Raw genomic sequence first — 112,107 nt, 5'->3', positions numbered from 1 at the left:
CGGGATGTGCTGCGCCGGGCCGGTGGTTTTGAAGTGGTGTTGACCCGTGATGACGATGCTTTCGTGTCGCTGGAAGGGCGTGTGGCGATTGCCCATCAGGCGCAGGCGGATGTGTTTTTGTCGTTGCATGCGGACAGTTTGAGCCAGGGCAATGCCAAGGGGGCAACGATTTACACGCTGTCGGAAGAGGCCAGCGATGCGGCCTCTGCGCTGTTGGCGGAGCGCCATGATCGGGCGGATATTTTGTCGGGCGTGGATCTTTCGGGCACGGATGATGAGGTGACGGATGTGCTGTTGGATTTGGCGCGGTTGGAGACAGAGCCGCGCACGATGATGTTGGCAGAAACGCTGGTGGGGGAACTCAAGAAGACCACCGTGAGGTTGAATCGCAAGCCGTTGAGAACCGGCGGGTTTTCTGTGTTGAAGGCGGCGGATGTGCCCTCGGTTCTAGTGGAGCTTGGGTTTATGTCGAGCCAGCAGGACTTGGCCAATTTACAAGACGCGGGCTGGCGTGCGGCAATGGCGGCGGGGCTGCGCGACGGGTTGCTGGCCTGGGTGGTTGAAGACAAGGCGGCGCGGGCTTTGGTGCGTCAGTAGAGTGTCGGCGTCGGCGGAGCGTTGCTGGTTTCGTTGCGCTGGCGGGAAACCGCTTTCCTTTGCGCGTGAGAGTTTGTCGAGTGTGCCGCAATTGGCAGGCACAGAGGGCGGACAGCGATGCAGGAAACAGACGGGTTTCACGGGGCCAAGCTGGCGCTTTTGACCGGGGATCGCTTGGTGTCGATCCTGCGCGACAAGGACCCAGAGATTCCCTATCCGGATATGTGGGATTTGCCCGGTGGAGGTCGGGAAGCCAGTGAGAGCCCGGAAGCCTGTGTGTTGCGCGAGCTCAAGGAAGAGTTGTCGCTTTCGTTGAACGAAGAGGATCTGCTTTGGAAGCGTCAGTATATCTCTGATCTGGATGGCAAAAACGCCACCTGGTTCTTTGTGGCCGAGGTGCCGGAGCTGGACATCAACCGCATCCGTTTGGGTGCGGAAGGACAGGCCTGGCGGATGTGGGATGTGGCGCGGTTCTTGCGGATGAGCAATGTTGTGCCCATGATGCAGGTGCGGCTGTCAGACTATCTGGCGGAGCGCGAGGCGGCTTAGATCGTCGCCTCAGGTTTGGGCGGGCGCACGCGCATGAAGCCCAAAGTGCGACCGCTGCTGGTGGCCGGGTCATAAGTCAGGCCGGAGCGAGACATACAGTCCACCATGTGTTTCAGCACATGTTTGGGGTATTTCGCCATGTGGATTTCCATCACCACGTGGCGTACGCATTTGGGCCAGTCCTGCTCAAACAGATGTTGCTCGGCGCCTTCGACATCCATCATCACAAAGTCCGGTTGCACAATAGCGAGAAGATCGCTGATGCGGGTGGCTGGGACCTCGACCATGTCTTTTTCGCTGCGTCCGTCAGCAACCAATCCGCCGCCCCAGAAAAGCGCGCCAGCCCGAAAGGCCACGGTGTCGCCTACATGGGAATCTCCCACAACAGCGCCATGCCACAGGTTCACGTTCTTTTGACCGTTGCGGGCGAGCGTGTCGCGGATTTGGTCGAGCATCTGCGGGTTGGCTTCGAGGCTGGTGACGTTTTCCGCTCCGGCGGCCTGAGCGCAGATGGTGGTGACATAGCCCAGGCCTGCGCCAATCTCGAGCACCTTCCAGCCCGGTTTGATACGCTTGAGCGCGGCCGTGCTTTCCCGCCCCTCATAGTCTCCTGAGGCAAGTTTGGCCTCGATTTTGGTGTCTTTGAGCCATTCGGGCAGGCCCACTTTGACGCCTTTGAGAGTGTATTCGGTCATCAGGGGTGTGCCCATTTGCTGCTTTGGATGCTGCGGCGCACTGAACCATTGTCTCGACTGAGGTGCAAGGCAATGGCGGGGGGGAGCAGATGGGGGCGCGGGTCAACAAATATGACATTAAGTGTCACCATAGATCCTAGGAGAAGCAGGCAAACACTATTTGAGGATTTTGAGATGTCTGACACACAAACACCGTCACTAAAACTGTACTTCGCGCCGCGCACCCGGTCTTTTGCCGCGCTTTGGCTGTTGGAAGAACTGGGCGAACCCTACCAGTTGGAGAGTTTTGATTTTGCCACCGGCCGCCACAAGCAGGCAGATTTTTTGGCGATGCATCCGATGGGGAAAGTGCCGTTGGTGTTGGATGGCGGGACGCCTGTGCCAGAGATCGGCGCGATGGCGATTTATCTGGCGGATCGCTACGCGGCGGCGGGTTTGGCGCCTGCGGCGACGGATGGTGCGCGGGCGGAATATTTGCGCTGGATGTTCTTTGCCAGCGCGATCATGGAGCCAGCGTTTGCGCAGCAGTTGTTTAAATGGGAAGTGTCCCCATCAACGGTGGCCTGGGGGTCGTTTGAGCAGATGATGGACGTGCTGGCTGATGGTTTGGCAGAGGGGCCTTGGCTGTTGGGCGACACATTTTCGGCGGCGGATGTGGCTGTTGGCAACAATCTGGTCTTTGGGCAGATGATTGGGTTGATCCCACACGATGGACCAATTGGCGAATACCTGGCGCGCCTGAAGGCACGTGAGGCGTTTCAGCGGGCCGAGGTGATTGAGATGCGTGAAGGGGAACGATTCCCGGTGGCGGCTGAGTAGATAAACAGAGGAATCCGTTTGAAGGTTGGGCGGCACCACGTGTGTCGCCCTCACTTTGTTGGTGGCCGTGGCTTAGGGCAACGCGGTTACACTTGTATTGACATCATGCATGTCAATATGACATTAACGATGACATGGAAAAAGTTGATCGATTATATCATCTGGTTTGGATGTCGCGGCCCTTGATGCAAGTTGCGGAATTGGCTGTGGAACAGGGGCTGGAGGGATCCGGCCTGACAGTGCGAATGCGCGCTGTGCTTGAGGTCTTGCGGGAGAACGGCGCGCTTCCCGTGCCGGAAATTGCCCGTCATTTGCAGATTCAACGGCAATATGTGCAGGTCATGGTCAATGAGACTTTGGCCGAGGGGCTGACGGAACAGCGCCCAAATCCACGTCACAAGAGATCGCCACTTTTGGCACTGACCGACAAGGGGCAGGCTTTGATAGAGGGGGCGGTTGCGCGGGAGCGGGTGTTGCTTGAGGCCATTGGCGACGGGTTTGAGGAGCAGGAGATTGCCACGGCTTTGGATGTGGTGCGGCGGTTGACAGAGCGCCTGATGGGCAAGACGGGTGGTGAGACATGAGTGTTGTGTATGTGTTTGTTGGCGCGTTGGTGGCGGTTTTGTTGTGGCTGGTTGCCGGCGTGGTGCGGATTGGAGCGGTGAGCCGTGGCGCACGGGTCGAGGGGCGAGATGGTGAAGCGCTGGTGTTGATCGATCTGCAATCGGTGTTCTGGAATGAGGGGCCCTATTCGGAAGCTGACAAGCAGGCGGTTGCGACGGTGATCCTTGAGGAAGTTCAAGCGGCCAAAGCGAAGGGAATTCCAGTGATTGCGCTCAGACAGGAATGGTCATTGCCCGCGACCAAGGTGATTGCGCGTTTGACAATGAAGGGCCAAGCAATAGCGGGGTCTTCTGGGACGGAACTTGCGGCGCCATTTGCCGGGATCGCGGATTATGAGCTGGTCAAGCGAGTGCAGGACGGGTTTGAAACCGGTGCGTTGGATGCCTTGTTGGCGGAGTTGAATGTTGGCGCATTGCGGATTGTCGGCCTGGACTACAATTATTGTGTGGCGAAGACCTCTTTGGGGGCCGTGCGCCGTGGGTATGATGTGACGCTGGTGGAGCGAGGTGTTCTGGCGGGGCAGGATACGGCAAAAACACGCGCCGATTTGCAGGGGCAAGGCATTGCGCTGGCGTGATGGTGGCCAATTGAAGTGAGATTTCCGGCAAAACTACGCGCAAGGCGCTGTTATCGCGGCATGGTGTTTTGACCCTGCCTAAGGGCCTCTGTATAGAGGGGCTTTGAGACGCGACTTCAGAAGGCCTCCAGCGTGATACGATTCATCCTTTCGTTCTTCGGCACCATTTTCACTTTTGTGACCATGGGCATTGCTGTTGTGGCGCTCTCTATTGGGGCGGTGTTCTGGATCTATGGCCAAGAGCTGCCCAGCCATGAGAGCTTGGCGCAGTATAAACCGCCGACCATCAGTCGGATCTACTCGGGTGAGGGGCATATCATTGACGAGTTCGCCAAGGAGCGCCGGTTGTTTGTGCCGGCGGATGAAATTCCGGTTCTGGTGAAAGAGGCGTTTATCTCGGCGGAGGACAAGAACTTCTATACGCACTCCGGCTATGATGCGCGAGGTATTGCTGCGGCAGCTGTGGAGGCGGTGCAGTCGCGGGGCTCCAATGTGCGCGGGGCGTCGACAATTACGCAGCAGGTGATGAAGAACTTCCTGCTGTCAGGTGATCGGAAAATTGAGCGTAAAATCAAAGAGATCATTCTGGCGACGCGGGTCGAGGACACGCTGTCGAAAGATCAGATTCTTGAGCTCTATATGAATGAGATTTTCCTTGGTCAGAACTCTTACGGTGTGGCGGCGGCGGCGCAGACCTATTTCAACAAGACCCTGGAAGAACTGGCCCCGCATGAGGCGGCGACGCTGGCCTCGATGCCGAAAGCGCCGGGGAAATTCCATCCGGTGCGCAACAAAGAGCGTGTGAAGGCACGACGGGATTTTGTGCTCAAAGAGATGGCTGAGAACGGCGTGATTACGCAGGCAGTCTATGAGAGTGAAAAGGCGCTTCCGCTGAAGTCGGTGCAGAATGGCGACTATGAGAGCTACAAAACCGAGCGTCCTCCACGGGACTACTTCACCGATGAAATTCGGCGTCAGCTGAGCCGTGACTTTGGCGAAGATGAGTTCTTCTCCGGCGGTATGGCCGTGCGCTCAACCGAAGACCCGGAGATGCAGGACGTGGCGGCCAAGGCGCTGCGTCGGGCGCTGGAAAAATATGACCGCTCGCGCGGCGTATGGCGTGGCACCGGCGAGGTGCTGCCGGAAGAGTTGCTGGGCGATGAGGCTACGTGGCGCGAGGCGTTGGCCAATGTGTCGATCCCGCGGGATGTGGACCTGGAAGGCCAATGGCACCCGGCGGTGGTCCTTGAAGTTGGTAAGAACGATGCGCGTGTTGGCATCGAAGGTGTGGACGAAGATAATGACGGCCATTGGATTCCAGCCAAGGATGCGCAGTGGGCGCGTAAGCAGCGTGAAGACGGGTCACTTGCCAGCAAAGCGAAAGTGGCCGGCGATCTGGTGTCCAAAGGGGATGTTGTTCTTGTAAGGGCGATGACCAAAGACAGCGACGGCAGCTTTGTGCGCTGGACCTTGCGACAGGTTCCGGAAGTGCAGGGGGGCTTTATGGCGATGGACGTGAACAACGGCCGTGTGATCGCGATGCAGGGTGGCTTCAGCTATCAGGACACCGTGTTCAATCGGGCTACGCAGGCGAAACGTCAGCCGGGCTCATCCTTTAAGCCGTTTGTCTATGCCTCGGCGCTGGACAGTGGTTATAGCCCTGCAACCATCGTGATTGACGCGCCAATTGAGATCAACACGCCGCAAGGTGTGTGGCGTCCGAAGAACTCGACCAACAAATTCTACGGACCAACCCCGCTGCGGACCGGCATTGAGATGAGCCGGAACCTGATGACCATTCGTTTGGCGCAGGAAGTTGGGATGGAAACCGTGGCGCGCTATGCAGAGCGCTTTGGGGTCTATGACAACATGGGGGCCTTCCTGGCGAACTCACTCGGCGCGGATGAAACCACGTTGTATCAGATGGTTGCTGCCTATGCGATGTTCGCCAATGGAGGTGAGCGCGTGGAGCCAACTTTGGTCGACCGGGTGCAGGACCGTTACGGCAAGACAATTTATCGCCACGATCAGCGTGAGTGTACCGACTGTCTCGACCCAAGTGTGCCAGAGAGCCGGGGGCCACGTATTGTGACCAACCGCGAGCGGGTGATGGATGCGATCACCGCTTATCAGCTGACCTCGATGATGCAGGGCGTTGTGACGCGCGGCACAGCGAGCAGCCAGATCAAGCTGCCTGTGCCGGTGGCGGGTAAAACCGGGACCACCAATGAAGCGAAAGACGTGTGGTTTGTTGGTTTCACCAGCAACATCGTGGCAGGCTGCTACATTGGGCATGATCGTCCACGTCCATTGGGGCGCGGCACCTACGGTGGCACCACCTGTGGTCCGGTGTTCCAGGAGTTCATGAAAGAGGCGATCAAGAAATACGGTGGCGGGAAATTCCGCGTACCGCCGGGTGGCCACTTCATCAAGATCGACCGCTACACCGGTGCGCGTCTGGACAATGATGCCAGCGGCGCCAGCGTTGTGGCGGAGTACTTCCGTGACGGCGAAGAGCCGATCTTTGGTATCGCCTATGACGGTGGTTTTGCCATGGGCAGCAACCTGCCGTTGGTGGAGGAAGTGCAATCGGCTGGCCGTCAGGTGACGACCTCCTCAGGCGGCACTGGGGTTGTCGGGCCTAAGGCGGACTTTGGCACGGTCAGCTCTGGTGGGCTGTACTAAAGATAGAATTACTCTTGGCTGAGTAACTGAACGGAGGCCCCTTGCGGTCTCCGTTTTTTTAGGATTGGCGCTGGAGCAGTCGGTGTTATCGGGGGCATTAACGACGGGGAAAGACTTGGGGCTTATGAAATGGAGAGAACTATGTAGCCTAACAAGGACTCCTCCAATGAAACGAACCACAATTGCCTTTTTGGTCGCCCTAGCCGCGACACCAGCCGTTGCCAACGAGTATGAGCCAGCGATGGCAACTTTCCTGGAAAGCAACATTCGTAGTTGGGCACATGATCCTTTGTTAGTCGCCGCGATTAAAGCGCAAAATGAAGCCACCGCTGGCTATGATCAAGCCACTATCGATCAGATGGACACCACGTGGCGTGCCGAAGTGGGCGCGGCCAGCACGCCGACAATCACGCCAGTCATTGAGAATGCAGCGGCGGACTTCTTGCGCATGCAGGTCGAAAAGTCGGCCGGGCAGATCACTGAAGTTGTCATTATGGATTCCGTAGGCCTGAACGTTGCAGCCTCCGGTGTAAACTCTGACATGTGGCAAGGCGATGAAGCCAAATATCAGGACACGTTTAGTGTTGGTCCGGATGCATATCACTTCAGTGAAGTGGAATTGGACGATTCCACCCGCACCTACCAAGTGCAAATTTCCATGACCATTGTTGATCCCGATACGGGTGCAAGTATCGGCGCGCTTACGGTTGGTGTTGATGCCGAAACGCTAGAATGAATATAGGCGATCCCCCAGTGGGATCGCACTCTTTTTGGGAGTGGATTATGAGACTCTTTTCTCCGATTTTGGCGTTATTTGACAAGCTTTCCGTGTTTCTGAAAGTGACAGTTCTGATTGTGGGAACAACTTTGATTGTGGCCACAATGCTTACTGTGAAATCTCATCGGCTGGTCACCGAATCCATTCAGAGTGGGTTGATGCAACTGGCCATGGAGGTGACCGGCTCGACTGCGGTCAATGCCAGTGGCGCAATACGATTTGCAGATACACCGGCCGTGCAAGGCACGTTGGACAACGTGATTAATCGTGCAGAAGGCCAAGCCGTATATGCCGTCGCTTTGAATAAAGCAGGCGAAGCATTGGCATTTTCCGGCACGCAACCTTCAGAGGGCCTCGCGGAAGCCGAACTTTTGGGTAGGCAAGCGTTGGAAAGTGGCGAGGTGATTCAGTCTGAGAATGGCTACACCATTGCTGTACCGGCGCGCAGTGGCAAAGATGGGAGCAAGATTTCAGGCAGCGTTGTGATTATCTGGTCGCCAGATCAGGCACTAGCGCAAGCCAGAGAGGCCAATTTGTTCTCTATAGCAATAGCAGGCGCTGCATTCCTCGTGATGTGTTCGTTATGTACCTGGGTTATTCGGCGAGTTGTGTCTCTTCCGTTGCAGGATGTCCGTCATGTGGTCCGTGATATTGCTGATGGAAAATATGACACGCCTGCCAAGCATGTGAGGCGTAGCGATGAAATCGGCGGCATTTCCCGCGCAGTTGATGGGCTAAAGGTTCAGCTTGCCGAAGCTCACGCGGTGGAGCAGGAGCAAAAGTTGGCGCAGCAGGAGCAGGACCGAGTTGTCGACGCGTTGACGGCTGCATTGCAGCGCTTGGCGGAGGGCGATTTGACCCATCCCATCGAACAGAGGTTCTCCGAGGGTTATGAGCCGCTGCGGGAGAATTACAACAATACTTTGGTGACCTTGGTCTCGATCATGGAAGCCGTGGTGGAGAACTCACACCGTATCCGCAGCAGTTCGAAAGAGATTGGCGATTCTTCGACTTCTTTGGCGACCCGGACCGAAAGCCAGGCCTCCACGTTGGAGCAGACCGCCCATGCGATGGAAGAGTTGACCGCCAGTGTACGTGCAGCTGCTGAAGGTGCCAAAGACGTGGAAACCATTGTGGCGGGCACGAAACAGACGGTGCTGTCCAGCGGCGAAGTGGTGAAGCAGGCGGTGGATGCGATGTCGCTGATCCAGACCTCTTCGGATAAAATTTCACAGATCATCTCGGTGATTGATGACATTTCGTTCCAGACCAACTTGCTGGCGCTGAACGCGGGCGTGGAAGCGGCACGGGCCGGAGACGCGGGACGTGGTTTTGCGGTTGTGGCGTCTGAAGTGCGCGCCTTGGCGCAGCGCTCGTCTGACTCGGCGTCTGAGATCAAAGAGCTGATCAACGAAAGTGCAACCCATGTGGATGAAGGTGTGACGCTTGTCGGCCGAACTGGCGACGAGCTGACCAAGATCATCAGCGGCGTGGCCACCGTGTCTGAGCGTGTCAGCGGCATTGCGGATGGCGCGGAACGTCAAGCGGCCACGTTGAGCGGCATCAACAAGGGCGTGTCGGAATTGGACCGTGTGACCCAACAGAATGCCGCGATGGTGGAAGAGACTGCGGCGGCGAGTACCGTGCTGCACAGCGATGCCAGCGAGTTGGCCTCACAAGTGTCGGTGTTCAAGGTGACACCCGAGGGCGAAGCGCAGCGGGCGGCGTAAAAGGGTCTTTCGATACAGGCACCAAAAACTTTATGACGCACGGCCGAGCAAAGCGCTTGGCCGTGCGTCGTCACTTGCGGGGCAGGCGGGCCTGCGCTATCACGCTGATCTGAACCCATAAGAAGGTCTTTTCCCATGCGCGCTGAAGCTCAGAACACTGTTACAGAGATCGAAAAATCCCTGACCCTGTTGCGCCAGCGTTTGGATTGGGAAACCGCGCCCTATCGGCTCGAAGAATTCAACGCCCGCGTCGAAGATCCCAACCTGTGGGATGATGCGGCGGCGGCGCAAAAACTGATGCGCGAGCGCCAGACTTTGGTCGACGCGATGGATGTTGTAAAGGCCATTGAGACCGAACTGTCCGACAACATTGAGCTGATTGAACTTGGCGAGATGGAAGAAGATGACGAGGTTGTGACCGAGGCCGAAGAGGCGCTCAAAGCGCTGGTCACCAAGGCGGCGGAAAAAGAGCTGGAAGCGTTGCTGGATGGCGAGGCGGACGGCAATGACACATTCTTGGAGATCAACTCTGGCGCTGGCGGCACAGAGAGCTGTGACTGGGCCAGCATGCTAGCGCGGATGTATGTTCGCTGGGCTGAGAAAAAGGGCTACAAAGTTGAGCTTCAGGCCGAAAGCGCGGGCGAAGAGGCGGGCATTAAATCGGCGGCTTATAAAATTTCCGGGCACAATGCCTATGGCTGGTTGAAGTCGGAAAGCGGTGTGCACCGTCTGGTGCGGATTTCGCCGTTTGACAGTGCCGCGAAGCGTCACACGTCTTTCACTTCGGTGAAGGTCTATCCGGTGGTGGATGACAACATCGAGATTGAGGTGAACCCGGCGGATATTCGGATTGATACCTATCGCTCCTCGGGCGCCGGTGGTCAGCACGTAAACACCACCGACTCTGCGGTGCGGATCACCCACCACCCGACCGGGATTGTGGTGACCAGCTCTGAGAAGTCGCAGCACCAGAACCGCGATATCGCCATGAAAGCGTTGAAATCGCGGTTGTATCAGATCGAGCTCGACAAGCGCTCTGCGCTGGTGAACGAGGTGCATGAGAACGCGGGCGATGCGGGCTGGGGCAACCAGATCCGCTCTTACGTGTTGCAGCCCTATCAGATGGTGAAAGACCTGCGCACCAGCTACGAGACCAGCGACACCAAAGGGGTGCTTGATGGCGACCTGGATGGGTTGATGGCAGCAACATTGGCGATGGACGTGTCCGGCATGAGCCGCGCGGATGCGCAGTCTGAGGATTAAGGTCGTGACAGAGTTGAGGGGGCTTTGCCCCCGTCACCGCGGGCGGTGACTCCCCCAGGATATTTGTGGAATGAGAATGTGCAGGCGCGTCACCGAAAGGTGAGGCGCTTTTTGTTTGTGCCTACGCTTGTGTGTTTAACCTGTTCATGATCCTCTGAGAGGGAGGAGGAGCAGGGTATGGCAGAGTTTCTGGATTGGGATGCAGGCAAGCTGGCAGCGGCGTTGCGCAGCGGGGATCTGAGCGCGGAGGCCGTGATGACGGCAACCTTGGCGCGGTTAAGGGAGCGGAACCCCGCGGTGAACGCGATTGTGGATTTGCGGGACGAGGTCGAGCTGTTGGCGGAGGCGCGGGCGGCGGATGCGGTTCCGGTTTCTGAGCGCCGCGCGTTGCATGGCATGCCCATTGCGGTGAAAGCGCTCTCGCATGTGAAAGGCATGCGGACCACCGAGGGCAGCCCATTGTTTGTGGATCGTGTGGCCGACAGTGACAGCGCGTTTGTTGCGCGGATGCGGGCGGCCGGGGCGATCTTTATTGGCAAGACCAATGTGCCGGAGTTTGGGTTGGGCTCCCACAGTTACAATCCGGTGCATGGGGTGACGTTGAACCCCTTTGATGCCAGTCGGACGGCAGGGGGCAGTTCCGGCGGGGCTGGCGCGGCTTTGGCGATGAACATGGTGGCGCTGGCGGATGGCAGCGACATGATGGGCAGCCTGCGCAATCCGGCGGGGTGGAACAACGTGTATGGGTTTCGGCCAAGCTGGGGCGTGGTGCCCAAAGAGGTTGGTGCGGAAAGCTTTTGGCAGCAGTTGTCCACCATTGGACCGATGGCGCGCAGTCCGCGCGATTGTGCGTTGTTGCTGTCAGTGATGGCGCAGGCTGAGCCGGGGGTGCCGTTTAACATGCCGGTGCAGGATTGGGATCTGCCGGAGGTCTGCTCCGTGGAAGGCGCGCGGTTTGGCTGGCTGGGAGACTGGGGCGGAGCGATGCCGATGGAGGTGGGGATTTTGCCACTTTGTGAGGATGGTCTGGACGTGCTGCGCGGTGCTGGAACTGTGGTGGAAGATGTTGACCCGCCGTTTGATGCGGAGGCCATGTATCAGAGCTGGAGTGACTTACGCGCCTTTGCTTTGGCCGGGGAATTGGCCGCGCTATATGAGGATGACGGCAAGCGGGAGCGGCTCAAACCCGCGGCGCAGTGGGAAATCAAACGGGGCATGGAGATGGGCGCAATGGCGCTGCACCACGCCACGCGGGTGCGCTCGGATTGGTTTGCGACAGCAGCCAAGTTGTTTGAGCGCTTCGATGTGTTGGCGCTGCCGGTGGCGCAGGTGTTCCCGTTCGCGGCGGAGTGGGACTGGCCCAAGGAGATTGCTGGCGTAGCGATGGACACGTATCACCGCTGGATGCAGGTGATGGTGCCAGCAAGCTTGCTTGGGCTGCCCGCGATCAGCGTGCCGGTGGGATTCAACGCGGCTGGTTTGCCCATGGGCATGCAGCTTATTGGCGCCAAGGGGGCGGATGTCCGGCTGCTGGAAATTGCCGAGGCGTACCATATGGCGACGCAATGGCCCCAGAAACGTCCGCCACACATTCCAAACGCTTGATTTAAGACAGCAAACCGGCTTTGATCGCCGGGGAGCGAGCAGGCGCAGGGAGGCCGTATGTCTGAGGAGACACTTGAGGGCGCGAGGGAAAACCGTGGTCCTGAAAAACCCATGAGCGAAACGCAACTGTCCGCCGCACGCAGCGAGAATGGCGAGCGGGCCCATGGTGCTCCTGCCATGGGAGACGTGAAGCCGGGCATGCTCGGGCAGGCGCTGAAGCTGGGTCTGCGGGATTTTGTGCGTAAGCCAATGTACGGGATTGGGTTCGGGCTGTTTTATGTGATCGGCGGATGGCTGATGGCCTGGCTGACCGTGGCCAGTGGGCAGAGCTATTGGCTGACCTTTGCGGCGATTGGCTTCCCGCTGCTGGGACCGTTTGCCGCTGTGGGGCTGTATGAAGTGTCGCTGCGGCTGGAGCGGGGATGGGAGATCAATTGGCCGCTGATTGCCGGTGTGGTTTGGCGCCAAAGCAAGCGGCAGCTGCCGTCGATATGCGCCATCATCATCATTGTTTTCCTGTTCTGGTTCTTTCTGGCACATATGATTTTTGCGCTGTTTCTCGGGTTGGCGCCGATGACCAATGTGTCGAGCTCGTTTGAAATTTACACCACCACAAATGGCATCACGATGTTGCTGGTCGGCTCGATTGTCGGGTTTCTGTTTGCGCTTCTGCTGTACATGATCACGGTGTTGTCTTTGCCGCTGTTGCTGGATCGGGAGATTGATTTTGTGACCGCGATGATCACCAGCTTTGCTTATGTGCAGAACCATTTTGTGGTGATGCTGATGTGGGCGGCCATTGTGGCGGGCGTCACGTTCTTGGCGCTCCTGCCCGGGTTTCTCGGATTGTTGATTTGCCTGCCGGTATTGGGCCATGGCAGTTGGCATTTATACGCGCTGATCAAAGCAGCGGGTGTGCAGGAAGAAGGCTGAGGGCAAAAACAATGGGTGAGTTGAAGCCGGAGTTTGTGATTTCGGATGTGGCAGGGTTGCGGGAGGTGTTTAAGACACCCAATCCTGAGTCTTTGTCGCAGAAGAAATGCATCGACTATCTGGACAAACATGCGCGGGATTTTATCGCGCGGTCGCCGTTTTTGTGTTTGGGCACGCAGGCGCCGGACGGGTTGGCGGATGTGACGCCACGTGGCGATCCTGAGGGTTTTGTGAAAGTGCTCAATGCGCGCACCTTGGTGATCCCGGAGCGGCCGGGCAACAACCGGATTGATAGCCTGACCAACATCGTGGCCAATCGCAATGTAGGCCTGATTTTTCTGGTGCCCGGGTTTGATGAGACACTACGTGTGAATGGCACGGCGCAGGTGACGACGGATCCGGAGCTGCTGGCGCTGATGGAAGTGCAGGAGCGGTTGCCGCGCGCGGCGATTGTGGTGTCGGTGAGGGAAGTGTTTTTGCACTGTGCCAAAGCGTTCCGCCGGTCCAAGCTGTGGGATCCTGTGTCGTTACAGGACCGTAGCGGGATGCCTTCGCTGAGTAAGATGGTGCTGGATCAGAGCACGGGCGCGCCTGAGGATGCAGAGGAAATGGCCAAGCTCGATGCACAATTGGAAGCGCGGTATCGGGAGACGATGTACTGAGGTACAGCGTTAGTTCTCACGGCCCGTGGCTCTGAGTTTTTGGCGCAAATCGGCTGCCTTGGGGTGGCCGATCTCCAACGCGTAAACCAAGGCTTGGGTGAGGTAGAAGCCTTTTGCCTCGGGTGTGTCCGCAGCGGCTGAAGCTTCCTCGTAGAGCAAGACCAGCGCCACTTTGTCGTCTGCGTCATGGGCGGCAAGTAGGAGATTTTCCAAGTTGCTCATAGGCCGCGGTGTGCTTGCAGGCGCGTGGCGACCCAGTCATGAAAGCAATGAGTGGGCGCGTCCATGGCGGGAGAAAAGCGTCCGCCGTCAAAATGTGGGGCGGAGCGGCCACGTTGCATGCCTTCGACCACAAAGATGTCCTCTTCAAACACCTGTTTCCATTGGGCAGCGTTTGTGGCGCGCAGGGCGTCGTTGGTTTCTTGGTTGGCGTAAAAGAGGTGCACATGCTCGCGGGTTTGATTGTGGGCGAGAGGTTCCAGGATGATGGCAAAGGCGTGGTCGCGCTGGGCGCCTAGGAGCACGTTGGGGTAGAGCGCGACGTATTCGGCGCCTTGGTCCCAGAAAGCGGGCAGGTTGGCGAAGTCGGGGAAGGTGGTGCCGTCCTCAGACGTGAGCTGGCGGTAGACGTGGGTGCCCTGGCCGGAAAACTGGCCCGGTTCGACGATGTTGTAGTGATCCTCGAGGCGGGAATAGCTGTTGAGACCGGGGTGGACCCAGGGCAGGTGGTAGCTTTCGCAGTAGTTTTCCACGGCCAGCTTCCAGTTGGTGGCAACATCGAGTGTGAAGCGGCTGTCTGTGCCGCCGTGGATGTGGGGTTTGTCAAAGGCGTGCCAGCGGGACAGCAGGGCGGCGTGTTGCTCTTCAAAGGCTGGGGCGCCACCGGAGATGTTGATGAAGACAATGTCGTGCCAGATGTGCGAGCGGACTTCGATCAGGCCAAGTGTGGCACGATCTATATTTGGGTCGGTGTTTTGGCCGGGACCGCCGACGTGGGGTGTGGTGACCAAACGGCCGTCGGTGGCGTAACACCAGGAGTGGTACGGACAGCGGATGGCGCCTTCGATTTTGCGGGGTTCTTCTACGAGGATCATACCCCTATGGCGGCAGACGTTGTTGAACACACGCACGGTGCCAGTCTTGTCCCGCAGGAGTAGCAGCGGCATGCCAAGGAAGGTCAGCGGCACCGCATCGCCGGGGTCTGGCACATCAGAGGCCGCGGCGAGGCCGGCCCAGGTGGCCTTGAGGAGGGCGTCGGTTTCTTCTGCAAACACGGCAGGGTCGGTGTAATGGGCGTTGGGCAAGCCATTGGCTGTGGTCACGGGGCGGCGCACGGCGGTGAGGGGATCGGGGAATGGCTTCCGGTCTGACATAGCGGGCTCCTGTGGCTGGCACAGGAAGGGTATGCGGAGAGATCGAGCTCGGTCCGGTCTGTCTGCGACAGAGGATGATGCAGAAGCGCCCGTCAGGTAAACGGGGTGTCCAGCATCAGGTGACGCCGGTGGAAATCGGGCAAGTCATCGGGGTCCACATATCCTGTGCTGCGTGCGAAAGACACAATATCTCGCAACGGCAGATCCATATGCTCATAAACCATGCGCGCCACGCGGCGACCACGCAGGGTCTCGCGGGTGGGGCGGGCGGAATAGCCAAGCCAGAACTTGTTTTGGAAGGCTGCGACGCGGCCGAGGTAGCCAAAGGTGGCGGCCATGTTGTGCCGATGGGAGACGTTGATGGAAATGCCATCTTCTTGGGGGGAGATGTAGCCGCGGAATTCGCGCAACGGGCCGTTGGTTGGCAAGCCGTGGGTGCTCATGGCGGCGCGGGGTTCATAGCCGCGCAGGAAGGTGTATTGATTGTCGCGGAACACATAGACCAGCCCAATCACAACCAGATCAGTTTCGACAAAGCTCTTGCGGGAGAAGCGGTAGAAGCCGGAGGGGAAGGCGTCTTCGGTCAGAGCTTGCATGCCGCTCCCAATGTTGCCCTCAAGAAAGGGGTGATTGAGCACGCCCGGGCGGGTGTCGAGGTTTTCCAGAGGTTCCAGAAGAATGCGCGCGTCGACGTCAAAAAATGCGCAGATGATATGTAGGACGTCAGGGCGTGGAAAACTCTCACCAGACAGGTATCGGTTGAACTGAGTGCGGTTGATTCCCAATTGGCGGCACAGGTCGGATATCGAGCGGTAAGGGGCGCAAAGCGCCCGCAAATTTCGCCCAAACATTTGACGCAGCTCAGCAGGATGTGTTTCGGTATCTAATACAGGTTCGGGTTGTGACAATTGGCTCTCCGGCTGTGTTTGTCATTGAAAAACTCGCAGAACGTGTGCAAAATCCGCTTGTGGTCAATTTCGACGCTGAATGGCGTCATCTTGGCGCATATTGGCACCAGCTTGCAATGGGGTCGACACAAAATTGGCCATGGGTTGATGGGAAACTGGCTGTAGGCTGGGGCAGGGACATGCGCCAGCTGTGTTTTGGGCTGGGGCATCTGTGCACGGGACATAACGCGTTTAGGGGAGGGAAAGGAATGAATGGGGTTGTGCTCTGGCATGACAACAAGAGTGGTACAGCGGTAATTTGGTGTGAAGATCACGCGGACTTGGCCTACTACTCCGCAGAAACAGATACGGCCGCTTTGGGGAGTGATGCCGTGGTTTTGGCGGCCGGGGATCTGGTGATTTTTAAAGTGATGTTGGTTGGCGATCAGCGGCGTGCGGTAAACCTGCGCCGTCTCGCTCCGGGGACGCCATTGGCGGAGCACCTGTTGCAGGCGGCGATGGCGGTGGAAACCGGAAAGGTTGCGCGCGCGTTGCGGGCGGCTCTGCATTTGCCGGATGCGGCGGGGGACGCAGGCGCGTCGGCGGAAGTGATTGACTTGGAGGCGGTCGCACGGTCGCGCAAAGTCAGTTAGCTGAGTTTCGGCGCAGCCAAGACAACCAGACAAAAGAAAAGGGGCCAATCGGCCCCTTTTTGCTGCGCTATGGCGTAAGGATTTATTCGGACCCGCGCGACAAGGCGGCAACACCGGTGCGTGCCACTTCGATGAGACCAAGCGGGCGCATCAGGTCAGCAAAGGCGTCGATCTTGCCAGGGGTGCCTGTCAGTTCAAACACAAAGCTTTCCAGCGTGCTGTCCACCGCATTGGCGCGGAAGATATCGGCCAGCCGCAGGGCTTCAACGCGTTTTTCACCTGTGCCAGCCACTTTGAACAGGGCCAGTTCGCGCTCCACAGAGGCACCTTCAACGGTCAGATCATGCACGTCATGCACCGACACGATGCGGCCCAACTGCGCTTTGATCTGTTCAATCACCTGCGGTGTACCGGTGGTTACGATGGTGATGCGCGACAGGTGACCGGTGTGGTCCACTTCGGCTACGGTCAGGCTTTCGATGTTGTAACCACGCCCGGCAAACAGGCCAATCACCCGCGCCAGAACGCCGGGTTCGTTGTCCACCAGAACGGCCAGTGTGTGGGTTTCGACCTCATCCGAAAAGTTGGGACGTAGGTTGTAAGCGGAGTGGCTCGTGGAGCCTTTTTTGATTTTTAGAGCAGCCATGATCTCTCTCCTTACACCATCACCGCGCCGCCGGCTTGGATAACGCCCTGCGTGCTGGCTTCGCCCAGAAGCATTTCGTTGTGCGGCTTGCCCGACGGGATCATCGGGAAGCAGTTCTCGTGTTTCTCCACCAGACAATCAAAGATCACCGGGCCGTCGTAATTGATCATTTCCATGATCGCCTCGTCCAGGTCATCTGGATCGGAGCAGATGATGCCCTTGGCGCCAAAGGCTTCGGCGAGCTTCACAAAATCAGGCAGGGCTTCAGACCAGCTGTGGCTGTAGCGTTCGCCGTGCAGCAGCTCCTGCCACTGACGCACCATGCCGAGGCGTTCGTTGTTCAAGATGAACTGTTTCACTGGCAGGCGGAATTGCACCGCGGTGCCCATTTCCTGCATGTTCATCAGCCAGGAGGCTTCGCCTGCTACGTTGATCACCAGGCTGTCGGGATGCGCTACCTGCACACCAATGGAGGCAGGGGTGCCGTAGCCCATGGTGCCGAGGCCGCCGGAGGTCATCCAGCGGTTGGGATCTTCAAAACCAAGGTATTGTGCGGCCCACATCTGGTGCTGGCCGACTTCGGTGGTGATGTAGCGGTCATGCTCCTTGGTCAGCGCCTCAAGCCGCTCCAGCGCGTACTGAGGTTTGATGACCTTGCCTTCCTGAGTGTATTTCAGGCATTCCACTTTGCGCCAATCGCTGATCTGGCTTTGCCAATTGGCAATGGCCTCGCGGTTGACAGTGCGCCCACGCGCTTTCCAGACCTTCAGGATGTCTGTCAGCACGCTTTCCACGTCGCCCACAATTGGGATATCCGCCGGGATCACCTTATTGATCGAGGAGGGGTCGATGTCGATGTGGGCTTTGATCGAGTTGGGCGAGAATGCGGAGATGAGGCCGGTGATGCGGTCATCAAAACGCGCGCCGATGTTGATCATCAGGTCGCAGTCATGCATCGCCATGTTGGCTTCATAGAGGCCGTGCATGCCCAGCATACCCAGCCAGTTTTCGCCCGACGCCGGATAAGCACCAAGGCCCATCAGCGTGGAGGTGATTGGGATGCCGGTGGCTTCCACCAACTCGCGCAGCAGTTTGGAGGCTTTGGGGCCGGAGTTGATCACACCACCGCCGGTGTAGAACACTGGGCGTTCGGCCTTTTCCATCGCCTCAACCAGCTCGTTGATCGCGGTGATGTCACCTTTGGTTTCCGGCGCATAGATGGACGTGTCGGATTTCTGTGGTGCTGTGTAGGTGCCATTGGCAAATTGCACGTCTTTGGGGATGTCCACCAACACCGGGCCGGGACGGCCGGACTGGGCCACGTGGAACGCCTGATGCAGGGTTTCCGCCAAGGTGTCGGTGTCTTTGGCCAGCCAGTTGTGTTTGGTGCACGGGCGGGTGATGCCAACGGTGTCTGCTTCCTGAAAGGCGTCAGAGCCGATCATGAAGGTTGGCACCTGACCGGTTAGAACCAGAATTGGGATCGAGTCCAGCAAAGCATCGGTCAGGCCGGTCACAGCGTTTGTCGCGCCGGGGCCAGAGGTCACCAGCGCCACGCCAACCTTGCCGGTGGAACGGGCATAGCCTTCGGCGGCGTGCACCGCGCCTTGCTCGTGACGCACCAGGATGTGGCGAATGTCATTTTGCTGAAAAATCTCGTCGTAAATCGGTAGGACAGCCCCTCCGGGATAGCCAAAGACTGTGTCCACACCCTGATCCTTCAGGGCTTGAACTACCATTTTTGCTCCGGTCATCTGACGTGTCATCATTCTCTCCGTTACCGACGACATTACTAGCTCACACAAAAAAGCCCCCGCTTGTAAGCGAGGGCGCATGGGGTACCGTTATGGTGTCCGTTACCGGCCCATGCGCCTTATTCCGACAATGACGACTAGCCTTGGCATCGTTTTTGTCCTCAAGTGGGGTGACTTAATGTGTTCGGATCGGACCTTATGGCTGCTGCATCGCGGCGTCAACCGCGAAAACTACAGAAAGGCACCGTTTCGGGTGTAAATTCTTTTCATTTGTTGCGTGAGACTTGGGGTCTTGTGAAATTTGAGGAAATATTATGAGTGAATCCAGTTTGAATCAGATCACCCCGTTTGTTCCCTGCAGCATTTTGGCGCGGCAAATCGCATTTTATTGCGACGTGCTGGGATTTGACGAGGGATTTACGGCCGAAAACTACGCGTTTTTGCGGCGTGAGGCCGTGGCGGTGCGGTTGATAGAGGTGGAAGCGGGTGAGGACCTAGCCAGGCGGGAGATGTCGTTTTACATCGATGTCGCCGGGATCGATGCACTGTTTGCGGATATGCAGGAAGCGTTGAGCGCCGTGCCAAAAGGGCGCGTGCGGGCGCCGTTTGACCAGCCCTATGGGCAACGGGAGTTTCACGTGCTCGATGACGACGGCAATCTGGTGTTTTTCGGGGAGGCGATTACAGCCTAAAGCCCAACCCCTGTGCCCTGCAAAACACCATGCTCCATGGCGTAGCGGGTGAGGCCGGCGGTCGACGAGATCCCCAGCTTGCGTTTGATGTTTTTACGGTGGGTTTCCACGGTGCGCACCGAGATGTTGAGCTCGTTGGCGACTTCTTTGTTGGATTTGCCCTGCGCCAGTTGCAAGAGCACGGTTTGCTCGCGGCTGGTGAGCGGTTCGCGTGCACCGTCTTCAGACGGTTCCAGTGAGCCTTTGGCGCCGGTGCAGAGGTATTTTTTGCCGCTCATCACCGCATCAATAGCGGTTTTGATTTCGTCAGTGGGCACGTCCTTGAGCACATAGCCCATGGCGCCATGGCTGAGGGCGGTGGAGATGTATTCCGGGCTGTCGTGCATCGATAAGATCAACACGCGCAGATCGGGGTGCATTTCCAGCAACATTTCGGTGGCGGTGAGGCCGCCAATCTCTGGCATGTTGAGATCCATCAGAACCACATCGGGCTTTAGGGTTGGCAGCTGGTCGACCGCTTCTCGCCCATTGGAGAGCGTGCCGACAACCGTGATGTCATCATAACTTTCCAGAATGGACTCGATCCCCTCGGCCACCATTGGGTGATCGTCGACAATCATCACTTTGATGTTTGTGTCTGAACTCATGCGCTGGCCTTTCGGGTCTTGTCGGTGCCTTCGGTTTCGGGCGTCAGGATGTGGCTTAGCGGGACTTCTGCCACAATCACCGTGCCGGAGCGAGAAGAGAATATGCGCAGGGTGCCGTCGAGTTGTTCGACACGCTCCTGCATGTTGCGCAGACCAAGGCCACCGCGGGCAGACGGATCACGCTCTTGCGGCAGGCCTTTGCCGTTATCCGCAATCCGTAGGGTGGCGCCTTTTTTGTGGCCGCGCACGTCGATGGAGACGGTGGTCGCACCGGCGTGACGTTCGATGTTGGTCAGGGCTTCTTGCGCAATCCGGTAGAGTGCAATCTTCGCATCCTGATCAAGACGGTTGCGGAACACAACAGTGTTGAAGTGCGTTTCAATGCCGGTGCGGGTGGAGAAGTCATCGGTCAGGGCTTTGAGTGCCGGACCAAGGCCAAGGTCATCGAGTACGCCGGGGCGAAGGTCGCGCGAGATGCGGCGCACCTCCTGAATAGCGCCAGAGAGGTGCTGCACGCCTTTGTCCAGCGAGTCCAACCCGCGGTCGTCGCCGTTTTTGAGGCGGCGGGTGGCACTGTCGAGGGCGTAGCGCACGCCCACGAGCAGTTGTGAGATGCCGTCGTGCAATTCACGGGCCACGCGACCGCGCTCTTCTTCTTGGGCGTCAAACACCCGTTGGGTCAGGGCCTTGAGCTTGGCGTCCGCGAGGCGGCGTTCGCGAACAGTGATAAAAAAGCCGGACAGGAACACAAGCGTAAGGCAGGCGACAGTGATCACCAGAATATAAAAGGAAGTGCGTTGTACGCGCTCTTCGACCTCGGCACGGGCGGCGGCGACGCTTTCCAGCACGTCATCAATGAAGATGCCGGTGCCCACCACCCACTGCCAGTCTTGTAGGCCGACCACATAGGTGACCATGCGGGCGGTTTCCCGGCTGGAGGGTTTAGCCCAGTCAAAGCTGTGGTAGCCGCCTCCGGAACGGGCGGTTTCAATCAGCGGGTCGGTGATCTCTGTGCCGTTGAGATCGGTGAGGCCGCGCCAGTTTTTGCCAATCAGATAGGTCTGACGTGGGCTGACAAGGTTGTTGCCGTCATAGTCAAACACAAAGAAGTAGCCGTCTTGGCCATAGAGCATGGAGGAGAGGATTTGAGTGACCGCCAGTTTGGCTTCGTAGTCATCCGGCGCGGCGCGGCCATAGATGTTGACGAAGGCAGTGCGGGCAATCGAGATGTAGTTTTTGAGTTCCGCTTTTTTGGCTTCGATCAGCTGCGCTTCTAAGGCGCGGATTTCACGTTCGGCCAATTGGCGAGATTGATTGGCCACCAGCACAGAAATACCTGCAACCGCCAAAAGCAAAGGCACGGTTGCCAGCAGAAACAGCTTTTGACCGTAGGACAGGCGAGGGATGGGCAGATAGCGGCGCATGTTCGATTCGTTACGGAAATTTGGAGGCGAATCATAGGCTAGAATCGTTTCCGTTATCGCTAACGAATGCGTGAACGGAAAATTAACCTTCTCAATTGGTCCGGAATTTTGGCCATTTGGTCGGTTTCTACGCGGTAGTGGGTATTTCCTCTACGTAGGGGCAAGGCTAGGCTCGCCGCACTTCAACGATCCGCTTGGAGTCTCTGGAGGGAGACCTGAGCTGAACAACATTCTGGGAGGAAGACCTACATGGATCGTCGTTCTTTTCTAAAGACGTCTGCACTCGGCGGCACCGCAGCCGCAGCCAGCACTCTGGCAGCACCGGCCTATGCGACCGGCAAACAAACACTGACAATGGTAACATCCTGGGGCCGTGGCCTTGCAGGTGTTTTTGACGCGGCTCAGCACGCAGCTGACACCATCAACGCCATGTCCGACGGCAACCTGACCGTCGAAATCAAAGCAGCTGGTGAGCTGGTTGGCGCGTTTGAAGTATTTGACGCCGTGACCGCTGGTCAGGCTGACATGTACCACGCGGCTGACTACTACTTCACCGGTCAGCACCCTGCGTATCAGTACTTCACCGCAGCACCATTCGGCATGACCGCTCAAGAAATGATGAACTGGTACCACCACGGTGATGGTATGGCTCTGCATGACGAGTTGGGCGAAATCTTCGGCCTGAAATCCTTCCTGGCGGGTAACACCGGTGCACAGGCTGGTGGCTGGTTCTCCAAAGAGATCTCCGGTCCTGAAGACTTCCAAGGTCTGAAGTTCCGTATGCCTGGCATGGGCGGTCAAGCGCTCGGCAAGATGGGTGCATCCGTTCAGAACCTTCCAGGTTCCGAAGTGTATCAGGCGCTGGCGTCTGGCGCGATTGACGGCACCGAGTGGATCGGCCCATGGGCTGACGAAAAAGCCGGTTTCCAGGAAATCACCAAGTTCTACTACACCGCAGGCTTCCACGAGCCAGGTGCAGCTCTGACTCTGGCAACCAACCGCGAAGTTTTCGACGGTCTGTCCGCTGCGAACCAGAAAATCATCGAAACCGCAGCCGCAGCCACTCACCAGTGGAACCTGGCTCAGTTCCTGAACAACAACGGTGCAGCGCTTCAGCGTCTGCAAGCCGGTGGTGTGAAGGTTCTGGAATTCCCAGACACCGTTTGGGATGCAATGGGCGCAGCCGCAAAAGACACTCTGGACGAGTACATGGACGACGAAATCTTCGCCAAAGTCCGTGCCTCCGTGGAAGAAAGCATGAAAGCGTCTTCCGGTTGGTTGGTTAAGTCCGAAGGCGTGTACCGCGCTCAGCGTGACCGCGTGATGGGCTAAGGCCTTGATAAGATAAGCAAATTGGCCCCTCGGTGACCTCCGGGGGGCCTTTTGCAAAAAGGGACAGGGCGCGGATCGCAGCACTGTCAAAATTCCAAAAACAATAAGGGGATGAGGGGACAATGCTGGACGGTCTGGTCTGGTTCTTTTCCAACATCGGCCAAGCCTTTGTGAATGCGGGCTACGCACTCACACATCCGGGCTTGTGGCTGAGCTGGATGGGAGGCCTGGAGACCACCGAGGATAAACAATCGCTGATGCGGTTTGTGTACTACGGTGGCTCGGTCGAGTTTTTCTTTGTGGTGTTCACGCTATTCTTGATCGTTACGGCGGTTGGTATTGCGCGGCCCAATTTCATGTGGGGATGCGTGCGCGTTCTGGAAGGTTTTGCCAATTCGGTGGGCCGTTTCTTTGCGTGGGCAGGCCTGTTGATGGTGCTGCAGCAAATCGTGATCGTGTTCATGCAGCGGATTTTCACCGTGGCCGAGATCTCGCTGATCTATGGCGTGGATTTTCTGACATATGACGTGAGTTGGTGGGCAGAAGAGCTGAAGCTTTATAACGCCATGATCGTTTGCATGTGTGCGACCTACACCTTTGTGCAGGGCGGCCACGTGCGTGTGGACCTTGTATACTCCGCGATCAGCCACCGCGCCAAGCGGGTGGTCGATATGTTCGGCTCGATCTTCTTCATGATGCCTGTTGCGGTTCTGACCTGGATGTACGGCTGGTTCTTCATGTGGCGTCACCTCGTGACCCCAAAAGTGTCCGCATCCGACAAGGTTGAGATCCTGATGAAAAAAGCCCGTATCCTGAAATGGAACGTGGAAACCATCGGCTTTTCACCCAACGGCTTTAACGCGTACTTCCTCTTCAAAGTGCTTCTTGTTTGCTTTGCCGCCATGGTTTTTTTGCAGGCCATTGCGTTCTTCTACCGCTCTTACCTTGAGTTCAAAGAAGGCGCCGGCAGCATTGGCAAATACCTCGACCGCGACACGCTGGGCGAGGGCGAAGAAGCCTATGAAGGCACACACTGATCTAAGGGGCAGAACCAATGCTATTTGGACTTGATGGGGTCGAAATCGGCCTGATTATCGTCTTTCTCTGCCTCTTTGGAGGCATTCTCTCCGGTTTCCCTGTGGCGTTTGCCATTGGTGGGGCAGGGGTTATCTCCTTCGGGATCATTGCGGCGCTCGACAGTGCCGGGATCCTGATTCACCAAGCGATTGACACCAGCTCAACCATGTATGCCGACCTGATTGCCCAAGGGGTGAAGTCGGATACAATCTCGGTCTTCCGATACCCAGATTTGCCCCGTGTGGCAGAATCCGTGTTCCCGGGCGGCTGGGAACAAGCAATGAACCGCAACATCAGCTTTGTGGTGAACCGGATGAACGAGCGTGTGCTTGCCGGTCAGTCCATCGAAACGCTGCTGGCGGTTGTGATGTTTGTTCTGATGGGCATCACGCTGGAACGCTCCAAGATTGCAAACGACCTTCTGACCACTATGGCGCGCGTCTTTGGCCCGCTACCTGGCGGTCTGGCGGTGTCGGTTGTGGTTGTGGGTGCCTTCCTGGCGGCCTCCACCGGTATTGTGGGCGCTACGGTTGTGACCATGGGTCTGTTGTCGCTGCCAACCATGCTGAAGCACGGGTATAACCCGAAGCTGGCTACTGGTGTGATTGCGGCGTCTGGGACGCTGGGTCAGATCATTCCGCCGTCCATCGTGATCGTTCTTCTCGGCACGCTGGCGGGTGACCTCTACTCTGCGGCACAGGAAAACCGTGCGCAGGTGGCAGGGTGTTCCGACGCGCTGACCTTCTTGGGTGAGCCAGCGGTTGTCTCCGTTGGGACGTTGTTCCAAGCGGCGCTGATCCCTGGCATCATGCTGGCAGTGCTCTATGGTCTCTATGCCTTTGGCTACGCGATGTTTAACCCCAAAGAAGCCCCTGCGGTGGAAATGGGCGCGTCCAACGGTGAAGCGGTCACCCGTGGCGAAGGTTTGACATGGTTTGTTGTTGTTCCGGCTGGTTTGATTGCTGCGGTGATCTTGTTGGGACAGGTCAACGTGATTGGCTCTCAGGACGTGACCGTGGACAGCTTCTCGGATGCGGGTCAGACAGCCAGCTTGCGCACCAATGTGGATGAGCAGTGTAAAGCTTCGATGATCGACCTGCATGGTCAACTTGCCTGGGATCAGGCGGTTGAAGAGCAGACCAAGATTGACGAAGCCGGTGGTGTTGCTGAAGCGCGGGCATTGTCCGTCGAGGAACGTGCCGAACTGCGTGTCGAGAAAATTGCTGCGGCAGCCCCAATTGGCTCCGGTCTGGCAATTGGCTACCTGCTGCTGGCTCTGATCCTGACCACGGCACGCGGCGTTGCGCCAAGCGCGGACACCCGTCCGTTGTTGATTGGTGGCGCGGGTATCGTGCTGGCGCTGGCGGTGGATGCGATCCTGATCACGCCGGTGACCACACCGGGTTGGACATTGATCTTCCTAGCGGTGCCTTTGGCGATGACGCTTTATGGTGTGCGCTACGGCGCAGGTCTGCTGGGCAAAAACGAACTGCTGCGTGTGGTGTTCCCACCGCTGGTTCTGATCATTGCTGTGCTGGGCTCGATCCTTGGCGGTATCACCAACCCAACGCCGGCGGCTGCGCTGGGTGCGGGCGGGGCGATCATGCTGGCGGCGTATCGTCGCTTGCACGATGAGGGCCGCTCTGGCGGGATCATCATCTGGTCGACCTTTGCGGTGATCATCATGATCCTTGTGGGCGTGAACTTTGACCTGCGGATCAACCAGGAAGTTGTCTCCACCGAGAACCTGATTGCGTTCTTTGTGGCCAAAGGCACCTACCTGTTTGCGATGTTTGGTCTGCTTTACGGCTGCTGGGTGTTGTTCCGCGGCAAGGTGTTGTCTCCGATTGTTCGGGAAACTGCAAAAGTGACCTCGATGGTGTTCACCATCCTGATCGGCTCGCAGCTCTTGAACCTTGTGGTGATCAGCTTTGGTGGAGAGCATTATATTCAGGGCTTCCTGAAGTCGTTTGACAACGAGTTCAAAGTCTTCCTGATCGTGATGCTGGTGCTGTTTGTGATGGGCTTTGTGCTCGACTTCCTCGAGATCATCTACATCGTGATCCCGATTGTCGGCCCGGTCATCTATGGCGGTACCTTTGATCCGAAGTGGGTGACCATTATGATTGCAGTGAACCTGCAGACCTCGTTCCTGACGCCGCCGTTTGGCTTTGCACTCTTCTACCTAAGAGGGGTGGCGCCAAAAGAGGTGACCACCGGGCACATTTACAAAGGCATCATCCCCTTTGTGCTCATTCAGGTGCTTGGTTTGGCGATCTTGTGGTACGTGCCATCGATCGTGACGATCCTTCCGGATCTGATCGGGAACTGACCTGAGACGTGTTAGAGAAAAAGAAACGGGGGCCATTTGGTCCCCGTTTTGCGTTTGAAGTGTTCGGTGTTCCAAAAGGGGAAGCTGAATTGCTGCCATTGAAGTGGAGGTTGGCAAGTCGCACAAACCTTCGACGGCTCTTGATCCGCGATCCTCTAAAACCGAACCTTCCGGAACACTACAAACAGTTGAATTGCTTGGAGAATAAACATCGCCGGGATTGATACGGCAATGGACAATCCAGTTAGATTATAGAGTTGTGCGGGCAGCCAGAAAACAAGCACGACCGAAGCGATAACTAAATATGCTGCGCCGATTATTGGGTTCCAACTGATCAATCGCGCCTGCCAGTTAATGGTGGAGCGTAGGATATCTTCCAGAGTCTTCATACATGAAATACACGTTAAACTTTGCCTTAGGTTCAAGGGGAAACCGCTTGTGTTAGTCTCCGGTTTTCCCAAAGCGGGTAGTTTCTGCCGGGCACTAGTCAAATGAGAGATTGGCACCGGCAGGCAGCGTGCCTCGATCACGTTTGAGACCGAGGCGCCGAAAAATTTGCGTCAATACCGCGCCGCGCGGTTGATGGCGACGGAGCCCATGACGTGGTCGGTGAGGCCTTGTTTGCGCGCCGTTGTGATCATCAGAACCACCGAGATGATCTGCAAGATTGGGAACATCACTGACACGGTGAAGCCCAGCGTGTGCAGGAAGGCGGACCCTAGATCAAAGCGGCTGCCATCGGATTGGCGCAGCTCGATGGACATCAGGCGCATGCCCCATGTGGCAGAACCCGTCGCAATGGTGACCACGCGGTAGGCAAAGCCAAACACAAACAACAACGCGCCAAAGAAGAAGAGGCCTGTGAAGGCTGTAAACGGCAACACCAGCACACAGAGTACAAAGATCAGGCCGGTGTCGATCAGCCACGCCAGAAAGCGCTTGAAGGTCACGTCTTCATAAAACTCGGACTGTGTGTCCGGATCGGGTAGGGCAAAGCTGCGGTGGTTCATGTCTCTCTCGATTGGGTTGATGCCGGTACTTTATAGAAAACGGCGCGGAAGGAGGCTTCCGCGCCGTGACTGCTCAAATAGGGCGCGCTTAGGCGTCTTCGGTCTCGCGACGTTCGTCTGCCGCTTTGGTGGCGCGCTCGTCCATAAACTGATCAAACTCAGACTTGTCTTTTGCGGCGCGTAGACGCTCCAGGAAGTCTTCGAAGTTTTTCTGTTCATCTTCCAAACGGCTCAGGGTCTCGTCGCGGTAGCTGTCAAAGGCGCTGTTGCCGGAGGAGGCCATCACATGCATGCGACGGGAACAGCTGCGGTTGCGGGAGGACTTTTTGAACATATCTTTGCTCCAGATCATGTAGAACAGAAGGGCCAGGCCAACAGGCCAGAAGAACACGAAGCCAAGAACCATGGCGGCAATCCAGGCACCTTTGCCTTTGCTGTCCAGCCAGGCCTCGCTCTTGCCAAACCAGCTGAGGTGCTGGGTGTCGGCGGTATGGGCGGTTGCGGCAGGGGTCATAACTGTCTCCGAGTTTGTTTTGTTGTGTCTCTGTGAGGCGGTATGTAAATCGCTTTCACATTACCAAGATTGGGAGTGCAGCGGCGTATTGCAAGGAAAAATGTGAAAGGTTTTTACATTTTGGCCTTATGTGATTGTTACTGTTTGTAAAAATAGTTTGGAATTTTGTTGGTTAGATGCTGAAATTGCAGGTCTTTGCGCCGGAAATTTGCTGCAAGTCTTCGGGGGACAGGCAAAAAACATGGTTGGGCGTGCCCGCGGCGGTCCAGATTTCAGCAAAATCGGTCAAGCGAGTGTCCATAAACGCCTGGATAGGGGAGAGGTGACCCACGGGGCTCACCCCGCCAATCGCGAAACCGGTTTGTTTGCGCACCACATTGGCATCGGCACGGGTCAGCGGTGCGCCCAGAAGAGCTTCGGCGGTTTTGGTGTCGATCTGGCGGCCACCGGCGGTGAGAAAAAGCACGACCTCGCCGGTGTCGGCGTTTTGAAAGACAATGGATTTGGCGATTTGATCCACCTCACATCCCACGGCGTCGGCGGCCATTTGTGCCGTACGTGCGCCGTCGGTTTCGCGAATGTCGATCTCTTTGCCTGCGGCTTCCAAGGCGGCGCGCACGCGTTTCAGGCTCTTGCTCATGTGGTGTCTCCTCGTCCTCGGGTTGATTTCTGCCACGGTGCGCCGCAGGGTGCCAGCATGGAAAAGAAGACTGATCTAAAAGAGACTTTGTTGGCGCTGGAGACCCGGGTTTGGGACGCGTTGGTGACAGGGGATGGTGATGCGGACGGGGCGTTGCTGAGTGAGGATTTTATCGGCGTCTATCCGGACGGGATTGCCGGAAAGGACGCCCATACGGGGCAGTTGGACAGCGGCGCCACGGTGGCGGATTATCGACTGAGTGAGGTGCAGGTGCGGGCCACGGGTGCGGATAGCGGGTTGTTGATTTATCGGGCGGACTACCTGCGGGTTGGGAAGACGGATTGGGAGGTCATGTTGGTGAGCTCCTTGTGGGAGAAGCGCAACGGAGCTTGGATGAACAGCTTCAGTCAGGACACACCGTTGACCGGAGAAGGCGTGCCCTAATCTCGCCCTGCGGCAGTGCAGCGGATTGACCTTGGCGGGGCGCGGTTTCAAAGTCGCGTCCATGTTGTTTGAATCACAAATCACCCGCCTGCCACGCCCTTTCGATCTTGATCTAGGTGCGGAGGCACGGGCGGCGGTGCCTGCGTTGTCTGGGGATCTGGCCAAGCTGATTGAAGGCACGGCCGGATCCAGTCCCTACTTAAAAAGCCTGATCCACAAAGAGGCAGATTGGCTGCCGGAGGCGTTGCAGGATGCGGACGCCGCATTGGCGCGGCTGTTTGCCGAGTTGCGCGCCGGGGCACCGGATCAGCGGGCAACATCCCTGCGGGCGGCAAAGCGCAAAGTGGCGTTGTTGACAGCCTTGGCGGATTTGTCCGGGGCGTGGTCGTTGGAGAAAGTGACCGGCACGTTGACGGATTTTGCCGATTTGGCAAGTCAGTTGGCACTTGAGGCCACGATTGGCGCAGAAATCCGGCGCAAGAAGCTGCCCGGCGCCACTGAGGATGACATTCCGACAGCGGGCGGCATGGTGTCGATTGCCATGGGCAAGATGGGTGCGCATGAGCTGAACTACAGTTCTGACATTGATCTGATTTGTCTGTTTGATGAGAGCCGGTTTGATGCGGATGAGTACCATGACGCGCGGGCGAGTTTCATTCGGGCAACGCGCAAGATGGCGGCGATGCTCAATGACATCACCGGCGATGGCTATGTGTTCCGCACCGATCTGCGGTTGCGACCTGATCCGGCGGTGACACCGGTGTGCCTCGCGATGGAGGCGGCGGAGCGCTATTATGAGAGCCTGGGGCGCACCTGGGAGCGGGCGGCCTATATCAAGGCGCGGCCGTCGGCGGGCGATTTGGCGGCGGGGCAGAAATTCTTGGATACGTTGACGCCGTTTGTCTGGCGCAAGCATTTGGACTTTGCCGCCATTCAGGACGCGCATGACATGCGGTTGCGCATTCGTGAGCATAAAGGGCTGGGTGGCGAGATCACGCTGGACGGTCACAACATGAAGCTGGGGCGCGGCGGCATTCGGGAGATCGAGTTTTTCACTCAGACCAGGCAGTTGATTGCGGGCGGGCGGGATCCGTATTTGCGAGACCGCCATACCGTGCCGGGGCTGCGCAAGCTGGCCGCCAAAGGCTGGGTGCCAGAGGATGTGGCGGAGGCGTTGTCTGATCACTATCGCTTCCATCGCGAGGTGGAGCACCGCGTACAGATGGTGGCGGACGCCCAGACCCATCTGTTGCCAAAAAGCGAAGAGGGCTGGGGCAAGATTGCGGGGTTGATGGGGCGTGATGAGGCTGACATTCGTGCAGAACTGCATGACCGGCTGACCGAAGTGCATGAGATGACCGAAGGTTTCTTTGCGCCGGATGCAGCACCAGCGGAAGGTGGTGTTGAAATCTCCCATACGTTTGATGAAGACGTGATTGCGCGCTGGGAGAGCTATCCGGCGATGCGCAGCGTGCGGGCGGTGGAGATATTCAACCGTGTGCGGCCAGAGATACTGCGGCGCTTGGCGCAAGCGCCGAAACCGGATGAGGCGCTTTTGGCGTTGGACGGGTTTTTGCGTGGCCTGCCTGCTGGCGTGCAGCTGTTTTCGCTGTTTGAGGCCAACCCGCAATTGATTGACCTGCTTGTGGATATTGTTGGGACAGCGCCTGCATTGGCGCAGCATTTGTCGCGCAACTCTGGTGTGTTTGACGCCGTCATTGGCGGCAGCTTCTTTACCGAGTGGCCTGGTGTGCGCGGGTTGACCGAAGAACTGTTGGAGCGGCTGGCGCGGGATGATGATTATGAGGCCCAGCTCGATGGCACGCGGCGCTGGTCCAAAGAGTGGCAGTTCCGCATCGGTGTGCATCATCTGCGGGGGCTGATTGGTGCCGAGGAAGCCGGGCGGCAGTATGCGGATGTCGCTGAGGCGGTTCTGGCAGGGTTGTGGCAGCCTGTTGCGGATCATTTTGCCACCAAACATGGGCCCATGCCGGGACGCGGCGCGATTGTGTTGGGTATGGGCTCCTTGGGGGCGCAGCGGCTCAATGCGACGTCGGATCTGGATCTGATCGTGATCTATGACGCGGATGGCGTGGAGGCTTCGGAAGGAAGGCGGCCCCTTGCGGCGCGGCCTTATTATGCACGGTTTACCCAGGCTTTGGTGACCGCCTTAAGTGCACCGATGTCGCAAGGACGGCTCTATGAAGTGGACATGCGCTTGCGTCCGTCGGGCACGCAGGGGCCGGTGGCCACGTCACTGGCGTCGTTTAAGAACTACCAGAGGGATGAGGCCTGGACCTGGGAGCATCTGGCGCTGACACGCGCGCGACCGGTGACCGGCGCGCCGGAGCTGATGGCGGAAGTGGAAGGCTTCCGGAAAGAGGTCTTGGCGGCGGAGAGAGACAAGGCTGCAATTGGCAAAGACGTGCAGGAGATGCGCGCGCGGATTGCAGCGGCCAAAGCGCCGGATGGGCCATGGGATGCCAAGATCGGGGCAGGGCGGTTGCAAGATATTGAGTTGTTGAGCCAGACCGGGGCGTTGTTGGCGGGATCACCGCGTCGGACGGTCACACAGGGATTGCAGGCCGGTGTCGCAATTGGCTGGCTTTCTGCCTCAGAAGCGTCAGACCTTGCCAGCACCTATCGGCTTTGTTGGCAGGTGCAACTGGCGTCCAAGCTGCTCTCAGGCAGTACCATTGCGCCCGATGCGATTGGCGAAGGTGGACGGGCGTTTTTGTTGCGTGAAACGGGTGCGGACGATATCCAAACCGTGGTAGATACGTTGACAGAGGCGACGACAATTGCCGCAGAGACGGTCACCAGGGCATTGGCGTCCACAGGAGAGGTGTGACATGGACATTTCGCATTGCGATCCCAAGGGGTTGATTCACGAGAGCTACCGGATGGACGGCATCGCGGCGTCGGAGTGTCGGTCGATCTTTCTGGATTGGGCATTGTCACTGCCCGAGGACGTGGATACGCGGGACGCCATTGAGGTGTTGATAGTGCATTTGAGCAGCCGATTTCCGGGTCACCCTATGACTGCGGTTTTGGAAGAAGGCAGCGTGGAAATGCGGGCCCCAAAGCGGCGCGGTGGGTGGCGCTCGCGGCCACGCGGCTGAGGGTTAAGAGTTATCGAGAAAATCAAATGCCTCTTTGATGCTGTCATCAATGAGAGTGTCGATGTCGCCACGGTTTTCCAAAAGTATTGGCAGATCGCCTGCACCAATCCAGCGCCAGAGATCCACTTTGCCGTCTTCGAGAGTAGGCCGAGTTAGATCGCCCTTCACAGTCACAACAAATTGGCGCTCCAAACGGTTACCATCAGCCGCGTGCCAGCTTTTTGGGGGTAACTCGACGAGCGTTTTCGCAAGGATCCAACCGGTTTCCTCAACAACCTCTCGAGCAAGCGCTTGTGCAACGGTTTCACCGGGATCGACGTGCTCCCCCCGCAAGATCCCAGCAGCCGGGAAAGAGAGAACGGGTCGGACTTCGGCACTGCACAAACACCTCTCTTCTTGGGTTGATAATCAAAGCAGTGGCGACCGTTTGCGTCACAATTGGAAGCGCCTTTTTGGTGGTTGGGTGAATTTCTCAACTTTTAATCAATTCCTTTGAAACGTCCACGGCGCGTCGCAATCGCGCCCCATTTGGCGCGCAGATTTGTGTGGAGCAGCAGAGGCGAAAACCGCCCGAGGAGTTGGACATGTCGATGGGTAAAATTATTGCAGCACTGGTTTTGGCATTGGGTGCAAGCGCCTGTGCATCAGTGGACACCGCGAGCCGGAACGCCCCCTATGACGTGCCATCCACTGAGATGGCCGCGCCTGCGCCGTCTTATGCGCTTCAAAGTTTCGACGTGTCCGTCCCGACGGCACTGAAAGTCTCAGAGGCCAATTTGTACTATCCGCCCGGTGATATTGTTTGGCGCGGGGATGCTCCGGGCAACCGGTATGAGCAGGTGAAAGCCATTTTTGATGAAGGCGTGCGTTTGGGCGCCTATCCGCTAGACGGTGCCATGCCGGTGCGGGTGGAAATCGAAGTGACCCGCTTCCATGCGTTGACCGAGAAGACACGTTATTCCGTGGGCGGGGTACACTCGATTGAGTTTATCATGACGATTATCGAGCCGGAGACCGGCACAGTTCTGCGCGGTCCAAAGCCGATTACGGCGAGCCTTGTGGCCTATGGCGGCCAGATGGCCATTCAGGCGGAATCCCGTGGCTTGACCCAGAAATACCGCATCACCCAGCATCTGGCGCGCGTGGTGCGCGACGAGTTGACCAAAGCGGAGGGCTTTGTGGCCCCAGAGCGCGGCGCAACCAAGCGCATTCAACCGCTGGAGCCGATTGGCACGCAGCTCGCTGCGGCTGAGTAAATCTCCGAGACACAGAGAAGGGTTTTCACACCCGTGAGAAACAAGTAGGAGGGCGGCATGTCTATGTCGTCCTCTTCTGCGTCTGCGCGCCCTGTTGTGCGCATGAAGCCAAAAGCCAACGCCCGTGCAATCCGTCATGGATTTCCCTGGGCATATGATAACGAGCTGGTCACGGATCGGCGCACCAAGGCGCTTGTGCCTGGCACCCTCGCGGTGCTGGAAGACGACAAGCGTCAGCCCTTGGGCTTGGTGGCGACCAACAGCCAGAGCAAGATTTTCTGCAGGATGTTGGATCGCGATCCAGAGGCCGTGATTGACCAAGCCTGGTTTGAGGCAAAGTTTGCCCGCGCATTGGCCATGCGGGAGCGGGTGTTTGGCGCGCCATTTTACCGGTTGATCCATGCGGAGGCGGATGGCCTGCCTGGTGTGGTTGTCGATCGGTTTGGCGATACTGCGGTGGTGCAGCCAAATGCAGCTTGGGCTGACACATTGCTAGAACCTTTGATGGCCGCACTTGTGGCGGTAACCGGTGTGATCAATGTGCTGAAAAACGGCTCCGGGCGCGCGCGTGTTTTGGAAGGGCTTGAGGAGCACAGCGCCGTGATGGCCGGTGCGGCTCCTGATGCGCCGGTGCCGGTGGTGATGAACGGTGCCACTTATATGGCGGATTTGACCGGTGGGCAGAAAACCGGGCTTTTCTACGATCAACGTCCCAACCACGGATTTGCTGCCGGGCTTTGCAAAGATGCAAAGGTTTTGGACGTTTTTTCGCATGTGGGTGGATTTTCTTTGGCAGCGTTGGCCGGCGGTGCCAGCTATGCCACGGCAGTGGATGGCTCTGCGGCGGCGTTGGAGTTGGCGCAGGCCGGGGCTGAGGCCGCAGGCGTTGCGGATCGGTTTGCGACCCGCAAAGGCGACGCGTTTGAGGTGTTGACCGCGCTGGGCGAAGAGGGCGTCAAGTTTGATGTGGTGATCTGTGATCCCCCGGCGTTTGCGCCGTCCAAACCTGCGCTTGAGAAAGGTCTGCGGGCTTATGAGCGTGTGGCGCGACTGGCGGCGCCTTTGGTGGCTGAAGGCGGCTATCTGGGGTTGTGTTCCTGCTCTCATGCGGCGGATCTGGCGCGGTTCCGGGGCGCGTCGGTGCGCGGAATTGGCCGAGCCGGGCGGCAAGCGCAGCTCATTCACACCGGTTTTGCCGGGCCGGACCATCCGCTGATGCCGCAGTTGGCGGAGAGCGGATACCTCAAATCACTGTTTTTCCGTCTGTGAAGCGCCTGCTGCTTGATACCTGCGTTCTGTATCCCACCGTGATGCGGGAGGTGTTGCTGGGCGTGGCCAAGACCGGCGCGTTTGAGCCGCAGTGGTCGGAGCGTATCTTGGAAGAATGGGCGCGGGCGGCGCGGAAACTGGGCCCAACCGGTGAGCCTCAGGCGCGGGGCGAGATTGCGCTTGTTCAGGCGGCCTGGCCCAAGGCCGTGGTCACGTGGAAGCCGTCCTTAGAAGACCGGTTGTATCTGCCGGATGAGCATGACGTGCATGTGTTGGCAGCGGCGATATCCGGATCGTCGGATGCGATTGTCACGGTAAACGCCAAGGATTTTCCCAAGCACATTCTTGCCGAAGAGGGGCTGGAGCGAATTGCGCCGGATGAACTGCTGCGCGGATGTTGGGAAGAGGATCCAGACGGGGTTTCTGCGGTTTGCGAGGCGGTGCGTCAGGAAGCGGAGCGGTTGAGCGGCGCGCCTTGGGAGATGCGCAAGTTGCTCAAGAAGGCGCGTCTTCCAAAGCTGGCAAAGGCCGTTAGCGCGTAAAGAGGGGCTTTGCCCCGTCACAGCTGGGGCTGTGACTCCCCAGGATATTTTGGGCAATAAGACGCGCTTAGGTTTTGGTGATGCCCCATTTGCGTTCGAGCTTTTCGATGGCTTGAATGCGCTCTTGGGTTTTGGGGTGGCTGAGCAGCCAGGCCGGCGTGCTGGCCCCATGGGCGCCGGTCAAATTCGTGAGTTTTTCAAACAGCGCTTTTTGTGGCGCAGTGCCGATACCGGATTTCACCAGAAGGGCTGCGGCGTATTCGTCCGCTTCATATTCATCACCGCGTGATAGGCGCGCAGAGAGCAGGCTGGTGGCGGTGTTGGCCACCAGAGGGCCGATGCCGGGCAGGAAGCGGTTGAGCACCATCGCGAGTGCCGTGCGCAGGGCGTTTTGGCCGGAGAAGTCGATCATGCGGCGGCGGGAGTGGCCTAAGGCTACGTGGCCCAACTCATGCGCTACAACGGAGGCGAGTTCTTCGGCGGTCACATCGCCGGCGCGGTAGCGGTTGTAGAACCCACGGGTCAGGAAGATGCGGCCATCCGGGGCGGCGAGGCCATTGACCGGTTCAATTTCATAGATGTGCACCCGGATGCGCGGCAGATCGAGGGCTTTGGCCATGTCTTTGATCAGGGGATTGAGGCGGGGATCGGCCAATTCTGTAGACTTGGCATCAAGCTCACGCGCCGTGCGCCACGCGGAAAAACGCATCATCAGCAGGCCGTAGACCACGGCGATGAGGATCGGCATCAGTTTGATCATGGTAGAGATATGAGCCAAGCCGTGGATGGCTTCAACCCGTGCTCACGTCAGCGTGTCAATTCCCGCATGCCGCGTTCCAGACCTTCGAGGGTCATTGGCACCATCCGGTTTTCAAAGATGTCGCGGATCATGCCGATGGAATGGGTGTATTGCCAATGTTGTTCCGGCAAAGGGTTGATCCAAAGGTTTGACGTCCATTGGTCACGGGCACGTTCCAGCCAGACCTGGCCGGCCTCTTGGTTCCAATGCTCATTGGCCCCTCCTGGGTAGGCGATTTCATAAGGCGACATGGAAGCGTCGCCAACAAAGATGCATTTGTAGTCCGGCCCATAGGTGCGCAGCACTTCGTGGGTTGGCGTCTGGTCATTCCAGCGGCGTTTGTTGTCGCGCCACACACCTTCGTAGAGGCAATTGTGAAAGTAGTAGTATTCGAGGTGTTTGAATTCTGTTCGGGCGGCAGAGAACAGTTCTTCAACCACTTTGATATGCGGATCCATCGAGCCGCCCACATCGAGAAATAGCAGCACTTTCACGGCGTTGTGGCGCTCGGGGCGGGTTTTGACATCGAGGTAGCCGTGCTCAGCGGTGGCCTTGATGGTGCCATTTAGATCCAGCTCTTCGGCCGCGCCTTCGCGAGCCCAGCGGCGCAGGCGTTTGAGGGCCACTTTGATGTTGCGGGTGCCCAGTTCCACGGAACCGTCAAAGTTTTTGAATTCGCGTTTGTCCCAGACTTTCGCCGCGCGTTGGTGGCGGCTTTCTTTTTGGCCAATGCGCACGCCTTCGGGGTTATAGCCATAGGCGCCAAACGGCGAGGTGCCAGCGGTGCCAATCCACTTGTTGCCTCCCTGATGGCGGCCTTCCTGGTCTTTGAGGCGCTCCTGTAGGGTCTCCATCAGTTTGTCGAAGCCACCCAACGCTTCGATTTCGGCCATCTCTTCTGCAGAAAGGTGCTTTTCGGCCATCTTGCGCAGCCATTCTTCGGGGATGTCGACAGCGTCCAGCACGTCTTGGGCAGAGATTTCGCCCAAGCCGTCAAAGGTGGCCGCAAAGGCGCGGTCAAACTTGTCGATGTTGCGCTCATCTTTCACCATGATGGTGCGGGCGAGGTAGTAGAAGCTCTCTACATCGTATGTGGCCAGCCCTGCCTTCAGCCCTTCGAGAAAGCCAAGAAACTCGCGCAGAGACACCGGCACACGGGCGTCACGCAGGTTTTCAAAGAAGGGCAGGAACATGGGTCAGAGCGCCATACGGTGGATGATCAGCGTGATAAACAGGCCGATGATCGCAAAAATCATAGCGTAGACAAAGCCATATTGCAGGATGTCGGCACCTTTGCCGCCGCGTTTCTTGGCCAATGTGCCACCGATGATCGCGCCTAGCACAGCGCCGAGAAGTACAAACATGGTGTCTTATGATCTCCCTTTGACCGGGCTGAGCGCCGTGATCTCGCGCAGTTTGGCGCGCACGGCCCAGTCCGGGCCGAAGCCGTAGCGTGCCCAGCCAAGACTGTCCAGCCGCAGGGCGCCGGCATCCTCAAACTTGCCTTCCATCTCCAGCGCTTCTGCTTGCAGCAGCATGAGGGTGGACAAGAGGGCGGCGTTTTCAAATTGGCCAGCCGGGGCAATTTGCGGGTTGAGAATGGTGAGAGCCTCGCGGCTTTGTCCGGCGCTGATCGCGTAAGCTGAGAGCTGCGTGGCGACAAACGCGCGGTGCGGGCCGAAGCGTTCTGCGGATCGGTAGGCGCGGTCGGCAGCTTTGAAATGGGTGTGCGCGGCGGCGATATCTTGTGACTGTAACAGCCGGCCCAAAGCGTAATGGGCAAAGCCGAGGCGGTGATCTTGCCAGCCATTGTTTTGTGCAATCACAAGCGCTTGTCGGGCGGCGGCGCGGCGGTTGGCGGGTGAGGTACCAGGACCTAGGGCCGTTTGTACGGCGTTGATCCAGGCACGTGGGGTTTCCGGCAGCGGATTGCTGGAAAGTTGATCACCACGAGGATTGATGCGCGACAGGATCGACGGCAGGCGGGAGGCGACCTCGCCGCGGGTCATGCCGTTGCGCAGGGTTGGGTCGTAGTAGGCCCTCAGGATGGTCATATCAAAGCCGGTGAGGACGGCGTGGATGTTGTCGTCGTTAAATACGCTGTCAGGCAGGCGGTAGAGGTCGTTTAGGGGGCCCAAGGCCTGCGCCAGTTCTTCGTGCAGACAATCACGGGTTTCTTGTGGGCTGGTGTCGTTGGGCAGGAAGATCGCAATTTTGTCGCGGTTTTCCAGAAGCGCCCAGTTGGCGGCACCGCTGCGCCGGGCAGAGCGATACTGCGACAGAGCGGAGATATTGGGCACCACAAAACAGGCGGCCTGTGGCAGGGCTTTGCGGATTTCGCGGCGCGAGACGGCCTGAATGGTGATATTCGCGGAAGACGATTGCGTCAGCGAGATGTCGATACGCGCCTCGTTGCGCAGGCGTTGCAGCAGCGCTTTGAGGTCCGGCATCATCCCCGTCGGCGGCGCGCCGGTGACGCGCACGGTGATTGGGCCTTCAAAACGGGTGAGGCGCTCAAGGCTGCGGCCGCTTTCTAGCTCAAAACTCAAATCCAGAAAGTCGCGGGCTATGTCGCGGTTGGAGCGGTTCGGTGGGATAGGGCGCGGGGTGGAGAAAGCCTTGACCGGTGGCAAGGTGGTGTCGCTCACTGCGGCGCGGGTTGGCACGCCGTTGCCACCGATGGGCGTGCAAGCCGCCACGGCAAAAGCCAGAGGGATCAGTGAGGACAGAAAAGAGCGCAAAATCAGGGCCTTTGATACTTAATAAACGGGGACAACTGCCCAATGCGATCATACAGCTTGCGGGCGTTGGTGTTAAATTCTTGGGTCATCCAATACACGCTTGGCGCACCGGCGTCATCAGCTGCCTGATACACAGCTTCAATCAGTTTGCGGCCCACACCGGTGCCGCGTACCTCCGGATCGGCGTAAAGGTCTTGCAAATAGCAAACGTTTTCAACTTTCCAGGCGTGGCGGTGGAACAGGTAGTGGGTCAGGCCGATGAGTTTGCCGTTGAGTTCTGCCACAAGGCAGGAGTAGTCCTGCGGATCATCGCCCAGAAGCCGGGCAAAGGTAGAGGCGTAGACCTCCTCCGACACGGTGCTTTCATAGAAGGTGATATAGTCGGTCCAGAGGCGGCGCCACTCTGCGTGGTCGGCTTCGGTTAGCGGGCGGATCAGGACGTCAGGCTGGGACATGGGTGGTCGGACTCCGGTTGGATGCCGATTCCTTCTACGAAATCAGGCCTTAATTGGATCGTAACATGCGCAAAGACTTGGGCAAGATTGCGGTGTGTCTGGTGAAATTGAATGACCCACATTGGTGTGGGCCATCAAAAATTTGGTGATAAGCTCAGCGCCCGGAGCGGGCCATAAAGGCGAGTCGCTCAAACAGATGCACGTCCTGTTCGTTTTTGAGCAGGGCGCCGTGCAGCTTGGGCAGGGCGTTGGCACCGTCGCGTTTGAGATCTTCCGGCGACAAATCTTCCGCCAACAGCAACTTCAGCCAGTCAATCACCTCAGAGGTTGATGGTTTTTTCTTCAAACCAGCGGTGTCGCGAATTTCGAAGAACTGCGTCAGTGCCGTGGTCAAAAGTGCTTCTTTGATGCCAGGGTGATGAACCTCGACAATCTTCTTCAGCGTCGCCATTTCCGGGAAGCGGATGTAGTGGAAAAAGCAGCGACGCAAGAAGGCGTCGGGCAGCTCTTTTTCGTTGTTCGACGTAATGATGATGATCGGGCGGTGCTTGGCTTTGACGGTTTCACCAGTCTCGTAGACGTGGAACTCCATCTTATCGAGTTCCTGCAGCAGGTCGTTGGGGAACTCGATGTCCGCCTTGTCGATCTCGTCAATCAAAAGGACAACTTTTTCATCGGAATCAAAGGCTTCCCAGAGCTTTCCGCGTTTGATGTAGTTGCTAATATCATGCACGCGTTCGTCGCCCAGTTGGCTATCGCGCAAGCGAGAAACCGCGTCATACTCGTAGAGACCCTGCTGTGCCTTGGTGGTGGATTTCACATTCCACTCGATCATTTTCAGGCCCAGACCGCGGGCCACCTGCATGGCCAATTCGGTTTTGCCAGTGCCTGGTTCGCCCTTCACCAGGAGCGGTCGTTCGAGTGCTACAGCGGCGTTGACCGCCACGGTCAGGTCATCGGTGGCCACATAGTCTTTGGTGCCCGAAAACTGCATAAAATTTCTCCGCCGGTTCGCCTATTTCGGCGCGCACCCTATCGTGAACATATTTTGTCCGCAATGTGCGGTTAACAGGTAGTGACATTCCCCAGCCAAGGGAGTATTGGCTGGCACGGAGAGAAGGGGGGTTACATGTCTGACTTGAATTCCACGATGGACGTGAACCGCGATGAGGGAGCAGAAATGAAAGCCGAAACTTTCCTGCCCGACGACTATCGTCCCGCAGAAGATGAGCCGTTCATGAATGAACGGCAGGTTGAATACTTTCGACGTAAACTATTGAGCTGGAAAGAGGATTTGCTTGCGGACACCCGCGACACGATCGAGGGTCTGCAAGACGGCACCCGCAATATTCCGGACGTTGCCGACCGCGCCAGTGAGGAGACTGATCGCGCGCTTGAGCTTCGCACCCGGGATCGCCAGCGCAAATTGGTCGCAAAAATCGACAGTGCTATTCGTCGGATCGACGAAGGCGAATATGGGTACTGCGAAGTGACGGGAGAGCCTATTTCGCTCAAACGTCTGGACGCCCGTCCAATCGCCACCATGAGCCTTGAAGCGCAAGAACGTCACGAGCGCCGCGAAAAAGTGCATCGCGACGACTAAGTTTGATCTGCCCTGTGACGGTAAATCGCAGGGTTTGGACCAGAAAACAAAGACGCCGGGGCTGTTGCTTCGGCGTTTTTTCTTTAGGGTTAAGCTATGGATTTGCAAGGTAAAAAGATCACCATTATTGGTGCCGGGATTGGTGGGTTGACCGCGGCACTTGCGCTGCACCAACGTGGGGCAAATGTGCACGTGCTCGAGCAAGCCGAGGCCATCAAAGAAGTTGGTGCAGGTTTGCAGATCAGCCCGAATGGTATGGCGGTGCTCAAGGCATTGGGCGTGGATGATGCGTTGAAAAAACGTGCTGTGCGGGCCGATGCGGTGGAGCTGCGCGACTATGCTGCCGGGCGGTTGGTGAGTCGGCTCGACCTTGGGCTGATTTCTGAAAATGATCCGCTGCGGCCAACGGAATACTACTTTGTACATCGGGCGGATTTGATTGACGTGCTGGCGCAAGCGGTGCGAGATGCAGGCATTAAAGTGCTTTTGCTTCAGCAGGTTGACACAGTTGTGCCTGGCGACCGGCCAATAGTGATTATGGCCAATGGCGCTGAGATGACGGCGGATCTGATTGTGGGCGCAGATGGGCTGCATTCCAAAATGCGGCCGGTACTCAATGGCACTGTGGCGCCGTTTTTCACGCGGCAGACGGCGTGGCGCGCGACGGTGCCTAATACGATGGCGCATCCGGACGTGGTACAAGTGCATATGGGGCCGAAACGCCATGTGGTGAGTTATCCGCTGCGTGGTGGTGAACTGGTCAATATCGTGGCTGTGCAAGAGCAGGTGGGCTGGGCGGAAGAAGGTTGGCATATCCCGGATGACCCCGCCAACCTACAGAAAACATTCAGGGATTTTGGCGGCGGTGTGCGGCGGATGCTGGCGGAAGTCAGTGATGTGCGCAAATGGGGGCTGTTCCGGCATCCAGTGGCGCCAGTCTGGCACAAGGGCCATTGTGCGTTATTGGGGGATGCGGCGCATCCCACGTTACCGTTTATGGCGCAGGGTGCTGTGATGGCGATGGAGGATGCTTGGGTGCTTGGCGATGCCCTTGAAAAGGCGGAAGATTTTGAAGGTGGTCTGGCGGCGTATCAGGACCGGCGTAAGCAGCGTGTGACCAAGGTGGTGGACACGGCCAGCAAGAATGCCTGGAAGTATCACCTGAGCAATGGGCCGCTGCGTATGGCGGCACATATGGGGATTCGTATGGCGTCTACATTGGCGCCTAAGAAGATGATGGGTCAGTTTGACTGGATCTATCTGCACGACGTCACCAAGGAATGAGTGTTGCGGTGGAAATCAGGGGCATTAACCATGGATTTTTCACGTCTGTATTGCGTCAGTATCACGGCTGTTTTGCGGAGGTGCAGAGTTTTGAGGCTCTATGCCCCTTAACGGGCCGTGCGTTGCGCTAGAGTGATTCTCCCACAGTCCGCACCACATCGGCCAATTCTTGCAGTTGCGTGGCCAGTGGGCTGCTCTTGCGCCAGATCATGCCGATGGTGCGGGCGGGCTGTGCGCCGGCAAATCGCGCCACGTTCACGGCTGCGGCTGGGGTGTCGACCGGAATGGCCATTTCAGGAATCACTGTGACACCCAGACCTGCGCCAACCATCTGTACCAGAGTGGAAAGAGAGGAGCCGTCCAGTCCTTCGTGCGGTCGGGCCGAGGGAAGTGAGCAAAACGACAGAGCCTGATCGCGGAAACAGTGGCCTTCCTCAAGCAGGAGCAAGCGTTCTCTTTCCAGCGTATCCGGCGCGGGGACCGGCGCTGTCGCCTCGGTGTCCGGGCGCACCAGGACAAACTCTTCGGACCAAAGTGGAACTTCGGTGAAGGATGGCTCGGAGACGGGCAGGGCAACAATCGCGGTGTCGATGCGGCCTGCGTGCAGCTCTGCCAAAAGGTTGGCGGTCATGGTTTCGCGCACCATCAGGGACATGTCGGGGAAGGTGGTTTTCACCTGCCGCAACAGCGCAGGCAGCAAATAGGGCGCGATGGTGGGAATCACCCCAAGGCGCAAACGCCCGCTGAGACCGGATTGGGCGGCGCGGGCCATGTCGCCCAGTTCATCCACGCTGCGCAGGATTTCGCGTACGCGCACAAGCACGTCTTCGCCAAAAGATGTGAGGCGCACGCGGCGGGTGGTGCGCTCAAGCAAAGGCGCGCCAAAGCTTTCCTCCAACTCCTTGATTTGCACGGATAAGGCGGGCTGGGAGATGGAACATACATCCGCTGCGCGACCAAAGTGGCCGTGTTCGGCAAGCGCGTCAAAGTAGCGGAGTTGGCGCAGTGTGAGATTATCCATAGCTTGAAGTTATCAATGCGATTGGAAAATGCAACTTCGTTAAATGAAAATCCTGTGCTTAGAATGGTTCCAGACAGAATGTGACCCATCAATCGACAGGAGAACAACATGGACGGAGACATGAAATCAGGTGGCTGCCCGGTGATGCATGGCGCGGTGACGCAGCAGGCACGGGGCAATCGAGATTGGTGGCCGAACCAATTGAACCTGCGGATTTTGCACCAGAATTCGTCAAAATCCGATCCTATGGGGCAGGATTTTGATTATGCCGAAGAGTTTGCCAAGCTGGACTTTAAGGCGCTCAAGGAAGACCTTTATGCACTGATGACGGATAGCCAGGAGTGGTGGCCAGCGGACTACGGCCACTATGGCGGATTGTTCATCCGCATGGCCTGGCACTCGGCCGGGACCTACCGGACAGCAGATGGTCGCGGCGGTGGTGGCACCGGGCAGCAGCGGTTTGCGCCGCTGAACTCCTGGCCGGACAACGGCAACCTCGACAAGGCGCGGCGGCTGTTGTGGCCGATCAAACAGAAGTACGGCAACTCCATCAGCTGGGCGGATCTCTATATCCTCGCGGGCAATGCGGCGATTGAGAGCATGGGAGGTAAGACCTTTGGCTTTGCCGGTGGTCGCCCGGATGTTTGGGAGCCGGAAGAGGATGTTTATTGGGGCGCAGAGACCGAGTGGCTGGAAGAGTCGGGTGGTGAGAACTCGCGCTACTCCGGTGATCGTGATCTTGAGAACCCCCTGGCGGCGGTTCAGATGGGATTGATCTATGTGAACCCGGAAGGGCCAGATGGACAGCCGGACATTCTGGCCTCAGGGCGAGATATTCGGGACACCTTTGCCCGCATGGCGATGAACGACGAGGAAACTGTTGCGCTGGTTGCTGGCGGTCACACCTTTGGCAAGGCGCATGGGGCGGGCGATCCAAGTCTTGTGGGTCCGGAACCAGAGGCCGCTGGCATTAAAGAAATGGGGCTTGGTTGGATCAACGCGCATGGCACTGGCCACGGCGGTGACACCACGACGTCGGGCATCGAAGGCGCGTGGACAGCAAACCCAACCCAGTGGGACAACGGCTATTTTGACCTGCTGTTTGGTTATGACTGGAACCTGACCAAGAGCCCTGCAGGGGCCTGGATTTGGGAGCCGGTTGGAGTGACCGAAGAGGACATGGCGCCAGCGGCACATGACGCAAGCCATAAGGTCAAAACCATGATGACCACCGCCGATATGGCGATGCGCATGGACCCGATTTATGGCCCAATTTCCAAACGGTTCCACGAAAACCCTGACGAGTTCCAGGATGCTTTTGCGCGGGCGTGGTTCAAGCTGACTCACCGCGATATGGGGCCACGGGCGCGTTATCTTGGCGAAGAGGTGCCGAGCGAAGAGCTGATCTGGCAGGATGTCGTTCCGGCGTCTGAGACGGATTTGTCAGAGGATGATGTGGCGGCGCTGAAGGCGGCGGTTATGGCCTCTGGTCTGTCGGTGAGCGATCTGGTGAAAACCGCCTGGGCGTCGGCGTCCACCTTCCGTGGCAGTGACATGCGGGGCGGGGCCAATGGCGCGCGGGTTGCGCTGGCGCCGCAGAAAGACTGGGCGGCCAATGAGCCGCTGGAGCTGGCGCGGGTGTTGTTGGCACTGGAAGGCGTGAAGGCAGACTTTGGCAAGCGCGTGAGCCTCGCAGACCTGATTGTGATCGGTGGTGCGGCAGCGGTAGAAAAAGCAGCGCTGGATGCTGGGCATGATGTGTCCGTGCCGGTGACGCTGGGCCGTGGCGATGCAACGCAAGAGATGACCGACGTGGAGAGCGTGGGCATGCTGGAGCCGCAGGCCGACGGCTTCCGCAACTACGCCAAATCGCAGTTCACCGTTTCGCCAGAAGAGATGCTGGTGGATAAGGCGCAGTTGCTCACACTGACCGCGCCGGAGATGACGGCGCTGGTGGGTGGCCTGCGGGTGCTTGGCGCCAACCATGGCGGCAGCGCACATGGTGTGTTCACGGATCGGGTTGGGCAGCTGACCAACGACTTCTTCGTGAACGTGCTGGACATGGGCACCACCTGGGCTGAGGCTGGGGATGGCGTCTATGAGGGTAAGGATCGAGCCAGCGGCGACGTGAAGTGGACGGCGACCCGGGTGGATCTGGTGTTTGGCTCTAACTCACAGCTGCGGGCGCTGGCCGAAGTTTATGGTCAGACTGACGGCGCGGCAAAGTTGGCGCAGGACTTTGTCGCCGCATGGTGCAAGGTCATTAATGCGGATCGCTTTGATCTGAAGTGATTTTTGGTGAGATGAAGGAAGAGGGCGCGGCGGAGGTCGCGCCTTTTTGCGTCTTGGGAGCTTTCGCATTTTGGTGAAGCGTTGATGCAATCTTAAGTTGCTTGCGTTGCCTCATTAAACTGTTTTAAGGGGGCGTTCCAGAAATGAATTAGGTGGATTATGAGTGAGCTAGAGGACGCGATCACGTGGTTGAAACAGGCACCAATGCAGCGGATGTCGCTGGGGTCTCGCGAACTGTTTCATTCTGACTTTTTGTATTGGCTGTTCACCCAATATCCCTCTGCATTGTCAGCTGTTTTTGACTTGCCCGAAAAGGTCTATGAGATCACGCGCGAAGAGCAGAACCTGGATCTGGTGGTGCGCGCAAGAGGCGAGCCGACCCCAGTGCTCATTGTTGAGAACAAGGTCAAGAGCTGCCCGGACCAACAGCAGTTGGAGCGTTACAACACTAAGTTTCCCGACACACGACGACGGGTACTGCTCACCCTTGTTGCTCCAGCGTTTGACCCGAATGCATTCGCTACTTCTTGGAAGACTTTGCTGTATCGTGAATTGGCTAAGAAACTTGGTAAATGGGCGAAACTGGCGAAAGTGGCGCAAGAACATGTCCAATACATTGCGGATTATGTGTCAATGATTTGCCATCTGTCGTCGGTCGCGGAGTCCTGTTTCAGTCATAAAAAGATTAAAGACGCGGATTATTGGTTTTCTTCATCTAATGAAGAGACCCTAGAGACAATCGGTTTTGCTCAGACACTCCAAAAATATCAAGCGGCCGTTTTCCTAGATGACATGCGGACTAGGGTTTCTGAGAAAATACGGTCTGAGTTCTCGGTACCCTTGATAAAAGATGGAGGGAAGGAGGCCGGCGGGGATCATGTGAAGGCCTGGTCGGCGTTGTTTAACAATACGCCGTGTGTGACCTTTGAGCCTTGTCTTGCGCAACCGGAAAAGGCGGGCATGCGCTTTGAAATTCAGGTTCAGGGGACACAGTATCGGCGTCTGATCGCGGGACCTCCGCTGCAACCCATTTTTGCAAAAAAGATGGACCGAGCAGAAAAGGTTCAGCTTACTTGGGAGACGCTGGATAAGCGGGGCGGCGGTGAGTGGTTGTTTGGGCGTCGCGTTGAGCGGGATGCGCAAAATGCCAAAGGGTTCTATGTGGACGAGACCTGGGTCAGCTCAAAAATGCGCGGTGAAATGTGTTTCTACAGACCAGACGTTGTATATCAATACGTCGATATCGGCATGGATGAAGCCAAGACGGGGCTTTCAGTGGCGCAACTCTCTGATCGGATCGCGCGGGACATAGAGCTCGCCTTCAAGCTTCTCAGAAATCAACAAGACAACAAGAATTAAGGGCTGCCAAGTATGACAGACTCAAAAATTGACCAGCAAGTTGCTATTTTGCTGAGCCGGGTGACTGCAGGCGATATGACAGTTCAGCAGCTGCAGAACGCCTTTGAGAACACCGAGAAACACCCAGATGTCACGGACACGCATCGTGAAGACCTGATTGAAGCTATCACCAAACAGATGCGGTTGCGGTACCCAAGTGTCGCCAATAAGACTTTTGGTGCGATCAATCGGGACAGCCAGAAAAAGTTGGAAACCTATCTTGCCGATCTGACAGGCCGCTTTGATTTCTCGGCCAATGGGCACAAGACAAAGGTCAAAGTTGGTGGCGACGTCATCAAGGGCGAGACATTGGTGAACGACTATATTTCGTACCGCAATCAAAACACCAAAGTGATGTGTCATTTCTTTTACACACAAAAGGATCACGAGAGCCCTCGAGAACTGCGTATCATGATAAATGCACTAAAGTCCTGGGGTGAAAACGATACTTGGAAAGTGTTTCCAGAAACCGCGTTTGAGGAGGCAAGCGAGCTTTTCGAAAGCTATCTGACGCGTGTTTTGACTGGTGAGCTGATTTAAGTTCGTGGCCGACGTAAAACGCATCTCTATGAAACAGGCGCGGCGGAGGTCGCGCCTTTTTACTTTATAGCTTACGCACCGGCTGGCGCAGGACGGTGCGCAGTTTTTCTGGGGCGGTTTTGCGTGGGTCGCCAAGGTAGATCTCATGGTGATGGCCGTTTTCTGTCAGGCCGTTTTGCGGGAGAAATTCCTTGTGCATCTTGGCGATGGTGGGGCCTTCTTCGCTGTAGGGACCAATGTGCAGGATCTGGGCGCAAAGGCCCTCGTGCAAGACTTCGCGGCGCAGGGAGGCGGGAGGATCACCGAGTTTGTTGGATGCCTTCTTGACGCTAGCGACGAAGGCCTCGTCATCGAGCCAATCCGGCAGCATGATCATCATGGTCCAGTGCCATTCTTCGCGGCGATCGTCCGTATAGGCGGTCATATCGTCGGCCCACCAGAGGCCTTCGAGCGGCGGAACAACGTAGTCTTTGGCTAAGGTCTGTTTGGAGTAGAATTTCAGCCCATAGCTGACCGGGTAGAGCCAGGATAGGGCGTGTTGATAGGCGTCGTTGCCCGGGGCGCCGTGCCCGTCGATTTTTACAAAGGTCATGTCCGGGACTTCGACAAGGGAGAAGTCTTTGGTGGAGGGCACGTAGAGATGTTTGAGGATTTTCTTGAAATCGATTTTGGTCATGGGAAGGCCTTGAAGACGAGAGGCTGGTTGAAAATGAATTGGGCAGTGTGTGATTTCAATACTTACTAGGCTCAGAACAAAGCGGCAACATTTGATTGCTGGCGGGGTGTTGAACTCCGCGGATCTTTGGTGGGGCAGCGCGACTGGGTGAGGACTGTAAGTGGTCTGCGACGTTGTGAAATTCCTGGCTTCCATGAAGGATGTGGCCTCACGAAATCCGCCTGGAGGCGGTTCCTCTTTGGGGCGGATCTTCAGCGTTTTATGGGCAACTCTTAGGTGCGTTTTGAAAACAGGACTCATTTGTTGAAAAAACTGGCCCTATTGGGCGGTGTCGGCTTGACCTAGGGTCGGTCAATTTAGGCGGGAACGGCACAAGATCGACACGCCTAAATGTATGTTCAGTAGGGAGTAAATAATGGAAAATGTTGTACTTTTGGCGGTGGATGGGAGTGACGGGTCTGACCGTGCGCTGGATCATGCCATCTCCAGAGCGAAGCAAGGCGGGGCCAAAGTTATGGTCGCCTATGTGATCGAATGGTCGCCCTATTCCTTTAGTTCAGCCGAGGAAAACGCCACGCGCCATAAGCGCCGAGAAACCGAAATTGAACGGGCCAATAGCGAGATTGTAGCGCCTACCTTGAAACGGCTCGAAGAGGAGGGGCTGACGTGTGACGGCATCGTGCGCCATGGTCATCCAGCGGAGACACTGATTGAAATTGCCAAAGACATCGGTGCGGCTCAGATTTTGATCGGCCGCCGGGGCCACAGCGGATTGAAGTCGCTCCTGTTTGGCAGCGTCGCAGGCAACCTGATCCAGACCGCGCCTGTGCCGGTTGTCGTCGTTCCTTGATTTTGACTTTAAGTTTCCGGAGGAGCATCATGACTCGCATCCTGTTTTTTCTGTTTGCAGCGCTTTCGATCGCTGGGTCAGCACATGCTGGTATTGACGAAACCATCAACAATTTTACGGCACCTATTGCCTCGTTTATTGGCACTGTGGTGTTTTTCAAGATCCCGGTTGCCGGGGCCAATCTTCCGCTTGTTGTGCTGTGGTTGGTCGTGGGAGCCGTGTTTTTCACCTTCTATATGGGCTTCATCAACCTGCGTGGCTTCAAACACGCGATTGCGCTTGTCCGGGGGGACTATGCGGACCCCAACAGCGCCGGGGAAGTGTCACATTTTCAGGCGCTCGCCACAGCTGTGTCCGGCACAGTGGGCATCGGTAACATCGGCGGGGTTGCGGTTGCGGTGACCGTGGGCGGCGCCGGGGCGACGTTTTGGCTGATTGTCGCGGGTTTTCTGGGCATGTCCACCAAGTTTGTGGAATGTACACTTGGCGTGAAATACCGCAACGAGAACCCGGATGGATCCGTATCGGGTGGCCCGATGTACTATCTGACCAAAGGGTTTGAAGAACGCGGCATGGTGGGCTTTGGCAAGTTCATGGGCACGTTCTATGCGATTGGTATTTTTATCGGTGCTCTGGGCATTGGGAATATGTTCCAATCCAACCAGGCCTATGTGCAATTGAACACCGTCGCAGGTGGTGCCTTGGATGGCTACGGTTGGTTGGTTGGCCTGATCCTTGCAGGGGTTGTTTTTGCGGTCATCATTGGCGGGATCAAGTCCATCGCCCGAGTGACCGAAAAAGTTGTGCCGTTTATGGCTGTCTTCTACTGCGTGTTTGCGATCATCGTGATCCTGATGAATTTCAGCTCGATTCCGGAGGCGATTGGCAACATTTTCTCCGGCGCTTTCACCGGTGAAGGCGTGACCGGCGGGGCCTTGGGCGCGTTGATCATTGGCTTCCAGCGGGCGGTGTTCTCCAACGAAGCGGGCATCGGGTCCGCGTCTATTGCCCATGCGGCGGTGCGGACAGATGAGCCGGTGACAGAAGGCTATGTGTCTTTGCTCGAACCGTTCATCGATACCATTGTGATCTGCACCATCACCGCGCTCGTGATTGGCACAAGCCAAGTGGCTGATCCCAACTTTGCGGGCGAGGCAACGGGCGTTGCCATGACCTCAGCGGCGTTTGAGCGGCAGATTGGCTGGTTCCCGGTGCCTCTGGCCTTTGGGGCTCTGCTCTTTGCCTTCTCAACCATGATCTCCTGGTCTTACTACGGGCTGAAGGGATGGACCTATCTGTTTGGCGAAGATCAAACGCTGCAGACGGTCTACAAACTGATCTTCTGCGCATTTGTGGCCTTGGGCTGTGTTGTGCAGTTGGGTCCGATCCTGGATATTTCCGACGCATTGGTCTTCCTGATCTGTGTGCCTAACATCCTGGGTCTCTATTTCCTGGCGCCTGTGGTGAAACGCGAGATGCAGGCCTATGTGGCCAAGCTTGAAAGCGGTGAGATCAAGCGGTTCAAGCACTAAGGACCTTGGATCCTGTAGAGCGGCCCCCACCAGAGATGGTGGGGGCCTTTTTGTATTGGGCGGATTAATCCAGTCAGTGGCTGGTCATGTTCTTCACAATGTCCGCACCGCTCCAGGCGGCGGGGAAATAGGTTGGCCAGTTGGTGACTTCTTCCAGCAAGGCAGTGCGGTCGTTGCCCCAGTAGAGATGAAAGTGGTCAACCTTGGTGGGCACCATTTCGTGGTCGCTGAACTGGATGAACTGCGGCGCGGCGGCGTCACCGCCGGATTTTTCATAAACGAAGCGGATGCCCTGATTGCCGGATTTGTATGTCAGGATTTCATAGCCGTCTGCTTGGTAGCTGCCTTGCACTGGTTTGCCGTCTTTGAAGAAAGCCACGGTGTCGCCGGAGATTTGAATGCGATCTACGTCGGTTTTGAAACCGGTGGTGTAATAGGCGCGGTATTCTTCGGCGGTTTTTTTGCCGCTTTCGGCTTTGTGCTCCAGCACCGGATCAAGCGTGCCGTCCTGCAGGAAGGGGTAGACAGACTGCCAGTCGTTTTCCCAGTCGGACAGGGCGCGGGCTTGTACCTTGGTCTCGTCGATTAGCTTTGGTTCGGCCTTTTTGTGGTCATGCTTGTGCGCGTGCTTGTGGTCTTTGGATTTTGTGTCGGTTGTGGCGGATTGCGCCACTGCCTGGGATGAAAATGCGACCAGCGCCCCAATGGAGAGAGCGGTGAGGTGTTTGAGAACGGTGTTTTGCATAGGGTTTCCAATTTTCACTCAGGAATCATGTTATAACATAACATGCTGATCCACTAAGGCCTGTGGCTCGGGATGGCAAGTCGCTTTCAGGTTGGGCTGGGCGCAAAAAAAAGGCGCAGCCGAGGGGCCGCGCCTTTGGGATGGCAGAGTAGGAGGCGGGAGAGGGTGTCCCAATATGCCTCTACTGGGACATGCCACCTTCACTTGCGACCTGTTCTTTGACGTGTTCCTCGTTGCCGACGGCTTTTCCGCGTGGCGGGAAGTCTGCAAAGGTGGTCAGGTGCTTTTGTACCAAACGCGCGGCTGGTCCAAAGGCCCACATCTTGTTGCCCATCCAGCGGGTGTACATGCCGGATTCCTCCGCCGCTTTCTCATATGGATCGCGGCGCAGGTTGAAGAGCAGCGGAGCGTTCAGTTCTTCTTTGGGGCCGGCCCAGCCTTTCTCTTGGATCACAAAGTGGGCTTTCCAGTCGTTGTAGCGCACGGCCTGAAGATCGGTGCCTTCGTAGTAGATGATTTCCTTGCGGTTGCTGCCTGTTTCGCCGCGCAGGTAGGAGAGCTGATTGTAGCCGTCCAAGTGCACCTTGTAGCCTTCATGGCCCTCCAGCATGGCAGAGGGCAGGTCCTCTGGTCCGCCGGCGGCGGCAACCAAGGTAGGCATCCAATCCATAGCGTCAAAGATGCCGTTTAGGACCTGACCTTCAGCGATCTGGCCGGGCCAGCGCACCACGGCAGGCACGCGGAAGCCGCCTTCCCATGTGGTGCCTTTCTCGCCATGGAACGGCGTGGTGCCGCCATCGGGCCAGGTCATGGTTTCCGGACCGTTGTCGGAGGTGAACAACACAATGGTGTTGTCGCTGATCCCACGGTCATTGAGATGCGCGAGCACCTTGCCGACGTTGTCGTCCAGTTCCTTCATGACCACGTCTTGAAGCCCACGCCCATCCCCGAGCAAAGCTTCATATTCCGGGCTCAGATGAGTCCAGACATGGGCGCGGGCAGGGGCCATCCAGACAAAGAATGGCGTGTCTGCGTCCACGGCGCGGTCGATGAAGTCCAGGGTGTGAGTGGTGACTTCGTCGTCGAGTGTTTTTTGACGTTCGGGCGGGGCTTCGCCGTCGTCTTCGATGCGCTGTTTGCCAACCAGACCCCAGCGCGGATCAACCGTCTCGTCCACGGTGTCGGTGGCGTAGCTGTGAATGATGTTGCGCGGGCCAAACTGGTTGTTGAATTCGGGATCATCCGGCCAATCCGGGTCGGTGGTGTATTCCATGGCGTTGAGGTGGTAGAGCCAGCCCCAATATTCATCAAAACCCTTGTTTGTGGGCAGGAATTTGTTCAGGTCTCCAAGGTGGTTTTTGCCAAATTGGCCGGTGGTGTAGCCCAGCCCCTTGAGCATGTTGGCCAGAGTCGGGTCATTTTCGTTCAGGCCCACAGGATCGCCGGGCAAGCCCACGGTGTGCATGCCGGTGCGGACCGGAAACTGCCCGGTGATGAAGGCGGAGCGGCCTGCGGTGCAGCTGGGTTGGGCGTAGTAATCGGTAAAGCGCGCGCCTTCGGCGGCGAGTTGGTCGAGATTTGGTGTCTCGATGCTTTTCACGCCTTGATGGTAGCTGCCGAGGCTGGCCCATCCGACGTCATCCGCCATGATCACCAGAATATTGGGTTGCTCGGTTTCAGCGAGGGCGCCTTGAGCAGCGAAACCCAGGGCCGCGATGGTTGTTGTCATCGACACCATCATTGCAGGGAGTTTTGACACGAAATCACATCCTAATTACTTGCGCGTTTTCAAACAGGTCCAGTTACCTGCTGCAAAGTAAGGTTGTGTGCAAAGATGTGGCAACGGAGGTTTACATTGGTTTCAGGTTTTGAAAGTTTATGCTCAAGAATTGAAATTGAGGCGAAATATGCTCACTGAAACGTCGCTGGAAGCGTTTTTCCATTTGGCAGAAACCAATAGTTTTCAAGATGCTGCACGCCGGATGGGGGTCTCTAATGCCTCCTTATCGCGTTACATCCAGCAGGCGGAAGAGCAGGCCGGGATGGGGCTGTTTCATCGCAGTCGCAACAACTGTCGATTGACCCGCGCAGGGCAGGAGTTTTTGCCGCTGGCACGTAAGCTGGAGCAGGAGCTGGGGCTGTTTGCGCGTCAGCTGGAGTTGTTGCGCTCTGGCGAGGGGCGACAGCTGCGGGTTGGCTGCGGGCCGTTGGTGCCGCGGGCGTTGATCCAGCCCGTGCTGCGGGACGTGATGACGGCGCATCCGAATTTGCGGTTTCAATTGGATGTGAGTGCGCGGATTGCGCCGCTGGAGCGGATGCAGGCGGGGGAGATCGACATGTTTATCGGCGATTTGACCCATACGCCGGAGGCGGACAATGTCGAGATCATGATGATTGCCAAACGACCGGTGATGTTTGTGGCGCGGCCAGAGCATCCAATCCATGATCTGGGGGTGGTGACGCTTAAGCAGGTGTTTTCTTACCCCTTTGCCTCGCCACATTTACACAAGCACTGGCGGGCAACCTTGATCAAGGCGCTGGGCGGGGACGCAGAGGCGGAAGCGATAGTGAAAGCCCTGCCGCAGGTGGAGTGCGACGATTACCACTTCCTGACGCAGCTGGCGGCCGAGGATGGGTTTGTTGTTGGCGCCGTGGCCGAGACTTTTGATGAGATGCGCGCGCTGGGGCGGCTTAAGGACGTGCCAACCCGCGCGCCGATCACATGGAATATCTGTGCAGTACGCAAGACTGAGAATGTGACCGAGGCGCAGGAGGCGTTTTGGCAGGCGTTGAAGGCCTACGAGGTGAACCCGGCGGCGGCTTAGGAGGTTTGTTCCAGGTATTGCACACAGCCTTGGAGCGCGGCAGCGTCATCGGTGATCAGGCTGATCGGGAAGGTTTCCGGGTCCACGATGCCATGGGCGTCGCGGGTGAGTTCTGCCATAAAATCAGGCAAAGCGGCTGAGGTCAGCACGCCGCGGGACGCAGAGCCGGCAAAGGCCACACCTTCGCGCGGCATGTATTGCAGGATCATGGCTTGGGTCAGGCGGCCCAAGGCGCGGGCAAAGAGGCGCACGGTGCGGGTTGCGTCTGTGCAGCCGTTGGCAAAGCCGTCAACAATGTCCTTGCCGCCTTTGCGCTGACCGCTGACCACCTGGTGCAGGCGTTCCAAACCACGGCCGCAGAAGCAGTCCTCATAGGTGATAAAGACGTCTGCGCCGTTGCCAAGTTCGTCGCGCAGCAGTTTTCCCACAGAGTAGGGCAGTTCGGCGTGGCCAAGTTCGGCCTCCATGGCGGTCAGGCCACCGCGCGCGTTGCGGCGGGTCGGGCTGACGTTGAAGCCTGTGCCCATGCCAGCGACCAGCGCCTGGCCATTGGTGGGCTCGTGTTTGTTGCCGCAGACCGGATCGGTGGAGATGCGCGCCAGCGCATAGCCCAGAGCGGAGAGATCGTTAATCAGTTCAGCATGGGGCGCGCCGGTTTGGTTGCGCAGGTTTTCCACGCTGAGGGACCAATCGCGGTTGGTGAGTTCGCCTTCGCCGGAATGCACAGGACCGGCGATGGCGATGCACACCCCGGCGAGCTCGCCGGGGGTGGTTTTTTCAAGATAAGCAGCAAGCACGGCGTCAAAGCTGTCGTAGTCATCATTGGAGGCGCGCATCACGCTATCAATCTGCACGCCGTTGGCGTCAGCCAGTGCCAAGCGTGTGTTTGTGCCACCAATGTCTCCAACCAGGAACGTCATAGTACCGCTACTTTCTTCTTCTGAGTCAATTCGTTGGTTCGTCTAGCGAATTAATTCAGGTTTGAACAGGCACGCCTTCGGGCTTTTTGCCAAGGATAATCATGCCCAGCAAATCGTCGTCGGTGACGTCATCGACGTTCACTGTGCCAACCAGTTGGCCGTTCTTCATCACCGAGGCGCGATCACAGAGTTCCATGACATCATGGATGTCGTGGCTGATCAGGAAGATGCCGATGCCTTGAGCCTTGAGCTGTTGGATCAGCTCGGAAACCATTTGGGTTTCGTGCGGGCCAAGGGCGGCGGTGGGTTCGTCCATGATCAGGATCTTGGCGTCAAAGTAGACCGCGCGGGCGATGGCTACCGATTGGCGCTGACCACCCGACAGAGCAGAGACCGGCTCGGCGAACTTTTGGAAGTTCGGGTTGAGTTTGCCCATGATCTTGCGGGTTTCGGCCTCCATGGCGTCGTCATTCACGGTGCCCAGCGGCGTGGTGAGTTCACGACCCAGGAAAAGGTTGGACGCCGCATCGAGGTTATCGGCCAGCGCAAGCGTCTGGTAGATGGTCTCAATGTTGTATTTGCGGGCGTCGCGGGGATTGTGGATCTCCGCCTTTTCACCGTTGATGTAGATCTCACCACCGTCACCCTGATAGGCGCCGGAGAGGATCTTGATCAGGGTGGATTTGCCCGCGCCATTGTGACCGAGAAGGCCAACCACTTCGCCCGGCATGAGATCGACGGAGACGTGATCCACCGCTTTGATCCCGCCAAAGGAGATGTGGATGTCGCGCATTTCCACGAGAGGGGTTTGCTTGTCCATGATGTTTCTCCTTATGCGCCAGTGCGTCGGCGGTAGACGATGTCGACCCAGACCGCGAAGACCAGAACCACTCCGACAACGATGTTTTGCAGCGGGGCGTCGACACCAACAGAGGCCATGCCGGATTGCAGCGATTGCATGATCAGGGCGCCAATCACCGCGCCATAGATGGTGCCAGCGCCGCCGGAGAGGGCAGTGCCGCCAATTACGGCCGCTGCGATCACGCGCAGTTCGTCCAGCGTGCCGAGGCCTACGTCAACTGCGTTCAGACGGGCGGAGGCGATGATCGAGGCGATGCCGGTCAACGCGCCCATCAGCGCGAAGATTTTTACGGTCAGGAAGCGCGTGTTGATGCCAGAGAGCTCAGCCGCTTCGGGATTGCCGCCGGTGGCGTAGATGTAGCGGCCAAAACGGGTGCGGCGGGCGATGATGGTCATCACAATCGCGACGGCAAGCAGGATCACCACCGGAATGGCGACGCCATGGTTCCAGACCATGCCGTCGGTGTATTCGATGCCTTGGGCCTTGGTGATGCGTTTCATCGCGCCTTTGGGGATCGGGTAGCTGTTCATGATCGACACAAACAGCAAGATGCCACCAGCGGCGATGGCCATGAGAATGCCTTCGGCCCAAGCGGGTTTCACAGCAAAACCGTGAGAGGCTTTGTTACGGCGGCTGAGCAGCATGAAGCCCACAGCGACCAAGGCGGCAATGATGCCAAAGGCCCAACTGAGCGTTTCACCTAAAGTGCCCTCAGCGCCGCCGCCCAATAGTCGGAAAGTTGGGTCCAGCGGGGCTTGTGTCTGGCCTTTGGTGACCCACCACATGGCGCCGCGATAGACAAGGAAGCCGCCGAGGGTGACGATGAAGGCGGGCACGGTGAGATAGCCAATGATGTAGCCCTGGAAGGCGCCCAGAACGGCGCCCATGCAAATGGCGAAGAGCACTGCGATGATCCAGATCGACCAGTGGCCAAGGCCCACCACGTCCGGCAGCCATTGCACTTGCAAGGCGGCGGTGGTCATGCCGATGAAGCCAAGCATCGAACCAACCGAGAGGTCGATGTGGCGAGTGACGATGACAAACACCATACCGGTGGCCATAACGGCGACAGAAGCTGTTTGCACCGAGACGTTGAAGAAATTTCGAGGTGATAGGAAGCGACCTTCTGTGAAGACGCCAAAGACGATCCATATCACAACAAGCGCGCCGATCATTCCAAGCAGGCGGGGGTCTAGCCCCAGCTTGTTGATCAGGTTCTTAGCTTGATTTTGCATTGTGCGTTCCCTTTTTTGGCTCGCGATGCTTGAGACATCTTTCCCAGTCTGCGCGGAAGGCTCCGCCTCAGTCAAAGGGGTCAAAATCTCAGGGGGTGGGGAAATGAAGGTGCCCCCCCGCGCCATAAGGGCGGAAGGGCATGGTTCAGATTAGTTACAGGATGCGTTGGAAGAGCCGGCGCAAAGTACGTCTTTCTCAATCCAGCCAGCGTCCAGAACAACGTTCAGGTTGTCAGCGGTCACTGGAACCGGTGCGAGGAACATGGAATTCAGCGTGGTGCCTGATGGTGAGGTCCACTCAGCAGAGCCGTCCACGGCGTTGCCGGAGGCCAAAGCAACGGCGATCTCGCCAGCCGCTGCGCCCAAGGCGCGTGCGTCTTTCCAAACTGATACGGTCTGCGTGCCCATGGCCACACGGTTCAGCGCGGCGTGATCACCATCCTGACCGGACACTGGAATACCTTCCATGCCCTGTGCAGTCAGCGCGGCCACAACACCACCGGCGGTGCCATCGTTAGACGCGATCACGGCGTCCACTTTGTTGTCCGCAGCGGTCAGGATCTGCTCCATGTTGCGCTGAGCGTTGGCTGGAACCCAGCCGTCGGTGTAGGCTTCGCCGACAATTTTGATGTCGCCTGAGTCAATTGCGGCCTGGATGATTTCCTGCTGGCCACCGCGCAGGAAATCAGCGTTTGGATCGGTGGGCGAGCCTTTGATCATCACATAGTTGCCTTTTGGCATGGCTGCCAGAACGGCGCGGGCCTGCATGCGGCCCACTTCGACGTTGTCAAAGGTCAGGTAGAAGGCACGGCTGTCTTCGATCAGACGGTCGTAGGCCACAACAGGGATCTCTTCGTCTGCAGCGGCTTGCACTGCTGGGCCAACAGCTGAGGCATCCTGCGCGAGAATGATCAGCGCGTCAGCGCCTTGTGCGATCAGGCTTTCGATGTCGCTCAGCTGTTTGGCAGATGAGCTCTGCGCGTCAGCGGAGATGTATTTGGCGCCAGCGGCGTCCAGCGCGCCTTTGATGGCGGCTTCGTCAGTTTTCCAGCGCTCTTCCTGGAAATTGGACCAGCTTACGCCGATGACCAGATCGTCTGCCCAGGCTGCGGTGCTTAGGAAAGCGCCGGCAATAACAGCCGTCGCGGATGCAAAAAGTTTCATGGTGTCCTCCCAAATGTTCGCCCCGGATTTTGACCGAGGTGAGTCGGCATTGACCGGGTGGGGACCATGGTAGCGCAATAAATTTGTAAATCAAATTAAATCAGCTAACCTTGCATTGATCCAACAAACATCGGCATGGTTTTGACGCCGGATAAGGGCAGCTTGTGTTTTGGTTGCGGACCGTGTCTGGTGAAGAGGGAGCTAGTATATGTCTGTGAATCAAAGAGAAATTGGGCGGCGTAAGCTGCTGTCAGAAATTCGCAGGCAACAGCGTGTCCCGCGCATTGACCTGAGCGAGCTGACAGGAATCAGCCGCGCAACCGTGACAACCATCACCGCTGAGTTGCTCCGCGAAGGGTTGATTGAAGAGGTCACAAGCGACCTTGGCGAGAAAGATTCGAAGCGGGGACGCCCCAAGGTGGATCTGAAGATTCGCGGGGCGGCGCGGTTGATCGCCGGGGCGAAAATCTCCAACAAAACGGTGTCTTTGGTGCTGCTTGATTTTGAAGGCACGCAATTGGCTGACCATGAGGCGGATCTGGAGACGGCGGTTTTGCCAGCCGAAGACATGGCGGAAGTGCTGTCCGGTCTTGTAGAGACGCTGGCGCGCAAAATAGGCCTATCGCGGACAGATGTGGCGGGATTTGGGTTGGGCATTGCCGGGGTGGTCGATGCGCCACGCGGATTTGTGCATTGGTCGCCGTCGTTGACCAGCCGCAATGTGCAGTTTGGTGACGTGCTGGAGCGGGTGTTGGGCATTCCGGTGTTTTTGGACAACGACGCCAACCTTGTGGCGATGGCAGAGAAGAGCTTTGGCCTTGGGCAGGGGCACAATGATTTTATCGTTGTGACGATTGAGAGCGGTGTCGGCATGGGCATTGTAATCAACGATGAAATCTACCGAGGCACGCGCGGCTGTGGCGCTGAATTTGGCCACACAAAAGTGCAGCTTGAAGGCGCGTTGTGTCGCTGTGGTCAGCGGGGTTGCCTTGAGGCTTACGCCGCAGACTATGCGTTGACTCGTGAGGCGATGCTGGCCAGTGGTGAAGCGGCAGAACGGCAGGTGGAAGACATCTTGCGGGCTGCAAAACAAGGTGACGAGATGGCGGCGTCTATTGTGAGCCGGGCCGGACGCATGTTTGCCATGGGTTTGGCAAATATTGTGAACATCTTTGATCCGGAACTGATCATTCTGGCAGGCGAGCAGATGCAGTCCAGCCATCTCTATGCGGAAGAGGTGATTGACGGGATGCGCAAGCTGATTGTGCAGGTGGATAAGGCGCCGCCGGAGGTGGTGGTGCACAAGTGGGGTAACCTGATGTGGGCCCGTGGGGCTGCCGCCTATGCGCTGGAAAATGTGTCTGAAAATGCACTCGTGGAGCTGGCGGATAATGTGGCTTAAGGGCGCAAGTGCACTGGCACTTTTGGCGGCAAGCGCTGCGCAGGCAGAGGTGCGTTTTGCGCCGGTGGAGGTTGCCGAGCACGTCTATGATGGCGGCTGGGAGTTTTACGTCGGTGGCGGTGTGGCGGCGTTTGATTGCAGCGGTGATGGCTTGCCGGAACTGGTGGCGGCGGGCGGGGAGAACCCGCCGATGTTGTTGCGCAATCGGAGTGCCCATGGCGGGGCGGTTACCTTTGAGGAAGACACGCCGGATGCCTTGATGATGCCGGGGACCACGGGGTTCTACCCGCTTGATATTGATGGTGACGGCTGGCTGGATCTTGTGGCGTTGCGTGCGGGGGAGAACCGTCTTCTCAAAGGCGGACCGGAGTGCAGTTTTGAGCCTTTGGACGTGCCGGGGTTTGATGGCGGCGATGCCTGGACGACAGCGTTTTCGGCCACTTGGGAGCGGCAAGACGCGCTGCCGACATTGGCTTTTGGCAATTACGTGGATCGCGACGATCCCAAGGGGCCGTTTGAGGCCTGTGATGTGAATGATTTGTTTCGGACCGAAGGCGACGGTTATGTGCATACCACGTTGAAGCCGGGGTTCTGCCCGCTGTCGATCCTGTTTTCCGATTGGGGCCGCCTGGGCCGTGCGGATCTGCGGATGAGCAATGACCGGCATTACTATGTGAAAGGCGGCGCGGAGCAGCTTTGGGCGATGGAGGCCACGCCGCGGCTTTATGGCGAGGCGGATGGCTGGGCCACACATATGTTGTGGGGCATGGGGATCGCGGAGCGGGATCTGGATTTTGATGGCAAGACCGAGGTGTTTTTGTCGTCGATGGGCGATCAGCGGTTGATGAAACGTGTCAGTGCAGAAGCGCCGACGTTTGAGGATGTTCCCTATGAAATGGGCACCTCGGCGCATCGGCCATACACCGGTGGTGACGGGCGGCCTTCCACCGGTTGGCACATCAGTTTTGGCGATGTGGACAATGATGGGTTGGACGATGTGTTCATCGCCAAGGGCAATGTGCAACAGATGCCAGGTGCCGCGATGGAGGATCCCAACAACCTGCTGATGCAGCAAGACGATGGCACGTTTGCGGAGCAGGGCGACGTGGCGGGGATTGCCTCCTTGGCGCGCAGCCGTGGGGCGGCGCTGGCGGATATGAACCACGATGGGTTGCTGGATCTGGCGGTGGTGAACCGGCGGGCGTCGTTGGAAGTTTATCAGAACGTCACTGACGCGACTGGCAACTGGGTGGCGCTGACCCTGATGGGGAAAGAGGCCAACAGTCAGGCTGTGGGGGCGTTTATTGAGGTGAAAGTCGGCGATCTGGTGCATCTGCGGGAGATCACCGTGGGTGGTGGCCACGCCGGGGGCGTGTCCGGGCCGCAGCATTTTGGGCTAGGTGATGCGGAGACCGTTGAAGTGCGCGTGCGCTGGCCGGATGGCACGCAGGGCGACTGGATCGAGGTGCCGGTGAATGGCAGCTGGCGGGTGTGGTCCGAGGGGCCAGTGACGGTGTTGTCCGCGTACTGAGCAGAGACCGCGTGGATCAGTTGGAGAGTTGATCCATGGGCAGGCCGGAAGGCACGGACTCTGGCACGCCAAGGCGGCCTTGGATGGCGTCGTAGTCCGTAAGGCTTTCGAGGAAAGCGAGAATTTGCGCGACCTCTTGATCGGTGAGATCAATCGGGGAAAGCTCGTTTGCGGCGGCGATTTCGATGACTTCAGGATCGTCCCGCATCAGTTTGAAATCTGTGCCAAATTTGCCGTCGGAGTAAGTGATGTGAATCTCTGTGTAAGCCTTGAGAGAGGCCACCGGATCGAGGTGATGCCTGACCATGGATTCCAGAGACGTATAGGCGCCGTTGTGCCCGTACGGGGTGGTTTGCGTGATGTTGCGCAGGGACGGAGTGCGGAAGCGATAGAAGTCTTCCTCTTGGCCAGTGACGCGGCCACGGCCAATGTCGCGGTTGTGGCGCTCAAACGGCGCGGCTTTGCCTGGTCCAATTTGAGGAAGCGCGATGGCGTGGAAGCCGTGGTCTGTCTGGAATTGGCCCGCGTGGCAGGTGCCGCATTGGGCTTTGCCGTAGAAGTGGTCTAGGCCTGCGGCAGCATCAGCGGTGAGCGGCGTGCCTTCGCGCAGGTAGGCGTCAAAGGCGGAGGCATCAGCCCGCCACTCAAAAGCGATGAAGGCGGCGAGCGCGTTGGCGATGTGGTGGAACTTGATCGGTTCTTGCGCGCCAATCACCTCGTTAAAGGCGGCGCGGTAGGCGGGGATGGCCTCGACCCGTTTGGCGAGGATGTCCCAGGCGCCGCCGGGGCCGGTGAGTTGGCCGAGGCGCACGGCTTTGCTGACGTCGTTTTCGGAATAGTGCCCCGCCATCTCATCGCCCGACAGCACGGGGAACATGGCTTGCGCGGCGAGGGCGTTGTCAAAGCCCATTTCCATTTCGCTGCCCAAAGGCGTACGGATGCCAGAAGGGCGCGAGGGGTCTTCTTCCAGACGGCCATCATGGAAGAAGACGGTGAACTCGGTAGCACCGAGGTTCCACAGCGCAGGGGCGTTGCGGGGGATGCGTTTTTCGGGCGGGTTGTTGGCGTCGATCTTGCGCTCCAGCCCCAGGCCCGATGCGCCGTCGCCAAGGCCGAGGGAGACGCCATCAGACGTGCCCAGATCCGGGTGGTGGCAGGTGGCGCAAGCGACGGAACGGTTGCCCGACAGGATGGGATCGTAGAACAGTTGCCAGCCCAACTCGACCTCTGCCACGTCCTGTGCCGGAAAGGTGGCGTCCGCCTTTGGCAGCGGTGAGGCGCTGGCACTGGTTACCAGAATGGCGGGCAAGAAAGCGGCTGTGAGCATCAAAGGGCGCATGGCGGGTCTTTCATCTAGAAAAGCCCTCCGCGCATGAGAATATGCGCGAAGGGCCGGTATATCTTGGCTCAATAACGGTTTTGAAACAAGATATTACACAAATCGGTTCACGTAGTTTTCCAAGATCTCCTGGCGACCGGATTTGGGCGATGGGTTGATCTTACCGCTCATCACGTCGTCGAAGGTGCCGTCGAGATCCCCGGCCAGCATGGCTTTGGCCGCGTCGGTGTCCCAACCGGCGTAGCGCTCGGCCAGCGCATCCTCGAGACCGCCGTCTTCGATCATCGCAGCGGCGGCTTTCAGACCGCGGGCGCAGACGTCCATCGCGCCGATGTGACCGGCAATCAGGTCTTCGGCGTCTAAGGATTGGCGGCGCAGTTTGGCGTCAAAGTTGGTGCCGCCGGTTTTCAGGCCGCCGTCTTTGAGGATGTGGTAGTAGGCCAGCGCAACCTCGGGCACGGAGTTGGGGAACTGGTCGGTGTCCCAGCCGGATTGATAGTCGTTGCGGTTCATGTCGATGGAGCCGAGAACGCCAAGCGCGGCCGCTGTCGCAATCTCATGTTCGAAGCTGTGACCGGCAAGGATGGCGTGGCCCTGCTCGAGGTTCAGTTTGACCTCGTTTTCGAGGCCGTACTTTTTCAGGAAGCCATAGCAGGTGGCGGCGTCAAAGTCGTATTGGTGCTTGGAGGGCTCTTGCGGTTTTGGCTCCACAAGGATGGTGCCCTCAAAGCCAATTTTGTGTTTGTAGTCCACCACCATGTTGAGGAAGCGTCCCATGTTGTCGAGCTCACGGCCCATGTCGGTGTTGAGCAGGGTTTCATAGCCTTCGCGGCCGCCCCAGAGCACGTAATTTTCGCCACCGAGACGTTTGGTGGCGTCCATGCAGGTTTTTACGGTGGCGGCGGAATAGGCGAAGATTTCCGGATCCGGATTGGTCGAGGCACCGGACATCCAGCGGCGGTTGCTGAACATGTTGGCGGTGCCCCAGAGCAGTTTCACAGAACGGGTGCTCATCTTTTCTTCAAAGTAATCAATGATCTCTTCGAAATTCTTCAGGCTTTCGGCAAAGCTGTCACCTTCCGGGCGCACGTCGGCATCGTGCCAGCAGAAGTAAGGCTGTTGAAGAATGTCAAACATCTCGAATGCAGCGTCGGCTTTGACCTTGGCCATGTCCATGCGGGTCTGAGGGTGCCAAGGGCGCTCAAAGGTTTGGCCACCAAACGGGTCGCCGCCTTCCCAGGCAAAGCTGTGCCAGTAGGCCACGGCAAAGCGCAAGTGGTCTTCCATACGTTTGCCCATGACAACCTCATCGGGGTTGTAGTGGTGGAAGGCCATCGGGTTGGTGCTGTCCGGCCCTTCATATTGGGCGGGGGCGATGTTTTTGAAGAAATCGGTCATTGTGTCAGGGCCTTTATGCCGGGGTACAGGGTGACGAAGTGGGCATATGCCTCTTCGTAGGCGTCGCGCAGATCACTGCGGGGGGAAACGGTTGTGGCGATCTCGGGCCGGGTCATCACGACCTCGGGATCGGCGCCTGTGGTGGCGCAGATCGCGAGCCGTGCAGCGCCAAGCGCTGCGCCAAATTCGCCGGCTTTGGGCAGGGAGATCGGCAGGTTGAGCAGCGTGGCGATGAGCTCGACCCAATAGGGGGATTGGCTGCCGCCGCCGATGGCGATCAGGCTTTTCAGGTCTGCGCCGGTGGATTTCAACGCCTCGAGATTGTCACGCAGGGCGAAGCTGACGCCTTCGAGCACCGCTTGGGTGAGGGCGGCGTGACCTGCGTCGATGTCAATGTTCAGGAAAGCACCGCGCATGCTGGCGTCATTGTGAGGGGTGCGCTCGCCTGACAGATAGGGCAAGAAGCGCATGACGCCGGGGCCGTTGATGTTGTCGCCCAAGAGTTTGGTCAGGTTGGCTGGGCTGTCTTGTAGATTGCGAGAGAGCCAGTTGAGGCTGTCGGTAGCGGCAAGAATGACTCCCATCTGATACCAGCGATTGGGAACGGCGTGGCAGAAGGTGTGCACGGCGCTTGCCGGTTTCGGGGCGTAGGCGTCACGGCCAGTGAGCAGCACGCCGGAAGTACCTAGAGAGACAAAACCGTCACCTTCGTTGAGCGCGCCAATCCCACACGCAGCGGCGGCGTTGTCTCCGGCACCTGCGGCGACAATCACACCTTTGGGCAGGCCCAACTCAGTGGCGATGTCATCGCGCACGGTGCCGATGGCCTCAGACCCCTCAAACAGGTCGGGCATTTGATCGCGGCGCATACCGGAGGCATTGAGCAATGTGTCGGACCAGTCGCGTGTGCCGACGTCGAGCCAGCTTGTCCCGGCGGAATCGGACATGTCCGACGCGTAGACACCGGTGAGCCAGAAGTTCAGGAAGTCTTTGGGTAGCAGGACTTTGGCGGTTTTGGCGAAGATGTCCGGCTCGTTCTCGGCTACCCAAGCCACTTTGGGGGCGGTGAAGCCAGGGAAGACGATGTTTCCGGACAGGTCCCGGACGTGGTCGGTGGCGTCGAGCCTCGCGGCTTGCGCGGCGGAGCGGGTGTCGTTCCACATCATGCAAGGGCGCAGGGGCGTGCCATTTTTGTCGAGCAAATTGGCGCCGTGCATATGGCCGGACACGCCGATGCCCTTGATCGCGGCGACCTCGGCTGGGTGGTCCGCTTTCAACTCGGCAAAGACCGCTTTGGTGCCGGTGATCCAGTCCGATTGCAGCTGCTCACTCCACCCAGAGTGCGGGCGGGCCGTGTCTACAGCGGCTTCTTTTGCGCCGATTACGCGTTGGGACGCGTCAATCAGCAGGGCGCGTACACCAGACGTGCCCAGATCTAATCCCACAAACATGGGGGCTCCTCCTCAGGTCTCTTCACTTAATTTGTGCCTCAAATTAATTTGAGGATCAAACTAGAAATTGCCTTGGCGGCGATTTTTCCGTTCTGGCGCAGGTGATTGAAATTGAAAGGTTCGGAAAAAGCGCATGTAAACAAAGAGTTCGTCGTCTATTGGTCGCGACAGAAGAAAATTGCGAGTGAGCGCTTGACCCTCCCGTGACTGGAACCTTTATGTGATGTAGTCGAACGAGAGTTTTGAGCGAGACGAGTCGATGACGGCACATGTGTTGAATTTCCAGCTGGACGGGTTGAGTTGTGCGGGCTGCGTGAATCGCGCGCAGAAGGCAATGACGGCTGTGGACGGGGTGCAGGATGCGAGCGTGAACCTTGCGGATACCTCGGCGTGGGTGGCGTTTGAGGACGACACCGTGCGCGATGGCGTGATTGCAGCGTTGAAATCGGCGGGCTATCCGGCGCGTGAGGCCACTGTGACGCTGGATGTTAGTGGGATGACCTGTGCGGGCTGTGTGCGCCGTGCGGAAGCGGCGATGGCGGTAGGCGAGGGCGTGCTGTCTGCGGAGATCAACTTTGCCAGTGAGAGTGCGACCGTGCGCTATCTGGAGGGGGCGATCACGGCCAATCAGATTGCCGCGTTAAGCACGCGGGCGGGCTATCCGGCACGGGTGCCGGAAGAAGGCATGCCGGAAGACATCTCCGACCGGAAAGCGGAAGAGGCCAAGGCGGCCAAGCGGCGGGTGCTACTTGCAGCGGTGCTGGCGTTTCCGGTGTTCTGTATCGAGATGGGTGGACATATGGTGCCTGCGTTTCACCATTGGCTGATGGCCAACGTGGGGATGCAAAACAGCTATATGTTCCAGTTTGTGCTCACTTCGATCCTGTTGGTCGGGCCAGGGCGAGAGTTCTACGCGAAGGGTATTCCTGCGCTGCTGAAAGGCGCGCCAGAAATGAACTCGCTGGTCGCCTTGGGTACGGGAGCAGCCTATCTGTTTTCGGTGGTGTCGACATTTGCGCCGGGGCTGCTGCCTGCGGGCACAGCTAATGTGTATTTTGAAGCGGCGGCGGTGATTGTGGTGCTTATCCTCGCGGGGCGCTGGATGGAGGCGCGGGCCAAAGGGCGCACAGGAGCGGCGATTGCCGAGCTTGTTGGCTTGCAGCCGCGCGTGGCGCAGGTGGAGCGCAAGGGCAAGGTATCCGAGCTGGCGATCGAAGAGGTCGCGGTGGGCGATGTTCTACATCTGCGGCCCGGTGAGCGCGTGGCTGTGGATGGCCGTGTATTGGACGGCAGTTCCTTTGTGAATGAGGCGATGATCTCCGGTGAGCCGGTGCCAGTGGAGAAAACCGCAGGCGATGCGGTGATTGCGGGCACGGTGAATGGCGCCGGTGTGCTGCGCTATGAGGCGGAGCAGGTGGGGCGCGACACGATGCTGGCGCAGATCATCGATATGGTGCGGCAGGCACAGGGGGCAAAGCTGCCGATCCAGAACCTGGTGGACCGGATTACGGCGGTGTTTGTGCCGGTGGTGATGGCGATTGCGGCGGCGACCTTTGTGGTCTGGATGCTGGTGGGGCCAGAGCCTCGGTTGGGCTATGCGTTGGTGGCGGCGGTGGCGGTGCTCATTATCGCGTGTCCCTGTGCCATGGGGTTGGCCACGCCGACCTCGATTATGGTCGGGACAGGGCGGGCCGCGCAATTGGGCGTGTTGTTCCGCAAAGGCGACGCGCTGCAAGGCTTGCAGGACTGTGACGTGGTGGCGTTTGACAAGACCGGCACGCTGACCCAAGGGGCGCCGTCGGTGACCGATGTGGTTTTGGCCGACGGGTTTGACGCGGATGACGTGCTGGCGCAGGTGGCGGCGGTTGAGGCGCAGTCCGAGCATCCTTTGGCGCGGGCGATGGTGGCGGCAGCAGAAGTGCGCGGGCTGGACGTGGCAGCGAGTACGGAGCTTGAAGTGCGGGTTGGGCATGGGCTGATCGGTACTGTGGAGGGCGCTCAGGTTGCCGTCGGCGCCGCGCGGTTGATGACGGCACTGGAGGTGCCTCTGGGTGCACTTGAAGCGCGTGCTCAAGCCTTTGCTGAAGCTGGGAAGACGCCAATCTATGTGGCTGTAGACGACAAGGTGGCAGCCGTAATTGCGGTGGCGGATGCGGTGAAATCAACCTCGGCCGCGGCGATCAAAGCTTTGCATGATATGGGTAAAACCGTGGCGATGATTTCTGGCGACACAGAGCGCACGGCGCAGGCTTTGGCGCGGGAGTTGGGTGTGGACCATGTGGTCGCAGAGGTCTTACCGGACGGTAAGGTCGCGGCATTGGAGCAGCTGCGCGGCACGGTGGGCAAGGTGGCCTTTGTGGGCGACGGAATTAACGATGCGCCTGCTTTGGCGGCGGCGGATGTTGGCATTGCCATTGGCACCGGCACGGATGTGGCGATTGAGGCAGCGGACGTGGTGTTGATGGCGGGCGACGTGGGCGGCGTGGTGACCGGATTTGACCTGAGCCGCCGGGTGATGCGTAATATCAAAGAGAACCTGTTCTGGGCGTTTGGCTACAACGTGGCGCTCATTCCGGTGGCGGCGGGCATTCTGGTGCCCTTTGGCGGGCCAGCGCTGTCACCGATGTTGGGAGCCGGGGCGATGGCGCTTTCCAGCGTGTTTGTCCTGTCCAACGCGCTGCGGTTGCGGCGCATCCAGCCAGCCTTTCAGGCCAGCAAGAAAGAAGGTGTGTGATGAATATCGGGGAAGTGTCCAAGAACACCGGCCTGCCGGCGAAAACCATCCGGTACTATGAGGACATCGGCTTTGTGACCCCGGCACGGGGCGACAATGGCTATCGCAGCTTTAGCGAGAAGGATCAGCACAAGCTGGTGTTTCTGGGCCGGGCGCGAGGGCTTGGGTTTTCGATTGAAGACTGCCGAACGTTGATGGCGCTCTATGAGGATCAGGGGCGGGCCAGCGCAGATGTGAAACGCGTGGCGCAGAAGAACCTGAGCGAGATTGACCGCAAGATCGCGGATTTACAGGCGATGCGGGGGACGTTAAGCCATCTTGTGGCAAATTGCGCAGGCGACGGGCGGCCGGATTGTCCGATCTTGGAGGATCTGGGGCGCAGCTAACGGGCTGATGTGACAAAAGGTTTGCTCTGTGGCGGAGGCGTAGTAGCATCTCGCCATGGGACCCATTCATTACGCGCTGTTGTTATCCTTGTTTGCTGGTCTGGCGATCCCGTTGGGGGGCGTTCTGGCGCGGGTAGAGCATATTTCCAACCGTGCGGTTGAGGCGCGGTTCCTGAAATCCATCACAGCCTTTGGCGGCGGGGCGTTGCTCTCAGCAGTGGCCCTAGTGCTGGTGCCAAAGGGCGCGGAAGTGCTGCCGGTGGCGCTGGCCGTCGGGCTGTTGGTGGCCGGGGGCGTGTGTTTTGCGCTGGTGGATGCGGCCTTGGCGAAGGCGGGCGGCAGTGGGGCGCTTGTGCTGGCGATGCTGTTGGATTTCTTGCCGGAGGCCATGGCGCTGGGGGCGTTGTTGGTGACCGAGGCGGCGACGGCGAAGTTGTTGGCGGCGATGATGTTTTTGCAGAACCTGCCAGAAGGGTTTGCCGCGTTTCGTGAGATTTGGGCGCAAGGGAAGTTGCCCGCGGCCAAGGTGCTTTTGGTGTTTGTCGCGCTGGCCGGGTTGGGGCCGCTCTGTGCGTTGCTTGGTTTTGCGTTTTTGGCGGATGATCCGGAGACGCTGGGGGCGATCACGATTTTTGCCGCCGGTGGGATTTTGTATCTGGTGTTTCAAGACATCGCGCCGGAAGCGCACGAGAGTGGGGCCTATTTTCCGGCACTGGGAGCGGTGGCCGGGTTCGCCTTGGGGTTGGCTGGGGATATGATGATTGGTTGAGGTTTGGCTGGCGGAAGGGCACCTACGACGCTGCTTCGTGCTGGACTTGTTGCTCTTGGGCTGATTAGGGCTTGTGGGATTTTTAAAAACGATGATTGGAAATCCGAACATATGAATATGCTTCGAGCAATAATTCTGTTTGTCACGGTATTCACACTGCCCGTGCATGCCTCTGAGAACAAAGGAAAATTGAAGGTTGGACTATTCCACACCCCCGCGAGTTTTTCCGCGACACTTTCCGCCATAGATGAAGAGAACCGTATTGTTCTGCCAAGTACGACTTGGTTTGAACCTTCGGAAGCGAACGCATGGGTGCTGTTCATTTCGTCTGACGAAGATCGGATGGCGTTGCCTGAAATCGCACTTCAAGTTGTTGAAGCGGTCAAGGCGAGCTCAAATCCATTGGTGCGGGTTTCTGTTGACCTAAGGAACGGGCAATCACTTAGGGTGCAAGTGAACAATATGGCCAAGACTTCGCGCAGTGTGGACTTTCAAGGATGCCTTGCTGCACTTGACATTGCGTCCGCTGCTTACGGTGAAAGCTATGTGACGCCGGAAAATATCGAGGCGTTTTGTAGGGACCATTGAAGTGATTCAAGCGCTGTTTGGAGATGGTGAATCATGTTGTGCGAAACACCAAAAAGGCTGCCCCAATCAGGGACAGCCTTTCGTCTACTTAAGCGAGATCCTTATAAGACACCTCTTTGGCGTCCGCGCCTTCGCCCACTTTGTCGCGGCGTACTAGAAGACGGTTGAGCGCGTGGATGTAGGCCTTGGCCGAGGCGACCACCGTGTCGGTGTTGGCGGACTGGCCGGTGGCGATCACGCCGTCTTCTTCCAGCCGCACAGAAACCGTCGCCTGCGCGTCGGTGCCTTCGGTCACGGCGCTCACCTGATAGAGTTGCAGGCGGGCGGTGTTGGGGTGGATCTGGCGGATCGCTTTGAAGGTGGCGTCCACCGGGCCGTCGCCCTCAGCGGTTGCGGACATGTCTTTACCGTCCACTTCCATCTCGATGGTGCTTTCGGCTGGGCCGCCGGTGCCGCAGACCACTTTCATGGAGACAAGCTGCAGGCGGTCGTCTTCGTCTTCGCCGCTGTCGGCGCGCACGAGCGCCACAACGTCGTCGTCAAACACCTCTTTTTTGCGGTCGGCCAGCTCTTTGAAGCGCACAAAGATGTCCTTGAGCTGGTTGTCACCCACTTCAAATCCGAGCTGTTCCAGCTTGTCGCGCAGGGCGGCGCGGCCGGAGTGTTTGCCCAGAGGCAGGGAGGTGCCGGAGAGGCCGACGTCTTCGGGGCGCATGATCTCGAAGTTTTCGCGGTTCTTCAGCATGCCGTCCTGGTGGATACCGCTTTCATGGGCGAAGGCGTTTTTGCCGACGATGGCTTTGTTGGGCTGCACCAGGAAGCCGGACACGGTGGAGACACGGCGGGAGATTGCCATGATCTTGGTGGTGTCGATGCCGGTGGTCCAAGGCATGATGTCGTGGCGGGTTTTCAGCGCCATGACAACTTCTTCCAGCGCGGTGTTGCCTGCACGTTCACCCAGACCGTTGATGGTACATTCGATTTGACGCGCACCGCCCGCGACGGCGGCGAGGGAGTTGGCTGTCGCCATGCCCAGGTCGTTGTGGCAATGGGTGGCGAAGATCACCTCATCCGCGCCCGGCACGGTTTCGATCAGACGTTTGATCAGATCGGCGCTTTCGGCCGGCGCGGTGTAACCCACGGTGTCGGGGATGTTGATGGTGGTCGCGCCCGCCTTGATGGCGATCTCGATCACGCGGCAGAGGTAGTCCCACTCGGTGCGGGTGGCATCCATCGGCGACCATTGCACGTTGTCGCAGAGGTTGCGGGCGTGGGTCACGGTTTGATGGATCTTGTCGGCCATTTCGTCCTGGGTGAGGTTCGGAATGGCGCGGTGCAGCGGCGAAGTGCCGATGAAAGTGTGGATGCGGTTCTGCTTGGCGTGTTTCACGGCTTCCCAGCAGCGGTCGATGTCGGCGAAGTTTGCACGCGCCAGACCACAGATACGGGAGTTCACAGAGTTCTTGGCGATCTCGGAGACGGCGGCGAAGTCACCCTCAGACGCAATCGGGAAACCGGCTTCGATGATGTCCACGCCCATGTCATCGAGCATACCGGCAATTTCCAGCTTCTCATCATGGGTCATGGTGGCGCCGGGGGATTGCTCGCCGTCGCGCAGGGTGGTGTCAAAAATCAGGACTTTGTTGTCGGACATGGGTTTGTTCCAGTTTAGATATGCGGTTTGGGAGACGGGGCGCGGTCGCTGTCTCCGGAATTGGGTTCGCCTGTGGGCTCGATCAGAAGCACTTTCACTTCTTTCTCGGCACGGGGGCGGTGGACCTGGCCTTTGGGCACAATTAACAGCTCGCCCGCGCCGAACGTGACGGAAGGGGCGTTGTCGTAGTCCATGGTGACTTCGCCTTCGAACACGAAAAAGAAGTCGTCAGTGTTGTCATGTTTGTGCAGCGGGTACTCGCCCTGAAACTTCACTACCATCACGTCGTTGCCATTGTAGTTGGCAACCACATGTGGGTCCCAATGGCTTGAGAACATGGATAGTTTTTCGGCGAGATTGATCTTTTGCATCGTGTTTTCCTAGTTACCTGTGGGTGTCATTTGCCGTGAGGCGGTTAGACATGTGGCGCGAGACATTCTCCTCTGAGCACGCGCGCCAACAGGGTCACGCTCAGAGGCGGACTAGGAGTAGGTCGAGGCCACGCGCAAATGGCGCCGGGAGGCGCGCGTCTGTTGCGATATGGGCTCGTGTGGTCATGGCGCAGATTTATACATGCCGTTTGGTAAATGAAAAGGGCAAAAGTTTTGGATTTTTGCCTGAGGGTGTTTGGGGCTTTGCCCCGTCACAGCGGGGCTGTGACTCCCCAGGACATTTGGGGACTGTGAATGACTTAGGGCATCCGGTTTGCCGTGTTGTGCGTAGTATCGAGACAAAGAGGAGAGAGACATGCGCGCATTGGTGGTTGGCGATACTGGGGGCATAGGGGAAGCTGTGGCGGCGCGGTTGCGGGGGCGAGGCGCGGAGGTTGTTGGGCTGTCGCGGCAGCGGGACGGGTTTGATGTTGACGATCCGGCGCGGGCAGAGGCGGTGCTGGATTTCTTAGAAGGGCCGTTTGGTCTGATCTTTGTGGCTACTGGGGCTTTGGTGAACACGCGGGCTGCGCCGGAGAAATCGTTGCGGGAGGTGAGCGCAGAAGAGATGGCGACACAGTTTGCGGTGAACACCATTGGACCGGCGCTGGTGTTGAAGCAGGCGCCAAGGTTGTTGGCGCGGCGGGAGCGGGGCGTGTTTGCGGCTTTGTCAGCGCGGGTGGGGTCGATAGGCGATAATCGCGCTGGTGGCTGGTATTCGTACCGGGCATCCAAGGCTGCACTTAATCAGGTGATCCGGACAGGGGCGGTAGAACTGGCGCGCAGTCACAAGCAGGCCGTCTGTGTGGCGTTACATCCCGGCACAGTAGCGACGGACTTCACGGCCAACTATCCGGCACACAAGAAAGTGGAGGCTGAGGCGGCGGCGACGAACCTGTTGGGCGTGTTGGACGGGTTGACGCCCGCCCAGAGCGGTGGGTTCTATGACTATGCCGGTCTTGAGGTGCCGTGGTAAAATCTGGTTGTTAAGCGACTCACTGCGGACAGCGCCCAGTAGACGAGCAAGCCTGCCGGCCCAAAGAGGACGATCAGCGGCAGGCTTGGAGCCACCCACCAGAAACGGATGCCTTCTGCGCGGGCAGTGCGGCAGGCCCAGGCGCCAATGAACAGATCAAAGGCAAGGAAATGCACCCAGCCGGCCAGGAGCGCCTGGTCGTGGGAGAACAGGGTTTTCACGTTTGCCAGGCTGTCAAAGCCGCCGGTGGTGTCGGCAGGGATCAGGATTAGGGCAAGGTAGCCGAGGGAGAGCAGCGCGGGCAGGACGAAGCCTGCGATTTTGTCGGACACGGTGGGCAGCCATGGGGAGGCAAGGAGCAAGAGCCAGCCGGACATAGCGGTGAGGCCTGCGAGAGAGAAAGCGGTTTCGAGGGGCACGGGAAACTCCTTGGGTGCGGTGTGTGGCGTCATATGTTGTGATTCGCTTGCGCATGCAAGCATATTGCAATAAGTAGAAGGCATGACGGATATTAAGACAACAAGTGCGCTGCGGCTTTTGCAGGCGGCAGATGAGTTTCGCGCAGGGCTGACCGGGGAGTTTTCCTCGGTGCATGGCATCTCTGTAAATGAGTTTTTGATGCTGCTGCATTTGCAGCGATCACCCAAACACCGATTGGCACGGGTGGAGCTGGCCAAACGGATGCATGTAAGTGCCTCGACGGTGACCCGCATGGCCGCGCCGATGGAGAAAATTGGGCTGCTCAGTCGCGATGTGGATGAACGGGATGCGCGGATTGTGTTTGTTGTGCTGACCGAGACGGGTGCCGGGCGCCTTGAGGAAGCGCTGGTGACATTTGCCAAGCGGGCCGGGTACTTGATGGATGAACGCTGGCAAGGCGATGACGTGGATCAGTTGTCGGAAATGCTGCGGCGATTGGCGCCGGGGGCGGCGGGAACGCTGACCTGAAATGAAAAAGCCGCGCAGAGGGCGCGGCTTTGTGATCTTTGCTGGCGGAGTGATTACCCGTCGTTTTGGACTGGAGCGGCTTCAGACAAGGTGCCATTGGCCCAGTTGCCTTTGCGCTCTTCTCCGGAGGCGTATTTCATGGTGCCTTCACCCTGACGCTGGCCGCCTTTGAAGGTGCCTTCATAGATGTCACCGTTGGCATAGGTGGCCACGCCAACCCCGTCGATCTCGCCGGTTTTCCATTCGCCTGCGTATTTGAAGCCGTCCGGCATGACAATTTCGCCAATGCCGTTGCGCTGACCAAGAGAGAATTGGCCGGTGTAGGTGGTGCCGTCGGCGTATGTGGCGACACCCATGCCGTGGCGCTGGCCGTCTTGCCATTCGCCCTCATAGCGGTAGCCGTCGGCGTAGGTCATCACGCCTCGGCCGTGGTTCTTGGCGTTTTTGAAGTCGCCTTCATAGACAAGACCGTTTGCATAGACGGCTTTGCCAACGCCATCGTTCACGCCAGCTTTCCAGTCGCCTTCGTAGGTGGTGCCATCGGTGTAGGTGATTTTGCCCTGTCCGTCGGCGAGGCCATTGGCGAACTGGCCGATATAGACCGAGCCGTCGGCATAGGTGACTTCGCCGTTGCCTTCGATGTCGCCGTTGACCCAGGTGCCTACGTAGACATAGCCATCGCTGCCCTTGAAGGTTCCCTGGCCGTGGCGTTGATCGGCCTGGAAGTCGCCCTCATATGTGTCGCCATTGGCGTAGGTCACCATGCCTTTGCCCTGGCGCTGCCCGCCCACCAATTGGCCGACGTAGACGTCGCCATTGGGTTGGGTGAGGGTGCCGTCGCCTTCAATCTGACCGGCGGCCCAAGTGCCTTGGTAGATCAGGCCACCGGGCATAGTCAGGCGGCCTTGGCCCGCGCGTTCGCCCGCTTTGATTTCACCGTCATAGATGGTGCCGTCGGCATAGGTGATCTTGCCCAAGCCTTCTTTGACGCCATTGAGCCAGTCACCTTCGTAGCGGTAGCCCGCCGGGCTGATCATCACGCCTTTGCCGTGGTGGTTGGCGTTTTGAAAGCTGCCTTCGTAGCGCACGCCATTAGCGTAGATCGCCACGCCGGTGCCGGTGATTTTGCCGTCAGCCCAGTCACCTTCATAGGTGCCGCCGTCGGTGAAGGTGATTTTGCCAAAGCCGTGGGGTTTGCCTTTGGCAAAGTTGCCGACATAAACCGAGCCATTGGGGAAGCGGGCCATGCCATCGCCGACAATTTCACCGTCGACCCAAGCGCCTTCGTATTCGTAGCCGTTGGGCAGGCGATAAATGCCGGTGCCGTGTTGCAGCCCATTCTTGAAGGTGCCTTCATAGACACCGCCATCGTCATATTGTTTTGTCAGAACCTGGCTGTCCTGTGCGAAGGCGGAAGTGCCCGCCAACAGGATGGCTAAGGTAAGTGCCTGAGTTCTGCTCATAATTTCCAGTCCCACTGTTGCCCCTAAGGAGCATCCCCATCACCTTGCGGTGTTTTGATTGATTTTAGGGCAAGGGTTTCTTTGGAGCAAACGGTTTTGCACGTTTGACCTGTTTTGGCGGGTTTGCACGGCTTAGGGGCGGTGGTTTGCGCTTTTCCTTGGCGCTGTGTCTGCTACATCTTTGCGCAAGTAACGCGGTGCGGGAAGATAAGACATGGCTGATACATTCCGTTTGACACTGGCGCAGGCCAATCCAGTGATGGGGGATTTGGCGGGGAACGCCAAGAAGGTGCGTGAGGTCTGGGCTGAGGCCAAGGCGGCAGGTTCCGATATGGTCGCTTTCCCGGAGATGTTCATTGTGGGCTACAACGCGCAGGATTTGATCCTGAAAACAGCGTTGCAGGCGGCGGCGTTGGCAGAGATTGAGAAACTGGCGGTGGACTGCGCGGACGGGCCGGTGGTGGCTGTCGGTGGCCCATTGGTTCAAGAAGGGGCGCTTTATAACGCCTACTTCATCCTGAAGGGCGGCAAGATTGCCCATACCCAGCTCAAGCATCACTTGCCCAACTATACCGTGTTTGACGAAGAACGCTTGTTTGCTCATGGGCCGATGGGTGGGCCGTATGATGTGAACGGGGTGCGGGTGGGCTCGCCGATTTGCGAAGACGCCTGGTTTGAGGATGTGCCGGAAACTTTGGAAGAGACTGGTGCGGAGATCCTCGTGGTGCCCAATGGCTCGCCTTACTACCGCGACAAGTTTGACCGGCGTATGAACCATATGGTGGCGCGGGTGATCGAGACGGAACTGCCGCTGGTCTACCTCAATATGGTGGGTGGTCAGGACGATCAGGTGTTTGACGGCGGCTCCTTTGTGCTGAACCCCGGCGGGCAATTGGCGATGCAATTACCGGTGTTTGACGAGGCGGTGGCCCATGTGGAGTTTGAGCGCACCGCCGCAGGATGGCGCTGCAAAGATGGGCCAAAGGCGCTTTTGCCGGCGGGTGAAGAGCAGGACTATCGCGTCTGTGTTGAGGCGTTGCGCGACTACATGGGCAAGACCGGGTTTAAGAAGGTCTTGCTAGGGTTGTCTGGCGGCATTGATAGTGCGTTGGTGGCGACAATTGCGGTGGATGCATTGGGGCCGGAGAACGTGCGCTGTGTGATGTTGCCGTCTGAATATACTTCGCAGGAGTCGCTGGACGACGCGGAGGACATCGCCACGCGGTTGGGCGTGCACTACGACTATGTGCCAATTGCCGAAGGGCGTGCCGCGATCACCAACACGCTGGCGCCGCTGTTTGAGGACACTGAGCCCGGGCTGACCGAAGAGAACATTCAGAGCCGTCTGCGCGGGCTGTTGTTGATGGCGCTGTCCAACAAGTTTGGTGAGATGCTGCTGACCACAGGCAACAAATCTGAGGTCGCGGTGGGCTATGCGACGATCTATGGCGACATGGCGGGTGGGTATAACCCCATCAAAGACATGTATAAAACCCGCGTGTTTGAGACTTCACGCTGGCGCAACAGCGTGCATCGCGACTGGATGAATGGGCCGGAGGGCGAGGTCATTCCGGTGAACATCATCGACAAGCCGCCGTCTGCGGAACTGCGTCCGGATCAGAAGGATGAGGACAGCCTGCCGCCTTATGATGTGCTCGATGCGATCCTGTTCATGCTGGTGGATGAGGACAAATCCGTCGCCGACTGTGTGGCCGCTGGTTATGACCGGGAGACGGTGAAGCGCGTGGAGCATCTGGTCTACATCAGCGAATACAAACGCTTCCAGTCCGCGCCTGGCGCGCGGTTGAGCAAGAAGGCGTTTTGGCTGGACCGGCGCTATCCAATTGTGAACCGGTTCCGCGATCCGAGCTGAGCGACAGAACTAACATATAATTATCAGGGGCTAGACCATGATTGAGCGCAAACACACGGGCACACGGATGTCCAAAATCGTCATCCACAATCAGGTGGCTTACCTGTGTGGCCAAGTTGGCGCGGGTGACACAGTTGCGGAGCAAACGCGGGATTGTCTGTCTCGTGTGGATGCGTTGCTGGAAGAGGCCGGATCGGATCGCGAGCACATCTTGCAGGCCATTGTGTGGCTGTCTGATATGGCGGACTTTGCCGAGATGAATGCGGTTTGGGACGACTGGGTGCCAGAAGGTCATGCGCCTGCGCGGGCCTGTGGCGAAGCCAAGCTGGCACGCGATGTGCTGAAGGTTGAGGTGATTGTGACGGCTGCGGTGAAGGGCGGCTGAGGGCTGGGGTGAACCCGCAGTGCCGCAAGCGAAACTTAATTTAATGCAGACTCATCGGCGAGAAACGGGAACGCGCCCCGTTCATCTCTAGGATAGATGACGTGAGTTACGGTTCCACACTCGTCAAAAAACACCTTAGTTTTCAAGCCAACCAGTTCTGTTTTTAAGATGTATGCGGCAGTGCCCCAAGGGTGGACTGGCGGTTCATCTACGCGCTCAACAGGTCCAACGGTCAGCAGACTATTGGAGAATGCTCCGGCAGTTATGTGCTCATTTTCTATGCCCAAAAAAACCGGACTGGAAGGGCGTGAGCGAAGCTCTTTTGCTGCTAAGATTTCAAACTCTTCAACGGGGAGTTCCGATGCAAAGGGCACGCAGGAACGATTATGGGCAGCCAATGAATTCCAATAAGCTGCCAAGCAAAGCAGAAGGACGAAGCCTGAGGCAAGAGCTGTATATCGTTGTGCTGCGCGCATATTGGCCGCATACACTGCCTTAGTGCCAACTTCAACTTTGTCCCGAAAAACCGACATCTGTCCTTGAGGTGCCGTGTTGTCGTGACCTGAAAATACGGCGCGTCCTAATCAGGGGCGCGCCATTTTTTTTGACAGGATCAGCCGCGTGCTTTGATGACTTGCAGCAGCGGCATCAGGGAGGCCATGTCCGGGCCGTTTTTCTGACCTGTGAGGGCTTTGCGCAGGGGCATGAAGAGGCCGCGGCCTTTGCGGCCGGTGGCTTCTTTCACCGTCGCCGTCCAGGTGGACCATGTGTCGTCGTCAAACGGGCCTTCGGGCAGGAGCTTCATGGCTTCGGCAATGAACTCTTTGTCTTCCTCGTCAATCTCCGGCTCGGCACCATTGGTGTAGAGGTCCCACCATTTGCCCAGATCGTTGAGCGTGGTGATGTTGTCGCGGGTCACGTTCCAGAAGCGCTCTGCCTTGTCGGCGGGTACGCCCACGGCGGCGACGGCGTTTGCCACGTCTGCGAGAGGTTTTTCCTGCAGCACTTTGGCGGTGAGCGGGTAGAGGTCTTCGACGTCGAATTTGGTCGGCGCTGCGCCAAATTTGGTGATGTCAAAGCCGTCCGCGATCTCTTCGAGGTTGGAGCGCAGCTCCATTGGGTCGGAGCTGCCCAGACGGGCCATCAGGCTCAAAAGCGCCATTGGCTGCACACCGGCTTCGCGCAGGTCACGCAGGGCCAGGGTGCCGAGGCGTTTGGAGAGCGCTTCGCCCTGTGGGCCGGTCAGCAGGGAGTGGTGCGCGAAGTTAGGCACCGCGCCACCCAAGGCTTCGATGATCTGGATCTGGGTGGCGGTGTTGGTGACGTGGTCAGAGCCGCGCACAACATCGGTGATGCCGTAGTCGATGTCGTCACAGACCGACGCGAGCGTGTAGAGGAACTGACCGTCGGCGCGGATCAGCACCGGGTCAGACACGGAAGCGGCGTCAATCGAGCGGTTGCCCAAGATGCCGTCGGTCCACTCAATACGTTCGTGGTCCAGTTTGAAGCGCCAGTGGCCGTTGCCGCGCTCTTCGCGCAGCTTGGCTTTTTCGTCGTCAGACAGGTTCAGGCCCGCGCGGTCGTAAACCGGCGGTTTGCCCATGTTGAGCTGCTTCTTGCGCTTCAGGTCGAGCTCGGTTGGGGTCTCAAAGCACTCATAAAACCGGCCCATGTCGCGCAGCTTTTGTGCGGCGTCTTCATAGCGGTCCAGGCGTGAGGACTGAGTTTCGATGCGGTCCCAGGTCAGGCCAAGCCATTCGAGGTCCTGTTGGATGGCGTCGACATATTCCTGTTTGCTGCGCTCTGGATCGGTGTCGTCAATGCGCAGCACAAAGGTGCCGCCGGCTTTGCGGGCGATCAGATAGTTCATCAGCGCGGTGCGCAGGTTGCCAACGTGGATGTAGCCGGTTGGCGAAGGGGCAAAACGGGTGGTCGTCATGGGAATCTCCTGTTGCGTGTTCCCATTCCACACCTTGGGCGATTTGTCCAGAAATGTGGCACCTTGGTGGGCCGGTTTAAGCACCGGTCCACCAGGGTGCGTAAAGTGTTAGAGCTGATCCTGATCCGGGATGAAATCAGGGTTGCGCTCGATCTGAGGGTGTCCAACCAAACGCCACCGATAGATCACGTCGTAGGTGCCGCCGTCGCCTTGGGTGCGAAACTCCAGTGGCACGCTGGTTGTGTTGCCGTGAAAAGGCCAGCCGGTGAGGGTTTCCGGGGACAGCTCCAAGACGCGGATTTGCAGATCAAAGATATCGTCCCGGTTGGCAAACATCGCACCGAGCCAGATCACGAGGGCGCCGACAATGCCAACAGCCAGCCCAATCAAGGCCCCTACCAATGCCCCAATGGGACCGACAAAAGCTCCGATCATGGTGCCAACCCAGAAAGCACCCACAAGTGTGCTTCCCATGGTGATATAGATATTCATGGTGGCTTCATTGGTCAGATAATTAATCTCTGCACGCAGTGCTGTGTCGAGCTCAAATAGATAAGCGGTAAACCCACCCTGTGGATCCGTTTCTGCCATAGAAAAGAAGGTCACAAAAACGCGGGGCAGGGACATGGTTCGGGTTTCAAACCGCATCGGGATAATGGGCGGGTTGAACACCGCAGTGTCGGAGGTGCGGAAAGAACCGGCGTCAAACTCATCGGTGACCGGTTGATCACCTTGGCGGTCTGCGGGGATGCCGGGAACCTCAAAATAGCCGGAGGCCTCTGTCACATCATAGGCCTCGACAAGCCCGACAGCGCCAAGAGCAGCAAAGCGTATTTCGTCCGCGCCTGCTTCGCCACGGGTTTCGCGAATGCAGGTGACACGATCCACCAGAAATTCGACAGCCGTGACGCCAGTGACAATCGCTTGTTCCGGAAAAACGGTTTCTGGCGGGGTGTCCTGAATTGGGGGGGGGGGCGTCGTCCAGAGGTTGATCTTGGTCCGGCGGGGCAGCTTTGGTTCCATTTTGCGGCATGGTGGCAAGCTGGCCTGGAAAAAACTCTTGAAGGATGCCGCGGTTGTGGGTCTGAAGATCCTCCGGTGTCTTGATTTGAGCGCTCTCTTCCGGTGCCAGAATATCTGCCAGCTCCTTTGTAATCGGAAAACGCTCTGACAGTGGGGTTTTGCTGTCGGGGTCGACAATTTTGCTGAAACGGCGTTTGGCGTCAGCTGACAGAGGGCGGCCGCTGTGGGGATCGGTCTCTAGCAGGCGCTGCACCAGCTTGGCCTTTTTCTCTTTCGAGAGGGCCTGGGCCATTTTGGCAAAGACGGCAGAGACGCTTGGGTGACGTTCCTGTTGTTTCTGTGTCTTTCGACTCCCTTGGGTGAAGCTGCGTGGACCAGCTTTGCCTCGCAGCAGGGTTTCGGCCAATTCGGCTTGATAATAGAGGCTGAGTAGAGTGGAGGATTTGCGGGCACGAGGGCCCATGCGCTCAAACTGCGCAGGATCATAAAGCGTCATAGTGGAACTCGATACTTAGAAAAATAGAGGCGGCGGGAAAATAAAAGGCGCCTGTTTTGATCTAAGCCTGCCAAGACAAAGGCAGCAAGACTGGTATTCCTAACCTTTAAGGGCGCAAGTCGGTCACTGGCCATTTGGCGTTGAGATCGGTAAGACCGGTTTGGACGAGCTCCTCGAGGACCGCCATGTCGATGTCCGCGAGTTTGTTGATGTAGAGGCAGGATTTTCCAAGCTTGTGTTTGCCGAGGCGGGAGAGGATGGCGCTGTAGTCTTGATAGCCGGGCATGATGTAGAGCACGAGGTTGGCTTTGCGCGGGCTGAAGCCTGTGGCGAGGAAGTCGCCTTCGCGGCCGCCGTCATAGCGGTAATGGTATTGGCCAAAGCCGATGATCGACGGGCCCCACATCATTGGGGGGAAACCGGAGACGCGTTCGAAGAGATCTAACAGGACGAGCGCGTCGGACTGGCGACGTGAGGGCGCGACGGTTTTCAGAAAGTCGCGAGGTTTCACGTTTGTGGGGGCAGTTTTGTTGCCTGACATTTGTTCGATCCTTAAAGCGGGTAAGTCACTTCTACGTGAATATTGATCCAATTTCTCGCATCTTCCGTAAAATCGATATTATGAATAAAAATCGATAATTTTGACTGCAGTGGGAGAGGACCAATGTCAAAGAAGACCGGACTGACACGGCGCGGCGTATTGGCGGGGGCAGCAGCGATGCCTTTGGCCGCAACGATGGCGCCGCATATTGCAACGGCCAAGGCGGAGATGATGGGGGTGGGCGCGACGCGCTTCAACCGTATGAAGCTTGGCAATTTTGAAGTGACCACCCTGTTGGTGGGGACGCGCACGGTTGAAAACCCTCAGAGCATATTTGGTATGAACGTGAGCGCGGAGGAGTTTGCCGAAGCTTCGGGCGCTGCCAACATTCCGACCAATGCGGCGCAGTTTTTCTTCACGCCGACTGTGGTGAACACTGGAAATGAGTTGGTGCTATTTGATACCGGCCTGAGCCCAGAGAGCATCACTGGCGCGTTGGAGGCGGCGGGCTATTCGGCGGAGCAGATTGACACTGTGGTGATCACCCACATGCATGGTGACCACGTTGGTGGTGTGGCTGGTGAAGGCGGCGTGACCTTTGGCAACGCGCGCCATGTGACCGGACGCGTGGAATATGACGCTTGGGCGGCAACGGATGGCAACAAAGCCTTTGAAGGCAAAATCCGCCCCAACGCAGAGCGCTTTGACATGATCGAAGATGGGGCTGATGTAGCGGGGGGGATTTCCGCCGTGGGGGCCTTTGGCCACACGCCGGGGCATATGGCTTATCGCATTGAAAGTGAGGGGCAACAGCTTGTGATTGCAGCAGATTTTGCCAATCATTATGTCTGGTCACTGGCCTATCCGGATTGGGAAGTGAAGTTTGACCGCGACAAGGCTGCGGCTGCGGCGACCCGGCGCAAGATGCTGGATATGCTGGCGGCGGACAACATCCCGTTCATTGGCTATCACATGCCATGGCCAGCGGTGGGCTATGTCGAGAAACACGACAGTGGCTACAAATACGCGCCAGCAAGTTACCAGCTGATGCTGGGATAAGAGCCGATTTGGTTCTTAGAGGCGGCGCTCCCCTCGGGGCGCCGCTTTTGTTTTGGTCTTTGATCTAGGACAGAGTCTCAAGGTCTCTGTTTGCGGTAACGGTTTGCGTGTGTCGGTGACGACACTTGCTGTTTGCCCTCTGGAGGATGGACCGTTGCAAGATATTCTGACCGTGACATTCAACCCAGCTGTGGACATTTCCACGGCGACGCCTGAGGTGAGTGCCGGGCCGAAGTTGCGCTGTGACGCGCCGGTGTTCAGCGCTGGGGGCGGCGGGATCAATGTGTCGCGTGCCATTCGCATTTTGGGCGGCCATTCGCGGGCTTTTGTGGCAGCTGGCGGCACGGCGGGTGTGAAGTTGGGCGACTTGTTAGCTGAAGAGGGCATTGCGCGCATTCCCTATCCGGCACCGGGGGAGACACGCACCAATCTGGCGGTGATCGAAGGCGCAAGCGGAGATCAGTATCGCTATGTGATGCCGGGCCCAACGTGGCGGGAGGTGGACTGCGCTCTGATGTTGGACAACCTCTGTGCGATGGTGTCGCCGTCTGGCTTGGTTGTGCTGTCGGGCAGTTTGGCACCGGGGATTCCAGTGGATGTGATCCGCCGCATTATGCAGCGGTTGGGGACGGACGGGCCAAAGGTGATTTGTGACATTTCCGGTGCGCCGCTGGCTGATCTGTGTGGGCATGAGGGCTGTGGGCTGGAGGTGCTGCGGATGGACCATGATGAAGCGGAAGATATTGAGGGCGGGCCTTTGGCGAGCCGTGAAGATAGTGCCCGGTTTGCGCTTGAACTGGTCAGGAAAGGCGTGGCGCGCACGGTGATTGTGGCGCGAGGACCAGATGGGTCGGTTTTGGCAACAGAAACAGGTTGTGTGCATGCCTCGGGGCTGGATGTGCCGGTGGACAGCAAAGTAGGGGCCGGGGACAGTTTTGTCGGGGCTTTTGCCCTGGCGATGGCGATGGGCAAAGACGCGACTGAGGCGCTGCAATGGGGCACAACGGCGGCAACTTCTGCGGTGACCACACCTGCAAGAGAGCTGTGCCGTAAACCGGATTTTGAACGGTATCTGCCGGAATGTTCGTTGAGTAAACTGGCCGTCTAACTCAAAGGTAAAGCGCTGAGGCGACTAAGAAGAAAATCAGCACCCCAAACACGTCGTTGGTGGTGGTGATGAAGATGCCAGTTGCGACCGCAGGGTCAAGTCGTAAGGATTTTAGAACAAACGGAATAACGGCGCCGATGGTGCCGGCGATGGTGGTCACGAGCGTGAGGGCGCATAGCGCTGTGAGGGCCAGGAAGCCCGGCGCGTGCATCGGGATGAACAAACTGACCAACAAGACCATAAGCGCGGTGATGCTGCCAATGGAGAGCCCGTTGAGCATGGCGCCCAAAAGCTCGCGCAGGATGCGGCCGGAGAAGTCGCCGCGCCAGTTCACACCTGACGTAAGGGACTGCACCGACACAGTGGAAGCCTGAATACCTGCGTTGCCTGCGGTCGCCATAACCACGGGGATAAAGCTGGCCAGAACGGCGGCCTGGGCTAGGGCGTCCTCAAAGGAGCCGATCACACCGGCGGCAAAGCCGGCGCCACCAAGACCGCCGAGCAGCCAGGGCAGGCGGCGGCGCAGGATGGTGAGCGGGCTGTCAAACTGCGTGGTGGCGGGGGAGACCGAGCCCATGCGCAGCATGTCTTCTTCGGCCTCTTCGCGGGTAATTTCGGCCAGTTCGCGCGGGGAGATGCCGCCGACGAGTTTGCCGGTGCTGTCGATCACCCCAATGGCGTGCAGGTTTTTGGCGCGGGCAATTGATAGGACGTCTTCGCGGTCCCAATCGGCGCTGACCAAAAGCAGCTCGGGATGTAGGATGTCGTGCAGGATTACGTCGTCTGTAGCGGCCAGCACTTCGCGGAAGCGCAGGAACCCCAGTGGTTTGCGATCGGCGTCCACCACATACATCATATCGATTTTGGCGAGGTTCTCGCTGCGGGCGCGGATGTCTTGTGTGAGTTGCGCGACGGTCCAATCCGCCGGAGCCATCAAAACGCCAAGGCGCATGACGGTGGCGGCGCTGTCGTCGCGGGCTTGAAGGACGGCGGCTATGGCGTCGGCCTTTGGATGGGCCGCGAGGAGCTGCGCGGCGAAACTGCGCGGCAGTTCGAGCAGCGTGTCAACGGCCTCATCCAAATCCATCATCGCGATGATGTTGGAGAACGTGGACAGAGAGGTTTCCGAGAACAGAACCGCGCGCAGGTCCGGATCGAGTTCGGCCATGACCTTGAGGCCAAGCGCATCTGGGATCCAATCAAACATCACGCGGGCGCGGGTAGGGCGCAGGCGGGTGAGGGCGGCCAATGTGTCGGCGGTGGGCCAGTTTTCGAGTGCTTCGAGCAAGGCCGCTTTGTCGTCTGCCGCGATCCACTGATCAAGCTGTCTTAGCAGCTTGCGGTTGGCTTGTTTGCCGTCCTCTGTGTGGTCGTCGTGCCAGATCAAAGAGGGCATGGCGGTAGGCCTTTTAGCTGGTGAATTTTGCGTCCAGGGCGGCGAGGTGCCGATCCACCAGCGCGATCTCGTCTTTGGTCAGTACGCGGTGACGCGGGTATTGCGGGTCGGCGCGGTCATGTAGTATGGGCGCGTCCCAACCGGATGTGGTGGCAAAGAAATCGGCCACGCCTTGCTCGCCAAACTCGTGCAAATAACCTTGAACTACTACGTCCAGATAACTGAGCAAAATGGGGTGGCGCATGTCTGGTGGTAGGCCAATGTCATGGCGCGTGGTGTAGACTGCGATCTCTATGGGATCTGTGACCGGGTGGGTGACGTTTGTTGTGCTAATCACCCGCGTATAAGCAAATTCGCGGGCATCCAATGCGTCCCAGTCATCGCCAGGCACATGGGCTATTATTCCGTCAATGGCGCAGGCGTCGTCAGGCACAGCAGTCAAAAATGCGATCGGTCGCAGGTTGGTGTGACACCATTGGCGTCGCCAGCCCTGCAAGCGCGCCGGGTGCGCATCCTCATAAGTATGCGTGCTTTGGTTCACGAGGCTGCCATAGCCAAAAAAGTAGGAGGCGGTCATGTCTCCTCCCTACACGTGTGTTGATCCATGTCAATGCTATGCGCGGACCACTCTGGCACAAGTCGGCCACCCATCTGACCGTTGGGACGGACTGAGAGGAAAAAATGCGGATTACCAAACGGACGAATATTGCCATTCGTGTGCTGATGTATTGTACAGCGCACCGTGGCCGCTTGGTGACCAAGCATGAAATTGCGGGCGTGTGTAACGCGTCGGAAAATCACCTCGCACAGGTCATTCACCAGTTGGCGTTGATGAAAGTGCTGAGCACACAACGTGGACGCAACGGTGGGCTAGAGCTGGCGCGTGAGCCTAAGGACATTGAAATTGGCGAGATTTTTCGCGCCATGGAAGCCTCTGTGCCTTTGGCGGAGTGCTTTGCCGACGTCGACAATTCCTGTCCGCTTGTGGAGGCTTGTCGTCTGAAAGAGGCGCTACGTGAGGCTGCTGAGGCGTTTTATGCCCGTCTGGATCAGGTCACTTTGGACTCTTTGGTCTGCGACAACACAGCGTTGTTGGGCATTTTGGCACCTGATCCTTGTGGTGCGAAAGCTGGGTGAGGTCAGGGCCCTTTCAGTTGGGGTCTGACATTCTGACGTGCTAGTGCCGGAAGTCTAGGCCGGACAACACAAATCCTGCGCCAATCACGGTGCCCCAAAACAATACTGCGACAATCGCCGTCCAGCGCCCCTTTGTGGGGGAAGGCCAGCGAAAGGCCGCCAGCAGCAAAGTGCCCAACAGTGTTGCGGCAAAGATAACCAGCCATTGTTCCGCTGTGGCGCCAGATGGCAGGATGTCGACGTCCGGCAAGTCTAACCCAAGATCATAGCGCAATTCCCACATAGCAAGCAGCCCGATGGCTGACGTTAGCGCGACAATCAACGGCCCAAACAGGCTGCGGGCGCGGCACAGTTGAATGCCGGCAATAAGGGAGAGGCCGCCGCCAATAAGTGGGCCGACAAAAATGATTAAGGCAATTGCAAGCATTGGAAGTCCTTTGTGATAATGCCCGTGTGTAGTGATTTGAGGGTGATGAGCAACCGTCTTTCCGGGGCAACGACGGTCCGCAGCAATAAGCAACTTTGAATGTGGTTTTTCGGGCCTTCCAGTCTTGGGCCAATATGGTTTGCCTGCGCGTGCACGGTTTTCGGAAGCCGAGCGTTCAGATCTCATTATAATCGTTGCTTATCGCGCGATAATTGTGTGCGATATTGTGGCTTGTCAGAGTTTGTTCTGCATACTACGGTGCACGCCAAGGTGAATCGGGAGAACTGGACGATCCAGTGCCGAAGGAGCAACCGCCCCGGAAACTCTCAGGCCACAGGGACCGACCACCTTTGGAAACACACTCTGGAGAGTGGTGTTCGTCAGGACACCCGCCGAAGGGATAACGATCTCAGGCAGTCGGACAGAGGGGGCATCGCACGCGCAGCACATTTGCGCGAAATTGGGATGCCGGATGTGACCTCCAGAACATGGACACGCCCGGAAGGAGAAGGGCGAAGCCTATGGGAGAGCTGAAGCGCACACCGCTTTATGATCTGCATATTGAGCTTGGTGCTAAGATGGTTGGTTTTGCGGGCTATGATATGCCTGTGCAATACCCGCTTGGCGTCATGAAAGAGCACCTGCATTGTCGCGGGGCCGCTGGACTGTTTGACGTGAGCCACATGGGGCAGGTCGCGTTGCGGGCGGAGAGCTATGAGGCGGCGGCCAAGGCGTTTGAAGCGCTTGTGCCGCAGGATGTGATCGGCCTCGGCGCTGGGCGTCAGCGTTATGGGTTTTTCACCAATGACGCGGGTGGGATCGAAGACGATCTGATGTTCGCCAACCGTGGCGACCACTTATTTGTGGTGGTGAATGCAGCCTGTAAGGAAGCCGATATCGCACGCATGACTGCTGCGCTGTCGCCTGATGTGACGGTGGAAGAGATCACCGATCGCGCGCTGGTGGCGTTGCAGGGGCCCGCGGCGGAAACCGCGCTTGCACGGCTGAATCCAGCTGTGGCCGATATGGCGTTTATGGACTTCACCGAAGTTGAGCTGGATGGCGTGGCCTGTTGGGTCAGCCGTTCGGGTTACACCGGTGAAGATGGATACGAGATTTCCATTCCAGAGGCCGACGCGGAAGGTATTTGCCGCAAGTTGCTGGAGATGGAAGAAGTCGAAGGCATCGGCCTTGGCGCGCGCGACAGCTTGCGTCTGGAAGGTGGGCTTTGCCTTTATGGCAATGACATTGATGCCACCACGTCCCCAATTGAAGCCGCGCTGACCTGGGCAATTCAGAAAGTACGCCGCGCCGATGGCGACCGTGCGGGTGGTTTCCCTGGCGCAGATCGCATTTTTGGCGATTTGGCCGAAGGTGTGGCGCGCAAACGTGTGGGGCTGGCCCCAACCGGTCGCGCCCCGATGCGGGCAGGCACGCAGTTGTTTGCCGCAGCTGAAGGTGGCGAGCCGATTGGCGAAGTGACCTCGGGTGGCTTTGGCCCAACCTACGAAGGTCCGGTGGCCATTGGATATGTTGGCACGGCGCAAGCCGTTGTCGGGACAGAAATTTTTGGCGAGGTGCGCGGCAAACGTATGCCCGTGACCGTGGCAAAGATGCCGCTGGTACCCGCCAATTTCAAGCGTTGAGCAACAGGAGAGCAAGCAATGAAATTTACCGAAGAGCACGAATGGCTGCGGGTTGAAGGCGATCTGGTGGTGGTAGGCATCACCGAGCACGCCAGCGAGCAATTGGGCGACGTTGTGTTTATCGAACTGCCGGAAGCGGGCACCGAGGTCACCAAAGACGAAGAAGTCTGTGTGATTGAATCCGTGAAAGCCGCGTCTGACATTTTGGCGCCAATTGATGGTGAGATTGTCGAAGTGAACGAGCCGCTGGTGGATGAGCCGGGCAAAGTGAACGACGACCCCATGGAAGGCGCTTGGTTCTTCAAGATCAAGCCGTCTGATGCGTCCCAGATGGACGATTACATGGACGAAAACGCCTATAAAGACTTCATTGGGTAAGCGCGTTTGCGCGAGCGGGCCAGAGCATGGTCCGCTCCCCCTTTGATCTTCAAAATGAATGATTGGTCCGGCCTCAACGCCGGACCGCAGTCTGACTTTTTCTTCGCCGCACCTGTTGCCGCGGATTGTTGAGGAGATGAAGATGACCTTCAAACCCACCGACTATCTACCCTATGATTTTGCCAACCGCCGTCACATTGGCCCCTCTCCAGATGAGATGGATGCGATGCTTGAGGTGATTGGTGCTGAGAGCCTTGACGCGCTTGTTGAGGACACGATGCCTGAGAGCATCCGCCAAAAAACGCCGCTGGACACTGGCCGTCCGATGTCGGAGCGCGAAGTGTTGCGCCACATGCGCGAAATTGCGGAAAAGAACGAAGTGCTTACCAGCCTGATTGGGCAGGGGTACTACGGCACCGTGACGCCACCAGCGATTCAGCGCAATATTCTGGAAAACCCAGCCTGGTACACGGCTTATACCCCGTACCAGCCGGAGATTTCCCAGGGCCGTCTTGAGGCGCTGTTGAACTATCAGACCATGATCAGCGATCTGACCGGTCTGGAAGTGGCCAACGCGTCACTGCTGGATGAATCCACCGCCTGTGCCGAAGCCATGACCATGGCGCAGCGGGTGTCCAAATCCAAAGTCAAAGCCTTCTTTGTGGATGAAAACTGCCACCCACAGAACATTGGCGTGATGCAAACCCGCGCCGCGCCGCTGGGCATTGAGGTGATCGTGGGCAACCCCGACGATCTGGAAGCGGACAAGGTCTTTGGCGCGATCTTCCAGTATCCCGGCACCCATGGCCATGTGCGTGACTTCACCGCAGAAATCGAAGCGTTGCATGCCAACAAGGCGATTGGTGTTGTGGTGGCAGATCCGCTGGCGCTGACCCTGTTGAAAGAGCCGGGTGCGATGGGCGCGGATATTGCGGTGGGTAGCACCCAGCGCTTTGGTGTGCCGGTGGGTTATGGTGGTCCACACGCCGCCTATATGAGCTGTAAAGACGCCTATAAGCGCTCCATGCCGGGTCGGATCATTGGTGTGTCGATTGACGCGCAGGGCAACCGTGCCTACCGTCTGTCTCTGCAAACCCGCGAACAGCACATCCGACGTGAAAAAGCCAATTCCAACGTCTGTACTGCACAGGCGCTGCTGGCGGTGATGGCGTCTATGTACGCAGTGTTCCACGGGCCAGAAGGGCTAAAAGCGATTGCGCAGCGCATTCACCGCAAGACCGCACGTTTGGCCAAAGGTCTTGAGGATGCAGGCTTCACCGTAGAGCCGGGCGTGTTTTTTGACACGATCACAGTGGACGTAGGGCTGTTGCAGCGTGGTGTGTTGCAGCACGCGGTGCAGGAAGGCATCAACCTGCGCAAGGTTGGTAAAACCAAAGTTGGTATCTCGCTTGATGAAACCGCCCGGCCACAGACCATCGAAGCGGTCTGGCGTGCTTTTGGCATTGTGCAGGAAGACAACGACTACACGCCTGAGTATCGCTTGCCGGAGAAACTGCTGCGGGAGAGCAGCTACCTGGACCACCCGATTTTCCACATGAACCGGGCGGAAACAGAGATGATGCGCTACATGCGTCGTCTGGCGGACCGCGATCTGGCGCTGGATCGTGCGATGATCCCACTGGGCTCCTGCACCATGAAGCTGAACGCCGCTGTGGAAATGATGCCGGTGAGCTGGGAAGAGTTCTCCAACATGCACCCGTTTGCGCCGAAGGATCAGGTTGCGGGCTACACCCAGATGATCGACGATCTGAGCGACAAGCTGTGTCAGATCACCGGCTATGATGCAATTTCCATGCAGTCCAACTCCGGGGCGCAGGGGGAGTATGCGGGTCTGTTGACCATTGCTGCCTATCACCGCTCACGTGGGGAAGAGCACCGCAACGTCTGTCTGATCCCGATGAGTGCGCATGGCACCAACCCGGCGTCGGCGCAGATGGTGGGTTGGAAAGTGGTTGCTGTGAAAACCGCAGAGAACGGCGACATTGACGTGGACGACTTCCGCGCCAAAGCTGAGAAGCACGCCGACAACCTTGCAGGCTGCATGATCACCTACCCATCCACGCATGGTGTGTTTGAGGACACAGTGCATGAGGTTTGTGGCATCACCCATGAGTTTGGCGGTCAGGTCTATATCGACGGTGCCAATCTGAACGCAATGGTGGGCCTGTCTCGTCCGGGCGATCTGGGTGGCGATGTGAGCCACCTGAACCTGCATAAAACCTTCTGCATTCCGCATGGCGGCGGTGGCCCCGGCATGGGCCCAATTGGCGTAAAAGCGCACTTGACGCAGTACCTTCCGGGGCACCCGGAAACCGGCGGCCAGGAAGGGCCTGTTTCGGCGGCGCCGTTTGGCTCTCCGTCAATTCTGCCAATCAGCTGGGCGTATGTGCTGCTGATGGGCGGCGAAGGTCTCACGCAAGCAACCCGTGTTGCGATCCTGAACGGCAACTACATCGCCAAGCGGCTGGAAGGGGCGTTTGACATCCTCTACAAAGGCCCAACCGGCCGTGTGGCACATGAGTGCATCATCGACACCCGTCCGTTTGCTGACAGTGCTGGCGTGACCGTGGATGATATTGCCAAACGTCTGGTCGACAGCGGTTTCCACGCGCCCACGATGAGCTGGCCTGTTGCAGGCACGTTGATGATCGAGCCCACCGAGTCTGAGAATAAGGCGGAGCTGGATCGTTTCTGTGATGCGATGCTGTCCATTCGTGAAGAAATTCGCGACATCGAGGAGGGTCGGATTGATGCGGAGAACAACCCGCTGAAACACGCGCCGCACACGATGGAAGATCTCGTGAAAGACTGGGATCGTCCATACACCCGTGAGCAGGGCTGCTTCCCTCCAGGTGCGTTCCGTGTGGACAAATACTGGCCGCCGGTGAACCGTGTCGACAATGCCTATGGCGACCGCAACCTGGTCTGCATCTGTCCGCCGATGGATGACTACGCCGAAGCGGCAGAGTAAGCCTCGCAGGATTGGGTGAGAGGGCCAGCCCCTCGCTTGCCAAGGCAAGCGCAATCCCGAGGTATTTGAAAAATGAAAAAGCCGGGTTTGCGCCCGGCTTTTTCTGTTTGGTGGGTTAGTCGCGGGCGCGCAGGATTTGCGCGGGGCGATTGGCCAAGGACGGCAGGGCGAAGACCATGCCTGCCAGAAGATTGGCCAAGATTCCTGCGGATAAGATCAGCAGGGCGTTGGGCCAGATCACGTAGAAGTCGCTTTCCATGACAAAGGTCATCACGGCCCAGCCGCCAGTCAGTCCTACAGCAAGTGCAACCGTGCCAGCTGCTGCCCCAAGCAGGGCCGCGCGCCACGCGAAGCTGCGCAGGACCTGCGCGCGGGTGGCGCCGAGGGTTTTCAGGATCGCGGCCTCATAGGTGCGGGCGGCTTGGCCCGCAGCGGCGGCGCCAAAGATCACCAATAGACCCGTGAGCAGGATGGTGGACGCGCCATAGGTGGTGGCGTTAGCGAGCTGTGCGACGAGGCTGGAAACCTGTTCTGCGGCGTCGCGCACGTGGATGGCGGTCACGTTGGGGTATTGCTCTGAGACATCCTTCAGCAGGGTCGCCTCGCTGTCGGCGTCGGCATAGACTGTTGCGATGAAGCTGTGCGGTGCGCCGGCCAGTGCGGCCTCGTTCATCACGATCACGAAGCCCATGCCAGCAGACGAAAAATCTACCTCGCGGAAGCTTGTGACGGTGCCAGTGATATCGCGGCCCAGGATGTTGATGGTCAGCGTGTCGCCCAGTTTGAGACCCATCTCGAGGGCTTCCTCTTCCGCAAAACTTATTTGGGGCTCGCCAGCATGGTCCGGATCCCACCAGGTGCCGGCGGTGAGTTTGGTGTCCGGTGGCATGGCCCCGGCGTAGGTCACGCCACGGTCGCCACGCACGACCCAGTGATCGCCCGCGACCTCTTTGGCGGGTTGGTCGTTGATGCGCGTGATTACGCCGCGCAGCATGGGGGCGGTATCGACATTGTGGATGGTAGGCGTGGCGTCCCAATCCGCTTGCAGGGCGGGCATCTGGTCGCGCTGGATGTCGACAAAGAAGAAGGATGGCGCCACGTCAGGCAGGTCGCGGGCAATGGCGTTGCGCAGGTTGCCGTCGACTTGGCCCACGGTGGCAAGCACGCTGAGACCTAAGCCAAGAGAGAGCACAACAGGCGTGGTGGCATCCCCGGCGCGGCCCAAGGATTGCACGGCCCAGCGGAGTTCGGGGCGGCTGCGCAGGCGGGTGGCCAAGCGGCGCAAAAACGCGCGCAGGCCGGTGGCCGCAAAGGAGAGTGCGATCATTGCGACCATGACGCCGCCTGCGAACCACAGCGTGAGACTGGTGGAGCCGGAAAGCCAACTGGCGAGGCCGAGCAGGAGCGCAATGAGCAAGCCGACCGCAAAGATGTAGCGCGCAGTGGGCAGGTGGCGGTTTTCGCCAAGTTGGTCCCGGAAGAGCGCGCTGGGGCGGACGTTTTCGACTTTTGCCAGAGGCCAGAGAGTGAAGATGGCGGCGGCGAGGGCGCCATAGAGCGCGGCCTCGATCAGAGGGATCGGGTAGAGGCTGAAATTGGCCGGGAACGGCAGAACAGCCTCGATCAGCGGTCCGAGCAGGATCGGCAAGAGCGCGCCGAGGGCGAGTCCGAGGGATATGCCAAGGAGAGACACAAAGCCAATTTGCAGGAAGTAGCTGAGGAAAATCACGCGACGCTCTGCACCAAGACTGCGCAGGGTGGCGATGGTTTCGGTTTTGCGCGAGAGGTAGGCGCGGATGGCGGTGGAGATGCCGACGCCGCCCACCGCGAGGCCTGCAAGCCCGACGAGAATCAGGAAGGCGCCGAAGCGTTCGACAAAGCGGGTGATGCCGGGGGCGCCATTGCGGCTGTCGCGCCAGCGCAGGCCAGTGCTTTCAAACTTTGCGCGGGCGTCGGCTTCGAGCGCCGCGAGGTCTGAATTGGGCGGTAGGTCGAGGCGGTAGTGGCTGGTGAAAAGCGTGCCGGCGGCGAGCAGGCCGCTGTTGGCAAGGTCTTCGGTGCGGACAAAGGCGCGGGGGGCGAAATTGAAGCCGCCAGCGGTGTCGGGTTCGCGATCCAGGCGGGCGGTCAGGATGAATTCTTGGGTGCCAAGCTGAAAGGTGTCGCCGATGTCGAGCGACAGGCGGTCGGCGAGCAGGCCGTGCAGAACTGCACCGGGGAGGTCGTCAGATCCAGCCAAGGCGTCTTGCCATGGAATGTCAGGGGTGATGTCGACGTTGCCGACAAGTGGGTAGGCGTCATCCACGGATTTGACTTGTGCGAGTGCGCGTTCGGTATCGTCGGCGCGCGGCACCACCACCATGGAGCGGAAGTCGATGATTTCGGACGTGGCCTCGGCGTTATCGGCCATCCACGCCAGTTCTGCGTCGGTGGCGCGGCGATAGGTGAAACTCATTTCGGCGTCGCCGCCCAAGAGCGTTGCGCCTTCCGAGGCAAGGCCGGTTTGGATGGCGCTGCGCACGGAACCAATTGCGGCAATGGTGGCTACGCCAAGGATCAGGCAGGCGAGGAAGACGGTGAAGCCGCGCAGGCCGCCGCGGATTTCACGGCGGGCGATGCGTGTTGCGGCTGCGAGGCTCATGCCGTGGCCTCGACCGAGGTAAGTGGGGTTTCGATGCGGCCATCCCGAAGGCGCACTACACGTTCGCAGCGTTCAGCCAGTGCGTTGGAGTGGGTCACAAGAATCAGCGTGGTGTCGCGTTTGTCGTGCAGATCAAACAGCAGGTCCATGATGGTTTCGCCGGTAGATTGATCGAGGTTGCCGGTGGGCTCGTCGGCCAGCAACAGGCGCGGGGAGGGGGCGCATGCACGCGCAAGGGCGACGCGTTGCTGTTCTCCGCCGGACATTTGACTGGGGTAGTGATCGGCGCGATGGGCGAGGCCCACGGCCTCAAGTTCGGCTTTGGCGCGCTCCATGGCATCTTTGCGGCCGGCTAGCTCCAGCGGTGTGGCGACATTTTCGAGTGCGGTCATAGTTGGGATCAGGTGGAAGTTCTGAAACACCACCCCCATGTTTTCGCGGCGGAAGCGTGCCAAGGCGTCTTCGTCCATGGCGGAGAGGTCGTGGTCCAGTGCCGTTATGGTTCCAGAGGTGGCGCGTTCCAATCCCCCCATCAGCATCAGTAGCGAAGATTTGCCCGATCCAGAGGGGCCAACCAGCGCCAAAGTCTCTCCCGCCTGCACGTCCAAAGAGATGCCGTGCAAGATTTCTATGCGTCCGGCATTGCTATCCAGCGCCAAAACCGCATCTTGAAGGGAGAGAATGGATGACATGAAAGAGGCCGCCTGTTGATGAATGTTTCCACCCTATATGGGGCGCTATCGCGCCGCGGCAAGTCGCTGGCGCTGAGCATTTTGGTTGTTCCCCTAACGGCTTGGTCAGCTTTGGCAGAGCCAGTGGTGATTGCGGCCTTGGGGGATAGCCTGACCCACGGCTATGGCGTGCCGCAGGGAGAAGGCTTTGTGCCACAGCTGGAAAGCTGGCTTCAGGGGCAAGGGCTGGATGTAACGGTGCAGAACGCGGGGGTGTCAGGCGATACCACGCAGGGCGGGCTGTCGCGCGTTGGCTGGACCTTGGGGCCGGATGTGGACGCGATGATTGTCACCTTGGGAGGTAATGATGCGCTGCGCGGGATTGATCCGGCGGTAAGCAAAGCCAATCTGGCAGGGATCATTGAGGCTGGTCAGGCTGCGGGTGTCGACGTGCTGCTAATTGGAGTTGAGGCACCGATGAATTTTGGCGCGGACTACAAGCAAGCGTTTGACGGCATGTATGGCGAGTTGGCGGCACAGTATGGCGTGGCTCTGGTGCCGGACTTCTTTGAGGCCATTCGGGATTTACCTGCAGAAGAGTTGCGGGCGTTGATGCAAGCAGACGGAATCCATCCAAATGTGCAGGGTGTGGCGCAGATTGTGCCGATTCTTGGTCCAGTTGTGCAAAGCCTTGCGGAGAGCGCAGCAGAGGAGTGATCAATGCCGGGGCGGCTGTTTCTTGAGGCTTCGATGACGGAGATCGGCCAGTGGGTTGATCGTGAGGTTGGTGAGGTGTCTGACGAGCCGCCACGACGGAATATTGCGCCGGGGCAAGAAGTTGTGTGCCTGACCTATGACGGTTTTAAACGCATGCGTTGGGGCATCATTCCAGTAGGTCGCGTGAATGCGCGCAGGCGGCCGGTGATGGAAACGATTGTCAACGCGCGCTCGGAAACCGTGTTTGATAAGTCGGCTTTTGACGGCGTTGGCCGCGCTGTTGTGATTGTCGACGGCTGGTACGAGTGGACCGGCGAAAAGCGCAAGAAAACGGCGTGGCGTATCAGAGGGGAAGCGCCGCTGGTGTTTGCGGCGATTACGGATGTTTGGACCGCACCCGTTGGGCGGGAGGTCCATCAGGTGGCAACGGTGACCTGTGAGCCCAATGCCGATGTGAAGCCGATCCACCATCGGATGGGCGTGCTGCTTGAGAAAGACACCATCGATCTGTGGCTCACCGGCACGCCGGAAGAGGTCGCGCCGTTGATGGTGCCTTGGCCGGAGGGGAGTTTGACGATCGAAGAAGTCACCGATGTGGATTGGGATGCGCCTTAGGCGGCGAGGTCAACCCAGACAGGCACGTGGTCGGACGGCTTGGAGCGGCCGCGCTCCTCTTTGTCGATCTGGCAGTCCTGCAGCAGGTCCGCGCATTGCGGGGACAGCAGGAAATGGTCGATGCGGATGCCGTTGTTGCGGTTCCAAGCACCGGCTTGGTAGTCCCAAAAGGAATACATGCCGGGCATGTGATTGCGGGCGCGGAAGGCTTCAGTAAAGCCGAGGTTCAAAAGGCGGCGATAAGCGGCGCGGCTTTCGGGACGGGCCAGCGCGTCTTCCTGCCAGTCTTCAGGTTTGGCGGCGTCCTCATCTTGGGGGATGATGTTGTAGTCACCAGCCATGAGGAAGGGTTCCTCTGTCGCCATCAACGCCTGCGCGCGGGCGTAAAGCCGCTCCATCCACGCAAGTTTGTAGTCGTACTTGGGACCGGGGCAGGGATTGCCGTTGGGCAGGTAGAGGCCGCAGACGCGCACAGGGGTGTCGCCCATGACGGTGGCCTCGATGTAGCGGGCCTGTTCGTCTGTCTCATCTCCGGGCAGACCGCGAGTTACGTCTTCGAGCGGGAGCTTGGAGAGGATCGCCACACCGTTAAAGCTTTTCATGCCGTGGGTTTCGACCTGATAGCCGCGGTCCTCGAAGATTTCTCGTGGGAAGGCTTCATCCACTGATTTGATTTCTTGCAGCAGCACCACGTCGGCGTTGGCCTCATCCAGCCAGCGGGGCAGGGTTTCGATACGCGCTTTGATGCCGTTGATGTTGAATGTGGCGATTTTCATGGGCGCGCTCCTGTTCGCTTGATAAGGGTATCTATCCAGCCAAAGCGGGGAACAGCAAGGCGGAATGTTGCACGGTGGAAGCGGCGCGGCCTCAGTGGTTTTGTGAAATCGGAAACCTGTGGCAGGCTACGCGAAGTACTTTCGTCAAATTTTTCTGTTTTGGTGTTGAGGGGCGTGTGTTTGTTGTTTCGGTGCGCGTCTTTGGCGGCGTGGTGGTACTAGGATATTCTTTGGTGATTACAGGGGCGGATGTGCTGATCAAGATGATCGCGCAGAACTATCCTGCGGCCCAGCTATTTGGCGTGTCTTGTTTGGTTGTGGTGGCGCTCAGCATGATTTCAGCACGCGTTCAAAAACGCGACGGGGCTCAATGCGTGATTACCAGTTTGCGCACGCGGTATGCGGGTCTCATGACGCTACGTTGTGGGGTGGGGCTTTGGGGGGCCTTTGGGTTTTACCACGGGTTTCGGCTTTTGCCGTTAGCGGAAATGTTTCTGTTCATTGGGATGATCCCGCTTGGAGTGGCGGTTTTGTCGGGGTCTGTCTTGCATGAGCCGGTGCGAGTCACCGCTTGGGCAGCATTGACCGTTGGCAGCTTTGGTGTGGCATGTCTCTTTGCGGACGGTAGAGGTGGCTTGGGGATCGGGCACACTGCCGCTGTTGTGGGCTGTGTAACCTCGGCGCTTTCAATGGTGTTGGCACGATGGATGACACAACGTGAAGGCGGGTGCTTGGCGCAGGTGTTTTGGCCGAACCTCACAGCGGGCTTGGTGATGCTAGCAATTTTGCCGTTTGTGGCCGTGCCCATGCCAATCTCAGATGTGCTGTGGGCATGCCTCTATGGAGGGGTGATGTTTGTGGCGCGTTGTCTGTGTATGGTTGCGTTGACCCTGCTGCCTGCCTATGTGGCGACGCCTTTGATGAACATTCAGTTTGTGTGGGCGTTGATTGTTGGTGCGGCCGTGTTTGGCGAGGCCATCACTGGCGCTGTGGTGCTGGGCGGCACTTTGGTGGTGGTGAGCGGGTTGGTGCTTGTAGCTGACATGATGCCAGCCACGGGCAAAGTGCGGTCCGCAGTCGCTTGACCTTACATGGAGAAGCTGGTGCCACAGCCACAGGAGCTTGTGGCGTTGGGGTTGTTGATAACAAACCGCGCGCCAATCAGCTCTTCGGTGAAGTCGATCACGGCATCTGTCAGAAACGGCAGGGAGACACTGTCCACCAAGACTTTCTCACCTGCGCCTTCCAGCACAAGGTCGTCGTCTGTTTGGGCATCGAGTTTGATTTCATACTGAAAGCCAGAGCATCCGCCGCCCTCTACAGCCACGCGTAGAGCCTGGCCTTGTTCGGCGGCGCCAATCTCGGCGAGACGTTCGAAGGCTCTTTGGGTCACTTTGGGCGGCAACTGCATGATATTTTGTCCTATTCGCGCGATTTGCCCGGTTCCTAGCGGGCATAAACTCCAATATAGAAGGGCTAAGGACAGGCTACAAGGACCACGCTTATGCAGGCGCCCTATGCCTCAGATCCGGCGCGCGCCAAGGGACGGCGCTTTCCGGAGGAGGAGAGCAGCTTCCGCTCGTGTTTTCAACGGGATCGGGACCGGATCATTCATGCGAGCGCGTTTCGACGGCTCAAACACAAGACACAGGTCTTTGTGGAGCATGAAGGCGATTATTTCCGCACCCGTTTGACGCATTCGATTGAGGTGGCGCAGGTGGCGCGCACCATTGCAGGGGCGTTGGGGCTCAATCAGGAAATTACCGAAGCGATTGCGCTGGCCCATGATCTGGGGCACACGCCTTTTGGGCATACCGGCGAAGACGCCCTGCATGAATTGATGGCGCCTTACGGCGGGTTTGACCACAACGCGCAGGCGGTGCGGATTGTGACCTCACTGGAGCGGCATTATGCGGATTTTGATGGCCTGAACCTGACCTGGGAGACCTTGGAGGGGATTGCCAAGCACAATGGGCCTGTGACAGGCGATTTGCCTTATGCATTGGCGGACTACAATGCGCTGCATGATCTTGAGTTGCACACCCATGCAAGTGCGGAAGCGCAGGTTGCGGCTTTGGCGGATGATGTGGCCTATAACAACCACGATTTGCATGACGGGCTGCGAGCAGGGCTATTCACGGAAGAAGAGATTTGTGCGCTGCCGATTGTGGGAGAGGCTTTTGCTGCCGTGGATCAAAAGTATCCGGGGTTGGAAGCGATCCGGCGGCGACATGAGGCGCTGCGGCGGGTGTTTGGCGTGATGGTCGGGGATGTGATCGACACCTCCCGCGCGGCGTTGGCCGAGGTGGATGCGCAGTCCGTGGAAGAATTGCGCGCTTGTGGGCGGCCTGTTGTGCAGTTTTCGGCTGCGCTTTGGGCGGATCTCAAAGAAATTCGCAGCTTCCTGTTCACACGCATGTATCGCGCACCCAGTGTTGTGAAGATGCGCAAGGAAGTCACCATTGTGGTCAAAGAACTCTTCCCACTATTTTTGACGGAACCGACGTTGCTGCCCTCGCGTTGGCATGCGGACTTGGCAAATTGCGACACGGAAACGGCGGTGGCACGGATGGTGTCAGACTATATTTCCGGCATGACGGACCGCTATGCGCTGCAACAACATGAGCAGCTTCTGGGCAAGGCACGTTGACGTGACGGATTGGGGTGATAAACCACGCCAAATCCGAAAAGACCAAAGACACATTGATAGGACGGTCTGATGAACCTGTTTTCCGAGATCCGCGCGCTGGTGATTGACGCGTTGGAAGCGATGCAAGCCGAAGGCAAACTGCCTGAGGGACTGGACTTCAAAAACGTGGCGGTAGAGCCCCCACGCGATGCGCTGCATGGCGATATGGCGACCAACGCCGCGATGGTGCTGGCGAAACCTGCCAAGATGAAGCCGCGTGACATTGCCGAAGTGCTAGCCGGTAAGCTGGCGGAAGACGTACGCGTTGAGGTGGCCGAGGTGGCTGGTCCAGGGTTTTTGAACCTGCGGTTGGCTCCGGTTCTGTGGCAAGGCGTGGTGAAAGCTGCGCTGGAAGGTGGCCAAAACTTTGGCCGCTCCATCATGGGTGAAGACAAAAAGGTCAATGTGGAGTATGTCTCTGCCAACCCAACTGGCCCTCTGCACGTGGGTCACACCCGGGGTGCAGTTTTTGGCGATGCGCTGGCGTCTCTGCTGGATTTTGTCGGCTTTGATGTGACCCGTGAGTACTACATCAACGATGGCGGTGGTCAGGTCGACGTCTTGGCGCGGTCTGTGTACCTGCGCTATCTTGAGGCACATGGCCAAGAGGTTGCTTTCCCGGAAGGCACCTATCCCGGCGACTATCTGATCGAGACCGGCAAGGCGTTGAAGGACAAGGTTGGCGACGCCTACCTCGATAAGTCCGAAGACGTTTGGCTACAGGATGTTCGCGTCTTCGCAACCGATGCGATGATGGAACTGATCCGGGCTGACCTGAAGGCGTTGGGCGTGGTGATGGACAAGTTCTATTCTGAAAAGTCCCTGTACGGCACCGGCCGGATTGAAGCGGCGATTTCGGAATTGGAAGAAAAGGGCCTGATCTATGAAGGTGTGCTGGAGCCTCCAAAAGGCAAGAAGCCGGAAGATTGGGAGCCCCGCGAGCAGACGTTGTTCAAGTCCACCGAACATGGTGACGACGTTGATCGTCCGGTGAAGAAATCCGATGGGGCCTGGACCTACTTTGCGCCTGACATTGCTTATCACTATGACAAAGTTGATCGCGGCTTTGACATGCTGATCGATGTCTTTGGTGCGGACCACGGCGGTTACGTCAAGCGCATGAAGGCGGCGGTTTCGGCGCTGTCAGATGGCAAGGTGCCATTGGACATCAAGCTGACCCAACTGGTGAAACTGTTCAAAAACGGTGAGCCGTTCAAGATGTCCAAGCGGGCAGGGACCTTTGTGACTCTGCGCGATGTGGTGGACCAGGTGGGGCCGGATGTGACTCGCTTTGTGATGTTGACCCGCAAAAACGACGCGCCGCTGGACTTTGATTTTGACAAGGTTCTGGAGCAGTCCAAAGACAACCCTGTGTTCTATGTGCAGTATGCGCATGCACGGGTGTGTTCGGTGATCCGCAACGCCGAGGCGGCTGGGATCACTGCAGGTGACGCTACTTTGGCAGCAGCAGACCTTGGTAAGCTTGACCACGCGGCGGAAATCACAGTGGCCAAGAAATTGGCGGAATGGCCGCGTTTGGTAGAAATTGCGGGCCGCACCAACGAGCCGCACCGGATTGCCTTCTATCTCTATGAACTCGCAGGGGAGCTGCACGCGCTTTACTACAAAGGCAATGAGGATACCTCGTTGCGGTTTGTGCAAGAGGGTGACGCAGATACATCACAGGCGAAAATTGCACTCGCACGTGCAGTGGCCGTTGTTATTTCCGCAGGTCTTGGTATTCTGGGCGTAACTCCGGCGCAAGAGATGCGCTAAAGCTGCACGTTCGTCGGGGTTGAGGACTAGGCAAGACGACCCCGGCGACACCGTACAACGCGGTAACGCGGACGGGCAGTGAGGCAAAAATGGCAGAAATTCCGATGGGCGCGCACGGCGTTCCCAAAGGCGAATCTTCCAACGCGGCACTTCTGGTGAATCGCGCGGGAATGTTTGTATCTCTAGCACTGGTGGTTGGCACCGGTGTTTGGGGTGTCCAAATTCTTTCGCTCGACGTGAGTGGTGTACCGGTGGTGCGCGCCTTGGAAGGGCCAATGCGCATTCAGCCGGAAGACCCCGGCGGACGTCAGGCAGGCCACCAAGGGCTGATGGTCAATCAGGTGGCTGCCGATGGCAGCGCAGCTGGCCCTGCGGAGCAGGTGATTGTTGCGCCGCCGCCCATTTCTTTGACAGATCGAGATCGGGTTGAGAATGCGCCAGTTGTGGTGCAGCCGGCCCAGGAACGCTCTGCGGTGCCAAGTCTCGTTGAAACGGAAAAATTAACCGAGGTGGTCGCACGCGCGCAAATTGAGCGCATCGTTGCGCCAGCCCCGCTGGATGTGAGCACGCCGCTGTCGGTGGAAGAATTGGCTGACCAGCTGTCCGCAGGGGCAACACCTTTGGAGACAATTGAGCTCGATGAGGTCCAACCCATTCAGGTGGCTTTGAAGGAGCCGGAGGTTTCCGCTGATCTGGAACCTGCAGCCAAGCCCGAGATCACAGGTGGGTTGAAGCGCTCGCTGCGTCCGGTTTTGCGTCCCGCCAATCTATCCTCAAAGGCGCTAGGCACGCAGGTTGCCTCAATTGATGCGGCGGTGCAGGGCGCCCTAAAAGAAGTAGATGCAGAAACCATTCCCGCAGGCACCCGTCTGGTGCAATTGGGCGCGTATGCCAGCCCGGAGATTGCGCGGGCGGAATGGGACAAGTTGCAACAACGGTTTGACACCTATCTTGGCGACAAGTCGCGGGTGATTGAAAAGGCGAGCAGCGGCGGGCGGGTGTTTTATCGCTTGCGCGCGATGGGCTTTGACACCGTGAGTGACGCGCGCCGGATGTGCTCTGCGCTGAAGGCTGAAAACGCCGATTGTATTCCGGTCACCACCCGATGAGCCGCTTTTGCGCCGCGATTTTTGGCTGTGATGGCTTGCGCCTGACAGCTGCGGAAAAGACGTTCTTTCGAGAGGTGCAGCCGTTTGGCTTTATCCTATTTGCGCGCAATATTGACACCGCAGATCAAATCCGCGCGCTCTGTGAAGAGCTGCGCGCTTGTGTGGATCACCATGCGCCGATCCTGATCGATCAGGAGGGCGGCCGCGTACAGCGCATTCGTGCGCCCTTGGCCTCTGAATGGTTGCCGCCTTTGGAAGAGGTCCAAAAGGCTGGTCGAAATGCAGCGCGGGCGATGTATCTGCGCTATCGCATCATCGCACATGAGTTGTTGGTGCTGGGTATTGATGCGGATTGTGCGCCCATGGTGGATGTGGCGCGGCCCGATACCCATCTGTTTTTGCGCAACCGGTGTTACGGCGAGGATCCACAGCAGATCATTGAGATTGGCCGCGCGGTAGCCGACGGTTTGTGGGATGGCGGCGTCTATCCCGTCATAAAGCACATGCCAGGGCATGGGCTGGCTGTTGTGGACAGCCACAAGGACCTGCCGCGTGTCCCTGTGCCAAAAGCGCAGTTGGAAGGCGACTTTGCACCGTTCAAAGCACTGAATGATCTGCCAATGGGCATGACGGCCCATATTGTCTTTGAAGACATGGACGATGCGCCGGCGACCACCTCTGCGAAGATGATGCAGTTTATGCGCGATGAGATTGGCTTTGATGGGCTGATCATGACGGATGACATCGACATGAAAGCGCTGAGTGGCACTGTCGATCAGCGTGCTGTGGCGGCGATTTCTGCAGGATGTGATGCGGTTCTGCATTGCAACGGCACACTGGCAGAGCGTCAGTCGGTTGCAGCGTCAATCGGTGAAATGTCTGAGGCGGGACAGCGTCGGGCCGAAGCGGTGCTGGCCGCCCGGCGCCAACCCGTGCCTGTTGACATTGAAGCGCTTGCCGAGGAACTTAAAGCGTTCTGAAGCGGCGCTTGACGGGCAGGGGCATGGCCGAGACTGACCTAAACAAAACTCTCCAGATGTCCTTTGAGGACGAACAGGAGGAGATATCTGTTGCCGAACGCATGGCAGCGGAAGCTCTGATTGTGGATGTGGACGGGTTTGAGGGGCCGCTTGACCTGCTGCTCACGCTGTCACGCACGCAGAAAGTGGACCTGCGCAAGATCTCGGTTCTGGAACTGGCCAAGCAGTATCTGGATTTTGTGGAACGCGCCAAACGGCTCCGGCTGGAACTTGCGGCGGACTATCTGGTGATGGCGGCGTGGTTGGCGTTTTTGAAGTCACGCCTGCTCTTACCGCCTGATCCAACCGAAGAAGGTCCGTCGGGGGAGGAGCTTGCGGCGCATTTGGCGTTCCAATTGGAACGGCTGCAAGCAATGCGCGATTCGGCGGCGAAGCTGATGGCGCGGGATCGGCTAGGGCGTGATTTCTTCGCGCGCGGTGTGCCGGAAACCGTGGAGCGTGTGCGGAAAGTGACCTTCACAGCAACCCTGATGGATTTGATGCAAGGGTACGCGCGATTGCGCACCCGCGATGAGTTCCGCCCGTTTATTCTGGATCGCGAGTCCGTGTTCACCATGGAAGAGGCCTTGGAGCGTATGCGCGGTCTGATTGGATATGCCGGAGCGTGGACCGATATTCTGAGTTATTTGCCTGTTGGCTGGGAAAATGATCCTAAGAAACGGCGTTCGGCCACCGCAGCAACCTTTGCGGCGTCACTGGAGCTGGCCAAGGAAGGCAAAGTGTTTATCCGTCAAAGCGAGACCTTTGCGCCGATTGAAGTACGAAAGAGAGACGGCAGGGATGAGTGACGATATCAATATGTCGGAGCCCGGTGCGGGGGATGCGCAGAGCGCGCCGCAGCAGGAGGAAAGCCTGTTTGAGGCGCCGCCGATTGCGGAGCAAGAGCGCATGTGCGAGGCCATCCTGTTTGCTAGTGCGGAGCCAGTGAGCGTCAAGGAAATGAACAACCGCATGCCGCATGGCTGTGACGCGGCGGAGGCCTTGGTGCACTTGCGCAAACGCTATGAGGGACGGGGTGTGCAGGTGGTCAAGGTTGGTGATGCCTGGGCGATGCGCACAGCACCGGACCTTGGGTTTCTCATGCAAAAAGAGACCGTAGAGACACGTAAACTGTCCCGCGCGGCTGTCGAGACCTTGGCCATCATCGCGTACCATCAGCCGGTGACACGCGCAGAAATTGAAGAGGTCCGTGGGGTGAGTGTGAGCCGTGGCACGGTGGATCAGCTGCTCGAGATGGAGTGGATCCGGTTTGGGCGGCGCAAGATGACGCCTGGGCGTCCAGTGACCTTTGTGGTCACGCCGCAGTTTCTGGATCACTTTGGCCTCTCCAGCCCGCGCGACTTGCCCGGCCTAAAAGAACTGCGGGCAGCGGGACTTCTGGAAAACCGCCCGCCGCCTGGCACAATTCCTTTGGGCGTGAATTCGGTTGAAGACGATGATGGAATGGTCATCGACGAAGGCCAGTCCGAGATGTTTGAGGATTAAGGCTGCGCCAAAAATGGTCTGAAGCCCTATTATTGGCGCATTTGATGCTTAGATTATGATCAAGACAACGGGTGGAGTGACTCCTATGAATGCCAATCAACTGATCAATATGGTGACCCGGATGGTGATGCGCCGTCTGATCAACGGCGGCATTAATGCGGGGATCAATGCCGCTTCCAAAGCGCATAAGGGTAAGGCGCCAACAGAGCCGGGGCCTTGGGGAGACAAACCGCAATCCCCTAAAGCTGCGCCTCAGTTTGATGCAAAACGGGCGAAGCAAGCCATGCGGGTGACCCGCAAGATTGGCCGTTTCTAAGCCCTCTTAGCTGGCTTTGAAGTGCTTGCTGAGCTTCAGGCCCTGACCTTGATAATTTGACGCGATGCCAGAGCCGTAGAGCTGCTCTGGTACCTCAGCCATGCGCTCATAGACCAGGCGACCCACCACCTGACCGTGTTCAAGCACAAAGGGGGCTTCGTGACAGCGCACTTCCAAAACACCGCGTGACCCTGTGCCGCCAGCGGCGTCATGGCCAAACCCGGGATCAAAGAAACCGGCGTAATGCACGCGGAACTCACCCACCATGGCCAGAAACGGCGCCATCTCTGCCGCGTAGGCTGGTGGAATGTGCACGGCTTCGCGGCTTACGAGAATATAAAACGCGCCTGGGTCCAGAATGATTTGACCGTCGGAGCTGTGCAGCTCTTCCCAATAATCCGCGGGATCGTAGTGACCAATATTGTCCAGATCGATCACGCCGGTATGTGGTTTGGCTCGATACCCAACCAAAGTGCCCTCAGAGGGCTTCAGATCGACAGAGAACCCCAATCCATCGTCGATCACGGCGGCGCCGTTCACTAGCGGGCTTCGGTCATGCAACACAGTCAAATCGGCATCGGTCAGAATGCTCTGGCCTTTGCGGAAGCGAATTTGGTTGAGGCGCATGCCGGGGCGCAGAAGCACAGAGAAACTGCGTGGACAGATTTCGGCATAAAGCGGCCCAGAGTAGCCCGGTGCAATGCGGTCAAACTCAGTGCCACCATCGGTGATGGTGCGGGTCAGCAGATCAAGACGGCCTGTGGAGCTTTTGGCGTTGGCCACCGCTTGCACATCGTCAGGCAGCGCGAGGCTTTCCATCAGCGGCACGACGTAAACACAGCCTTTTTCCAACACGGCGCTGTTGGTCAGGTCGATGCGGTGCATTTCAAATTCGGACAGTCGATCTTGGACGCTGCGCCCATTGCCCGCCAGGAAAGACGCACGCACGCGATAAGCAACGGTTCCTAAGCGCAAATCAAGAGATGCCGGTTGAACCTGGCCCTCAGCCACTGGCTCTGTGACCGATATTTCGCCGGTTTCCAGCATGGTTTCAATGGTTTGGCTCGGAATAACACCGGTCATTGGGTCGTCTCCAGGTACACAAAACGCCCGGGCCTTGCGGCACACGGGCGGTTTTGATTGGTCGGGCTAGCAGGACTCGAACCTGCGACCTTCCGTCCCCCAGACGGACGCGCTACCAGGCTGCGCCATAGCCCGACGATGGGCTGTTCATAACGAAATTGCGGGCGGGAGCAAGTCTTAAAATGCAAGTTTTGTCTCGCCCTGATATTTAGCCAGCTTTGCTGTGAAGCGCCTCAAGGCGTGCCAGAAGATCGGCCGCGCGAGAGGCGTCTTTGCGGTCTACGGTCACCGGTTTGGTCAGCATCAGCAAGAAGTCGTCTCGCGCGGTTTCGCGGGCGACGAGGGTTTCCAAATCAGGTGCGCTGGATGGAGATGTGGCGGAAGGCTCATTGGCCGTCTCTGTAGGCGCTTGTGGGGGCGGCGTTGGCGCGGGCGCAGCGGCCTCAGGGCTGGACTGAGTGCTGGTCGTTGGCGCCTCTACAGAGTTCGCACTGTCGATGGACGGTACATCCGAGGCGTCGCTCATTGCTGAAGTGGACGGAGGCGCACCGTCGTCGCCCTCGGCAATAGGCTCAGGCACAAAGGCAGCAGTCGGTGCGTTTGTTTCCGGTTCCGAGGTAACCTCCGGGGACTGGATAGGCGCCGGGGCGGCTGGGTCCGAGGACGTAAGCTCGTCAAGCGGCGCGGCCTCTGTCGTATCGGACACCGCTGGCGACGTGTCGTCCGCAGCCTCGGTCGGGGCGGGAGCCGCCGGAGTGTCCAGCGAGGCAAAAAGATCGTCCATTGGCGGCAACTCTTTAGAACTACCAGAGCCGGCCCCCGCTTCAACCTTAGGGGCTTGTTCCGATTCCGCCGCTGCGGTGGGCTCTGCCTGGTCTACTTCCGGAACTTGCGCGGGGTTGGTCAAACCTGAGGGTAGGGGGTTTGTATCAGACGGAGCTGCGGGCACATCATCTTCGATTTTGACCAGAAGATCCTCCGGAATGCCCGCGTTGTCGTCTTCCTCGACGCCTTCAACGGAACTCTCAACATCCGGTTCGAGATCATCCGGTGCCGTGTAAAGCGTTTCTTCGGACGTCTCCTCTCCGGTGTCTTCCTGGACGGCAACGGTCTCTTGATTGATGACATCTTCAAGCGGTGCGTTGGCCTCTGGCGCGTCCTCAAGGTCTTCGTCACCGGCCTCTATAGGCTCGTCTTGCTCAGCCTCAATTTTAGGGGGTTCGTCTTGAGGGATGTCGGCTTGCGGTTCTTCCAGCAGTGTCTCGACTGGCTCCTGGCCTGTGTCTTCGGTCACATCTTCTGCAACCGCTTCCACTGGCTGGGCTTCCTCGTCTACAGGGCGGGACAGGCTAGAAACGTGTTTGACGCCTTTCTCCCGCAACAGCTGCTGCGCCTCTTTGATCGGCATGCCGTCTTCGTGCAGAAGTTTCTTGAGGCCGCCCAATAGCTCCATGTCTTGTGGGCGGTAGTACCGCCGCCCACCGGCACGTTTCACAGGTTTGACCTGTGAAAACTTGCTTTCCCAAAAGCGCAGGACATGCGTTTGCACGTCAAGCCAGTCAGCGACTTCGCTAATAGTGCGAAATGCCTCACGCGATTTGGCCATGGAGTTTGTCTCGTCTTATTTTTTGTTGCCGGCTGCGACGCGATCTTTCATCAGATGCGACGGTCGGAAAGTCAGGACACGGCGGGGTTGGATCGGAACCTCCTCGCCGGTTTTCGGGTTGCGACCGACGCGGGCTGCCTTGTCCCGTACACTGAACGTCCCAAAAGAGGAAATTTTGACCTGCTCACCTTGCACCAAGGCATCGGACATATGGGTCAGAATGCTCTCGACCAGTTGTGCAGAATCGTTTCTGGACAGGCCTACTTCGCGAAACACTGCTTCGCTGAGATCCATCCGGGTCAATGTCTTGTCAGTCATGTGGTCCCCCCTGCCGGTACACGTTTCAAAAACCATAGGGGCAAGAGAAATTGGGAGTCAATGATTTGCACGGGAAGCGCGGCGATTATCTGCAATATTCGCCAACCACTTAGGCCGGTTTTACCAGCGCAGAACCACAGCGCCCCAAGCCAAGCCGCCACCAATTGCTTCGGTCACCAGCAAGTCGCCTTGTTTAATTTTGCCTTCGGCAACGCCAGTGGATAGGGCAAGCGGGATCGACGCAGCTGATGTGTTGCCGTGGTCCTGTACGGTCACAATCACGCGCTCCATCGGGACGCCTAGTTTTTTTGCGGTGCCCTGAATGATCCGGATATTGGCCTGGTGTGGGACAATCCAATCCACGGCTCCATCGGTTAAACCAACCTTTGTCAACGCGGTGTGTGCAGTTGAAGTAAGCTTCTCAACTGCCTGGCGGAAAAGAGCATTTCCCTGCATGCGCAGCTTGCCAGCGTCGCCGGTTGTGGACACGCCGCCATCAACAAAAAGCATGTCTTTGTAGCGGCCGTCAGAGTTTAGGTCGGCACTCAACACGCCACGATCGGCGTTGTTGCCGGCACCGTCTTGCGCCTCCAGAATCAGCGCACCGGCACCGTCCCCAAACAGCACACAAGTGGCGCGGTCGGTCCAATCCATGATGCGGCTGAAGGTTTCTGCCCCAATCACCAGAACACGATTGGCCTGACCGGACAGGATTAGAGCATTGGCATTGGTCAATGCGTAAACAAACCCGGCGCAGACCGCTTGAACGTCAAAACCGAAGCCGCGCGTCATGCCAATCTTTTGCTGCACCATTGTGGCAACAGATGGAAAGGTCAGATCTGGTGTGGACGTCGCCACAACCACCGCGTCGATGTCATCGGCGGTTAGGCCTGCATTTTCCAAAGCCGCCTTGGCTGCCAAACTTGCAAGATCAGACGTTGTCTCATCGTCGGCCGCAAAGTGCCGCCGCTCGATACCCGAGCGGGTGCGAATCCACTCGTCCGAGGTGTCCAGAGATTTTTCGAATTCGGCGTTGGGAACGACCCGTTCCGGCAAGTAGTGGCCAACGCCTTTAACCACGGCGCGTGTCGTCATATCAGTGCCTTGCTATTTTATTGTTATTCGTTTGTGCTGTCAGCATCTTGCGGCAGAGAAACGGCAGATGCAACCCGCGCCGCAAGCTTTTCAGAGAAGCCCGATTGCGCCAGTTTGAAGGCGAGTTTAACCGCAGCGGATACGCCTGTGGCATCCGACGACCCGTGTGATTTCACCACAGTGCCGTTCAGGCCCAGGAACACGCCGCCGTTGACGCGTCGGGGATCAATGCGTTTGTTGAGACGGTTCAGTGATGTATAGGCCAGCAGAGCAGCCAAGCGCGACAGAGGGGAGAACTTGAAGGCTTCCTTAAGCAATGAGCCGATTAGGCCTGCGGTGCCCTCTCCAGTTTTCAGGGCGACGTTGCCAGTGAACCCGTCGGTAACAATCACATCAGCTTTGTCGGCGGGCAAATCATTGCCCTCTACAAAACCGACAAAGTCGTAATTTGCATTCCGGGCGTTGCGGGCGATGAGATCATGCGCCAGCTTGAGCTCGGTGCGGCCTTTGTGCTCTTCGGTGCCCACATTGAGCAAACCAACGCGAGGGCGTTCCAGGTCCATGCCGTTGCGGGCATAGGAGGCGCCCATCAGCGCGTATTGCAACAGATCATGCTCATCGGCGCTGATATCTGCGCCGGCGTCGAGCATTATGTTGAAGCCCTGAGGCGCGCGGGAGGGCCAGAGTACGGCAATGGCCGGGCGATCCACGCCGAGGATTTTTCGTAGCCGGACAACGGAGAGCATCATCAAGGCGCCGGTATTGCCACAACTGACCACGCCGTCGGCTTCGCCGCTGCGCACTGATTCCAATGCGGACCACATAGACGTGGTTTTAGAGCGGATCACATCACGGGGTTTGTCTTCCATCGACACCACGTCAGCGGCGTCGCGAATCTCAACCCGGCCATCCAGAATGCGCTTGCGCGTGACCAGCTTCTCAAGCTCGTCTTTGGGGCCGTGCAAAATGAAAGCAATGTCTGGGTTGATCTTCGCAGAATGCGAAATGCCGGCAACAACAGCTGCCGGCCCGCGATCGCCACCCATGGCGTCAACTGAGATCACTGTGCGCCCGCTGCCGGGGTTTGCTGTTTGCGCCAAACCGGTCATGCGGGCTCAGATCCCGTTGTTTATGCTGCGTCTTCGTCCAGATCGACGTCTTCAACCATCGCAACGACTTCACGGTCGCTGTAGTGGCCGCAAGAAGCACATACGTGGTGCGGGCGCTTCAGTTCGCCACAGTTCTCACATTCGTTTGGGTTCGCTGCAACCAGGGCGTCATGTGCACGGCGGTTGTTGCGGCGCGATTTCGATACTTTGTTCTGCTGGACAGCCATGTCGCAACCTTTGATTTACTTGGGGGCCGGAGCCCGGTTTCCTGAGCGTTCGGAGCCTCTACGCGGTAAGCGCGCCCGAGTCCAACGCTAAATTCGAATGAGCGCGCGAAAATACTGCGATTTCCGCACAACGCAAGCCCTATTCGTCCTCTTTTGAGCCCAGCTGGTCACGTAAGGCTGCCAATCCGGCAAAAGGGCGGACGTCTTCGTCTGTCATGGCCTTTTTTCCGGCCTCCGTAAAGACGGCTTCTTGCAATTCAGCACCGTCTGCACGTGGAAATTGCGGAATGTTGAGAGCCAGCGCCTCGTGCAGGATCGCTTCAACGTCGATATGTGTTTCCAAAGGCTCAGAGTTTTCGTCTTCGGGCATTTCGACTTCTTCGTCATCGTCAGGCAATTCGGGCATTTGCGCGAGGAAACGGCGCTCGATTTTCTCATCGATCCGAGTTGTGACCGATTCCAACGTGACCACGCAGGGCTGCACAACAGTGGCACCCAAGACACCAACCAACTCCCAGTCATTTTTGCCGTACGCGCGTATCTCGCCGGTAAATACAACTTTGCGCAAAGTTGTGAGACCAAGCGCGTCGGCCAGTGCGCCAAGCTCCTGGGTGTTTGGCCGCAGGTCAAAGCCGGTTGGGCGATTCTGTCGAAGGTCGGCCACGCGGAATGTGGAGGAGGGGGAAGCGCTTGAAGACATAATTCTGACTTTGAGTTGAGATCGGTTGTGTTTTGGACACGTGTTGTCATCTTGAACCATACGCGTTCCTTCTGTAAGCGAGATAAAAGGCAAGACGGGCCAAGGCAAGAGGGCAGGCATGAAGATGCGAACCAAAGTGATCAAATATGCGGTCATGGGAGCGGCCATGCTGTCCTTGGCATCCTGTGCCACGCGCTATCGCAATCATGGCTATGTCCCGACCGAAGAAGAGCTCGCGTCCATCACGTTGGGTGTGGACACGCGGGACACGGTTGTCGAGACCTTCGGACCACCGTCCGCCTCCGGGGTTCGGGACGACAGTGGCTATATTTATGTGCGTTCGCGCATCAAACATTTTGGCCCAACGCGCCCCGAAGTTGTTGATCGTCAGGTGGTGGTTATTGGGTTTGACACCAATGGCATAGCGCGGAACCTTGAGCGTTACGCCTTGGAGGATGGGCGGTTTGTGCCGTTGCAGCGTCGTATCACTGACAACGGGATTGAGACCGGTGGTTTGTTGCGTCAACTGGGGGCAAACATTGGCAACTTTGGGCCATCTGGCGCGCCAACCGCGAGCAACGGAAGCTTCTA

Annotated in this window: 108 protein-coding genes, 1 tRNA gene, 2 pseudogenes and 2 riboswitches (2 of these 113 cut by a window edge); of the genes and pseudogenes, 59 read left to right on the top strand and 52 right to left on the bottom strand. The window is 58.2% G+C overall.

The window, feature by feature from the left end; genetic code table 11:
• Positions 1-597, top strand: partial view of an N-acetylmuramoyl-L-alanine amidase gene (locus JXR15_RS06665; RefSeq protein WP_422052457.1) — the final stretch only. The gene continues 633 nt to the left of window position 1, outside the view; the window shows 597 of its 1,230 coding nt (coding positions 634-1,230); its start codon lies off the left edge, out of view; it ends in the stop codon at positions 595-597.
• A gap of 117 nt (positions 598-714) precedes the next feature.
• Positions 715-1,146: an NUDIX hydrolase gene (locus JXR15_RS06660; protein WP_422052456.1), complete on the top strand. Its 432-nt coding sequence runs from the start codon at positions 715-717 to the stop codon at positions 1,144-1,146.
• Here the strand turns inward: JXR15_RS06660 and JXR15_RS06655 are convergent.
• Positions 1,143-1,841 carry an FkbM family methyltransferase gene (locus tag JXR15_RS06655; RefSeq protein WP_422052455.1) on the bottom strand — a complete coding sequence of 233 codons (699 nt, stop codon included), beginning with the start codon at positions 1,839-1,841 and terminating at the stop codon, positions 1,143-1,145. The two genes, JXR15_RS06660 and JXR15_RS06655, sit on opposite strands and share 4 nt — an antisense overlap.
• A gap of 174 nt (positions 1,842-2,015) precedes the next feature.
• Here JXR15_RS06655 and JXR15_RS06650 point away from each other — a divergent pair, with 174 nt between their 5' ends.
• The 11 genes and pseudogenes from JXR15_RS06650 to JXR15_RS06600 all read left to right on the top strand — a co-directional run bounded on the left by JXR15_RS06650 (position 2,016) and on the right by JXR15_RS06600 (position 13,517).
• Positions 2,016-2,660: a glutathione S-transferase family protein gene (locus JXR15_RS06650; RefSeq protein WP_422052454.1), complete on the top strand. Its 645-nt coding sequence runs from the start codon at positions 2,016-2,018 to the stop codon at positions 2,658-2,660.
• Between the two features lie 134 nt (positions 2,661-2,794).
• A complete protein-coding gene (locus JXR15_RS06645) occupies positions 2,795-3,244 on the top strand; it encodes a MarR family winged helix-turn-helix transcriptional regulator (protein WP_422052453.1) in 450 nt (149 codons plus the stop codon).
• Positions 3,241-3,861: a cysteine hydrolase family protein gene (locus JXR15_RS06640; protein WP_422052452.1), complete on the top strand. Its 621-nt coding sequence runs from the start codon at positions 3,241-3,243 to the stop codon at positions 3,859-3,861. Before JXR15_RS06645 ends, JXR15_RS06640 begins: the two co-directional genes overlap by 4 nt.
• A gap of 132 nt (positions 3,862-3,993) precedes the next feature.
• Positions 3,994-6,546 carry a penicillin-binding protein 1A gene (locus tag JXR15_RS06635; protein ID WP_422052451.1) on the top strand — a complete coding sequence of 851 codons (2,553 nt, stop codon included), beginning with the start codon at positions 3,994-3,996 and terminating at the stop codon, positions 6,544-6,546.
• 166 nt (positions 6,547-6,712) lie between these two features.
• Positions 6,713-7,282 (top strand): hypothetical protein, encoded by a 570-nt coding sequence (locus JXR15_RS06630; RefSeq protein ID WP_422052450.1) that lies wholly within the window; start codon positions 6,713-6,715, stop codon positions 7,280-7,282.
• Positions 7,279-8,052 (top strand): annotated as a pseudogene (locus tag JXR15_RS06625) (hypothetical protein); the annotation flags it as partial. The gene JXR15_RS06630 and the pseudogene JXR15_RS06625, both read left to right, overlap by 4 nt.
• Before the next feature lie 276 nt (positions 8,053-8,328).
• A pseudogene (locus tag JXR15_RS06620) lies at positions 8,329-9,024 on the top strand (methyl-accepting chemotaxis protein); the annotation flags it as partial.
• A gap of 165 nt (positions 9,025-9,189) precedes the next feature.
• On the top strand, positions 9,190-10,317 hold the full coding sequence (gene prfB, locus JXR15_RS06615; RefSeq protein WP_422052449.1) for a peptide chain release factor 2: 1,128 nt from the start codon (positions 9,190-9,192) through the stop codon (positions 10,315-10,317).
• Between the two features lie 177 nt (positions 10,318-10,494).
• Positions 10,495-11,922: an amidase gene (locus JXR15_RS06610; RefSeq protein WP_422052448.1), complete on the top strand. Its 1,428-nt coding sequence runs from the start codon at positions 10,495-10,497 to the stop codon at positions 11,920-11,922.
• 111 nt (positions 11,923-12,033) lie between these two features.
• Positions 12,034-12,855: a DUF2189 domain-containing protein gene (locus tag JXR15_RS06605; RefSeq protein WP_422052815.1), complete on the top strand. Its 822-nt coding sequence runs from the start codon at positions 12,034-12,036 to the stop codon at positions 12,853-12,855.
• A gap of 11 nt (positions 12,856-12,866) precedes the next feature.
• Positions 12,867-13,517 (top strand): pyridoxamine 5'-phosphate oxidase family protein, encoded by a 651-nt coding sequence (locus tag JXR15_RS06600; RefSeq protein ID WP_422052447.1) that lies wholly within the window; start codon positions 12,867-12,869, stop codon positions 13,515-13,517.
• Positions 13,518-13,526: 9 nt separating this feature from the next.
• Here the strand turns inward: JXR15_RS06600 and JXR15_RS06595 are convergent, their stop codons facing one another.
• The 3 genes from JXR15_RS06595 to JXR15_RS06585 form a co-directional block, all read right to left on the bottom strand.
• On the bottom strand, positions 13,527-13,739 hold the full coding sequence (locus JXR15_RS06595; protein WP_422052446.1) for a hypothetical protein: 213 nt from the start codon (positions 13,737-13,739) through the stop codon (positions 13,527-13,529).
• Entirely contained in the window at positions 13,736-14,890 is a 1,155-nt protein-coding gene (locus JXR15_RS06590) for an aromatic ring-hydroxylating oxygenase subunit alpha (protein WP_422052445.1), read from the bottom strand. The genes JXR15_RS06595 and JXR15_RS06590 overlap by 4 nt, the downstream gene beginning before the upstream one ends.
• 92 nt (positions 14,891-14,982) lie before the next feature.
• The gene (locus JXR15_RS06585; RefSeq protein ID WP_422052444.1) at positions 14,983-15,798 is read right to left on the bottom strand and encodes a helix-turn-helix domain-containing protein; all 816 of its coding nucleotides are present in this window, start codon (positions 15,796-15,798) and stop codon (positions 14,983-14,985) included.
• Between the two features lie 248 nt (positions 15,799-16,046).
• Between JXR15_RS06585 and JXR15_RS06580 the strand changes: the two genes are divergently transcribed.
• The gene (locus JXR15_RS06580; protein WP_422052443.1) at positions 16,047-16,430 is read left to right on the top strand and encodes a hypothetical protein; all 384 of its coding nucleotides are present in this window, start codon (positions 16,047-16,049) and stop codon (positions 16,428-16,430) included.
• Between the two features lie 82 nt (positions 16,431-16,512).
• Here JXR15_RS06580 and ilvN read toward each other — a convergent pair whose 3' ends face one another.
• Both ilvN and JXR15_RS06570 read right to left on the bottom strand, forming a co-directional pair.
• Positions 16,513-17,076 carry an acetolactate synthase small subunit gene (gene ilvN / locus JXR15_RS06575; RefSeq protein WP_422052442.1) on the bottom strand — a complete coding sequence of 188 codons (564 nt, stop codon included), beginning with the start codon at positions 17,074-17,076 and terminating at the stop codon, positions 16,513-16,515.
• Between the two features lie 11 nt (positions 17,077-17,087).
• A complete protein-coding gene (locus JXR15_RS06570; RefSeq protein WP_422052441.1) occupies positions 17,088-18,842 on the bottom strand; it encodes an acetolactate synthase 3 large subunit in 1,755 nt (584 codons plus the stop codon).
• Positions 18,843-19,144: 302 nt separating this feature from the next.
• On the opposite strand from JXR15_RS06570, the gene JXR15_RS06565 reads away from it, so the two are divergent.
• Complete coding sequence (locus tag JXR15_RS06565; protein WP_422052440.1) at positions 19,145-19,522, top strand: bleomycin resistance protein; 378 nt, start codon at positions 19,145-19,147, stop codon at positions 19,520-19,522.
• Here JXR15_RS06565 and JXR15_RS06560 read toward each other — a convergent pair.
• Together JXR15_RS06560 and JXR15_RS06555 are read right to left on the bottom strand one after the other, a co-directional pair.
• Complete coding sequence (locus JXR15_RS06560; protein WP_422052439.1) at positions 19,519-20,169, bottom strand: response regulator; 651 nt, start codon at positions 20,167-20,169, stop codon at positions 19,519-19,521. The two genes, JXR15_RS06565 and JXR15_RS06560, sit on opposite strands and share 4 nt — an antisense overlap.
• On the bottom strand, positions 20,166-21,593 hold the full coding sequence (locus tag JXR15_RS06555; RefSeq protein WP_422052438.1) for a cache domain-containing protein: 1,428 nt from the start codon (positions 21,591-21,593) through the stop codon (positions 20,166-20,168). The genes JXR15_RS06560 and JXR15_RS06555 overlap by 4 nt, the downstream gene beginning before the upstream one ends.
• 249 nt (positions 21,594-21,842) lie before the next feature.
• On the opposite strand from JXR15_RS06555, the gene JXR15_RS06550 reads away from it, so the two are divergent.
• The 3 genes from JXR15_RS06550 to JXR15_RS06540 all read left to right on the top strand — a co-directional run bounded on the left by JXR15_RS06550 (position 21,843) and on the right by JXR15_RS06540 (position 26,334).
• The gene (locus tag JXR15_RS06550) at positions 21,843-22,925 is read left to right on the top strand and encodes a TRAP transporter substrate-binding protein (protein WP_422052437.1); all 1,083 of its coding nucleotides are present in this window, start codon (positions 21,843-21,845) and stop codon (positions 22,923-22,925) included.
• Between the two features lie 122 nt (positions 22,926-23,047).
• Positions 23,048-23,962 (top strand): TRAP transporter small permease subunit, encoded by a 915-nt coding sequence (locus tag JXR15_RS06545; protein WP_422052436.1) that lies wholly within the window; start codon positions 23,048-23,050, stop codon positions 23,960-23,962.
• A gap of 17 nt (positions 23,963-23,979) precedes the next feature.
• Positions 23,980-26,334, top strand: coding sequence for a TRAP transporter large permease (locus JXR15_RS06540; RefSeq protein WP_422052435.1), 2,355 nt, complete (start codon positions 23,980-23,982; stop codon positions 26,332-26,334).
• A 560-nt stretch (positions 26,335-26,894) separates the two neighbouring features.
• On the opposite strand, the gene JXR15_RS06535 is transcribed toward JXR15_RS06540, so the two are convergent.
• From JXR15_RS06535 to JXR15_RS06525, 3 genes are all read right to left on the bottom strand, one after another.
• Positions 26,895-27,344: an RDD family protein gene (locus JXR15_RS06535; protein WP_422052434.1), complete on the bottom strand. Its 450-nt coding sequence runs from the start codon at positions 27,342-27,344 to the stop codon at positions 26,895-26,897.
• Between the two features lie 88 nt (positions 27,345-27,432).
• Positions 27,433-27,858: a DUF2852 domain-containing protein gene (locus JXR15_RS06530; RefSeq protein ID WP_422052433.1), complete on the bottom strand. Its 426-nt coding sequence runs from the start codon at positions 27,856-27,858 to the stop codon at positions 27,433-27,435.
• 172 nt (positions 27,859-28,030) lie between these two features.
• A complete protein-coding gene (locus JXR15_RS06525; RefSeq protein ID WP_422052432.1) occupies positions 28,031-28,498 on the bottom strand; it encodes a YbaK/EbsC family protein in 468 nt (155 codons plus the stop codon).
• A gap of 57 nt (positions 28,499-28,555) precedes the next feature.
• On the opposite strand from JXR15_RS06525, the gene JXR15_RS06520 reads away from it, so the two are divergent.
• From JXR15_RS06520 to JXR15_RS06510, 3 genes are all read left to right on the top strand, one after another.
• The gene (locus JXR15_RS06520; protein WP_422052431.1) at positions 28,556-28,942 is read left to right on the top strand and encodes a DUF4440 domain-containing protein; all 387 of its coding nucleotides are present in this window, start codon (positions 28,556-28,558) and stop codon (positions 28,940-28,942) included.
• 61 nt (positions 28,943-29,003) lie between these two features.
• Positions 29,004-31,793, top strand: a complete 2,790-nt coding sequence (locus JXR15_RS06515; RefSeq protein ID WP_422052430.1) for a glutamine-synthetase adenylyltransferase — start codon at positions 29,004-29,006, stop codon at positions 31,791-31,793.
• Between the two features lies 1 nt (position 31,794).
• Entirely contained in the window at positions 31,795-32,064 is a 270-nt protein-coding gene (locus JXR15_RS06510; RefSeq protein WP_422052429.1) for a hypothetical protein, read from the top strand.
• Between the two features lie 3 nt (positions 32,065-32,067).
• Here the strand turns inward: JXR15_RS06510 and JXR15_RS06505 are convergent, their stop codons facing one another.
• A complete protein-coding gene (locus JXR15_RS06505) occupies positions 32,068-32,448 on the bottom strand; it encodes an NUDIX hydrolase (protein ID WP_422052428.1) in 381 nt (126 codons plus the stop codon).
• A 200-nt stretch (positions 32,449-32,648) separates the two neighbouring features.
• Between JXR15_RS06505 and JXR15_RS06500 the strand changes: the two genes are divergently transcribed.
• Genes JXR15_RS06500 through JXR15_RS06490 form a run of 3 tightly spaced genes read left to right on the top strand, consistent with a single transcriptional unit; the run spans position 32,649 to position 35,131 of the window.
• Positions 32,649-33,320 carry a DUF6778 family protein gene (locus JXR15_RS06500; protein ID WP_422052427.1) on the top strand — a complete coding sequence of 224 codons (672 nt, stop codon included), beginning with the start codon at positions 32,649-32,651 and terminating at the stop codon, positions 33,318-33,320.
• Positions 33,321-33,377: 57 nt separating this feature from the next.
• Entirely contained in the window at positions 33,378-34,589 is a 1,212-nt protein-coding gene (locus JXR15_RS06495; RefSeq protein WP_422052426.1) for an RSP_2647 family RNA methyltransferase, read from the top strand.
• Positions 34,586-35,131, top strand: a complete 546-nt coding sequence (locus JXR15_RS06490; RefSeq protein ID WP_422052425.1) for an RSP_2648 family PIN domain-containing protein — start codon at positions 34,586-34,588, stop codon at positions 35,129-35,131. Before JXR15_RS06495 ends, JXR15_RS06490 begins: the two co-directional genes overlap by 4 nt.
• 67 nt (positions 35,132-35,198) lie before the next feature.
• Here JXR15_RS06490 and JXR15_RS06485 read toward each other — a convergent pair whose 3' ends face one another.
• From JXR15_RS06485 to JXR15_RS06460, 6 genes are all read right to left on the bottom strand, one after another.
• Positions 35,199-35,891 carry a M48 family metallopeptidase gene (locus JXR15_RS06485; RefSeq protein ID WP_422052424.1) on the bottom strand — a complete coding sequence of 231 codons (693 nt, stop codon included), beginning with the start codon at positions 35,889-35,891 and terminating at the stop codon, positions 35,199-35,201.
• Between the two features lie 47 nt (positions 35,892-35,938).
• On the bottom strand, positions 35,939-37,123 hold the full coding sequence (locus JXR15_RS06480; protein ID WP_422052423.1) for a vWA domain-containing protein: 1,185 nt from the start codon (positions 37,121-37,123) through the stop codon (positions 35,939-35,941).
• 3 nt (positions 37,124-37,126) lie between these two features.
• Entirely contained in the window at positions 37,127-37,294 is a 168-nt protein-coding gene (locus JXR15_RS06475; protein WP_422052422.1) for a hypothetical protein, read from the bottom strand.
• 6 nt (positions 37,295-37,300) lie between these two features.
• Entirely contained in the window at positions 37,301-38,671 is a 1,371-nt protein-coding gene (locus JXR15_RS06470) for a DUF2927 domain-containing protein (protein WP_422052421.1), read from the bottom strand.
• 2 nt (positions 38,672-38,673) lie between these two features.
• A complete protein-coding gene (locus JXR15_RS06465; protein ID WP_422052420.1) occupies positions 38,674-39,126 on the bottom strand; it encodes a GNAT family N-acetyltransferase in 453 nt (150 codons plus the stop codon).
• Positions 39,127-39,280: 154 nt separating this feature from the next.
• Positions 39,281-40,120: an AAA family ATPase gene (locus JXR15_RS06460; protein ID WP_422052419.1), complete on the bottom strand. Its 840-nt coding sequence runs from the start codon at positions 40,118-40,120 to the stop codon at positions 39,281-39,283.
• A 186-nt stretch (positions 40,121-40,306) separates the two neighbouring features.
• Here JXR15_RS06460 and dksA point away from each other — a divergent pair, with 186 nt between their 5' ends.
• Both dksA and JXR15_RS06450 read left to right on the top strand, forming a co-directional pair.
• Positions 40,307-40,729, top strand: coding sequence for an RNA polymerase-binding protein DksA (dksA, locus tag JXR15_RS06455; protein ID WP_422052814.1), 423 nt, complete (start codon positions 40,307-40,309; stop codon positions 40,727-40,729).
• Between the two features lie 96 nt (positions 40,730-40,825).
• Complete coding sequence (locus JXR15_RS06450; protein WP_422052418.1) at positions 40,826-42,013, top strand: FAD-dependent monooxygenase; 1,188 nt, start codon at positions 40,826-40,828, stop codon at positions 42,011-42,013.
• A 127-nt stretch (positions 42,014-42,140) separates the two neighbouring features.
• On the opposite strand, the gene JXR15_RS06445 is transcribed toward JXR15_RS06450, so the two are convergent.
• Entirely contained in the window at positions 42,141-43,034 is an 894-nt protein-coding gene (locus JXR15_RS06445) for a LysR substrate-binding domain-containing protein (protein ID WP_422052417.1), read from the bottom strand.
• A gap of 108 nt (positions 43,035-43,142) precedes the next feature.
• Between JXR15_RS06445 and katG the strand changes: the two genes are divergently transcribed.
• The 3 genes from katG to JXR15_RS06430 all read left to right on the top strand — a co-directional run bounded on the left by katG (position 43,143) and on the right by JXR15_RS06430 (position 47,264).
• The gene (gene katG, locus JXR15_RS06440; protein WP_422052416.1) at positions 43,143-45,326 is read left to right on the top strand and encodes a catalase/peroxidase HPI; all 2,184 of its coding nucleotides are present in this window, start codon (positions 43,143-43,145) and stop codon (positions 45,324-45,326) included.
• Between the two features lie 159 nt (positions 45,327-45,485).
• A complete protein-coding gene (locus JXR15_RS06435) occupies positions 45,486-46,685 on the top strand; it encodes a hypothetical protein (RefSeq protein ID WP_422052415.1) in 1,200 nt (399 codons plus the stop codon).
• 12 nt (positions 46,686-46,697) lie between these two features.
• Positions 46,698-47,264, top strand: a complete 567-nt coding sequence (locus JXR15_RS06430; protein WP_422052414.1) for a hypothetical protein — start codon at positions 46,698-46,700, stop codon at positions 47,262-47,264.
• 64 nt (positions 47,265-47,328) lie between these two features.
• Here JXR15_RS06430 and JXR15_RS06425 read toward each other — a convergent pair whose 3' ends face one another.
• Complete coding sequence (locus JXR15_RS06425) at positions 47,329-47,940, bottom strand: GyrI-like domain-containing protein (protein WP_422052413.1); 612 nt, start codon at positions 47,938-47,940, stop codon at positions 47,329-47,331.
• Between the two features lie 415 nt (positions 47,941-48,355).
• Between JXR15_RS06425 and JXR15_RS06420 the strand changes: the two genes are divergently transcribed.
• Entirely contained in the window at positions 48,356-48,790 is a 435-nt protein-coding gene (locus JXR15_RS06420) for a universal stress protein (protein ID WP_422052412.1), read from the top strand.
• A 29-nt stretch (positions 48,791-48,819) separates the two neighbouring features.
• Positions 48,820-50,322 (top strand): alanine/glycine:cation symporter family protein, encoded by a 1,503-nt coding sequence (locus JXR15_RS06415; protein ID WP_422052411.1) that lies wholly within the window; start codon positions 48,820-48,822, stop codon positions 50,320-50,322.
• A gap of 73 nt (positions 50,323-50,395) precedes the next feature.
• On the opposite strand, the gene JXR15_RS06410 is transcribed toward JXR15_RS06415, so the two are convergent.
• Positions 50,396-51,067, bottom strand: coding sequence for a metal-binding protein ZinT (locus tag JXR15_RS06410; RefSeq protein WP_422052410.1), 672 nt, complete (start codon positions 51,065-51,067; stop codon positions 50,396-50,398).
• 181 nt (positions 51,068-51,248) lie between these two features.
• On the bottom strand, positions 51,249-52,826 hold the full coding sequence (locus JXR15_RS06405) for an arylsulfatase (RefSeq protein WP_422052409.1): 1,578 nt from the start codon (positions 52,824-52,826) through the stop codon (positions 51,249-51,251).
• Positions 52,827-52,974: 148 nt separating this feature from the next.
• On the opposite strand from JXR15_RS06405, the gene JXR15_RS06400 reads away from it, so the two are divergent.
• Positions 52,975-53,892, top strand: a complete 918-nt coding sequence (locus tag JXR15_RS06400; protein WP_422052408.1) for a LysR substrate-binding domain-containing protein — start codon at positions 52,975-52,977, stop codon at positions 53,890-53,892.
• On the opposite strand, the gene JXR15_RS06395 is transcribed toward JXR15_RS06400, so the two are convergent.
• The 4 genes from JXR15_RS06395 to xylF form a co-directional block, all read right to left on the bottom strand.
• Positions 53,889-54,812, bottom strand: coding sequence for an ROK family protein (locus tag JXR15_RS06395; protein WP_422052407.1), 924 nt, complete (start codon positions 54,810-54,812; stop codon positions 53,889-53,891). The two genes, JXR15_RS06400 and JXR15_RS06395, sit on opposite strands and share 4 nt — an antisense overlap.
• Before the next feature lie 55 nt (positions 54,813-54,867).
• Entirely contained in the window at positions 54,868-55,632 is a 765-nt protein-coding gene (locus JXR15_RS06390) for an ATP-binding cassette domain-containing protein (protein WP_422052406.1), read from the bottom strand.
• Positions 55,633-55,643: 11 nt separating this feature from the next.
• Positions 55,644-56,909 carry a sugar ABC transporter permease gene (locus JXR15_RS06385; protein ID WP_422052405.1) on the bottom strand — a complete coding sequence of 422 codons (1,266 nt, stop codon included), beginning with the start codon at positions 56,907-56,909 and terminating at the stop codon, positions 55,644-55,646.
• A gap of 150 nt (positions 56,910-57,059) precedes the next feature.
• Entirely contained in the window at positions 57,060-58,073 is a 1,014-nt protein-coding gene (gene xylF, locus JXR15_RS06380) for a D-xylose ABC transporter substrate-binding protein (RefSeq protein ID WP_422052404.1), read from the bottom strand.
• 208 nt (positions 58,074-58,281) lie between these two features.
• Between xylF and JXR15_RS06375 the strand changes: the two genes are divergently transcribed.
• On the top strand, positions 58,282-59,475 hold the full coding sequence (locus JXR15_RS06375; RefSeq protein ID WP_422052403.1) for an ROK family protein: 1,194 nt from the start codon (positions 58,282-58,284) through the stop codon (positions 59,473-59,475).
• On the top strand, positions 59,465-61,006 hold the full coding sequence (locus JXR15_RS06370) for a CRTAC1 family protein (RefSeq protein ID WP_422052402.1): 1,542 nt from the start codon (positions 59,465-59,467) through the stop codon (positions 61,004-61,006). The genes JXR15_RS06375 and JXR15_RS06370 overlap by 11 nt, the downstream gene beginning before the upstream one ends.
• Before the next feature lie 16 nt (positions 61,007-61,022).
• Here JXR15_RS06370 and JXR15_RS06365 read toward each other — a convergent pair whose 3' ends face one another.
• The 3 genes from JXR15_RS06365 to xylB all read right to left on the bottom strand — a co-directional run bounded on the left by JXR15_RS06365 (position 61,023) and on the right by xylB (position 65,194).
• Entirely contained in the window at positions 61,023-62,345 is a 1,323-nt protein-coding gene (locus tag JXR15_RS06365) for a cytochrome-c peroxidase (RefSeq protein ID WP_422052401.1), read from the bottom strand.
• A 93-nt stretch (positions 62,346-62,438) separates the two neighbouring features.
• Positions 62,439-63,743 (bottom strand): xylose isomerase, encoded by a 1,305-nt coding sequence (gene xylA, locus JXR15_RS06360; protein ID WP_422052400.1) that lies wholly within the window; start codon positions 63,741-63,743, stop codon positions 62,439-62,441.
• Positions 63,740-65,194 (bottom strand): xylulokinase, encoded by a 1,455-nt coding sequence (gene xylB / locus JXR15_RS06355; protein ID WP_422052399.1) that lies wholly within the window; start codon positions 65,192-65,194, stop codon positions 63,740-63,742. Before xylB ends, xylA begins: the two co-directional genes overlap by 4 nt.
• 259 nt (positions 65,195-65,453) lie before the next feature.
• Here xylB and JXR15_RS06350 point away from each other — a divergent pair, with 259 nt between their 5' ends.
• The 4 genes from JXR15_RS06350 (at position 65,454) to JXR15_RS06335 (ending at position 69,671) form a co-directional block, all read left to right on the top strand.
• Positions 65,454-67,928, top strand: a complete 2,475-nt coding sequence (locus JXR15_RS06350) for a heavy metal translocating P-type ATPase (protein ID WP_422052398.1) — start codon at positions 65,454-65,456, stop codon at positions 67,926-67,928.
• Positions 67,928-68,314 (top strand): Cu(I)-responsive transcriptional regulator, encoded by a 387-nt coding sequence (gene cueR / locus JXR15_RS06345; protein WP_422052397.1) that lies wholly within the window; start codon positions 67,928-67,930, stop codon positions 68,312-68,314. Before JXR15_RS06350 ends, cueR begins: the two co-directional genes overlap by 1 nt.
• A 55-nt stretch (positions 68,315-68,369) precedes the next feature.
• Entirely contained in the window at positions 68,370-69,083 is a 714-nt protein-coding gene (locus JXR15_RS06340; RefSeq protein ID WP_422052396.1) for a ZIP family metal transporter, read from the top strand.
• 111 nt (positions 69,084-69,194) lie between these two features.
• Positions 69,195-69,671, top strand: coding sequence for a hypothetical protein (locus JXR15_RS06335; RefSeq protein WP_422052395.1), 477 nt, complete (start codon positions 69,195-69,197; stop codon positions 69,669-69,671).
• 88 nt (positions 69,672-69,759) lie between these two features.
• Here JXR15_RS06335 and JXR15_RS06330 read toward each other — a convergent pair whose 3' ends face one another.
• Both JXR15_RS06330 and JXR15_RS06325 read right to left on the bottom strand, forming a co-directional pair.
• Positions 69,760-71,325 (bottom strand): 2-isopropylmalate synthase, encoded by a 1,566-nt coding sequence (locus tag JXR15_RS06330; RefSeq protein WP_412554347.1) that lies wholly within the window; start codon positions 71,323-71,325, stop codon positions 69,760-69,762.
• 14 nt (positions 71,326-71,339) lie between these two features.
• The gene (locus JXR15_RS06325) at positions 71,340-71,696 is read right to left on the bottom strand and encodes a cupin domain-containing protein (protein WP_422052394.1); all 357 of its coding nucleotides are present in this window, start codon (positions 71,694-71,696) and stop codon (positions 71,340-71,342) included.
• A 376-nt stretch (positions 71,697-72,072) separates the two neighbouring features.
• On the opposite strand from JXR15_RS06325, the gene JXR15_RS06320 reads away from it, so the two are divergent.
• Entirely contained in the window at positions 72,073-72,732 is a 660-nt protein-coding gene (locus JXR15_RS06320; RefSeq protein ID WP_422052393.1) for an SDR family NAD(P)-dependent oxidoreductase, read from the top strand.
• On the opposite strand, the gene JXR15_RS06315 is transcribed toward JXR15_RS06320, so the two are convergent.
• A complete protein-coding gene (locus tag JXR15_RS06315; RefSeq protein WP_422052392.1) occupies positions 72,705-73,151 on the bottom strand; it encodes an ABA4-like family protein in 447 nt (148 codons plus the stop codon). The genes JXR15_RS06320 and JXR15_RS06315 overlap by 28 nt on opposite strands.
• Positions 73,152-73,233: 82 nt before the next feature.
• Between JXR15_RS06315 and JXR15_RS06310 the strand changes: the two genes are divergently transcribed.
• On the top strand, positions 73,234-73,680 hold the full coding sequence (locus tag JXR15_RS06310) for a MarR family winged helix-turn-helix transcriptional regulator (RefSeq protein ID WP_422052391.1): 447 nt from the start codon (positions 73,234-73,236) through the stop codon (positions 73,678-73,680).
• A 53-nt stretch (positions 73,681-73,733) separates the two neighbouring features.
• On the opposite strand, the gene JXR15_RS06305 is transcribed toward JXR15_RS06310, so the two are convergent.
• A complete protein-coding gene (locus JXR15_RS06305) occupies positions 73,734-75,143 on the bottom strand; it encodes an MORN repeat-containing protein (RefSeq protein WP_422052390.1) in 1,410 nt (469 codons plus the stop codon).
• A 214-nt stretch (positions 75,144-75,357) separates the two neighbouring features.
• Between JXR15_RS06305 and JXR15_RS06300 the strand changes: the two genes are divergently transcribed.
• The gene (locus tag JXR15_RS06300) at positions 75,358-77,016 is read left to right on the top strand and encodes an NAD+ synthase (protein WP_422052389.1); all 1,659 of its coding nucleotides are present in this window, start codon (positions 75,358-75,360) and stop codon (positions 77,014-77,016) included.
• A 37-nt stretch (positions 77,017-77,053) separates the two neighbouring features.
• Positions 77,054-77,401, top strand: a complete 348-nt coding sequence (locus tag JXR15_RS06295) for a RidA family protein (protein WP_294113537.1) — start codon at positions 77,054-77,056, stop codon at positions 77,399-77,401.
• A gap of 35 nt (positions 77,402-77,436) precedes the next feature.
• Here JXR15_RS06295 and JXR15_RS06290 read toward each other — a convergent pair whose 3' ends face one another.
• From JXR15_RS06290 to JXR15_RS06275, 4 genes are all read right to left on the bottom strand, one after another.
• Positions 77,437-77,934 carry a hypothetical protein gene (locus JXR15_RS06290; RefSeq protein WP_422052388.1) on the bottom strand — a complete coding sequence of 166 codons (498 nt, stop codon included), beginning with the start codon at positions 77,932-77,934 and terminating at the stop codon, positions 77,437-77,439.
• Positions 77,935-78,014: 80 nt separating this feature from the next.
• Entirely contained in the window at positions 78,015-79,340 is a 1,326-nt protein-coding gene (gltX, locus tag JXR15_RS06285) for a glutamate--tRNA ligase (protein WP_422052387.1), read from the bottom strand.
• 108 nt (positions 79,341-79,448) lie between these two features.
• On the bottom strand, positions 79,449-80,363 hold the full coding sequence (locus JXR15_RS06280; protein WP_422052386.1) for a hypothetical protein: 915 nt from the start codon (positions 80,361-80,363) through the stop codon (positions 79,449-79,451).
• A gap of 602 nt (positions 80,364-80,965) precedes the next feature.
• Positions 80,966-81,400 (bottom strand): DUF1801 domain-containing protein, encoded by a 435-nt coding sequence (locus JXR15_RS06275; RefSeq protein ID WP_422052385.1) that lies wholly within the window; start codon positions 81,398-81,400, stop codon positions 80,966-80,968.
• Positions 81,401-81,523: 123 nt separating this feature from the next.
• On the opposite strand from JXR15_RS06275, the gene JXR15_RS06270 reads away from it, so the two are divergent.
• Both JXR15_RS06270 and JXR15_RS06265 read left to right on the top strand, forming a co-directional pair.
• Positions 81,524-82,459, top strand: coding sequence for an MBL fold metallo-hydrolase (locus JXR15_RS06270; RefSeq protein ID WP_422052384.1), 936 nt, complete (start codon positions 81,524-81,526; stop codon positions 82,457-82,459).
• Positions 82,460-82,613: 154 nt separating this feature from the next.
• The gene (locus JXR15_RS06265) at positions 82,614-83,567 is read left to right on the top strand and encodes a 1-phosphofructokinase family hexose kinase (protein ID WP_422052383.1); all 954 of its coding nucleotides are present in this window, start codon (positions 82,614-82,616) and stop codon (positions 83,565-83,567) included.
• Between the two features lies 1 nt (position 83,568).
• Here the strand turns inward: JXR15_RS06265 and mgtE are convergent, their stop codons facing one another.
• Both mgtE and JXR15_RS06255 read right to left on the bottom strand, forming a co-directional pair.
• Entirely contained in the window at positions 83,569-84,963 is a 1,395-nt protein-coding gene (mgtE, locus tag JXR15_RS06260) for a magnesium transporter (protein WP_422052382.1), read from the bottom strand.
• Between the two features lie 13 nt (positions 84,964-84,976).
• Entirely contained in the window at positions 84,977-85,540 is a 564-nt protein-coding gene (locus JXR15_RS06255) for a gamma-glutamylcyclotransferase family protein (protein ID WP_422052381.1), read from the bottom strand.
• Positions 85,541-85,644: 104 nt separating this feature from the next.
• Here JXR15_RS06255 and JXR15_RS06250 point away from each other — a divergent pair, with 104 nt between their 5' ends.
• Positions 85,645-86,100 carry an RrF2 family transcriptional regulator gene (locus tag JXR15_RS06250; RefSeq protein WP_299424605.1) on the top strand — a complete coding sequence of 152 codons (456 nt, stop codon included), beginning with the start codon at positions 85,645-85,647 and terminating at the stop codon, positions 86,098-86,100.
• A 40-nt stretch (positions 86,101-86,140) separates the two neighbouring features.
• On the opposite strand, the gene JXR15_RS06245 is transcribed toward JXR15_RS06250, so the two are convergent.
• Positions 86,141-86,527, bottom strand: coding sequence for a hypothetical protein (locus JXR15_RS06245; RefSeq protein WP_422052380.1), 387 nt, complete (start codon positions 86,525-86,527; stop codon positions 86,141-86,143).
• Positions 86,528-86,793: 266 nt separating this feature from the next.
• Positions 86,794-86,880: riboswitch (glycine riboswitch) on the top strand.
• Positions 86,881-86,962, top strand: a riboswitch (glycine riboswitch).
• A gap of 86 nt (positions 86,963-87,048) precedes the next feature.
• Between JXR15_RS06245 and gcvT the strand changes: the two genes are divergently transcribed.
• From gcvT to gcvP, 3 genes are all read left to right on the top strand, one after another.
• The gene (gene gcvT / locus JXR15_RS06240) at positions 87,049-88,173 is read left to right on the top strand and encodes a glycine cleavage system aminomethyltransferase GcvT (protein WP_422052379.1); all 1,125 of its coding nucleotides are present in this window, start codon (positions 87,049-87,051) and stop codon (positions 88,171-88,173) included.
• 18 nt (positions 88,174-88,191) lie between these two features.
• Entirely contained in the window at positions 88,192-88,551 is a 360-nt protein-coding gene (gcvH, locus tag JXR15_RS06235) for a glycine cleavage system protein GcvH (RefSeq protein ID WP_299424609.1), read from the top strand.
• Positions 88,552-88,693: 142 nt separating this feature from the next.
• Positions 88,694-91,543: an aminomethyl-transferring glycine dehydrogenase gene (gcvP, locus tag JXR15_RS06230; protein ID WP_422052378.1), complete on the top strand. Its 2,850-nt coding sequence runs from the start codon at positions 88,694-88,696 to the stop codon at positions 91,541-91,543.
• Positions 91,544-91,658: 115 nt separating this feature from the next.
• Here gcvP and JXR15_RS06225 read toward each other — a convergent pair whose 3' ends face one another.
• On the bottom strand, positions 91,659-94,184 hold the full coding sequence (locus JXR15_RS06225) for an ABC transporter permease (protein ID WP_422052377.1): 2,526 nt from the start codon (positions 94,182-94,184) through the stop codon (positions 91,659-91,661).
• A complete protein-coding gene (locus JXR15_RS06220) occupies positions 94,181-94,876 on the bottom strand; it encodes an ABC transporter ATP-binding protein (RefSeq protein WP_422052376.1) in 696 nt (231 codons plus the stop codon). The genes JXR15_RS06225 and JXR15_RS06220 overlap by 4 nt, the downstream gene beginning before the upstream one ends.
• An 18-nt stretch (positions 94,877-94,894) precedes the next feature.
• Here JXR15_RS06220 and JXR15_RS06215 point away from each other — a divergent pair, with 18 nt between their 5' ends.
• Both JXR15_RS06215 and JXR15_RS06210 read left to right on the top strand, forming a co-directional pair.
• Positions 94,895-95,572: an arylesterase gene (locus JXR15_RS06215; RefSeq protein WP_422052375.1), complete on the top strand. Its 678-nt coding sequence runs from the start codon at positions 94,895-94,897 to the stop codon at positions 95,570-95,572.
• A 3-nt stretch (positions 95,573-95,575) separates the two neighbouring features.
• Entirely contained in the window at positions 95,576-96,187 is a 612-nt protein-coding gene (locus JXR15_RS06210) for an SOS response-associated peptidase (RefSeq protein WP_422052374.1), read from the top strand.
• On the opposite strand, the gene xth is transcribed toward JXR15_RS06210, so the two are convergent.
• Positions 96,184-96,963 (bottom strand): exodeoxyribonuclease III, encoded by a 780-nt coding sequence (gene xth / locus JXR15_RS06205; RefSeq protein ID WP_422052373.1) that lies wholly within the window; start codon positions 96,961-96,963, stop codon positions 96,184-96,186. The two genes, JXR15_RS06210 and xth, sit on opposite strands and share 4 nt — an antisense overlap.
• Positions 96,964-97,139: 176 nt before the next feature.
• Between xth and JXR15_RS06200 the strand changes: the two genes are divergently transcribed.
• On the top strand, positions 97,140-98,048 hold the full coding sequence (locus JXR15_RS06200) for a DMT family transporter (protein ID WP_422052372.1): 909 nt from the start codon (positions 97,140-97,142) through the stop codon (positions 98,046-98,048).
• Between the two features lie 2 nt (positions 98,049-98,050).
• Here the strand turns inward: JXR15_RS06200 and JXR15_RS06195 are convergent, their stop codons facing one another.
• On the bottom strand, positions 98,051-98,374 hold the full coding sequence (locus JXR15_RS06195; RefSeq protein WP_164646343.1) for a HesB/IscA family protein: 324 nt from the start codon (positions 98,372-98,374) through the stop codon (positions 98,051-98,053).
• Between the two features lie 93 nt (positions 98,375-98,467).
• Between JXR15_RS06195 and JXR15_RS06190 the strand changes: the two genes are divergently transcribed.
• The 7 genes from JXR15_RS06190 (at position 98,468) to JXR15_RS06160 (ending at position 105,378) form a co-directional block, all read left to right on the top strand.
• Positions 98,468-99,613, top strand: coding sequence for a deoxyguanosinetriphosphate triphosphohydrolase (locus JXR15_RS06190; protein WP_422052371.1), 1,146 nt, complete (start codon positions 98,468-98,470; stop codon positions 99,611-99,613).
• A 69-nt stretch (positions 99,614-99,682) separates the two neighbouring features.
• The gene (gene argS, locus JXR15_RS06185) at positions 99,683-101,428 is read left to right on the top strand and encodes an arginine--tRNA ligase (RefSeq protein WP_422052370.1); all 1,746 of its coding nucleotides are present in this window, start codon (positions 99,683-99,685) and stop codon (positions 101,426-101,428) included.
• Between the two features lie 89 nt (positions 101,429-101,517).
• Positions 101,518-102,537, top strand: a complete 1,020-nt coding sequence (locus tag JXR15_RS06180) for an SPOR domain-containing protein (protein WP_422052369.1) — start codon at positions 101,518-101,520, stop codon at positions 102,535-102,537.
• The gene (locus JXR15_RS06175; protein ID WP_422052368.1) at positions 102,534-103,517 is read left to right on the top strand and encodes a glycoside hydrolase family 3 N-terminal domain-containing protein; all 984 of its coding nucleotides are present in this window, start codon (positions 102,534-102,536) and stop codon (positions 103,515-103,517) included. Before JXR15_RS06180 ends, JXR15_RS06175 begins: the two co-directional genes overlap by 4 nt.
• A 56-nt stretch (positions 103,518-103,573) precedes the next feature.
• Positions 103,574-104,365, top strand: coding sequence for a segregation and condensation protein A (locus JXR15_RS06170; RefSeq protein ID WP_422052813.1), 792 nt, complete (start codon positions 103,574-103,576; stop codon positions 104,363-104,365).
• Between the two features lie 10 nt (positions 104,366-104,375).
• On the top strand, positions 104,376-105,062 hold the full coding sequence (scpB, locus tag JXR15_RS06165; RefSeq protein ID WP_422052812.1) for an SMC-Scp complex subunit ScpB: 687 nt from the start codon (positions 104,376-104,378) through the stop codon (positions 105,060-105,062).
• A gap of 85 nt (positions 105,063-105,147) precedes the next feature.
• Complete coding sequence (locus JXR15_RS06160) at positions 105,148-105,378, top strand: hypothetical protein (RefSeq protein ID WP_422052367.1); 231 nt, start codon at positions 105,148-105,150, stop codon at positions 105,376-105,378.
• A gap of 6 nt (positions 105,379-105,384) precedes the next feature.
• Here JXR15_RS06160 and JXR15_RS06155 read toward each other — a convergent pair whose 3' ends face one another.
• The 8 genes from JXR15_RS06155 to JXR15_RS06120 all read right to left on the bottom strand — a co-directional run bounded on the left by JXR15_RS06155 (position 105,385) and on the right by JXR15_RS06120 (position 111,516).
• A complete protein-coding gene (locus JXR15_RS06155) occupies positions 105,385-106,461 on the bottom strand; it encodes a 2'-deoxycytidine 5'-triphosphate deaminase (RefSeq protein ID WP_422052366.1) in 1,077 nt (358 codons plus the stop codon).
• A gap of 58 nt (positions 106,462-106,519) precedes the next feature.
• A tRNA-Pro gene (locus tag JXR15_RS06150) sits at positions 106,520-106,596 on the bottom strand.
• 73 nt (positions 106,597-106,669) lie between these two features.
• Positions 106,670-108,067: a MerR family transcriptional regulator gene (locus tag JXR15_RS06145; protein ID WP_422052365.1), complete on the bottom strand. Its 1,398-nt coding sequence runs from the start codon at positions 108,065-108,067 to the stop codon at positions 106,670-106,672.
• A gap of 15 nt (positions 108,068-108,082) precedes the next feature.
• Complete coding sequence (ihfA, locus tag JXR15_RS06140) at positions 108,083-108,385, bottom strand: integration host factor subunit alpha (protein ID WP_164646352.1); 303 nt, start codon at positions 108,383-108,385, stop codon at positions 108,083-108,085.
• Between the two features lie 120 nt (positions 108,386-108,505).
• Positions 108,506-109,480, bottom strand: coding sequence for a beta-ketoacyl-ACP synthase III (locus tag JXR15_RS06135; RefSeq protein ID WP_422052364.1), 975 nt, complete (start codon positions 109,478-109,480; stop codon positions 108,506-108,508).
• Between the two features lie 23 nt (positions 109,481-109,503).
• Positions 109,504-110,589, bottom strand: coding sequence for a phosphate acyltransferase PlsX (gene plsX / locus JXR15_RS06130; RefSeq protein ID WP_422052363.1), 1,086 nt, complete (start codon positions 110,587-110,589; stop codon positions 109,504-109,506).
• 20 nt (positions 110,590-110,609) lie between these two features.
• The gene (gene rpmF, locus JXR15_RS06125) at positions 110,610-110,816 is read right to left on the bottom strand and encodes a 50S ribosomal protein L32 (RefSeq protein ID WP_294224507.1); all 207 of its coding nucleotides are present in this window, start codon (positions 110,814-110,816) and stop codon (positions 110,610-110,612) included.
• Between the two features lie 139 nt (positions 110,817-110,955).
• Positions 110,956-111,516, bottom strand: a complete 561-nt coding sequence (locus JXR15_RS06120; RefSeq protein WP_422052362.1) for a YceD family protein — start codon at positions 111,514-111,516, stop codon at positions 110,956-110,958.
• A gap of 118 nt (positions 111,517-111,634) precedes the next feature.
• Between JXR15_RS06120 and JXR15_RS06115 the strand changes: the two genes are divergently transcribed.
• Positions 111,635-112,107, top strand: the 5' portion of a protein-coding gene (locus JXR15_RS06115) for an outer membrane protein assembly factor BamE (protein ID WP_422052361.1). Its footprint extends 1 nt past the window's final position; 473 of the gene's 474 nt are visible here — the first part of the coding sequence; the start codon lies at positions 111,635-111,637; only part of the stop codon is in view: it crosses the right edge, with 2 bases visible at positions 112,106-112,107.

Source organism: Shimia sp. (assembly GCF_049116215.1).
In the GTDB taxonomy this organism is placed as follows: domain Bacteria; phylum Pseudomonadota; class Alphaproteobacteria; order Rhodobacterales; family Rhodobacteraceae; genus Shimia.
This window is presented reverse-complemented; position numbering and strand designations above follow the sequence as displayed.

Coding starts and splice junctions, on each gene's coding strand:
- dksA (WP_422052814.1), top strand. CDS start 40,307: ATGAAAGCCGAAACTTTCCTGCCCGACGACTATCGTCCCGCAGAAGAT.
- JXR15_RS06495 (WP_422052426.1), top strand. CDS start 33,378: ATGTCTATGTCGTCCTCTTCTGCGTCTGCGCGCCCTGTTGTGCGCATG.
- JXR15_RS06280 (WP_422052386.1), bottom strand. CDS start 80,363: ATGGAACCAAAGCTGCCCCGCCGGACCAAGATCAACCTCTGGACGACG.
- JXR15_RS06385 (WP_422052405.1), bottom strand. CDS start 56,909: ATGCAAAATCAAGCTAAGAACCTGATCAACAAGCTGGGGCTAGACCCC.
- JXR15_RS06645 (WP_422052453.1), top strand. CDS start 2,795: ATGGAAAAAGTTGATCGATTATATCATCTGGTTTGGATGTCGCGGCCC.
- argS (WP_422052370.1), top strand. CDS start 99,683: ATGAACCTGTTTTCCGAGATCCGCGCGCTGGTGATTGACGCGTTGGAA.
- JXR15_RS06325 (WP_422052394.1), bottom strand. CDS start 71,696: ATGCAAAAGATCAATCTCGCCGAAAAACTATCCATGTTCTCAAGCCAT.
- JXR15_RS06540 (WP_422052435.1), top strand. CDS start 23,980: ATGCTATTTGGACTTGATGGGGTCGAAATCGGCCTGATTATCGTCTTT.
- JXR15_RS06460 (WP_422052419.1), bottom strand. CDS start 40,120: ATGCAGTTTTCGGGCACCAAAGACTATGTGGCCACCGATGACCTGACC.
- JXR15_RS06605 (WP_422052815.1), top strand. CDS start 12,034: ATGAGCGAAACGCAACTGTCCGCCGCACGCAGCGAGAATGGCGAGCGG.
- JXR15_RS06590 (WP_422052445.1), bottom strand. CDS start 14,890: ATGTCAGACCGGAAGCCATTCCCCGATCCCCTCACCGCCGTGCGCCGC.
- xylB (WP_422052399.1), bottom strand. CDS start 65,194: ATGTTTGTGGGATTAGATCTGGGCACGTCTGGTGTACGCGCCCTGCTG.
- JXR15_RS06390 (WP_422052406.1), bottom strand. CDS start 55,632: ATGGACAAGCAAACCCCTCTCGTGGAAATGCGCGACATCCACATCTCC.
- JXR15_RS06535 (WP_422052434.1), bottom strand. CDS start 27,344: ATGAACCACCGCAGCTTTGCCCTACCCGATCCGGACACACAGTCCGAG.
- JXR15_RS06435 (WP_422052415.1), top strand. CDS start 45,486: ATGAGTGAGCTAGAGGACGCGATCACGTGGTTGAAACAGGCACCAATG.
- xth (WP_422052373.1), bottom strand. CDS start 96,963: ATGAAAATCGCCACATTCAACATCAACGGCATCAAAGCGCGTATCGAA.
- gcvT (WP_422052379.1), top strand. CDS start 87,049: ATGGGAGAGCTGAAGCGCACACCGCTTTATGATCTGCATATTGAGCTT.
- JXR15_RS06190 (WP_422052371.1), top strand. CDS start 98,468: ATGCAGGCGCCCTATGCCTCAGATCCGGCGCGCGCCAAGGGACGGCGC.
- JXR15_RS06170 (WP_422052813.1), top strand. CDS start 103,574: ATGTCCTTTGAGGACGAACAGGAGGAGATATCTGTTGCCGAACGCATG.
- JXR15_RS06485 (WP_422052424.1), bottom strand. CDS start 35,891: ATGATCAAACTGATGCCGATCCTCATCGCCGTGGTCTACGGCCTGCTG.
- JXR15_RS06500 (WP_422052427.1), top strand. CDS start 32,649: ATGTCGATGGGTAAAATTATTGCAGCACTGGTTTTGGCATTGGGTGCA.
- JXR15_RS06320 (WP_422052393.1), top strand. CDS start 72,073: ATGCGCGCATTGGTGGTTGGCGATACTGGGGGCATAGGGGAAGCTGTG.
- JXR15_RS06595 (WP_422052446.1), bottom strand. CDS start 13,739: ATGAGCAACTTGGAAAATCTCCTACTTGCCGCCCATGACGCAGACGAC.
- JXR15_RS06580 (WP_422052443.1), top strand. CDS start 16,047: ATGAATGGGGTTGTGCTCTGGCATGACAACAAGAGTGGTACAGCGGTA.
- gcvH (WP_299424609.1), top strand. CDS start 88,192: ATGAAATTTACCGAAGAGCACGAATGGCTGCGGGTTGAAGGCGATCTG.
- JXR15_RS06375 (WP_422052403.1), top strand. CDS start 58,282: ATGTCTGTGAATCAAAGAGAAATTGGGCGGCGTAAGCTGCTGTCAGAA.
- JXR15_RS06305 (WP_422052390.1), bottom strand. CDS start 75,143: ATGAGCAGAACTCAGGCACTTACCTTAGCCATCCTGTTGGCGGGCACT.
- JXR15_RS06425 (WP_422052413.1), bottom strand. CDS start 47,940: ATGACCAAAATCGATTTCAAGAAAATCCTCAAACATCTCTACGTGCCC.
- JXR15_RS06560 (WP_422052439.1), bottom strand. CDS start 20,169: ATGAGTTCAGACACAAACATCAAAGTGATGATTGTCGACGATCACCCA.
- xylA (WP_422052400.1), bottom strand. CDS start 63,743: ATGACCGATTTCTTCAAAAACATCGCCCCCGCCCAATATGAAGGGCCG.
- JXR15_RS06550 (WP_422052437.1), top strand. CDS start 21,843: ATGGATCGTCGTTCTTTTCTAAAGACGTCTGCACTCGGCGGCACCGCA.
- ihfA (WP_164646352.1), bottom strand. CDS start 108,385: ATGACTGACAAGACATTGACCCGGATGGATCTCAGCGAAGCAGTGTTT.
- JXR15_RS06310 (WP_422052391.1), top strand. CDS start 73,234: ATGACGGATATTAAGACAACAAGTGCGCTGCGGCTTTTGCAGGCGGCA.
- JXR15_RS06410 (WP_422052410.1), bottom strand. CDS start 51,067: ATGCAAAACACCGTTCTCAAACACCTCACCGCTCTCTCCATTGGGGCG.
- JXR15_RS06275 (WP_422052385.1), bottom strand. CDS start 81,400: ATGTCAGGCAACAAAACTGCCCCCACAAACGTGAAACCTCGCGACTTT.
- JXR15_RS06365 (WP_422052401.1), bottom strand. CDS start 62,345: ATGCGCCCTTTGATGCTCACAGCCGCTTTCTTGCCCGCCATTCTGGTA.
- JXR15_RS06510 (WP_422052429.1), top strand. CDS start 31,795: ATGGACATTTCGCATTGCGATCCCAAGGGGTTGATTCACGAGAGCTAC.
- JXR15_RS06655 (WP_422052455.1), bottom strand. CDS start 1,841: ATGACCGAATACACTCTCAAAGGCGTCAAAGTGGGCCTGCCCGAATGG.
- JXR15_RS06395 (WP_422052407.1), bottom strand. CDS start 54,812: ATGACGTTCCTGGTTGGAGACATTGGTGGCACAAACACACGCTTGGCA.
- JXR15_RS06600 (WP_422052447.1), top strand. CDS start 12,867: ATGGGTGAGTTGAAGCCGGAGTTTGTGATTTCGGATGTGGCAGGGTTG.
- JXR15_RS06430 (WP_422052414.1), top strand. CDS start 46,698: ATGACAGACTCAAAAATTGACCAGCAAGTTGCTATTTTGCTGAGCCGG.
- plsX (WP_422052363.1), bottom strand. CDS start 110,589: ATGACCGGTTTGGCGCAAACAGCAAACCCCGGCAGCGGGCGCACAGTG.
- JXR15_RS06245 (WP_422052380.1), bottom strand. CDS start 86,527: ATGCTTGCAATTGCCTTAATCATTTTTGTCGGCCCACTTATTGGCGGC.
- JXR15_RS06290 (WP_422052388.1), bottom strand. CDS start 77,934: ATGTCGGTTTTTCGGGACAAAGTTGAAGTTGGCACTAAGGCAGTGTAT.
- JXR15_RS06450 (WP_422052418.1), top strand. CDS start 40,826: ATGGATTTGCAAGGTAAAAAGATCACCATTATTGGTGCCGGGATTGGT.
- JXR15_RS06370 (WP_422052402.1), top strand. CDS start 59,465: ATGTGGCTTAAGGGCGCAAGTGCACTGGCACTTTTGGCGGCAAGCGCT.
- JXR15_RS06640 (WP_422052452.1), top strand. CDS start 3,241: ATGAGTGTTGTGTATGTGTTTGTTGGCGCGTTGGTGGCGGTTTTGTTG.
- prfB (WP_422052449.1), top strand. CDS start 9,190: ATGCGCGCTGAAGCTCAGAACACTGTTACAGAGATCGAAAAATCCCTG.
- JXR15_RS06570 (WP_422052441.1), bottom strand. CDS start 18,842: ATGACACGTCAGATGACCGGAGCAAAAATGGTAGTTCAAGCCCTGAAG.
- JXR15_RS06610 (WP_422052448.1), top strand. CDS start 10,495: ATGGCAGAGTTTCTGGATTGGGATGCAGGCAAGCTGGCAGCGGCGTTG.
- mgtE (WP_422052382.1), bottom strand. CDS start 84,963: ATGCCCTCTTTGATCTGGCACGACGACCACACAGAGGACGGCAAACAA.
- JXR15_RS06475 (WP_422052422.1), bottom strand. CDS start 37,294: ATGTTTGTACTTCTCGGCGCTGTGCTAGGCGCGATCATCGGTGGCACA.
- JXR15_RS06555 (WP_422052438.1), bottom strand. CDS start 21,593: ATGCGCCGCTATCTGCCCATCCCTCGCCTGTCCTACGGTCAAAAGCTG.
- JXR15_RS06350 (WP_422052398.1), top strand. CDS start 65,454: ATGACGGCACATGTGTTGAATTTCCAGCTGGACGGGTTGAGTTGTGCG.
- JXR15_RS06340 (WP_422052396.1), top strand. CDS start 68,370: ATGGGACCCATTCATTACGCGCTGTTGTTATCCTTGTTTGCTGGTCTG.
- gcvP (WP_422052378.1), top strand. CDS start 88,694: ATGACCTTCAAACCCACCGACTATCTACCCTATGATTTTGCCAACCGC.
- JXR15_RS06565 (WP_422052440.1), top strand. CDS start 19,145: ATGAGTGAATCCAGTTTGAATCAGATCACCCCGTTTGTTCCCTGCAGC.
- JXR15_RS06520 (WP_422052431.1), top strand. CDS start 28,556: ATGGAAAAGAAGACTGATCTAAAAGAGACTTTGTTGGCGCTGGAGACC.
- JXR15_RS06525 (WP_422052432.1), bottom strand. CDS start 28,498: ATGAGCAAGAGCCTGAAACGCGTGCGCGCCGCCTTGGAAGCCGCAGGC.
- JXR15_RS06545 (WP_422052436.1), top strand. CDS start 23,048: ATGCTGGACGGTCTGGTCTGGTTCTTTTCCAACATCGGCCAAGCCTTT.
- JXR15_RS06155 (WP_422052366.1), bottom strand. CDS start 106,461: ATGACCGGTGTTATTCCGAGCCAAACCATTGAAACCATGCTGGAAACC.
- ilvN (WP_422052442.1), bottom strand. CDS start 17,076: ATGGCTGCTCTAAAAATCAAAAAAGGCTCCACGAGCCACTCCGCTTAC.
- JXR15_RS06515 (WP_422052430.1), top strand. CDS start 29,004: ATGTTGTTTGAATCACAAATCACCCGCCTGCCACGCCCTTTCGATCTT.
- JXR15_RS06420 (WP_422052412.1), top strand. CDS start 48,356: ATGGAAAATGTTGTACTTTTGGCGGTGGATGGGAGTGACGGGTCTGAC.
- JXR15_RS06175 (WP_422052368.1), top strand. CDS start 102,534: ATGAGCCGCTTTTGCGCCGCGATTTTTGGCTGTGATGGCTTGCGCCTG.
- rpmF (WP_294224507.1), bottom strand. CDS start 110,816: ATGGCTGTCCAGCAGAACAAAGTATCGAAATCGCGCCGCAACAACCGC.
- JXR15_RS06480 (WP_422052423.1), bottom strand. CDS start 37,123: ATGTTCCTGCCCTTCTTTGAAAACCTGCGTGACGCCCGTGTGCCGGTG.
- gltX (WP_422052387.1), bottom strand. CDS start 79,340: ATGACGACCACCCGTTTTGCCCCTTCGCCAACCGGCTACATCCACGTT.
- katG (WP_422052416.1), top strand. CDS start 43,143: ATGGACGGAGACATGAAATCAGGTGGCTGCCCGGTGATGCATGGCGCG.
- JXR15_RS06295 (WP_294113537.1), top strand. CDS start 77,054: ATGATTGAGCGCAAACACACGGGCACACGGATGTCCAAAATCGTCATC.
- JXR15_RS06270 (WP_422052384.1), top strand. CDS start 81,524: ATGTCAAAGAAGACCGGACTGACACGGCGCGGCGTATTGGCGGGGGCA.
- JXR15_RS06400 (WP_422052408.1), top strand. CDS start 52,975: ATGCTCACTGAAACGTCGCTGGAAGCGTTTTTCCATTTGGCAGAAACC.
- cueR (WP_422052397.1), top strand. CDS start 67,928: ATGAATATCGGGGAAGTGTCCAAGAACACCGGCCTGCCGGCGAAAACC.
- JXR15_RS06530 (WP_422052433.1), bottom strand. CDS start 27,858: ATGACCCCTGCCGCAACCGCCCATACCGCCGACACCCAGCACCTCAGC.
- JXR15_RS06630 (WP_422052450.1), top strand. CDS start 6,713: ATGAAACGAACCACAATTGCCTTTTTGGTCGCCCTAGCCGCGACACCA.
- JXR15_RS06160 (WP_422052367.1), top strand. CDS start 105,148: ATGAATGCCAATCAACTGATCAATATGGTGACCCGGATGGTGATGCGC.
- JXR15_RS06120 (WP_422052362.1), bottom strand. CDS start 111,516: ATGTCTTCAAGCGCTTCCCCCTCCTCCACATTCCGCGTGGCCGACCTT.
- JXR15_RS06220 (WP_422052376.1), bottom strand. CDS start 94,876: ATGTCATCCATTCTCTCCCTTCAAGATGCGGTTTTGGCGCTGGATAGC.
- JXR15_RS06145 (WP_422052365.1), bottom strand. CDS start 108,067: ATGGCCAAATCGCGTGAGGCATTTCGCACTATTAGCGAAGTCGCTGAC.
- JXR15_RS06300 (WP_422052389.1), top strand. CDS start 75,358: ATGGCTGATACATTCCGTTTGACACTGGCGCAGGCCAATCCAGTGATG.
- xylF (WP_422052404.1), bottom strand. CDS start 58,073: ATGAAACTTTTTGCATCCGCGACGGCTGTTATTGCCGGCGCTTTCCTA.
- JXR15_RS06465 (WP_422052420.1), bottom strand. CDS start 39,126: ATGTCCCAGCCTGACGTCCTGATCCGCCCGCTAACCGAAGCCGACCAC.
- JXR15_RS06650 (WP_422052454.1), top strand. CDS start 2,016: ATGTCTGACACACAAACACCGTCACTAAAACTGTACTTCGCGCCGCGC.
- JXR15_RS06255 (WP_422052381.1), bottom strand. CDS start 85,540: ATGACCGCCTCCTACTTTTTTGGCTATGGCAGCCTCGTGAACCAAAGC.
- JXR15_RS06225 (WP_422052377.1), bottom strand. CDS start 94,184: ATGAGCCTCGCAGCCGCAACACGCATCGCCCGCCGTGAAATCCGCGGC.
- JXR15_RS06335 (WP_422052395.1), top strand. CDS start 69,195: ATGAATATGCTTCGAGCAATAATTCTGTTTGTCACGGTATTCACACTG.
- scpB (WP_422052812.1), top strand. CDS start 104,376: ATGTCGGAGCCCGGTGCGGGGGATGCGCAGAGCGCGCCGCAGCAGGAG.
- JXR15_RS06195 (WP_164646343.1), bottom strand. CDS start 98,374: ATGCAGTTGCCGCCCAAAGTGACCCAAAGAGCCTTCGAACGTCTCGCC.
- JXR15_RS06660 (WP_422052456.1), top strand. CDS start 715: ATGCAGGAAACAGACGGGTTTCACGGGGCCAAGCTGGCGCTTTTGACC.
- JXR15_RS06445 (WP_422052417.1), bottom strand. CDS start 43,034: ATGGATAATCTCACACTGCGCCAACTCCGCTACTTTGACGCGCTTGCC.
- JXR15_RS06180 (WP_422052369.1), top strand. CDS start 101,518: ATGGCAGAAATTCCGATGGGCGCGCACGGCGTTCCCAAAGGCGAATCT.
- JXR15_RS06415 (WP_422052411.1), top strand. CDS start 48,820: ATGACTCGCATCCTGTTTTTTCTGTTTGCAGCGCTTTCGATCGCTGGG.
- JXR15_RS06215 (WP_422052375.1), top strand. CDS start 94,895: ATGAATGTTTCCACCCTATATGGGGCGCTATCGCGCCGCGGCAAGTCG.
- JXR15_RS06330 (WP_412554347.1), bottom strand. CDS start 71,325: ATGTCCGACAACAAAGTCCTGATTTTTGACACCACCCTGCGCGACGGC.
- JXR15_RS06210 (WP_422052374.1), top strand. CDS start 95,576: ATGCCGGGGCGGCTGTTTCTTGAGGCTTCGATGACGGAGATCGGCCAG.
- JXR15_RS06250 (WP_299424605.1), top strand. CDS start 85,645: ATGCGGATTACCAAACGGACGAATATTGCCATTCGTGTGCTGATGTAT.
- JXR15_RS06135 (WP_422052364.1), bottom strand. CDS start 109,480: ATGACGACACGCGCCGTGGTTAAAGGCGTTGGCCACTACTTGCCGGAA.